This window comes from Gemmobacter aquatilis, assembly GCF_900110025.1.
In the GTDB taxonomy this organism is placed as follows: domain Bacteria; phylum Pseudomonadota; class Alphaproteobacteria; order Rhodobacterales; family Rhodobacteraceae; genus Gemmobacter; species Gemmobacter aquatilis.
In genome coordinates, this window is sequence record NZ_FOCE01000004.1 from 112248 (window position 1) to 224520 (window position 112273).

Annotated in this window: 103 protein-coding genes, 1 other RNA gene, 3 pseudogenes and 2 riboswitches (2 of these 109 only partly in view); of the genes and pseudogenes, 64 read left to right on the forward strand and 43 right to left on the reverse strand. The window is 66.4% G+C overall.

The annotated features are described in order from the left end of the window. From BMX43_RS09000 to BMX43_RS09010, 3 genes are all read left to right on the forward strand, one after another. Positions 1-1681: the 3' portion of a sensor histidine kinase gene (locus BMX43_RS09000; protein ID WP_091300531.1), read on the forward strand. 83 nt of this gene lie to the left of the window's left edge; only the last 1681 of its 1764 coding nucleotides appear in the window; the start codon falls outside the window, past its left edge; it ends in the stop codon at positions 1679-1681. A 7-nt stretch (positions 1682-1688) separates the two neighbouring features. Continuing rightward, a complete protein-coding gene (locus BMX43_RS09005; protein WP_091300535.1) occupies positions 1689-3017 on the forward strand; it encodes a sigma-54-dependent transcriptional regulator in 1329 nt (442 codons plus the stop codon). Between the two features lie 582 nt (positions 3018-3599). After that, positions 3600-6512 (forward strand): Rne/Rng family ribonuclease, encoded by a 2913-nt coding sequence (locus BMX43_RS09010; protein WP_175482073.1) that lies wholly within the window; start codon positions 3600-3602, stop codon positions 6510-6512. A gap of 33 nt (positions 6513-6545) precedes the next feature. On the opposite strand, the gene BMX43_RS09015 is transcribed toward BMX43_RS09010, so the two are convergent. Then, positions 6546-6776, reverse strand: coding sequence for a sulfurtransferase TusA family protein (locus tag BMX43_RS09015; RefSeq protein ID WP_091300538.1), 231 nt, complete (start codon positions 6774-6776; stop codon positions 6546-6548). A gap of 158 nt (positions 6777-6934) precedes the next feature. Between BMX43_RS09015 and BMX43_RS09020 the strand changes: the two genes are divergently transcribed. The 7 genes from BMX43_RS09020 to BMX43_RS09050 all read left to right on the forward strand — a co-directional run bounded on the left by BMX43_RS09020 (position 6935) and on the right by BMX43_RS09050 (position 13635). Further along, entirely contained in the window at positions 6935-7690 is a 756-nt protein-coding gene (locus BMX43_RS09020; RefSeq protein ID WP_091300540.1) for a cytochrome c biogenesis CcdA family protein, read from the forward strand. Positions 7691-7768: 78 nt separating this feature from the next. Then, complete coding sequence (locus BMX43_RS09025) at positions 7769-9016, forward strand: hypothetical protein (RefSeq protein WP_091300542.1); 1248 nt, start codon at positions 7769-7771, stop codon at positions 9014-9016. Further along, on the forward strand, positions 9013-10386 hold the full coding sequence (locus BMX43_RS09030; protein WP_091300544.1) for a cytochrome P450: 1374 nt from the start codon (positions 9013-9015) through the stop codon (positions 10384-10386). Before BMX43_RS09025 ends, BMX43_RS09030 begins: the two co-directional genes overlap by 4 nt. Positions 10387-10583: 197 nt before the next feature. Further along, entirely contained in the window at positions 10584-10931 is a 348-nt protein-coding gene (locus BMX43_RS09035; protein ID WP_091300545.1) for a hypothetical protein, read from the forward strand. After that, positions 10928-11185 (forward strand): hypothetical protein, encoded by a 258-nt coding sequence (locus BMX43_RS09040; RefSeq protein ID WP_091300546.1) that lies wholly within the window; start codon positions 10928-10930, stop codon positions 11183-11185. The genes BMX43_RS09035 and BMX43_RS09040 overlap by 4 nt, the downstream gene beginning before the upstream one ends. Before the next feature lie 383 nt (positions 11186-11568). Continuing rightward, entirely contained in the window at positions 11569-11958 is a 390-nt protein-coding gene (locus BMX43_RS09045; RefSeq protein ID WP_091300547.1) for an HNH endonuclease, read from the forward strand. An 18-nt stretch (positions 11959-11976) separates the two neighbouring features. After that, a complete protein-coding gene (locus BMX43_RS09050) occupies positions 11977-13635 on the forward strand; it encodes a terminase large subunit (protein WP_091300548.1) in 1659 nt (552 codons plus the stop codon). A 445-nt stretch (positions 13636-14080) separates the two neighbouring features. Here the strand turns inward: BMX43_RS09050 and BMX43_RS09055 are convergent, their stop codons facing one another. After that, on the reverse strand, positions 14081-14281 hold the full coding sequence (locus BMX43_RS09055; protein WP_091300549.1) for a helix-turn-helix domain-containing protein: 201 nt from the start codon (positions 14279-14281) through the stop codon (positions 14081-14083). 110 nt (positions 14282-14391) lie between these two features. Between BMX43_RS09055 and BMX43_RS09060 the strand changes: the two genes are divergently transcribed. The 9 genes from BMX43_RS09060 to BMX43_RS09100 all read left to right on the forward strand — a co-directional run bounded on the left by BMX43_RS09060 (position 14392) and on the right by BMX43_RS09100 (position 20321). Then, positions 14392-14583, forward strand: coding sequence for a hypothetical protein (locus BMX43_RS09060; RefSeq protein ID WP_091300552.1), 192 nt, complete (start codon positions 14392-14394; stop codon positions 14581-14583). Next, positions 14580-14990 carry a hypothetical protein gene (locus BMX43_RS09065; RefSeq protein ID WP_091300554.1) on the forward strand — a complete coding sequence of 137 codons (411 nt, stop codon included), beginning with the start codon at positions 14580-14582 and terminating at the stop codon, positions 14988-14990. The genes BMX43_RS09060 and BMX43_RS09065 overlap by 4 nt, the downstream gene beginning before the upstream one ends. 238 nt (positions 14991-15228) lie before the next feature. Further along, positions 15229-15675, forward strand: a complete 447-nt coding sequence (locus BMX43_RS09070) for a hypothetical protein (protein WP_217643946.1) — start codon at positions 15229-15231, stop codon at positions 15673-15675. Between the two features lie 80 nt (positions 15676-15755). Then, on the forward strand, positions 15756-17003 hold the full coding sequence (locus tag BMX43_RS09075) for a phage major capsid protein (RefSeq protein ID WP_091300557.1): 1248 nt from the start codon (positions 15756-15758) through the stop codon (positions 17001-17003). After that, the gene (locus BMX43_RS09080; protein ID WP_091300560.1) at positions 17003-17299 is read left to right on the forward strand and encodes a head-tail connector protein; all 297 of its coding nucleotides are present in this window, start codon (positions 17003-17005) and stop codon (positions 17297-17299) included. Before BMX43_RS09075 ends, BMX43_RS09080 begins: the two co-directional genes overlap by 1 nt. After that, positions 17296-17838 (forward strand): HK97 family phage prohead protease, encoded by a 543-nt coding sequence (locus BMX43_RS09085; RefSeq protein ID WP_245749428.1) that lies wholly within the window; start codon positions 17296-17298, stop codon positions 17836-17838. The genes BMX43_RS09080 and BMX43_RS09085 overlap by 4 nt, the downstream gene beginning before the upstream one ends. After that, positions 17826-19031: a phage portal protein gene (locus tag BMX43_RS09090; protein ID WP_175482065.1), complete on the forward strand. Its 1206-nt coding sequence runs from the start codon at positions 17826-17828 to the stop codon at positions 19029-19031. The genes BMX43_RS09085 and BMX43_RS09090 overlap by 13 nt, the downstream gene beginning before the upstream one ends. Further along, on the forward strand, positions 19028-19273 hold the full coding sequence (locus tag BMX43_RS09095; RefSeq protein WP_091300563.1) for a helix-turn-helix transcriptional regulator: 246 nt from the start codon (positions 19028-19030) through the stop codon (positions 19271-19273). The genes BMX43_RS09090 and BMX43_RS09095 overlap by 4 nt, the downstream gene beginning before the upstream one ends. Beyond that, positions 19263-20321, forward strand: coding sequence for a tyrosine-type recombinase/integrase (locus BMX43_RS09100; RefSeq protein WP_091300565.1), 1059 nt, complete (start codon positions 19263-19265; stop codon positions 20319-20321). The genes BMX43_RS09095 and BMX43_RS09100 overlap by 11 nt, the downstream gene beginning before the upstream one ends. 54 nt (positions 20322-20375) lie before the next feature. On the opposite strand, the gene ssrA is transcribed toward BMX43_RS09100, so the two are convergent. Then, positions 20376-20732, reverse strand: a transfer-messenger RNA (tmRNA) gene (ssrA, locus tag BMX43_RS09105). A 144-nt stretch (positions 20733-20876) separates the two neighbouring features. Then, entirely contained in the window at positions 20877-21923 is a 1047-nt protein-coding gene (locus BMX43_RS09110) for an extracellular solute-binding protein (protein ID WP_091300567.1), read from the reverse strand. Between the two features lie 221 nt (positions 21924-22144). On the opposite strand from BMX43_RS09110, the gene BMX43_RS09115 reads away from it, so the two are divergent. From BMX43_RS09115 to BMX43_RS09155, 9 genes are all read left to right on the forward strand, one after another. Then, positions 22145-23380, forward strand: coding sequence for an aminotransferase class V-fold PLP-dependent enzyme (locus BMX43_RS09115; RefSeq protein ID WP_091300569.1), 1236 nt, complete (start codon positions 22145-22147; stop codon positions 23378-23380). Between the two features lie 82 nt (positions 23381-23462). After that, positions 23463-23918, forward strand: a complete 456-nt coding sequence (locus BMX43_RS09120; RefSeq protein WP_091300571.1) for an SspB family protein — start codon at positions 23463-23465, stop codon at positions 23916-23918. A gap of 81 nt (positions 23919-23999) precedes the next feature. After that, complete coding sequence (gene fumC / locus BMX43_RS09125; protein ID WP_091300573.1) at positions 24000-25394, forward strand: class II fumarate hydratase; 1395 nt, start codon at positions 24000-24002, stop codon at positions 25392-25394. 4 nt (positions 25395-25398) lie between these two features. Then, positions 25399-25590, forward strand: a complete 192-nt coding sequence (locus BMX43_RS09130; protein ID WP_091300575.1) for a DUF4169 family protein — start codon at positions 25399-25401, stop codon at positions 25588-25590. A gap of 5 nt (positions 25591-25595) precedes the next feature. Beyond that, a complete protein-coding gene (locus tag BMX43_RS09135; protein WP_091300875.1) occupies positions 25596-25811 on the forward strand; it encodes a ribbon-helix-helix domain-containing protein in 216 nt (71 codons plus the stop codon). A gap of 119 nt (positions 25812-25930) precedes the next feature. Further along, the gene (locus tag BMX43_RS09140; protein ID WP_091300578.1) at positions 25931-27331 is read left to right on the forward strand and encodes a cryptochrome/photolyase family protein; all 1401 of its coding nucleotides are present in this window, start codon (positions 25931-25933) and stop codon (positions 27329-27331) included. Between the two features lie 52 nt (positions 27332-27383). Beyond that, entirely contained in the window at positions 27384-28595 is a 1212-nt protein-coding gene (locus tag BMX43_RS09145; protein ID WP_091300580.1) for an SAM-dependent methyltransferase, read from the forward strand. A gap of 24 nt (positions 28596-28619) precedes the next feature. After that, positions 28620-29060 carry a TrgA family protein gene (locus BMX43_RS09150; RefSeq protein WP_091300582.1) on the forward strand — a complete coding sequence of 147 codons (441 nt, stop codon included), beginning with the start codon at positions 28620-28622 and terminating at the stop codon, positions 29058-29060. After that, a complete protein-coding gene (locus tag BMX43_RS09155) occupies positions 29060-30169 on the forward strand; it encodes an NUDIX domain-containing protein (protein ID WP_091300585.1) in 1110 nt (369 codons plus the stop codon). The genes BMX43_RS09150 and BMX43_RS09155 overlap by 1 nt, the downstream gene beginning before the upstream one ends. Before the next feature lie 7 nt (positions 30170-30176). Here BMX43_RS09155 and BMX43_RS09160 read toward each other — a convergent pair whose 3' ends face one another. Then, positions 30177-31136 carry a LysR family transcriptional regulator gene (locus BMX43_RS09160; RefSeq protein ID WP_091300587.1) on the reverse strand — a complete coding sequence of 320 codons (960 nt, stop codon included), beginning with the start codon at positions 31134-31136 and terminating at the stop codon, positions 30177-30179. A gap of 129 nt (positions 31137-31265) precedes the next feature. Between BMX43_RS09160 and BMX43_RS09165 the strand changes: the two genes are divergently transcribed. The 5 genes from BMX43_RS09165 (at position 31266) to BMX43_RS09185 (ending at position 36603) form a co-directional block, all read left to right on the forward strand. Next, positions 31266-32597, forward strand: coding sequence for an aminotransferase family protein (locus BMX43_RS09165; protein ID WP_091300589.1), 1332 nt, complete (start codon positions 31266-31268; stop codon positions 32595-32597). After that, positions 32594-33508, forward strand: coding sequence for a 3,5-dioxohexanoate:acetyl-CoA acetone transferase (gene kce, locus BMX43_RS09170; protein WP_091300591.1), 915 nt, complete (start codon positions 32594-32596; stop codon positions 33506-33508). Before BMX43_RS09165 ends, kce begins: the two co-directional genes overlap by 4 nt. 5 nt (positions 33509-33513) lie before the next feature. After that, positions 33514-33948 carry a GNAT family N-acetyltransferase gene (locus tag BMX43_RS20390; protein WP_175482066.1) on the forward strand — a complete coding sequence of 145 codons (435 nt, stop codon included), beginning with the start codon at positions 33514-33516 and terminating at the stop codon, positions 33946-33948. Continuing rightward, positions 33945-34961 (forward strand): histone deacetylase family protein, encoded by a 1017-nt coding sequence (locus BMX43_RS09180; protein WP_091300595.1) that lies wholly within the window; start codon positions 33945-33947, stop codon positions 34959-34961. Before BMX43_RS20390 ends, BMX43_RS09180 begins: the two co-directional genes overlap by 4 nt. A gap of 298 nt (positions 34962-35259) precedes the next feature. Further along, positions 35260-36603, forward strand: a complete 1344-nt coding sequence (locus BMX43_RS09185) for an NAD(P)-binding domain-containing protein (RefSeq protein WP_091300597.1) — start codon at positions 35260-35262, stop codon at positions 36601-36603. Between the two features lie 196 nt (positions 36604-36799). Here the strand turns inward: BMX43_RS09185 and glnT are convergent, their stop codons facing one another. Genes glnT through BMX43_RS09205 form a run of 4 tightly spaced genes read right to left on the reverse strand, consistent with a single transcriptional unit; the run spans position 36800 to position 41070 of the window. Further along, positions 36800-38107 (reverse strand): type III glutamate--ammonia ligase, encoded by a 1308-nt coding sequence (gene glnT / locus BMX43_RS09190; RefSeq protein ID WP_091300599.1) that lies wholly within the window; start codon positions 38105-38107, stop codon positions 36800-36802. Between the two features lie 35 nt (positions 38108-38142). Then, positions 38143-39471: an FMN-binding glutamate synthase family protein gene (locus BMX43_RS09195; protein ID WP_091300601.1), complete on the reverse strand. Its 1329-nt coding sequence runs from the start codon at positions 39469-39471 to the stop codon at positions 38143-38145. A gap of 10 nt (positions 39472-39481) precedes the next feature. Beyond that, on the reverse strand, positions 39482-40171 hold the full coding sequence (locus BMX43_RS09200) for a GltB/FmdC/FwdC-like GXGXG domain-containing protein (RefSeq protein WP_091300603.1): 690 nt from the start codon (positions 40169-40171) through the stop codon (positions 39482-39484). Between the two features lie 2 nt (positions 40172-40173). Beyond that, a complete protein-coding gene (locus BMX43_RS09205; RefSeq protein WP_091300605.1) occupies positions 40174-41070 on the reverse strand; it encodes a class II glutamine amidotransferase in 897 nt (298 codons plus the stop codon). Between the two features lie 593 nt (positions 41071-41663). On the opposite strand from BMX43_RS09205, the gene BMX43_RS09210 reads away from it, so the two are divergent. From BMX43_RS09210 to BMX43_RS09230, 5 genes are all read left to right on the forward strand, one after another. Continuing rightward, positions 41664-43475: a trimethylamine N-oxide permease gene (locus BMX43_RS09210; protein WP_091300607.1), complete on the forward strand. Its 1812-nt coding sequence runs from the start codon at positions 41664-41666 to the stop codon at positions 43473-43475. Between the two features lie 230 nt (positions 43476-43705). After that, positions 43706-44842: an aminomethyl transferase family protein gene (locus BMX43_RS09215; RefSeq protein WP_091300609.1), complete on the forward strand. Its 1137-nt coding sequence runs from the start codon at positions 43706-43708 to the stop codon at positions 44840-44842. Between the two features lie 110 nt (positions 44843-44952). Next, positions 44953-45561: a dimethylamine monooxygenase subunit DmmA family protein gene (locus BMX43_RS09220; RefSeq protein ID WP_091300611.1), complete on the forward strand. Its 609-nt coding sequence runs from the start codon at positions 44953-44955 to the stop codon at positions 45559-45561. After that, the gene (locus BMX43_RS09225) at positions 45558-46523 is read left to right on the forward strand and encodes a PDR/VanB family oxidoreductase (protein WP_091300613.1); all 966 of its coding nucleotides are present in this window, start codon (positions 45558-45560) and stop codon (positions 46521-46523) included. The genes BMX43_RS09220 and BMX43_RS09225 overlap by 4 nt, the downstream gene beginning before the upstream one ends. A gap of 9 nt (positions 46524-46532) precedes the next feature. Then, complete coding sequence (locus BMX43_RS09230; RefSeq protein WP_091300616.1) at positions 46533-47582, forward strand: heme-dependent oxidative N-demethylase family protein; 1050 nt, start codon at positions 46533-46535, stop codon at positions 47580-47582. Positions 47583-47586: 4 nt separating this feature from the next. On the opposite strand, the gene BMX43_RS09235 is transcribed toward BMX43_RS09230, so the two are convergent. Continuing rightward, a complete protein-coding gene (locus BMX43_RS09235; RefSeq protein ID WP_091300618.1) occupies positions 47587-48240 on the reverse strand; it encodes a helix-turn-helix domain-containing protein in 654 nt (217 codons plus the stop codon). A gap of 92 nt (positions 48241-48332) precedes the next feature. Here BMX43_RS09235 and BMX43_RS09240 point away from each other — a divergent pair, with 92 nt between their 5' ends. Continuing rightward, the gene (locus tag BMX43_RS09240) at positions 48333-49337 is read left to right on the forward strand and encodes a GlxA family transcriptional regulator (protein ID WP_091300620.1); all 1005 of its coding nucleotides are present in this window, start codon (positions 48333-48335) and stop codon (positions 49335-49337) included. 105 nt (positions 49338-49442) lie between these two features. Here the strand turns inward: BMX43_RS09240 and BMX43_RS09245 are convergent, their stop codons facing one another. The 5 genes from BMX43_RS09245 to BMX43_RS09265 all read right to left on the reverse strand — a co-directional run bounded on the left by BMX43_RS09245 (position 49443) and on the right by BMX43_RS09265 (position 55553). Next, positions 49443-50009: a sarcosine oxidase subunit gamma gene (locus BMX43_RS09245; RefSeq protein WP_245749429.1), complete on the reverse strand. Its 567-nt coding sequence runs from the start codon at positions 50007-50009 to the stop codon at positions 49443-49445. Further along, complete coding sequence (locus BMX43_RS09250; protein WP_091300623.1) at positions 50002-52908, reverse strand: sarcosine oxidase subunit alpha family protein; 2907 nt, start codon at positions 52906-52908, stop codon at positions 50002-50004. The genes BMX43_RS09245 and BMX43_RS09250 overlap by 8 nt, the downstream gene beginning before the upstream one ends. Then, a complete protein-coding gene (locus tag BMX43_RS09255) occupies positions 52905-53192 on the reverse strand; it encodes a sarcosine oxidase subunit delta (RefSeq protein ID WP_091300626.1) in 288 nt (95 codons plus the stop codon). Before BMX43_RS09255 ends, BMX43_RS09250 begins: the two co-directional genes overlap by 4 nt. Positions 53193-53355: 163 nt before the next feature. Further along, a complete protein-coding gene (locus BMX43_RS09260) occupies positions 53356-54618 on the reverse strand; it encodes a sarcosine oxidase subunit beta family protein (protein ID WP_091300629.1) in 1263 nt (420 codons plus the stop codon). 95 nt (positions 54619-54713) lie between these two features. Further along, positions 54714-55553: an EamA family transporter gene (locus BMX43_RS09265; protein WP_091300631.1), complete on the reverse strand. Its 840-nt coding sequence runs from the start codon at positions 55551-55553 to the stop codon at positions 54714-54716. A 116-nt stretch (positions 55554-55669) separates the two neighbouring features. Here BMX43_RS09265 and BMX43_RS09270 point away from each other — a divergent pair, with 116 nt between their 5' ends. Both BMX43_RS09270 and BMX43_RS09275 read left to right on the forward strand, forming a co-directional pair. Then, on the forward strand, positions 55670-58036 hold the full coding sequence (locus BMX43_RS09270) for a trimethylamine N-oxide demethylase (protein WP_091300632.1): 2367 nt from the start codon (positions 55670-55672) through the stop codon (positions 58034-58036). Beyond that, a complete protein-coding gene (locus BMX43_RS09275; protein WP_091300634.1) occupies positions 58036-58416 on the forward strand; it encodes a group II truncated hemoglobin in 381 nt (126 codons plus the stop codon). Before BMX43_RS09270 ends, BMX43_RS09275 begins: the two co-directional genes overlap by 1 nt. A gap of 124 nt (positions 58417-58540) precedes the next feature. Here BMX43_RS09275 and cobF read toward each other — a convergent pair whose 3' ends face one another. The 7 genes from cobF to cbiE form a co-directional block, all read right to left on the reverse strand. Next, positions 58541-59287: a precorrin-6A synthase (deacetylating) gene (cobF, locus tag BMX43_RS09280; RefSeq protein ID WP_091300636.1), complete on the reverse strand. Its 747-nt coding sequence runs from the start codon at positions 59285-59287 to the stop codon at positions 58541-58543. 170 nt (positions 59288-59457) lie between these two features. Then, entirely contained in the window at positions 59458-60135 is a 678-nt protein-coding gene (locus BMX43_RS09285; protein ID WP_091300637.1) for an energy-coupling factor ABC transporter permease, read from the reverse strand. Between the two features lie 38 nt (positions 60136-60173). Then, a riboswitch (cobalamin riboswitch) is annotated at positions 60174-60389 on the reverse strand. A gap of 36 nt (positions 60390-60425) precedes the next feature. Further along, positions 60426-61142 (reverse strand): uroporphyrinogen-III C-methyltransferase, encoded by a 717-nt coding sequence (gene cobA / locus BMX43_RS09290; RefSeq protein WP_091300876.1) that lies wholly within the window; start codon positions 61140-61142, stop codon positions 60426-60428. Then, positions 61139-62449, reverse strand: a complete 1311-nt coding sequence (locus BMX43_RS09295) for a cobyrinic acid a,c-diamide synthase CobB (RefSeq protein ID WP_091300639.1) — start codon at positions 62447-62449, stop codon at positions 61139-61141. Before BMX43_RS09295 ends, cobA begins: the two co-directional genes overlap by 4 nt. Next, positions 62446-63228, reverse strand: coding sequence for a precorrin-4 C(11)-methyltransferase (cobM, locus tag BMX43_RS09300; protein WP_091300641.1), 783 nt, complete (start codon positions 63226-63228; stop codon positions 62446-62448). The genes BMX43_RS09295 and cobM overlap by 4 nt, the downstream gene beginning before the upstream one ends. Next, positions 63225-63587 (reverse strand): cobalamin biosynthesis protein, encoded by a 363-nt coding sequence (locus BMX43_RS09305; protein ID WP_091300878.1) that lies wholly within the window; start codon positions 63585-63587, stop codon positions 63225-63227. The genes cobM and BMX43_RS09305 overlap by 4 nt, the downstream gene beginning before the upstream one ends. Further along, complete coding sequence (cbiE, locus tag BMX43_RS09310; RefSeq protein WP_091300643.1) at positions 63584-64756, reverse strand: precorrin-6y C5,15-methyltransferase (decarboxylating) subunit CbiE; 1173 nt, start codon at positions 64754-64756, stop codon at positions 63584-63586. The genes BMX43_RS09305 and cbiE overlap by 4 nt, the downstream gene beginning before the upstream one ends. Here cbiE and BMX43_RS09315 point away from each other — a divergent pair. Beyond that, positions 64755-65483 carry a cobalt-precorrin-6A reductase gene (locus BMX43_RS09315; protein ID WP_091300645.1) on the forward strand — a complete coding sequence of 243 codons (729 nt, stop codon included), beginning with the start codon at positions 64755-64757 and terminating at the stop codon, positions 65481-65483. The two genes, cbiE and BMX43_RS09315, sit on opposite strands and share 2 nt — an antisense overlap. Before the next feature lie 92 nt (positions 65484-65575). Here the strand turns inward: BMX43_RS09315 and cobJ are convergent, their stop codons facing one another. Genes cobJ through BMX43_RS09350 form a run of 7 tightly spaced genes read right to left on the reverse strand, consistent with a single transcriptional unit; the run spans position 65576 to position 73568 of the window. Then, positions 65576-66307 (reverse strand): precorrin-3B C(17)-methyltransferase, encoded by a 732-nt coding sequence (cobJ, locus tag BMX43_RS09320; protein WP_091300647.1) that lies wholly within the window; start codon positions 66305-66307, stop codon positions 65576-65578. Then, entirely contained in the window at positions 66304-67029 is a 726-nt protein-coding gene (cobI, locus tag BMX43_RS09325) for a precorrin-2 C(20)-methyltransferase (RefSeq protein ID WP_091300649.1), read from the reverse strand. Before cobI ends, cobJ begins: the two co-directional genes overlap by 4 nt. 2 nt (positions 67030-67031) lie before the next feature. Next, positions 67032-67661, reverse strand: a complete 630-nt coding sequence (locus tag BMX43_RS09330) for a precorrin-8X methylmutase (RefSeq protein ID WP_091300651.1) — start codon at positions 67659-67661, stop codon at positions 67032-67034. Positions 67662-67664: 3 nt separating this feature from the next. After that, a complete protein-coding gene (cobG, locus tag BMX43_RS09335) occupies positions 67665-68909 on the reverse strand; it encodes a precorrin-3B synthase (RefSeq protein ID WP_091300653.1) in 1245 nt (414 codons plus the stop codon). After that, positions 68906-72142: a cobaltochelatase subunit CobN gene (gene cobN, locus BMX43_RS09340; RefSeq protein WP_091300656.1), complete on the reverse strand. Its 3237-nt coding sequence runs from the start codon at positions 72140-72142 to the stop codon at positions 68906-68908. The genes cobG and cobN overlap by 4 nt, the downstream gene beginning before the upstream one ends. 3 nt (positions 72143-72145) lie before the next feature. After that, entirely contained in the window at positions 72146-73180 is a 1035-nt protein-coding gene (gene cobW / locus BMX43_RS09345; protein WP_091300658.1) for a cobalamin biosynthesis protein CobW, read from the reverse strand. Next, the gene (locus BMX43_RS09350; RefSeq protein ID WP_091300660.1) at positions 73173-73568 is read right to left on the reverse strand and encodes a DUF1636 family protein; all 396 of its coding nucleotides are present in this window, start codon (positions 73566-73568) and stop codon (positions 73173-73175) included. The genes cobW and BMX43_RS09350 overlap by 8 nt, the downstream gene beginning before the upstream one ends. Positions 73569-73661: 93 nt before the next feature. After that, positions 73662-73862: riboswitch (cobalamin riboswitch) on the reverse strand. 153 nt (positions 73863-74015) lie between these two features. On the opposite strand from BMX43_RS09350, the gene cobO reads away from it, so the two are divergent. From cobO to BMX43_RS09405, 11 genes are all read left to right on the forward strand, one after another. After that, positions 74016-74660 (forward strand): cob(I)yrinic acid a,c-diamide adenosyltransferase, encoded by a 645-nt coding sequence (gene cobO / locus BMX43_RS09355; RefSeq protein WP_091300662.1) that lies wholly within the window; start codon positions 74016-74018, stop codon positions 74658-74660. Positions 74661-74943: 283 nt separating this feature from the next. Next, complete coding sequence (locus BMX43_RS09360; protein WP_091300664.1) at positions 74944-76389, forward strand: cobyric acid synthase; 1446 nt, start codon at positions 74944-74946, stop codon at positions 76387-76389. Positions 76390-76447: 58 nt separating this feature from the next. Then, entirely contained in the window at positions 76448-77464 is a 1017-nt protein-coding gene (locus BMX43_RS09365) for a CobW family GTP-binding protein (protein ID WP_175482068.1), read from the forward strand. A 241-nt stretch (positions 77465-77705) separates the two neighbouring features. Then, entirely contained in the window at positions 77706-79397 is a 1692-nt protein-coding gene (locus BMX43_RS09370) for a glycerol-3-phosphate dehydrogenase/oxidase (RefSeq protein WP_091300668.1), read from the forward strand. Then, a complete protein-coding gene (locus BMX43_RS09375; protein ID WP_091300670.1) occupies positions 79394-80884 on the forward strand; it encodes an FGGY-family carbohydrate kinase in 1491 nt (496 codons plus the stop codon). The genes BMX43_RS09370 and BMX43_RS09375 overlap by 4 nt, the downstream gene beginning before the upstream one ends. A gap of 61 nt (positions 80885-80945) precedes the next feature. Next, the gene (locus BMX43_RS09380) at positions 80946-82226 is read left to right on the forward strand and encodes an ABC transporter substrate-binding protein (RefSeq protein WP_091300672.1); all 1281 of its coding nucleotides are present in this window, start codon (positions 80946-80948) and stop codon (positions 82224-82226) included. Between the two features lie 61 nt (positions 82227-82287). Beyond that, positions 82288-83160 carry a carbohydrate ABC transporter permease gene (locus tag BMX43_RS09385; RefSeq protein WP_091300674.1) on the forward strand — a complete coding sequence of 291 codons (873 nt, stop codon included), beginning with the start codon at positions 82288-82290 and terminating at the stop codon, positions 83158-83160. Then, positions 83148-83972 carry a carbohydrate ABC transporter permease gene (locus BMX43_RS09390; protein WP_091300675.1) on the forward strand — a complete coding sequence of 275 codons (825 nt, stop codon included), beginning with the start codon at positions 83148-83150 and terminating at the stop codon, positions 83970-83972. Before BMX43_RS09385 ends, BMX43_RS09390 begins: the two co-directional genes overlap by 13 nt. Positions 83973-83977: 5 nt before the next feature. Further along, entirely contained in the window at positions 83978-85057 is a 1080-nt protein-coding gene (locus tag BMX43_RS09395; protein WP_091300677.1) for an ABC transporter ATP-binding protein, read from the forward strand. A gap of 1 nt (position 85058) precedes the next feature. After that, positions 85059-86078, forward strand: coding sequence for a hypothetical protein (locus BMX43_RS09400; RefSeq protein WP_091300679.1), 1020 nt, complete (start codon positions 85059-85061; stop codon positions 86076-86078). A 22-nt stretch (positions 86079-86100) separates the two neighbouring features. Then, a complete protein-coding gene (locus BMX43_RS09405) occupies positions 86101-87048 on the forward strand; it encodes a sugar-binding transcriptional regulator (protein WP_091300681.1) in 948 nt (315 codons plus the stop codon). Here BMX43_RS09405 and BMX43_RS09410 read toward each other — a convergent pair. The 5 genes from BMX43_RS09410 to BMX43_RS09430 form a co-directional block, all read right to left on the reverse strand. Beyond that, positions 86997-87995, reverse strand: a complete 999-nt coding sequence (locus BMX43_RS09410) for an FAD:protein FMN transferase (protein WP_091300683.1) — start codon at positions 87993-87995, stop codon at positions 86997-86999. The two genes, BMX43_RS09405 and BMX43_RS09410, sit on opposite strands and share 52 nt — an antisense overlap. Then, positions 87976-90186: a PepSY domain-containing protein gene (locus BMX43_RS09415; protein WP_091300685.1), complete on the reverse strand. Its 2211-nt coding sequence runs from the start codon at positions 90184-90186 to the stop codon at positions 87976-87978. Before BMX43_RS09415 ends, BMX43_RS09410 begins: the two co-directional genes overlap by 20 nt. A gap of 15 nt (positions 90187-90201) precedes the next feature. Further along, positions 90202-90672 carry a DUF2271 domain-containing protein gene (locus tag BMX43_RS09420; RefSeq protein ID WP_091300688.1) on the reverse strand — a complete coding sequence of 157 codons (471 nt, stop codon included), beginning with the start codon at positions 90670-90672 and terminating at the stop codon, positions 90202-90204. A gap of 116 nt (positions 90673-90788) precedes the next feature. Further along, positions 90789-91148: a hypothetical protein gene (locus BMX43_RS20180; RefSeq protein WP_139201557.1), complete on the reverse strand. Its 360-nt coding sequence runs from the start codon at positions 91146-91148 to the stop codon at positions 90789-90791. 174 nt (positions 91149-91322) lie between these two features. Further along, positions 91323-91628, reverse strand: coding sequence for a PepSY domain-containing protein (locus tag BMX43_RS09430; protein ID WP_091300691.1), 306 nt, complete (start codon positions 91626-91628; stop codon positions 91323-91325). A 158-nt stretch (positions 91629-91786) separates the two neighbouring features. On the opposite strand from BMX43_RS09430, the gene BMX43_RS09435 reads away from it, so the two are divergent. Together BMX43_RS09435 and BMX43_RS09440 are read left to right on the forward strand one after the other, a co-directional pair. Then, positions 91787-92446, forward strand: a complete 660-nt coding sequence (locus BMX43_RS09435) for a response regulator transcription factor (RefSeq protein ID WP_091300693.1) — start codon at positions 91787-91789, stop codon at positions 92444-92446. Beyond that, positions 92443-93774, forward strand: a complete 1332-nt coding sequence (locus BMX43_RS09440) for an ATP-binding protein (protein WP_091300695.1) — start codon at positions 92443-92445, stop codon at positions 93772-93774. Before BMX43_RS09435 ends, BMX43_RS09440 begins: the two co-directional genes overlap by 4 nt. Before the next feature lie 21 nt (positions 93775-93795). Here BMX43_RS09440 and BMX43_RS09445 read toward each other — a convergent pair whose 3' ends face one another. The 4 genes from BMX43_RS09445 to BMX43_RS09460 all read right to left on the reverse strand — a co-directional run bounded on the left by BMX43_RS09445 (position 93796) and on the right by BMX43_RS09460 (position 97689). Continuing rightward, entirely contained in the window at positions 93796-95358 is a 1563-nt protein-coding gene (locus BMX43_RS09445) for a CRTAC1 family protein (RefSeq protein ID WP_091300698.1), read from the reverse strand. Continuing rightward, the gene (locus BMX43_RS09450; protein WP_091300700.1) at positions 95355-96668 is read right to left on the reverse strand and encodes a vanadium-dependent haloperoxidase; all 1314 of its coding nucleotides are present in this window, start codon (positions 96666-96668) and stop codon (positions 95355-95357) included. Before BMX43_RS09450 ends, BMX43_RS09445 begins: the two co-directional genes overlap by 4 nt. A gap of 73 nt (positions 96669-96741) precedes the next feature. Next, positions 96742-97119 carry an ArsR/SmtB family transcription factor gene (locus tag BMX43_RS09455; RefSeq protein WP_091300879.1) on the reverse strand — a complete coding sequence of 126 codons (378 nt, stop codon included), beginning with the start codon at positions 97117-97119 and terminating at the stop codon, positions 96742-96744. A 69-nt stretch (positions 97120-97188) separates the two neighbouring features. Next, positions 97189-97689 (reverse strand): flavin reductase family protein, encoded by a 501-nt coding sequence (locus BMX43_RS09460; RefSeq protein ID WP_091300881.1) that lies wholly within the window; start codon positions 97687-97689, stop codon positions 97189-97191. 213 nt (positions 97690-97902) lie between these two features. On the opposite strand from BMX43_RS09460, the gene BMX43_RS09465 reads away from it, so the two are divergent. Continuing rightward, complete coding sequence (locus BMX43_RS09465) at positions 97903-98829, forward strand: PHP domain-containing protein (RefSeq protein WP_091300701.1); 927 nt, start codon at positions 97903-97905, stop codon at positions 98827-98829. 6 nt (positions 98830-98835) lie between these two features. Here BMX43_RS09465 and BMX43_RS09470 read toward each other — a convergent pair whose 3' ends face one another. Then, positions 98836-99531, reverse strand: a complete 696-nt coding sequence (locus BMX43_RS09470) for a PAS domain-containing protein (RefSeq protein ID WP_175482069.1) — start codon at positions 99529-99531, stop codon at positions 98836-98838. A gap of 211 nt (positions 99532-99742) precedes the next feature. Between BMX43_RS09470 and BMX43_RS09475 the strand changes: the two genes are divergently transcribed. Genes BMX43_RS09475 through BMX43_RS09485 form a run of 3 tightly spaced genes read left to right on the forward strand, consistent with a single transcriptional unit; the run spans position 99743 to position 101792 of the window. Beyond that, a complete protein-coding gene (locus BMX43_RS09475) occupies positions 99743-100639 on the forward strand; it encodes a YicC/YloC family endoribonuclease (RefSeq protein WP_091300705.1) in 897 nt (298 codons plus the stop codon). A gap of 2 nt (positions 100640-100641) precedes the next feature. Beyond that, positions 100642-101277, forward strand: a complete 636-nt coding sequence (gene gmk / locus BMX43_RS09480) for a guanylate kinase (protein ID WP_091300883.1) — start codon at positions 100642-100644, stop codon at positions 101275-101277. Then, positions 101274-101792: a gamma carbonic anhydrase family protein gene (locus tag BMX43_RS09485; protein ID WP_091300707.1), complete on the forward strand. Its 519-nt coding sequence runs from the start codon at positions 101274-101276 to the stop codon at positions 101790-101792. The genes gmk and BMX43_RS09485 overlap by 4 nt, the downstream gene beginning before the upstream one ends. Before the next feature lie 78 nt (positions 101793-101870). Here the strand turns inward: BMX43_RS09485 and hutU are convergent. The 3 pseudogenes from hutU to BMX43_RS09500 form a co-directional block, all read right to left on the reverse strand. Continuing rightward, positions 101871-103172 (reverse strand): annotated as a pseudogene (hutU, locus tag BMX43_RS09490) (urocanate hydratase); the annotation flags it as partial. After that, a pseudogene (locus tag BMX43_RS09495) lies at positions 103166-104355 on the reverse strand (histidine ammonia-lyase); the annotation flags it as partial. The pseudogenes hutU and BMX43_RS09495, both read right to left, overlap by 7 nt. Positions 104356-104359: 4 nt before the next feature. After that, positions 104360-104914 (reverse strand): annotated as a pseudogene (locus BMX43_RS09500) (amidohydrolase family protein); the annotation flags it as partial. Positions 104915-104946: 32 nt separating this feature from the next. Between BMX43_RS09500 and BMX43_RS20450 the strand changes: the two are divergent. The 3 genes from BMX43_RS20450 to BMX43_RS20185 all read left to right on the forward strand — a co-directional run bounded on the left by BMX43_RS20450 (position 104947) and on the right by BMX43_RS20185 (position 106489). Further along, a complete protein-coding gene (locus tag BMX43_RS20450) occupies positions 104947-105651 on the forward strand; it encodes an amidohydrolase family protein (protein WP_342711385.1) in 705 nt (234 codons plus the stop codon). Next, a complete protein-coding gene (locus BMX43_RS20455) occupies positions 105548-106186 on the forward strand; it encodes an amidohydrolase family protein (RefSeq protein WP_342711401.1) in 639 nt (212 codons plus the stop codon). Before BMX43_RS20450 ends, BMX43_RS20455 begins: the two co-directional genes overlap by 104 nt. Before the next feature lie 96 nt (positions 106187-106282). Then, positions 106283-106489 carry a hypothetical protein gene (locus BMX43_RS20185; protein WP_245749430.1) on the forward strand — a complete coding sequence of 69 codons (207 nt, stop codon included), beginning with the start codon at positions 106283-106285 and terminating at the stop codon, positions 106487-106489. Between the two features lie 131 nt (positions 106490-106620). On the opposite strand, the gene BMX43_RS09515 is transcribed toward BMX43_RS20185, so the two are convergent. After that, entirely contained in the window at positions 106621-107472 is an 852-nt protein-coding gene (locus tag BMX43_RS09515) for a LysR family transcriptional regulator (RefSeq protein ID WP_091300708.1), read from the reverse strand. Between the two features lie 98 nt (positions 107473-107570). On the opposite strand from BMX43_RS09515, the gene BMX43_RS09520 reads away from it, so the two are divergent. Further along, positions 107571-110012: a GcvT family protein gene (locus tag BMX43_RS09520; RefSeq protein WP_091300710.1), complete on the forward strand. Its 2442-nt coding sequence runs from the start codon at positions 107571-107573 to the stop codon at positions 110010-110012. Between the two features lie 300 nt (positions 110013-110312). Continuing rightward, positions 110313-112273 carry the 5' portion of a GcvT family protein gene (locus BMX43_RS09525; RefSeq protein ID WP_091300712.1) on the forward strand. The gene runs 496 nt beyond the window's last position, so 1961 of the gene's 2457 nt are visible here — the first part of the coding sequence; its start codon is at positions 110313-110315; the stop codon falls past the right edge of the window.

The following is a 112273-nucleotide window of genomic DNA, read 5'->3' on the forward strand; positions in this document are numbered from 1 at the left end:
GGTCTTGCTGGCGGTGGGGGTGGTGATCGTCACCAACCGCTGGCTGTCGGAGCGCTTCACCGAGGTGACGCGCAACCGATCAGAGCTGCGGCTGGCGCTGTATTCCGGCAACATGATTTCCGAACTGCAGCGCACCTCGGTCGTGCCGCTGCTGCTGGCGCGCGACCCCGAGATGATCGGGGCGCTGGCGAAAAGCGAATATACTTCCACCTCGCAGCGGTTGATCTCGTTCCAGACGGAAATCGGCGCGGCCTCGATCGTGTTGCTGGATGTGGAGGGGCGCATTGTCGGCGCGACCAACCGGACGCAACTGGGCGGCAGTCTGCGCGCCTCGCCGCAGTTCATCGAGGCGCAGCGGGCGAAGGACACGATTTTCACCGTCGCCCCGCGCGAGGCGATGGGGTTCGATTTCACCTATTCGCGGGCGGTACGCAATGACAACCAGTTGCTGGGGGTCATCGTCGTGGCGGTGGATCTGATGAAATACGAACGCGCCTGGGCCGGGTTGCAGGATGCGGTGATGGTGACCGACAGCGAGGGCACCGTGCTGCTGGCGACCGAGCCGCGCTGGCGCGGGCTGCCGCTGGCCGAGGCGCTGGAGGCGCGCGATGCCCCTTCGGCGATCCGCCGGGCCTTGCAGGGGGCGGCCGACTGGGCGCAGGAGCCGCCGGATGCCTATCTGAGCGGCGAGGCGGTGATGAAGACCGAAAGCCGCGTGGCGTTTCGCGGTTGGCGGATGATCACCTACACCGCCTATGATTCGGTGCGCGAGCGGGTGAACGGCGTGCTGGCGCTGGAGATCATGGGTTTTGCCATCCTGCTGGCGGTGACCTTCTACATGCTGTCGCGGCGGGCCTGGTCGCAATCTGTCAGCTTTCAGCGCGAAAGTGCGGAATTGCGGCTGCTGAACGCCCGGTTGCAGCGCGAGATCGCGGAACGCGAGAAGGTGCAGAAGAACCTTGAAGTGGCGGAGCTGACGCTGGCGCAATCGTCGAAACTCGCCGCTTTGGGCGAGATGTCGGCGGCGGTGAGCCATGAGTTGAACCAGCCGCTGGCCGCGATGAAGACCTATCTGGCCGGGGCGCGGCTGCTGTTGCAGCGCCGTCGCCCCGACGAGGCGCTGTCGTCGTTCCAGCGCATCGACGATCTGATCGAGCGGATGGGCGCGATCACCCGGCAGTTGAAATCCTATGCCCGCAAGGGCGGCGAGGCGTTCGAGCCGGTGGACATGCGCAATTCGGTGTCCTCGGCGCTGTCGATGATGGAACCGCAACTGAAGGCGCGCGTTGTGCGTATCACTCGCACCCTGCCGCGCGCCCCGGTGATGGTGATGGCCGACCGGATCCGGCTGGAGCAGGTCATCATCAACCTGCTGCGCAATGCGCTGGATGCCACGAAAGAAACCACCCGCCCGCAGATCGACCTGATCCTGTCGGCGGGCGAGACGGCAACCTTGACCGTGCGCGACAATGGGCACGGGATTGCCGATCTCGATAACCTGTTTGAACCTTTCTACACCACCAAGAAACCCGGCGAGGGCATCGGTCTCGGCCTTGCGATCTCGACCGGCATCGTGACCGACCTTGGCGGCAGGCTCACCGCGCATAATGGCGAGGGGGGCGGGGCTGTTTTCGAAATCCAGCTTCCCATATTGGGCGCAGGCGCCAAGGCAGCAGAATGAGGACCACATGGCCCGAGCAATGAAAGTCGCCATTGTCGATGACGAGGCGGATATGCGGCAGTCGATCAGCCAGTGGCTGGCGCTGTCGGGGTTTGACACCGTGACTTATGGCAGCGCGGAAGAGGCGCTGGCGGCCATTGCCGCCGATTTCCCCGGCGTTGTCGTCAGTGACATCAAGATGCCGGGGATGGATGGCATGGCCTTCCTGAAGCGGCTGATGAGCATGGACAGCGGCTTGCCCGTCATCATGATCACCGGCCATGGCGATGTGCCGATGGCGGTGGAGGCGATGCGGATCGGCGCCTTCGACTTTCTGGAAAAGCCGTTCAACCCTGACCGGATGACCGAACTGGCCAAGCGCGCCACGCAGGCCCGCCGCCTGACGCTGGACAGCCGGGCGCTGCGCAAGGAACTGTCGGACGGTTCGGTGCTGATGAAAAAGCTGATCGGCACCTCGCCGGTGATGGAACGGCTGCGCGAGGATATCCTCGATCTGGGGCAGGCGGACAGCCATGTGCTGATCGACGGCGAGACCGGCACCGGCAAGACGCTGGTCGCCCATGCGCTGCATGCGGTGGGGCCGCGGGCGTCGAAGAAATTCGTGACGATTTCCTGCGCGGCCTGGAGCGAGGATCAACTGGCGGCGCGGCTGTTCGGCCCGACCGAGGACGGCACCATCCCGCTGATCGAAGAGGCGCGGGGCGGCACGCTATGTCTGGAAGACATCGAGAGCCTGAGCCATGCGCTGCAATCGCGGCTGCTGACCACGATCAACGAACAGGGCACCCCGCCCGAGACGCGGATCATCGCGATCTGCAACGAACATGCGCCGGACAATACGCTGGAAGACATCCTGCGCCCGGATCTGTTCTATCGGCTGGGCGCGATGACCATCCTGCTGCCGCCGCTGCGCGCACGGGGCGAGGATATCCTGACGCTGTTCACCCGCATGTCGGAACAGTTCGCCGAGGAATATGGTTGCGATGCGCCGGGCATCACCGCGCAAGAGGCGGCGCAACTGCTGCAGGCGCCCTGGCCGGGCAATGTGCGCCAGCTGGTCAATATCGCCGAACGCGCGGTGCTGCAGAACCGGCGCGGCTCAGGCTCCATCGCCTCGCTGCTGATGGCGGATAACGAGGCGGCGGGGCCGGTGCTGACCACCGAGGGCAAGCCGCTGAAAGATTACGTCGATTCCTTCGAGCGGATGCTGATCGACAACACGATGCGCCGGCACAAGGGCTCGATCGTCGCGGTGATGGAAGAGTTGTGCCTGCCGCGCCGGACGCTGAACGAGAAGATGGCGAAATACGGGCTCAGCCGGTCCGATTACGTCTGAGCGGGCAGGGGGCGCTCGCGCCCCCTCTTGGGCCGCAGGCGGCCCAATTCACCCCCTGAGGATATTTGCGCCAAGATGAAAGCCGCAAACAGGGCCTTGTTTCATCTTGGTGAAAATATCCTCAGGGGGAGGCCCCCGCAGGGGGCCGTGGGGGGCAGACAGCCCCCCGGGCCCGGCCCGGTCGGAAAATAGCCATTGTGTTTGGGGCGGGGCTGCCCTTATTGTCGCAGGATCGGGGTTTCCGTTCTGGGAGCGGCCCCGTCACAGAGTTTCGCTGCCGGGCGCGCGGAACGGGCCACAGGTCCCAAGGCGCCGCTCAGGCAGATTTCACAGGCCGCAAGGCCACAGCTTTGCCAAACAGTCTTTCGGGGCTGCAGGCTTTCAGATGGGTGCCGAGGGTGCCCGGGATACAGACCGCGATGTGCCGCGACCAGGATGCGAGGACGATTGACAGGGGGCCCAAGGGCCGCCCTGCGCCTGTCGCATCGCGCAGCACCGCCCGAACAAGCCGCCATCTGCATGACCGCCTCTTTTCCGGGCATCCCCGGCGAGGGGAGGCGTGCCATGGCGCAATGGAACACCATGGCCAAGAAAATGCTCATCGACGCCACCCACCCGGAAGAGACCCGGGTTGTGGTGGTGGACGGAAACAAGGTTGAAGAATTCGACTTTGAAACGGTAAACAAGCGTCAGCTGCAGGGGAACATCTACCTTGCCAAAGTGACCCGGGTGGAGCCTTCGCTTCAGGCGGCCTTTGTCGATTACGGTGGAAACCGCCACGGCTTTCTCGCCTTTGCCGAGATTCACCCGGATTACTACCAGATCCCGGTCGCCGACCGCAAAGCCCTGCTGGATGAAGAGCGGGCGCTGGCGCGGGCGGAAGAGGACGAGGAGAACAACCGTTCCCGGTCGCGCGGGCCGCGCAATGGCAATGGCGGCAACGGCAACGGGGGCAATGGTTCGGGCCACAAGCCCCGGGCCGAGGCCGTAGTGGCGTCCGATGCGGTGGTGACCGCCGAGGCCTCGGTTTCGGACGCGATTGCCGGCATGGATGTCGTTGATCTGGGCGAGGAAACCGGCGCCGACGCGCTGTTCGTCGCGCGCAACGAGGACCGGGCGCAGGTCGCCTCGGAACGGACGGGCGAGGCGCATTACGAGGCGCTGGACCATGCGGCCGAGGTGGATGACGAGATCGAATCCATCGCCGAAGAAGACGTGGCCGAGGAAATCCGCGCGCCGCGCAAGCCGCGTGCCCGGCGCTACAAGATCCAGGAAGTGATCAAGGTGCGCCAGATCATGCTGGTGCAGGTGGTGAAGGAAGAACGCGGCAACAAGGGCGCCGCGCTGACCACCTATCTGTCGCTGGCGGGCCGCTATTGCGTGCTGATGCCCAACACGGCGCGTGGCGGCGGCATCAGCCGCAAGATCACCAATGCGCCGGACCGCAAGAAGCTGAAGGAAATCGCGGGCGAGATGGAGGTGCCGGAAGGTGCCGGCCTGATCATCCGCACCGCGGGTGCCAAGCGCACCAAGGCGGAAATCCGTCGCGATTACGAATATCTGATGCGGCTGTGGGAAGAAATCCGCGAACTGACGCTGAAATCCATTGCGCCCGCGCCGATCTATGAAGAGGGCGATCTGATCAAGCGCACGATCCGCGACCTGTACAACCGCGAGATCGACGAGATTCTGGTGGAAGGCGAGGCGGGCTATCGCACCGCCAAGGATTTCATGCGGATGATCATGCCCAACCACGCCCGCGTGGTGCAACGCTATGCCGCCGACATTCCGCTGTTCGCCCGCTATCAGGTGGAAAGCTATCTGTCGGGCATGTTCAACCCGGTGGTGCAGCTGAAATCCGGCGGCTATATCGTGATCGGCATCACCGAGGCGCTGGTCGCCATCGACGTGAACTCGGGCCGGGCCACCAAGGAAGGCTCGATCGAGGAGACCGCGCTGAAGACCAACCTGGAGGCCGCCGAAGAAGTGGCGCGCCAGCTGCGTCTGCGGGATCTTGCCGGGCTGATCGTCATCGACTTCATCGACATGGAAGAGCGGCGGAATAACGCGGCGGTCGAGAAGCGGCTGAAAGACAAGCTGAAAACCGACCGCGCGCGGATTCAGGTGGGGCGCATTTCTGGCTTTGGCCTGATGGAGATGAGCCGCCAGCGCCTGCGCCCGGGGATGCTGGAAAGCACCACCCAGCCCTGCGCGCATTGCCATGGCACCGGGTTGATCCGGTCGGATGACAGCCTTGCGCTGACCATCCTGCGCGCGCTGGAGGAAGAGGGCACGCGGAAACGCTCGAAAGAAGTGTTGCTGAAGGCGCCGGTGGCGGTGATCAACTATCTGGTCAACCACAAGCGCGAACATATCGCCCTGATCGAGGCGCGCTATGGCATGGCGGTGCGGCTTGAGGCCGATCCGCATCTGGTGTCGCCGGATTACGCGATCGAGAAGTTCAAGACCGCGACGCGGGTTGTGCCGGAAATCTCGGCCGTGATCTCGGGCCATGCGAGCCTGATGGGTGCGCCGGTGGACGAGGACGAGAACGACCCGGAACTGCCGCTGGACGAGGAGGACGAGGACGAGGCCGAAGTGGTGGCCGCGACCCCTGCCGGGGCGCCGGGCCAAGGCGGGGCGAAGAAGAAGCGCCGCCGCAGCCGCAGCCGCCGTGGCGGATCCAAGAACAAGGATGGCAGCCCGGTCGATGGGGCTGACGAGGACGAGGAAGACGACGGCGACGACCTCGACGAGGCCGAAGAGGCGGGCGGTGAAGAGACCGACGTGGCAGAGGCTCCGATGGTGACAGAGTCGCCGGTGGGGGATGCAGCGACGGTTGCGCCTGAAGCGGTGCCGCTGGTTGGCGAACTGGCCGAGGCGGTGATCGCGGCGGAAGCCCCGGTTGAAGCGCCTGCTGCCAAGGCGCCGTCGAAATCCACGCTGTCGCGGTCCGCATCGCCGAAGGCTGAGGGCGAGAAGGCCGTGGGCGAAAAGGCTGGGAGCAGCAAGACGGCGGCCACCAAGGCGGGCACCGCCAAGACGGCAGCCACCAAGACGGGCACGGCCAAGACGGGGGCGACGAAATCCTCCACCGCCAAACCGAAGACGGCGACGCAGAAGTCAGAGACGGTGACGGCCGAAGGTGACAAGCCCAAGACCAGCCGGTCGAGCAGTTCGCGCAGCAAATCGGCCAAGGCGAAGGCCGAAGCCGAGGCAGAGGTCGCGCCGCTGACGGTAGAGGCGATGCTGGCCGAGCCGGTGGCAGTCTCCGTCGAACCGCCTGTCGAAGCCGTTGTCGAAACGCCGGTCGCGGATTTCGTCGAAACGGTTGCCGAAGCGCCGGTGGCGGCGGAGCCGGTCTTGCAGGCCGATCCGGGCGAATGGCCGGTGGCCGAGACGGTGCAACCCGATCCGGCCGAGGCGGAAGCGCCGGCCTCGGATGCCGGGGAGCCGCAGACGAAACGCAAGGGCTGGTGGTCGGTAAACCGCTGATCCTCTGAACGCCGGGCCCTGCGCCCGGCGTTTTCACTTGCCGCGCCGCAGGAAATAGGCGGTGGCGGCGCCCAGCGGTTCGGCCCCCAGAAACGCGTGGCCGGCCTGGGTGCAGAAATGCGGCAGATCCACCGCCGCCATGCCATCGGTGGCGCGAACCCGCAGCACCACGCCCGGTGCCAGCCCCATCAGCACCTTGCGCGCTTTCAGCACCGGCAAGGGGCAGATCATGCCTTCGCAATCCAGATCCTGATCGAACTCCATCGCGCTCCCTTTCATCTTGGCCCAAATATCCCCGCCGGAGGCTCCGCCGCCAGCCCCAAAACGGGCGGCTGGGCAGGGGGGCACGGGGATGTGACACCGCCGCGCGTGACGGCGTGGCGATCCTGCACTAAGACGGGCTGAGCAGCAAAGAGGGCGGAATGTTCGGGATTGATCTATTCGATGCAGGCCTGTTGCCCGCCATGCTGGTGGCACTGGTCGCGGGCGTGCTGTCGTTCCTGAGTCCCTGCGTGCTGCCCATCGTGCCGCCCTACCTCGCCTATATGGGTGGCATCTCGATGCCGGAACTGCGGCAGGGGCAGGCGGCGGCGCGGCGACGCATCATCCTGCCTGCGCTGTTCTTCGTGCTGGGGCTTTCGACGGTGTTCCTGTTTCTGGGCTTCGCCGCCTCGGCCTTTGGCAGCCTGTTTCTGCAATATCAGCAAGTGCTTGCGAAAGTATCGGGCGCGATGGTGATCGTGCTGGGGCTGCATTTCATCGGGCTGTTCCGCATCCCGCTGCTGGACCGCGAGGCGCGGCTGGATGCGGGCGATCAGGGCGGCACGGCGCTGGGGGCCTATGTGCTGGGGCTGGCCTTCGCCTTTGGCTGGACGCCCTGCATTGGCCCGCAACTGGGCGCGATCCTGTCGCTGGCGGCGAATGAGGCCAGCCTGACGCGGGGCACGGTACTGCTGGCGGTCTATGCGCTGGGGTTGGGGTTGCCGTTCCTGCTGGCGGCGCTGTTCATCGAACGGGCGATGGGGGTGATGGCGCGGCTGAAGCGGCATATGAAGCTGATCGAGCGGGCGATGGGCGTGCTGCTGATCCTTGTGGGGATCGCGCTGGTGACCGGCGCCTTGTCCGAGGCGTCGTGGTTTCTGCTGGAACAGTTTCCCTTTCTTGCCACTTTGGGTTGAGCCTTCGGTCTTCCGCATTTTTGCCGGATTGCGCTGACAGGCTGATCTGCGACACTGGGGCAGCAAAGCGGGGGGCGCATGGCGGATGGGGCAGAGCATCGGGGCACGGGCGGCGGCAGCTTTCGCCGCCGGGTGTTCTATATCCCCGGTTATGACCCGATCCACCCGCGCCGCTACCGCGAGCTGTATCGGCGCGAGGGCGCGGCGCAGGCGGCGCTGTCGGGCTATGACATCGCGCTGAAACCGAAAAAGGTGCGCGGCCCCTATGGCTGGCATGTGACCGCCCGGATCGAGGGGCGCGCGGTCCACAGCGATGTCGAGGTACTGGTCTGGTCTGACATCGTGCGCGACAGCATGGATCAGCGGATCCTTGGCACCTATCTGCAACTGATCCGCACGGCCTGGGCCTATATCGGTTCGGGCGCGCTGTTCCGGCTGATGCGGCTGCGGCAGGGGCCGATCATCGCGGCGCTGTATCCGATCGTGGTGCTGCTGGCGGAACTGCTGGTGGCTGTTCTGGCAAATGGGCTGATCTATTGGGCCTGCCGCGCGGCGCTGCCGGCACCCTGGGGTGCGCTGGGGGGCGGGGCGCTGGGGCTGGCAGCCTTTGTGCAGATCCTGCGCTGGTTCAAGCGCAAGGATGGCAGGATCTATGCCTATTACCTGATGCATGATTACGCCTTTGGCGCGCAGGCGCGGGGGGCCAATCCGCCAGAGCTGGAGGCGCGGATGGCCGCCTTCCGCATCGCCATCGCCGAGGCGCTGCGCGAGCCTTATGACGAGGTGCTGGTGGTGGGCCATTCGTCTGGCGCGCATCTGGCGGTGTCGATCCTGGCCGATCTGCTGCGCGAAGGGCTGCCGGAGGACGGGCCGGTGCTGTCGTTCCTGTCGCTGGGGCAGGTGGTGCCGATGATCAGCTTTCTGCCCGAGGCGCGGCGCCTGCGCGCCGATCTGGCGCTGATGGCAGAGCAAGAGCGGATCGCCTGGGTCGATGTCACGGCACCCGGCGATGGCTGCGCCTTTGCGCTGTGCGATCCGGTGGCGGTCAGCGGGGTGGCGCCCAAGGTGCAGCGCTGGCCGTTGATCTATTCGGCGGCCTTCAGCCAGACCCTGCGGCCCGAGACATGGGCAAGCCTGCGGCGGCGCTATTTCCGCCTGCATTTCCAGTATCTGTGTGCGTTCGACAACCTGCCGGGCGAGCCGTGGGATTACGACTATTTCCGCGTCACCGCCGGGCCGCAGACGCTGGCCGCGCGTTTTGCCGACCGGCCGCAGTCGAAAAGCCGCATTGACCGCGCGGTGAACCGCTTTACCACGGTGGCATGAGCGCCGATCACCCCCATCCGCCCAAACCGCTGGCCCGGCCTGACAAGGTGTCGCTGTGGCGCTATCTGCGGCTGTTCCGGCGTGACATCCTGTCGGCGCAACCGGCGCGGCTGTATCGCGCCTGGATGGCCGAGTTTCGCACGCCGTTCTTTCGCAGCTATCTGTGCAACGACCCGGCGCTGGTTGATCTGGTGCTGAAGGAACGCCCGAAGGATTTCCCGAAATCCGACCGGGTGGGCGAGGGGTTGCGGCCCCTGCTGGGCAATTCGGTCTTTGTGACCAATGGCGAGATCTGGGAACGCCAGCGCCGCATCATCGACCCGGCGTTCGAGGGCGGGCGGCTGCGCGAAACCTGGCCGGCGATGCGGGCGGCGGGGCAGGCGATGCTGGCGCGGCTGGCGCCCAAGGCCGATGGCGCGCCGCTGGAGATCGAGTTCGAAACCAGCCATGCGGCGGCGGATGTGATTTTTCGCACGCTGTTTTCCCTGCCGATCGAGGATGAAACCGCAGGCGCGGTGTTCCATGAATTCCGCCGTCACCAGAAGGCGCAACCGATCCTGAATCTGGCCGCGCTGCTGCCGCTGCCGGCCTGGGCACCCCGGCTGCACCGGCCCGAGACGAAGCGCACGGCGGCGCGCATCCGGGCGCTGATCACCCGGCTGACGGCGGAGCGCGCGGCGGCGCTGGCGCAGGGCACGGCGCCCGATGATCTGGCGACCAAGATCATGGCCACGCCCGACCCGCTGACCGGCGCGCGGTTCGGGACCGAGGAAATGGTCGATCAGGTGGCAATCTTCTTTCTGGCCGGGCACGAAACCTCGGCCTCGGCGCTGGCCTGGGCGCTGTATCTGCTGGCGACCCATCCCGATTGGCAGGATCGGGTGGCGGCAGAGGCGCAGGCGGAGCTGGGGGCAGAGGCCGATTTCGCGGCGCTGGGGCGGTTGAAGGCGGCGAAGGCGGTGTTCCGCGAGGCGCTGCGGCTGTATCCGCCGGTGCCGATGATGGTGCGCGAGGCGCGCTGCCCGGTGAAACTGCGCGACCGCATGGCCCCGGCAGGCGCGCAGATCGTGCTGTCGCCCTGGCACCTGCACCGGCATGAACGGCTGTGGGACAACCCGGACGGCTTTGACCCCGCGCGGTTCGAGACGGAAAACGGCAAGGCCTGCCTGCGCAGCGCCTATATCCCGTTTTCCGCCGGGCCGCGTGTCTGCCCCGGCGCGGGCTTTGCCATGGTGGAAGGCCCGCTGCTGCTGGCGCTGCTGCTGCGCGACTTCCGCCTGCTGCCGGTGGAAGGCCGGGTGCCGGTGCCCGAAGCGCATCTGACCGTGCGCGCCCGCGACGGCATCTGGTTGCGCTTGCACCGCAGGTGATGCGCACCCTTCGCGAAGGAGGCGGGGAATGAAATGGAAGGTGCAGGTCTCTGTCCGAAACGGGGATTTCCGTTTCGTATCAATCGCTTGCATTTTCCAATGAAGGCGGCTCAAACCAAAAACAGATCAAGAACGAAGCGGGTTCTTGTAAAGCTGCTTCGGCGGCTGTTCCGGGTGCCCTGAACAAGGGATCGGAAATGGAAAACCCCGGCGCGCTGGCGGGCGCGACCGGGGCTAATTGCGATGTCGAGAAACATCAACCGAAAGAATACAGTCATCGCCTCGCTTGGGCAATGGCCTTGCGGCAGGCGATTCGGGAATGCGACCCGCTGGACGCCGCGCTAATCCTGTCCGACGAACTGGAACGCCTGCGGCAAGGCGCACCTATCCCGCCGTTGATGAATGCCATGGAGGAAGCACGGCACTGGGCGGCATGGGCCACCCCGTTCGAGGTGAAGGCCTACTGCCTCGCCTGCTTTCAGGCCATGTCGCCCAAGGATCAAGCCGGGTTCCTCGCCTATGTGACAGGGAGGGCAGCGGCATGAAGGAGCGCTGCGCCGAAGAATGCCTGTTCCATTGGTCTGCCGTGGTTAAGGCTGCCAGTTCCGGTTGGGAACAACAGTTCGCTGCCGAAATCGCCAAGAAGGCTGAAAAGCCATGGTGGCGCCCCACGGCCAAGCAGTTGGTCATCATGCGCCGCATGACGGATGCCCTGTTCTATGGGGATGCTGCCAGCCTGATCGAAGTGGAGCGACCCGTGCCCGTCCGCACCAGCAAGGGAGGGCACCGCGCAGCCTGACCGCGTGAACCTGTGCTGATTGGACGGTTCAGACGGTGGCGTTCAGCACAGTAACGGCCTGCCACGGGGCGATCCCATAGGCCAACCGCAGCCCGAAAGCTCGAAGCGGGGGATCAGGCGCCAGACCCGGCGCCTTTAAGTAGCGAGCAAGCCCGAGGCGGGGTCATACGACCTCGGGCGCCCAGAAGCGATGGACCGGCTCCGTTGAGCAGATCTTCACGCAGAGGGCTAGGGACCAACCTGTGCCGAAAGGCACGGGCTGGTCTCCCTATGCCCTTCGCTCCGAACCTCACCATTGAGCAGTGAAACCTTACGAGACTGACTATGAACGAAAGAGACGCGAACTTGAAAACTTGGTGCGCAGATGCACAAAAGGCGGCGTGATGGCACATTGGCCTTACAACACTTCAAAATGGGCGCGGCTGCGCGAGGCCAAACTGTCGGCAACTCCGCTCTGCGAAATCTGCACCCGGCGCGGCCTGATCGTGGAAGCAGTGGCCGTCGATCACTTCAAGCCCATCAATCAAGGCGGTTCGCCTTTCCCTGAAATGTCTGGCCTGCTGTCGCTCTGCCTGCCGTGCCACAACGAGAAGACCGCCAGCTTCGACAAGCCAGGCGGCCAGACATTTAGGCGCCGGTTCAAAGGGTTCGACGCGAACGGCAACCCGATTGACCCCTTCGATGCCTGGCATGGGGGGGCTTCAGGGACGGTGAACCCGCAGCAGAAGACCGGCGGAGTAAACAAGCGCAGACTTAATAACAAATGTAGCTAAAACAGAAGGTTATCTGGAATGGGGCAGCGTGGGATCGGGGCGAAACCCAAACATCTGCATGTGGTGGAACAGCGCGCGCCGGACCTGTTCCACCCCGAGGGCTTCCGCCCGCAACCTGCCGCGATGCCGTGGGATGCCCCCGGCCAGAGCCGCGTTGACCGCGTGGTGGCTTTTCTAGAATACCTGCCGATCACCCAGGGCAAGCTGGCCGGGCAGAAGCTGCGCGTTCGCCCCTTCCAGCGCCGGTTTCTGGAAGCCGTCTATGCGGAAGACGACGAAGGCGGGCGCCCGGTGCGCACTGCCGTCCTGTCGATGCCCCGCAAGAACGGCAAGACCCAGCTCGTCGCAGGCCTTGCCCTGTGCCACCTGCTTGGCCCCGAGGCCGAACAGCGCGGCGAAATCTATGCCGCCGCGAACGACCGCTTCCAGTCGGGCAAGACCTTCAACGAAATCGTCGCCATCCTGGACGAACTGCCCGATCTGGACTCCCGCGTGAACGTGACCAAGTTCCGCAAGGAAATCGAGGTGCTGGCAGGCCCCGGCAAGGGGTCGATCTTCGCTGCCTTGTCTGCCGATGCGGCGGGCAAGCATGGGCTTTCGCCGTCCTTCATCGTCTATGACGAACTCGGGCAGGCCCCCAAGCGCGACCTTTACGAAGCCCTTGATACCGCCATGGGCGCCCGTGACAATCCGCTGATGGTGGTGATTTCCACCCAGGCCGCCGACGATCACGCCATCATGTCGGAACTGGTCGATTACGGCCAGCGCCTGAACGCGGGCGAGATGGAAGACCCGGCCTTTCACCTGACCTTCTACGGCGCCACCGATCAGGATGACCCATGGCACCCCGACACCTGGGCGAAGGCCAATCCCGCCCTGGGCGATTTCCGCAGCCTGTCGGATGTGCAACGCCAGGCGGCGCAGGCGCAGCGGATGCCAAGTGCCGAACACAGCTTCCGCAACCTGATCCTGAACCAGCGCGTCAGCGCCCATGTGCGCTTCATCGCCAAGGCGGAATGGGACATGAACAGCGCCGCCCCCCGCGCCGATCTGCGCGGGTGCCCCTGCTTTGCCGGGCTGGACCTGTCGGCCAGCCGCGACCTGACGGCCTTTGTTCTGGTGTTCCCCGATGACGCAGGCGGGTTCGATGTGCTGCCGCGCTTCTACCTGCCCGAAGCGGGCCTGCGCGAAAAGGCCGAGGCGGATCGGGTGCCCTATGATGTCTGGGCGCGGCAAGGGCATCTGACGGCCATTCCCGGCGCGGTGGTCGATCCGTCTTTCGTGGCACAGGATATTGCCGAGGCGGCGGCGGAATACGATCTGCAAGGGCTGGCCTATGACCGCTGGCGCATCGAGGATCTGAAACGCGAGCTGGCGAACATCGGCGCCGAACTGCCGCTGCGCGAATTCGGCCAGGGCTTCCGCGACATGGCCCCGGCCATCGACACGCTGGAACGGCTGGTGGCCGAAGGCAAGCTGCGCCATGGCGGTAACCCGATCCTGACCATGTGCGCCAGCAACGCAGTTATCGAACGGGACGCGGCGGGCAATAGGAAGCTGGCCAAGCATAAGAGCACGGGCCGAATAGACGGGATGGTGGCTCTTGCCATGGCCCTGGCCGCATCTGGGCGGGTTGAGGAGGCGGCAATTCCTGCGTGTCTGGCGGAGTTTCTTTAGGCTGCTTGAACTCGACTGCGGGAATAGGTTGGTCGGGCGCTACCGAGCTTGGCCAAATAGAGTAGACTGCAAGCAGTAAACCAATGATCCCCACGAAAAGTGAGATCGCAGAAAGACGCGCCGGTATCCACACATATGGATCACGGTGGCATAAGTACCACCTGTTTGCCTCAAACCAATTTGCAGGTTCAACCTTTAGGGATACTCTTTCTCCAACCAGCAACTCTCCGAGTTCTTGCCTGACATCGTAGTCGATTTGGACTATATCTTGGCCCAACTCGTGCCCAAGCCCGATGACATAGGTTTTTTTCCCCCCCATCGTTGTAAGCTTCAAGAGTTTGTGACGCTTTTGGCCTTGTCTAGCGGATTCTGCCAATCGCGCGCGCCAGCGGCCAACTTCAGCAATAGGAAGGCGCTTAACAGTATATTCTGAAAAATTTGACATTTAGCGCTTCAGCCTCACCCCAACCCCTCCGCCATTCTCCGGGATGAAATCTACACCTGCCGCTTCAAGGGCGGCTTGAATAGCTTCAACTGTGGCCGCCCGAAGCTCCTCACCACGTTCCAGTCTCGCAATCGTATCCGGCGATACCGATGCGAGCCTAGCAAGATCCCTGACGCCCAAGCCGGTTGCCGCGCGGGCCATTTTGCATTGCGTTCCGTTCAAATCGTAACACCGTTCTGATTTGTGTTGACCTGCGCGACGGCATTAGCGTATCGTAACAGTGTTCTGATAAACCCGCAACGGAGCCTGTCATGCCGAACCCTGTTCCGGCAGCCGCAATCGGCTTGCCTTCTGCCCGCCTGCACGAAATCCACGATTGCCTCGCCCTGGCGCTGGACGCGACCGAAAGTCCGGACGGCTACCCCCAGCCCCTGCGCGAAGCCCGCAGCTACATGCGCGCCGCCCTGCGCCAGACCGAACGCCTGATGGGGGATCGCGCATGAACCGCCGCCTGATCCTCGCCGCGCCCGGCCTGCTGGCCGCCCCGCTGATCGCCCGCGCCAGCCATGCCGATGCCGAGCTGCTGCACCATTACCGCGCATGGGGGCAGGCGAAACGTGACTGGTATCGGCTGGCCGATATGCCTGGGCATGTAAACTGGGACACCCCGGAAATGCTGGACGCCACGCGGCGCGAGGATGAAGCCTTTGATGCAATGACGGCGACACCGGCCCGGACCATGGCAGGCATCGCCGTGCTGGCCACGCTGATGTGGGATGCCACCGGCCCAGGAGCTGGCCCCGGCCACCCTGAATATGCAGTGGAAGCTGCTTACCATGGCAACCGCCCCACTCTCGCCTTGTGGCGCTCGGCCACGGGGCGCGACGATCACCCGCCGTTGATCCGGTAATGCTTCATGTGAGAAAAACACACATGGCTTGACGCCAGCATCATGCGAGTGATACTCATATAGAATGAAACCCGGACCCTTCGTCACCCTTCTTGCCCTACTTGCCCGAGTGGATGAAAAAACCCTCTCGGTTCTGGCACGCGCGCTGCGTGATGCTGATCTGCTGGACAAGGGCGGGCGCGGGCGCAGCGGGATCGAGGTTGATGCAGCCTATCTGGCAACGGTCCTGATCGCGCGCATGGGCACGGACAAGCCTGCGCGTGCCGTTGAGGCCTTTCAGCGCTTCGCTGGAATGCAGCTTCTGAATACCGGAATGCACGGTGAGGTTGCTTCGCTGCTGCCCGATCCCGATCACAGTCTTCTGGATTTCATGGTGCGAATCTGTGACCCCGCACTTGATCTGAATGTCACGCCCGAATTTGAGGTTTCCTTCGTCGGAGCGGCGGCTGTGGACGTGATCCGCGCCGGGAAAACCGTGCTGATGTATGGGGACCGCGCGGGGCTGGAACATGATGCGGCTGCACTTGCAGAGGCGCAGGGCGATGCCGAGCGGGAGGAGAAAATCCTTTTCCGCGCATACATGGGCAAAAATGCACTGCATGGGATTGTCGAAAGCCGCAGCTTCACTTCGACGTGGCTGCAAGGTCTGAAATCCATGGTCTTCGCCGCGCGCGGTGGGGGCTAACCTGAGAATCCGGCCAGCGGGGCACGTCGCCAAACAATCCCCCGCTGGCCTTCCACCTTAACCCCTTTGGAGAATCAAGGATGACTTCCCTTAACACGTTGCGCGAGACCCGCGCAGCCCGCATTGCTGAAATGCGCGGCCTGACCAATACAGCCCAGACCGCAAATCGTGACATGGACGAAGGCGAGCGCAAGCGCTTCGACGCCCTCGAAACCGAAGTGCGCAGCCTGTCCAGCCGGATCAGCGATGCCGAGAAGCTGGCAGAATTCGAGCGGTTCGAGGCCCAGGGTGAACCGCTGGGCGGCGCCGAAATGCGGCGCGAGCTGCGCGGCTATTCCTTCGCCAAGGCGGTTGCCGAAAGCATGGCAGGGCGCCTGACCGGACTGGAAGCCGAAGTTCATGCTGAGCTGTCGCGGGGGCGGGAGGCGCGCGGGGTGATGATCCCCGCCGAAGTGCTGTTCGAGGCCCGCGCCCTGACCACCACGGCGCCGGTGGGCGTTCCGGGGGGCAATCTGGTGGGCACCGATCTGGCACCGATCACCGACCGCCGTCGCCCCGGCCTGAAAATCGAGGCCATGGGCGCCACGGTGCTGCGCGGCCTGACCGGCAATCTGGATCTGCCGCGCTTGGCGCAATCGGGTTCTGCCCACTGGATTGCGGAACACACCAACACCACCCGCTCCGATGCCGGTTTCTCGAAAGTCAGCATGGGGCCGAAGACGGTTTCGGCGGAATACGAAATCAGCCGGCGGATGCTGCTGCAATCCCAGACCGCGCTGGAACCGCTGCTGCGCGCCGATCTGGCCTTCCTGCTGTCGCAGAAGATGGACGCGGCGGCGATCAAGGGCGGCGGCACCAACGAGCCGGTGGGCATCCTCGAAACTGCGGATGTGGTGCAATTGGCGAATGCCGCCCTGTCGTCGGACCTGACCGCCGATCTGATTTCGGCGTTGGAAGTGGACGATGTGACCGGCACCACGGCTTTTCTGACCAACCCGCGGGTGATGAACGTCGCGCGGAAGCTGAAAGACACGGACGGGCATATCTTCACCCAGGCCGAACTGTTCCATAACCAGCGCGTGGAAGCCACCAATCAGGTGCCCTTCACCACGGCTGCCGTGGTTGATCCGGCTGCCGCTGCCAAATACCCGCTGATCTATGGCGAATGGGCCAGCCTGTATCTGGGCTACTGGTCCGGTATCGACCTGCTGGTGAACCCCTATCACACGGATGTGGCTTCGAAAGGCGGCGTCCTTCTTCATGCCTTCCTCGACTGCGATGTCGTGGTGCGGCACCCGGAAGGCTTCGTCTGGGCAGAGATCGACTGATGCCGGTTCCAGATCCGCTGATCCTCCTCGATGAGGCCAAGCGCCACCTGCGCATTGATTCCGACGATGATCTTCTTGCAGTCGAGGGCATGGTTGAAGCGGCTCTGGAATATCTCGCCTCGATTGGAGTCAGCCTCGATTACGACCTTTTCGAAAACCCCATGCCCGCCCCGCTCAAACAGGCCGCCCTGATGCTGGTGGCCCGCTTCTACGGCAGGCGCGGCGAAGATGAGCCGATCGGGCTTGATCCCGTGATTGATCGCCTGATTGCGCCCTACCGGGAGATTGCCCTGTGAAACACGAACACCGCGCAATGGCCGCTGAGCTGCGCACCAAGGGCCGCAAGCTGGAAGGCTATGCGGCCACCTTCAATACCGAAGCCCGGATTGCCGGTGCCTTCACAGAAGTCATCGCGCCCGGCGCCTTCGCGGGTTCCTTGCGGGCCGGGAGCGATATTCTGGCGCTGGCCGATCATGATCCGACCCGCGTTCTGGGCCGCACCATGTCCAAGACCCTGCGCCTGGCCGAAGACAGCCGGGGGCTGACCTTCGAAATCGACCTGCCCGATACCCAGGCAGGCCGCGACGTGCTGGCGCTGGCCGAACGCGGCGATCTGGGCGGCATGTCCTTCGGCTTCACCGCGACCGACGAACGCCGCGACGGTGACCGCCGCATCTTGCGCGCGGTTGATCTGTTCGAGGTGTCGGTGGTGTCGGCATGGCCCGCCTATCCCGAGACCACGGTTCAAGCACGCTGGAAGCCTGTCGGCCATATCGCTCTGGCACATGCTCAACGCGTGATCCGCATCATGGAGGCGCAGCAATGGGCCTCCTGAACCGCCTGATGGGCCGCGAGGCCCGCAGCATTGTGCCGACCTCCGATCCCTACCTGGCCGAGGTCTTCGGCCAGAACGGCGGCGCGCTGGTCCATGTGGACCCGGCCCGCGCATCTGGCCTGGCCGTGGCGCATCGCTGCGTTACCCTGGTAGCGGAGCTGATGGCCAGCGTTCCGCTGTTTGTCTACCGCCACGGCGCGCGCGGCAGCCGAGATAGGGCCTCTGATCATCCGGCCTATTCCGTTCTGCACGATTCCCCGAATGGCCAGATGACCGCCTTCGAATTCCGCGAGGCGATGATTGCCAATGTGCTGGTGCATGGCAACGCCTATGCCGAAGTCGAACGTGACGGGCGCGGCCAGGTCATCGGCCTGCATCTGATCGACCCGCGCGGCGTGACGGTGGAACGGCTGCGCACCTCCGGGCGGCTGCGCTACACCGTGGCCGGGGTGCCGGGTCGGGTGCTGCTGCAAGGCGAGGTTCTGCATGTGCGCTACCGGCTGGCGCCCAATGGCGTCATGGGCCTGTCGCCCATTCAGATTGCCCGCGAGACCTTCGGCCTTGCCCTGTCGCAACAGGATGCCGCCGCCAAGCAGGCCGCCAAGGGCTTTCGTCCCGAGGGCGCGGTGGTCTTCGCGCAGTCGATCAACCCGAGCCAGAAAGTCGATGTGCTGGACAAGCTGCGCCAGAAGATCGAACGGAATGACAGCACCTCGGGCATTCTGGTTCTGGATGGCGGCGCCGACTGGAAGCCCTTCGCCTTCAGCTCCAAGGATTCGGAATTTCTGGAAAGCCGCAAGCTGACCGCGCTGGACGTGTGTCGAGTCTTCGGTGTGCCGCCTTCGGCTGCGGGCATCACCGACAATGCGACCTATTCCAATATCGGGGAGGAAAGCCGCGCGCTGGTGCAACGCTGCCTCGCCCCCATGGCCAAGCGCATCGAGCAGGCCATGAACATGGCCCTGCTGACCCCCGAAGCCCGCCGCACGTTCTTTATCGAACACGATCTGGCGGGCCTGCTGCGCGGCGATCTGGGCGCCCGCTACGCCGCTTACCGGATCGGCAGGGATGGCGGATGGCTGAGCCCGAACGAAATCCGCAAGCTGGAAAACATGCCCGAAATCGAAGGCGGCGATGAATATCTTTCGCCCCTCAACATGACCGCCCTTGGTAAGGAGGGGACCGAAGCATGAGGAAACAACGCGAAATCTACGGCGACCGCCCGCCGTCCTTCCTCGCAAAATCCACCTTGGCGGCTGAGCTGGATGTGAGTGAATCGACGGTAGATAGCTGGGTAGAACGGGGCATCCTGCCACAGCCGATCCGTTGCGGCGCAACCCCGCGTTGGTCCTGGGCGGAAGTGCAGGCGTCCATGTCGCAACGGGCACAGGCAGAGACTGACCCCTTCATGGCCGGTGTGAACAATGTCCGCTAAGATTTCCTTGCCGCCCGGCGTTCATCGCGTCGTCTCGGGCGGCAGGGAGTATTTCTATTATCAGAAGGGACGCGGCACCGCACATGCCGGGGAACGGATCAAGCTGCCGAACAATCCCCAGACCCCCGAATTCTGGGTGGCCGTGCGCCAGGCACAGGGCATCGTCGGCCCGATCCCGACCGATACCATAGGCGCACTGATTGACGCCTATATTGTTGCTTGGCCTGTCCTGCCTCGCAAGCTGGCCCCCTCCACGCAGGACCACTACCGGCGCCACCTGGAGGTGGTGCGCGCGGCATGGGGCAACCTGTCGACCGATCACCTGCGCCCGTCGCACGTCCAGGCGCTGATCGAGAAAATCGGGGCGGCGAAACCCGGACGGGCCAATAATGTGCTGGATGCCATGAAGGCCATGTTCAGCTGGGCCAGCGGTCCGCGTGAACTGGTGGGTCGTGATCCGACCCATGGGGTTCGCCGGTTCGAAGCCGGGGCAGGGCACAAGCCTTGGACGCCCGCGCAGCTGAAATTCGCAGACGAGACCCTGACCGGGGTGCTTCGCCGCGCCTATGTGCTGGCCCGCTACACCGGTCAGCGTGTGAGCGATCTTGTGCGCCTCGGGCCGACCGATATTGACGAAGGCGGGTTCAGCCTGCCCCAGAAGAAAACCGGCTTCCAGCCATGGTGCCCGATCTTCCCCGAACTGGAAGCCGAAATGGCCACATGGGAAAAGCGCCCCGGACCTTATCTGATCCAGGAAACCGGCAAGGGCGCGGGCAAGCCGTTCAGCACCAATCAACTCTGGAAGGAACTGGACAAGGCGCGCGAGAGGCACCCCGAGCTTGAGGGAGCAGTCTGGCATGGCCTGCGGGCGAATGCCGTGATCCGGCTGCGGCAGGCGAACTACACCGGGCAGCAGATTTCCGACATGGTGGGCATGTCCATCGAAATGATCGAACGCTACTGCCGCCATGCCGACCGCAAGGCCGGGGGCCAAGCCGTGCTGCGCGAGATGAAAGAACGCAACAAGACCAAAGCTGTAAAACTTTGAAAAATTGTAAAGCGGAAGGTGAGGAAAATCAGGTGCTTATGGGTGGGAAAGTAAAGTGCAGGTTTCTGTTGCCAGGTACCTGCGAACCCCGCCTTACGCGGCTAAGCGCAAGGACTTAGTTTCGGCGACTCGAACTGCTTACGCAGCCAGAGCCATTGCCGGAGCACGGTTGTCATTGGCAACTGTACATTTGGACCGATAACGGTGGTACCTCACCGAGCAAAAGCTGGCCTCTTTAGACGTTCGTCGATCCTGTTTCGGCCCCCGCCACGCCCAATGAGCGGTGTGATGGTGGAGCCGCCGGGTACCGCCCCCGGGTCCGATCCGTTTATTACAGGTGCGTTTATCGCCATAGTCCGGGCGAACCCGAACAAAACTGATATAGGCGCCTGTCGGGCGGATCGCAAGCGGTCTGCGGTCTTCTTCTTTGGTCAAATACCCTCAGGGGGCAGGGGCCGCAGGCCCCGTGGGGGCGGGACGCCCCCGCGCCTTACCCAAAACAGCAAGGCCCGCGCCATGGCGCGGGCCTTTCCGGTTGATTGGCCTGACTGGCGATCAGAAGCCGGCTTTGATCGCTTCGAATTCCTCGATCATCTTGGTGCGGAATTCCTGACTGACCGGGGTTTGCGGCAGCAGGGTGGTCGTCACCGGATCGACGAAATGCTCTTTCAGCTTGTCTTCCGGTACGGTGGCCATTGCCTTGTCGTTCGACAGCGCATAGCCCAGCGCATTCAGCAGGCCTTCGGCCGAAGACGGCGCCAGCAGGCTGTTGATGAAGTCATAGGCCTTCTCTTCCTTGCCTGGGCCATCCTTGAAGTTCACATAGCCGCAGAACCAGGTCGCCACACCCTCGGCGGGCGAACGTTCAAAGCCAACGGGGAACTCTTCGGCCTGCAGGGCGGCCACACCGTCATTCCACGACCAGGCCACCAGCACCTCGCCCGTGGCCATCAGCTGTGCCATCTCTGCCGGGTCGGCCCAATAGGCGCGCACATTCGGGTGGACCGAGCGCAGCCAGTCGGCGGCAACCTTGAACTGTTCATCCGTCACATTGTCCCAGCTGGTGACGCCGGTGGCGAGGAAAGCCAGCGACCAGACATCATCGGTCGAATCGGGCATCGAGATGCGGCCGGCATATTTCGGATCGGTGAAGACTTTCAGCGACTTCACATCCTCGGCGGGCACTTCCTTGGTGTTGTAGGCGATGGCGGTATAGGCGTAATCGGTCGGCACGAACCAGACGCCCTTGTCATCCTTGAAGATCGACGAGTTCAGCATCCGCGGGGCGATATTGGCGAATTCGGGGATCTTGCTGGTATCCCACGGCTCGATCAGGTCGGCGTCGCGGTAGCGGCCGACCGAGGCGGCGCAGGGGTGGCCGATATCGGCGCGGAAGCCCGACGAGGCTTTCTGGAACGCCTCGTCATCATCGGCGAAGAAGGAATAGGTCGGGATGTCGCCGTTCTTTTCCTTGTAGCCGGTCAGAACTTCGGGGATGTCCCAGCCCGACCAGTCCAGCACCGTCAGATCGGGGTCGGCGGCGAAGGCGGGCAAGGCGACGGCCAGGGCGAGGCTGGACAGAAGGGCAGTGCGAATGTTCATGGTGTTCCTCGGCGCTATGGGGGGGAGGCCGGTGGTCAGGCCTGCCCGCAGATGGCCCGAGGCTAAGCGAGGGATATTGATGGCTCAAGCGAAAATCCCGCGATTTGATCATTTGATGTCGAAGCGTTGGGCAATTGCTTGAAACTTCGGCAGAGATTGGCGGCTGATCTTGCGGAGCGGGGCAGGCTGCGGCAGGATCGCCCCGATTTTCGGAGGTTCCCATGCCCGCTCTCGATCTTGCATTCGTACGCAGCCAGTTCCCCGCTTTTGCCAGCCCGGCGCTGCAGGGGCAGGCGTTCTTTGAGAATGCGGGCGGGTCTTACACGGCCAAGCCGGTGATCGACCGGCTGTTCCGCTTCTATCACGACCGCAAGGTGCAGCCCTATGCGCCCTATGAGGCGAGCCAGTTGGGCGGCGCCGAGATGGACGAGGCGCGGGCACGGCTGTCGGCGATGATGGGGGTGGCGCGGGATGAGCTGTCGTTCGGGCCTTCGACCAGCGCCAATACCTTCGTTCTGGCCAATGCGGTGCGGCAATGGCTGCGCGGCAAGAAGGCGGCCATCGTGGTGACCAATCAGGACCACGAGGCCAACAGCGGCGTCTGGCGGCGGCTGGCCGATGAGGGGATCGAGGTGCGCGAATGGCGCATCGACCCCGAAACCGGCCATCTGGACCCCGGCGCGCTGGTGCCGCTGCTGGAAGACGGGCGGGTGAAGCTGGTCTGTTTCCCGCATTGTTCCAACGTGGTGGCCGAGGTGAACCCGGTGGCCGAGATCTGCGCCATGGCGCAGGCGGCGGGGGCGTTTACCTGTGTCGATGGGGTCAGCTATGCGCCGCATGGCCTGCCCGACATTCCGGCGCTTGGGGCGGATGTCTATCTGTTTTCCGCCTACAAGACCTATGGGCCGCATCAGGGGATCATGGTGATCCGCCGCAAGATTGGTGCTGCGCTGCCCAATCAGGCGCATTTCTTCAATGGCGACACGCTTTACAAGCGCTTTACCCCCGCCGGGCCGGATCATGCGCAGGTGGCGGCCTGTGCGGGCATGGCCGATTACATCGACGCGCTCTACACCCATCACCACGGCCCGACGCCTGCCTCGCCGCTGGCGCGCAACAATGCGGTGCATGATCTGATGCGCGGGCATGAGGTGGCGCTGTTGCAGCCGTTGCTGGATTATCTGGCCGCGCGCAATGACCTGCGGCTGATCGGCCCGCGCCGGGCCGAAGGGCGGGCGCCCACCGTCGCCGTGGCGCTGGACCGCGCGGCCGAGCCGGTGGCGGCGGCGCTGGCGGCGCATGGGATCATGGCAGGGGGCGGCGATTTCTACGCGGTGCGCCCGCTGGAGGCGCTGGGGGTGGACCGGGCGCGGGGCGTGCTGCGGCTGAGCTTCGTGCATTACACCACCGAGGCCGAGGTGGCGCACCTGATCGGGGCGCTGGACCGGGTGTTGTGACCGGCTGAGGGGGCGGGGGCGCTACCCTCTTCCCATCGCCGGAATGGCGTCTTATGGTGACCCGAGGCAGATGAGGTTCGGCATGGCACGCTCGATCGACTACGGCAATCTGATGCATCGTGCGATGCGGGGGCTGATCCAGTCCGTCCTGCAGGACGTGGCAGACCACGGGTTGCCGGGCAATCACCACTTCTTCATCACCTTCGACACGCGCCATCCGGGCGTTGCCATCGCCGATTGGCTGCATGCGCGCTATCCGGAGGAGATGACGGTGGTCATCCAGCATTGGTTCGAGAATCTGGAAGTCACCGATGACGGGTTCTCGGTCACGCTGAACTTCGGCAACTCGCCGGAACCCTTGGTGATTCCCTTCGATTCGGTGCGCACCTTCGTGGACCCTTCGGTCGAATTCGGCCTGCGCTTCGAGACGCATGACGAGGAGGACGACGAAGAGGACGACGAGGACGAGGCCGACGAGGCCGCGCCCGAAAAACCGCATGAGGCCGAGGTCGTCAGTCTGGACAAATTCCGCAAGTAGACAACGGTATACCGCCGTATGCCAATTGATTTTTTCGCCCCGTGTTTCTAGAAGGGCGAGAGTTTTCATGGAGGCTTGCACATGACCGCCACCCGTACCGAGACTGACAGCTTTGGCCCGCTGGACGTCCCTGCCGACAAATACTGGGGGGCGCAGACGCAGCGCTCCATCATCAACTTCCCCATCGGGTGGGAGCGCCAGCCGGTTGCGATCATCCGCGCGCTGGGTGTCATCAAGAAAGCCTGTGCGCTGGTGAATATCGCGCAGGGCGACATCGCGCCGGAACTGGGCAATGCGATTGCCGCCGCCGCGACCGAGGTGATCGACGGCAAGTTCGACGACAATTTTCCGCTGGTGGTCTGGCAGACCGGCTCGGGCACCCAGTCGAACATGAACGCCAACGAGGTAATCTCGAACCGCGCGATTGAAATGCTGGGCGGGGTGATGGGGTCGAAAAAGCCGGTTCACCCGAACGACCATGTGAACATGGGCCAGTCGTCCAACGACACTTTCCCCACCGCGATGCATGTCGCCATCGGCATGATGGCGCGTGATGTGCTGATCCCGGGGCTGGAAAAGCTGCACGCCGCGCTGGCGGCGAAGGCCGAAGAATTCAAGGATATCATCAAGATCGGCCGCACCCATACGCAGGATGCAACGCCGCTGACGCTGGGCCAGGAATTCTCGGGCTATGCCAAGCAGGTGGAAAAGGGCATCGCCCGCGTGAAATCCTGCCTGCCGGACATTTACGAACTGGCGCAGGGCGGCACCGCCGTCGGCACCGGGCTGAACACCCGCGTGGGTTGGGATGTGCGGGTGGCGGCGCAGATCGCCGAGATCACCGGCCTGCCCTTCGTCACCGCGCCGAACAAGTTCGAGGCGCTGGCGGCGCATGACGCGATGGTCATGTTCTCGGGCGCGCTGAAAACCGTGGCGGCCAGCCTGTTCAAGATCGCCAATGACATGCGTCTGCTGGGCTCTGGCCCGCGTTCGGGCTTGGGCGAGCTGATCCTGCCGGAGAACGAGCCGGGAAGCTCGATCATGCCGGGCAAGGTGAACCCGACGCAGGCCGAGGCGCTGACCATGGTCTGCGCCCATGTGATGGGCAATGATGCCGCGATCGGCTTTGCCGGGTCGCAGGGGCATTTCGAGCTCAACGTCTACAACCCGATGATGTCGTACAACGTGCTGCAATCCATGCAGCTTCTGGGCGATGCGGCGGGCAGCTTCACCGACAACATGGTGGTGGGCACGCAGGCCAATGTGGCCCGCATCGACAAGCTGATGAAGGAATCGCTGATGCTGGTGACGGCGCTGGCGCCGACCATCGGCTATGACGCGGCGACCAAAGTGGCGAAGACCGCGCACAAGAACGGCACGACGCTGAAGGAAGAGGCGATTGCGCTGGGGTATGTGGACGAGGAAACCTTCGACCGCGTGGTGCGGCCCGAAGACATGATCAGCCCGAAAGGCTGAACCCATGGGCGAGGTCGTCAACCTCAACAAGGCCCGCAAGGCGCGCGAACGCGCCGCCAAACGGGCCGAGGCCGACGCCAATGCCGCGAAGTTCGGCCGATCCAAGGCCGAGAAAGATCTGAATACGGCGCGGGGCGAGAAATCGGCCCGCGATCTTGACGCGCATCGCCGCGATGACGAGGATGACGGCGCGTGAGCGGCCTGTCGGGGCGCCCGGTCAAACATTCGCTGACCCTGCGCGGGCACCGCACCTCGGTTTCCCTTGAAGAAGAGTTCTGGCAGGGTTTTCGCGCATTGGCGGCGGCGCGGGGCTTGGGGATCAACCAGCTGGCGGTGGAAATCGACGAGACGCGCGCGGGCGACATCGGTCTGGCCAGCGCGATCCGTCTGGCGGTGCTGCGGTTCTACCGGGGCTGAGCGGGTCTGGCGCAAGGGCGCAGGATCGGCAGCTTTTTTGCAAAGATGGCGAAATAAGGTGATCCGGGGCGAAGGTTTCTGCGTAATGATCTGAAATTGCGGAAATTTCCGAAGGTTTCATGTCAGACGCACCTCTTGTTCTGTGGTTTCGCCGCGATCTGCGGCTGGGCGATCATCCGATGCTGGCGCGGGCCGTGGCCTCTGGGCGCCCGCTGGTGCCGCTGTTCATCCTTGATCCTGAAACCGAAGCGCTGGGGGCGGCGGCGAAATGGCGGCTGGGCCTGTCGCTGGCCGATTTCGCGCGGCGGCTGGAAGGGCTGGGCAGCCGGCTGATCCTGCGGCGCGGCCCTGCGCTGGCGGTGCTGGAGCAGGTGCTGGCCGAAACCGGGGCGATGGGCGTGCATTGGTCGCGTCTGTATGACGCGGGTTCGATTGCGCGGGATGGGGCGGTGAAGGCGGCGTTGCGCGCGCGCGGGCTGGAAGCGGTCAGCCATGAGGGCTTTCTGCTGCACGAGCCTTGGCAGGTGGCGACCGGGCAGGGCGGGTTTTACCGGGTCTATACGCCCTACTGGAATGCGGTGAAGGGGCGCGATGTGGCAGCCCCCGAACCGGCGCCGAAGCGGCTGTCGGGGCCTGCGGTCTGGCCGCAAAGCGACGTGTTGGCGGATTGGCAGATGGGTGCCGCAATGCGGCGTGGTGCCGGGGTTTGCCTGCCGTTTCAGGTGGTTGGCGAAGACGCCGCACAGGCGCGGCTGGCGGCTTTTCTGGAAACCAGGGTGCAGGATTACAAGGCCGCCCGCGACTTTCCGGCGCGCGACGCGACCTCGCGCCTGTCGGAAAACCTGACCTATGGCGAGATCGGGCCGCGCAGCATCTGGCATGGCGGCTGGCGTGCGATGCAGGACGGGGCGGCGGGGGCCGAGCATTTCCTGAAGGAACTGGTCTGGCGCGAATTCGCCTGGCACCTCATGTATCACACGCCGCATATGGCCGAGGCCAACTGGCGCGAGGATTGGCAGGGGTTCCCGTGGCGCGAAGACAATGCGGATGCCGAGGCCTGGCGGCGCGGGATGACGGGCGAGCCGTTTGTCGATGCCGCGATGCGCGAGATGTATGTGACCGGCACCATGCACAACCGGGCGCGGATGATCGTGGCCAGCTATCTGACCAAGCATCTGATGACTGACTGGCGGGTGGGGCTGCGCTGGTTCGCCGATTGCCTGACCGATTGGGATGCGGCGGCCAATGCCATGGGCTGGCAATGGGTGGCGGGCTGTGGCCCGGATGCGGCGCCTTATTTCCGGGTGTTCAACCCGGCGGGGCAGGCCGAAAAATTCGACGCGGACGGGGCCTATCGCAAGCGATTCCTCGATCCGCGCAGCCCGGAGGCACGGCGGTATTTCGAGGCGGTGCCGCTTTCCTGGCAGCTTGCGCCCGATCAGCCCGCCCCGCGCCCGCTGATCGCGCTGGATCGCGGGCGCGAGCGCGCCCTTGCGGCCTATGCCGCACGAAAGTCTTGAGCCTTGGGCAGGCTTGCGGAATCATGAGGGGAATCCCCGGGGGAGGTGCCAGATGACGGTCATCACGACGACGGCGGGGGCTGCCGATCTGCCACGCTATTTTACGCAGGTCTTGCGGGTGCTGGACCGGCTGCAGATGGGGCGGCTGGAGTTCGTGCTGCCCGACGGGCGGCGCTTTCGCGCCGAAGGGGCGCAGCCGGGGCCGGTGGCCGAGATTAGGGTGCGCAATGCCGATGTGTTTTCGCGGCTGGTGCGCGAGGGCGATCTGGGATTTTGCGATGCCTATCTGGATGGCGACTGGGATACGCCCGATCTGCAGGCCTTCATGGATCTGGTGCAGGCGCCGCCGAACAACGCGGTGAATGACGGCTTTCCCGGCATGGGGCTGGTGCGGGCCTACGAGCGGATGCGGCACTGGCTGCGGTCAAACTCCAAACGGCAGGCGAAGAAGAACATCTCGTATCACTATGATCTGGGGAATGAATTCTACGGCCTGTGGCTGGACGAGACGATGACCTATTCCAGCGCGATTTTCCGCAGCGGGCAGGAAAGTCTGGAAGCGGCGCAGATCGCCAAATATGCTAGCATGGTGGATCAGATGGGCGCCAAGCCCGGCGATCATGTGCTGGAAATCGGCTGTGGTTGGGGGGGCTTTGCCGAATATGCGGCGGGTCAGCGGGGGCTGAAGGTGACTGGCCTGACCATCTCGCGCGAACAGCATGACTTTGCGGTGGCGCGACTGGCGCGGGCAGGGCTGAGCGACCGGGTGGAAATCAAGCTGCAGGATTACCGCGACGAACGTGGGCGCTATGACGCCATCGCCTCGATCGAGATGTTCGAGGCGGTGGGTGAAAAATACTGGCCCACCTATTTCGGAACCTTGCGGGATTGCCTGAAGCCCGGCGCCAATGCCACGCTGCAAATCATCACCGTGCCGGAACATCGGTTCCATACCTATCGAAAAACCGTTGATTTCATTCAGAAATATATATTTCCCGGTGGAATGCTGCCCTCGCCCGATGCGCTGTCGCGCGAGATTGCGGCGGCCGGGTTGGTGCGCAAAGGGTCCATCGAGTTCGGCGAAAGCTACAGTCTGACCCTGCGGCGCTGGTATGACACGTTCAACGCCCGCTGGCCCGAGGTTGAGCGGCAGGGATTTGATGATCGCTTCCGGCGGATGTGGAATTTCTACCTCACCTCTTGCGCAGGCGCCTTCCACGGCGGAAACTGCGACGTGACACAGATCACGGTGACGCGGCCCTGAAGCCGCGCGAGGATAGGACAGGCCATGCCGACAGCGGGCAAGCTGGTAGGGGCGCTGCTTTTTGCAGTGCTGGGATATGTAACGGCAGAGGTGTTCAAACCGGGGATGCCACCGGGCACGGCGTTCGGCTATTTCAGCTTCATCTGTGCCGGGTTGGGCGCCCTGTGTGGCTGGCTGGTGATGGGCAAGCGCGCCGGGATGAACTTTGCCGGGGTATTCAGTGCCGGGTTACAGACGGCGCTGGTGCTGGCTTTCGCGGCGCTGTTCGGGTTTTCGACCTATCTGATGATCGGAAAGTCGCTGCGCAAACTGTATGACGGGCCGTTCGAGGCGGTGATCGGGATTTTCGAGCTGATGATTGAACATGGGGTGCTGATGCTGACGCCGCCTGTGCTGATGGCGTTGCTGATCGGCGGGCCGGTCTGTGGTGTGATCACGGGCTGGTTCGGGCGGCGGTGGTCGTGATGGCTGCGTTCTTTTACGGCACACTATGCGATGATGCCCTGCTGGAAACAGTTCTGGGGCGCAAAGTGGAGGTGGTCGGTGCACGCCTGCCGGACCACAAGGTCTTGTGGTCTGATCAGGGGGCGTGGCCGGTTCTGGTAGGGGCGCCGGGCGCGCAGGCGCCGGGGCTGGTGCTGGAGGACGTGACCGACGCGGATCTGGAACGGCTGGATTTCTACGAGGCGGTGTTCGGCTATGGGCGGCGCGAGGCGCTGGTCGAGGTGGCGGGGACGGCGCAGGTGGCGCGGCTCTGGCTGCCGGATCAGGTGGGCGCGGGGGCGGGTGACTGGAGCCTTGCGGACTGGCAGCGTGACTGGGGGGCAGTGGCGGTGGCCACGGCAGGCGATGTCATGGCGCTGCGGTGGCAGCATGATCCGGCGGCGATCGGGCGGCGCTATCGGCAGATGCTGGTGCGAGGGGCAAGCCGGGTGCGCGCAGCCGCATCGGCGCCAACAACGCTGCGGCGGCGTGCCGAGCCGGGCGATGTGGTGGTGGAGCAGCTGCGCCAGCCCTATGGGCATTTTTTTGCGGTAGAAGAATACGATATGCGATTCCGCCGCTTCGATGGCGGGATGAGTGAGCAGATCAACCGGGCGGTGTTCCTGTCGGGGGATGCGGTGACGGTGCTGCCCTATGATCCGATGCGCGACCGGGTGTTGCTGGTGGAGCAGTTCCGGGCGGCGGTCTTTGGCCGGGGAGATGCCCAGCCTTGGCAGTTGGAGGCGATTGCCGGACGGATTGACCCCGACGAGGGCCCCGAACAGGCGGCACGGCGCGAGGCGGTGGAAGAAGCGGGGCTGGAATTGGGGGCGCTGGAATTTGTCGCCCGGTTCTATCCGTCGCCGGGGGCGAAGAGCGAATATCTTTATAGCTACGTGGCGCTGTGCGATCTGCCGGACGGGGTGGAGGGTGTGTTTGGCGTGGAGTCGGAGGCCGAGGATATTCGCGGTCATCTGGTTGGTTTTGCAGAGTTTATCGCGATGGTCTCCTCGGGCGAGATCGAGAACGGGCCGCTGTTGGTGACGGCCTTGTGGTTGCAGCGCGAGCGGGGGCGGTTGCGCGGGATGTGAAGGGGCATCAGGGGCCGTAGGTGCGCTGATCCATCGGGGTTTCGGCGATAAGCGTTTGAATAAGCTCGATAAAGGCAGATTCGGCGCGGTTGCGGCGGGCCTTGGGGTTGATCGCCAGATGCACGTCGATGGCGGGCGGCGCGGCATAGGGGGGCAGCCGCCAGAGCTTGTGGGTGGCAATGTCATCCTCCACCACATGCAGGGGCAGGGGGCCGATGCCGAGGCCTGCGGCGATCATGCGGCGGACCTCTTCCAGATGGGTGGACTGGCCGATTACCTGAGCCTCCAGCCCGGCTTTGCGGCGCAGTTCGGTGACGGCAGAGAGGGCATCGCCCATGCGGTCGGTCTGGAAACTGACGGCGGCATGGCCGCGCAGGTCTGACAAGGACAGCTTTTTGCGACCGAACAGAGGATGGGGTGGGCCGCAGAACAGGCCGAAAAATTCCTTATAGAAAACAGTTGTTTGAAGGTGAATTTGCGGGGCGGACAGCAGGCAGATGGCGAGGCTGGCCTGACCTTCGGCGACACGGGTCAGCGCCTCGCGCGAGGGCAGGATGTCGATGGACAGCGTGGCCTTGGGGTAGCGGCTGTGGAAGCGGCGCAGCGCTTCGTCCAGCAGGGGGGAGACGACGTGCGAGGCCAGCGCAAGGGTGACCTCGCCCGAGATTTCGCCTGCCACCTCGGCCATGGACATGGCGGCGCGCAGGATGGCCGCGCGGACCTCGCGCGCCTCGGACAGCAGGGCAAGACCTTGGGATGTCAGGGAAAATTCACCCGGCGCGCGGTCGATCAGCCGGTGGCCGACGCGATCTTCCAGCCGTTTCAGCGCCTGTGAGACCGAGGGTTGTTTCAGCCCCAATCGGGTTGCGGCGCCGGTGACAGAACCGGCTTCGGCCAGCGCGAGAAAGACCCGCAGCAGGTTCCAATCCAGATCGCGGGCGAGTTTTTCGGCGGGACTGAGGCGCATGACCCATTGATAGGATCAATGGGAAAGATTTCAACTATCTATTTTGTGCATGGGCACCTGTGGTGCACAGTGCGTACACCCCCTGTGCACCCCCTGTCGTGCGCGGATTTTGCAGCCCCGGAGCCTGACATGAGCCATCTGTTCTACCTTTCGACCGCCAAGCGCCCGGTGCTGGATCGCGCCGAAGGCATCTATATGTGGGACCGCGACGGGCGGCGGTTCATCGACGGATCGTCGGGGGCGATGGTCAGCAATATCGGGCACTCCAACCCGGCAGTGCTGGCGGCGATGCGGGCGCAGATGGAGAAATCGACCTTCGGCTATCGGCTGCATTTCGAGACGGAACCGGGCGAGGCGCTGGCGGCCAAGGTGGCGGCGCTGTGCCCGGCGGGGCTGGACAAGGTGTTCTTCGTCTCTGGCGGGTCGGAGGCGGTGGAAAGTGCGATGAAGCTGGCGCGGCAATATGCGGTGGTGCGGGGTCAGGCGAGCCGGTGGAAGGTGATCTCGCGCTTTCCGTCTTACCATGGGTCCACGCTGGGGGCGCTGTCGGTGACCGGCTATGACCCGCTGACCGACCCGTTCAAGCCGATGATGGTGGCGATGCCGAAGATCCCGGCGCCGCGCGCTTATCTGGACGGGCTGGATATGGACGACCCGGCGACCGGCGCGCATTACGCCGCGATGCTGGAGGCGCAGATTCTGGCGGAGGGGCCGGAAACCGTTCTGGCCTTCATCCACGAGCCGGTGGGCGGGGCTTCGACCGGGGCGCTGGTGCCGCCGGTGGGCTATATGCAGGCGGTGCGCGAAATTTGCGACAAATACGGTGTGCTGCTGATCCATGACGAGGTGATGAGCGGCGGCGGCCGGGTGGGCACCTTTCTGGGCGGTGATCTGTGGGGGGTGGTGCCCGACATCGTGGCAATCTCCAAAGGGTTTGGCGCGGGCTATGTGCCGCTGGGGGCGATGGTGGCGCCGTCCTGGATGGTGGATGCGGTGCAGGCGGCGGGCGGCTTCTTGCACGGGCATACCTATGCGGGCAATCCGCTGGCCTGTGCGGCGGGGCTGGCGGTGCTGGAGGAGATCGGGCGCTGCGATCTGATGGGCAATGCGGCGCGGGTGGGGGCGGTGCTGAAGGCGCGGCTGAAAGCCCTGATGCAGCGCTATGGATTCATCGGCGATGTGCGGGGCGAGGGGTTGTTGCTGGCCTTTGAGCTGGTGGCGGACCGCGAGACGATGGCGCCGCTGCCTGCCGCGATGAAGGCCTTTGATACGCTGGTGGAGCTGGCCTATGCGGAACAGTTGATCATCTATGCGCGGCGCACGCGGGGTGGATATGCGGGGGACCATTTCCTCGTCTGCCCGCCGATGATCACCACCGAGGCGCAGGTGGACGAGATCATGGAGAAGCTGACGCGGGCTCTGGATCGGTTCGCGGCGGATCATGCGGCGGTGCTGGCATGAAGATCGTCATTTCCTGCGCGATCACCGGGTCGATCCATACGCCCTCGATGTCACCCTGGCTGCCCTTCGCGCCGCAGGACATTGCGGCGCAGGCGATCGGGGCGGCGCAGGCCGGGGCGGCGGTGCTGCATCTTCATGCGCGCGATCCGCTGGACGGGCGACCCTCGGGCGCGGTGGATCACTGGCGGGGGTTCTTGCCCACGATTGCGGCGGGCTGTGATGCGGTGGTGAACATGACCACCGGCGGATCGGCGGTGATGACGCTGGAAGAGCGGCTGGCGGCGCCGATGGCCTTTGCACCCGAGATGTGCAGCCTGAACATGGGGTCGATGAACTTTGCGCTGTATCCGATGGCAGCGAAGGCGCGGGACTGGCGGTTCGGCTGGGAAGAGCCGTTTCTGCGCGGCACCGATGATCTGGTGTTCAAGAACACCCCGCGCGACATTGAAGGCGTTTTGCGGATCATGGGGGCAGAACGGGGCGCGCGGTTCGAGTTTGAATGCTACGAGGTGGGGCATCTGTACATGCTGCGGCATTTCGTGGATCGCGGGCTGATTGCCGGGCCGATCTTCCTGCAATTCGTGATGGGGGTTCTGGGGGGCATTGCGGCAGAGCCGGAGCATCTGGTGCATATGAAGGCGACGGCAGAGCGGCTGTTTGACCGGTTCGAGTGGTCGGTGCTGGCGGCGGGGCGGCGGCAGATGGAGTTTGCGGCGATGGCGGCGGCGATGGGCGGGCATGTGCGGGTGGGGTTGGAGGACAACCTCTATCTCGGCAAGGGCGTGCTGGCGAAAAGCAATGCCGAACAGGTGGCGAAGGTGCGCGGGATTGTGGAGGCGCTGGGGCGCGCGGTGGCAACGCCAGACGAGGCGCGGGCACTGCTGGGGCTGAAGGGCCGGGTGGCGTTTTGATCCGGGTGGCGGGGGTTGCGGATGCGGCGGCGGTGACGGCAGCGCTGCGGCAGTTGGCCGGGGCGATGGGCGACCCGTTCCGCAGCGATCTGGCGCAGGTGGAGCGGGCGCTGGCCTGTGGCGCGGTGCGGGCGGTGCTGGCGGGGGATCAGGGGGTGGCGCTGTGGTCGCCTTTCCTGTCCACCACGCGGGGGGCGATGGGCGCCTATGTCAGCGATCTGTGGGTGGCCGAAACTGCGCGCGGGCAGGGCCTGGGTGGGGCGCTGCTGGCGGCGGTGCGCGATGCGGCGGCGGCAGAGTTCGGCCGCGTGTTCCTGCGGCTGTCGGTCTATGACGACAATGGCGGGGCGCGGGCGTTCTATGAGCGGCTGGGCTTTGCCGGCAAGGCGGGCGAGATCTGGTTGACGCTGGAAGGTGTGGCATTGGAGGCATTGGCATGAGGGCGTTTCTGGACGCGCGGCAGGCGGGGCATGACCCGCAGATGTTCATGGCGAACGGGGTGATGCTGCCCAACCCCGAAAAGCCCGAACGCATCGCGGTGCTGCGTGCGGGGGCCGAGGCGGCGGGCGCGGTGTTCGAGCCGCCGCGCGATTTTGGCATGGGGCCGATTGCGGCGGTGCATACGGCGGAATACCTGACCTTTCTGGAAACCATCCATCCGCGCTGGAAGCGGATCGAGGGCGCGGCGGAAGAGGTGATCCCCAATATCCACCCCGACCGGCGGCAGGCGAATTATCCGAAATCGGCGGTGGGGCAGGCGGGCTATCATCAGGCGGACACGGCCTGCCCGATCGCCTCGGGCACCTGGGCTGCGGCCTATTGGTCGGCCCAGAGCGCGCTTTCTGCCGCCGAGGCGGTGGCGGGCGGGGCGGGCGCCGCCTATGCGCTGTGCCGCCCGCCGGGGCATCATGCCTTTGCCGATCTGGCGGGGGGGTTCTGTTTTCTCAACAATTCCGGCATCGCGGCGGAGTGGTTGCGCGCGCGCGGGTTGCGACCGGCGATTCTGGATGTGGATGTGCATCACGGCAATGGCACGCAGGGCCTGTTCTATACGCGCGGCGATGTGTTGACCGTCAGCCTTCATGCCGACCCGGAGCGGTTCTACCCGTTCTTCTGGGGTGCCGCGCAAGAGCGGGGCGAGGGCGCGGGGCTGGGCTTCAACCTGAACCTGCCACTGGCGCGGGGCACGGATGACGCGGGCTATCTGGCGGCGCTGGGCACGGCGTTGCAGCGGATACGGTCGTTCGGGGCGGATGTGGTGGTGGTGGCGCTGGGCTTGGATGCGCATGAGGACGACCCGTTTCAGGGGCTGCGGGTGACGACCGAAGGGTTCACGCGGATTGCGGCGGCGATTGCCGGGCTGGGCCTGCCGGTGCTGGTGGTGCAGGAGGGCGGCTATCTGCAACCGGCGCTGGGGGGGAATTTGACGGCGTTTTTGCGCGGGTTGGGCTGAGGCTTTTGGCGGGGCGCCCCCTCACCCTGCCCTCTCCCCCAAGGGGAGAGGGTGGCGTGGTGCTGGGGCGGGGGTGGTTTGTGCTGCGCGCGGGGTGTTTCACGCAGTCTGACTGCCATGCGGGCGCTTTCGGGCAAGTCTGCTTAGGAAACGGGCAGGCGACTGGATTCATCCTGAGAAATTCAAGAGAAAAAGTTTCCCCACAGGAAGAATATTTGACACGCAATGCGGAATCTTCTTAGCTGGCTGCCAGAACAGGGCCGCGCGAACGTCCCGAATTACCAACAAGGAGAGCCACATGACCAAACGAGTCGCCGTCATCGGAGCCGGACCTTCGGGCCTGGCCCAGCTGCGCGCCTTCCAGTCTGCCGCAGCCAAGGGCGCGGAAATCCCGGAAATCGTCTGTTTTGAAAAGCAGGACAACTGGGGCGGGCTGTGGAATTACACCTGGCGCACGGGTCTGGATGAATATGGCGAGCCGGTGCATTGCTCGATGTATCGTTACCTGTGGTCGAACGGCCCGAAAGAGGGTCTGGAATTCGCCGATTATTCCTTTGAGGAACATTTCGGCAAGCAGATCGCCAGCTATCCGCCGCGCGCCGTGCTGTTCGATTATATCGAAGGCCGGGTGAAAAAGGCCGATGTGCGCGACTGGATCCGCTTCCGCCACCCGGTGCGCTTCGTGAAATACAACGAGGACAAGGGCAATTTCACCGTCACCGCCCATGACCTGATCAACGATTCGATCTACGAGGAAGAGTTCGACAACGTGGTCTGCGCCTCGGGCCACTTCTCGACCCCGAATGTGCCGGAATATCCGGGCTTTGACGTGTTCGGCGGCCGGGTGCTGCACGCCCATGACTTCCGCGACGCGATGGAGTTCCACGGCAAGGACATCCTGCTGCTCGGGTCCAGCTATTCCGCCGAGGACATCGGGTCGCAATGCTGGAAATATGGCGCCAAGTCGATCACCGTGGCCTATCGCAACGCGCCGATGGGCTTCAACTGGCCCGACAACTGGAAGGAAGTGCCGGCGCTGGTGCGGGTGGATGAAACCACCGCCTATTTTGCCGATGGCACCAGCAAGAAGGTCGATGCGATCATCCTGTGCACCGGCTACAAGCACCACTTCCCCTTCCTGCCCGATGATCTGCGGCTGAAGACGGCGAACCGGCTGGCGACCGCCGACCTGTATAAGGGCGTGGTCTGGGTGCATAATCCCAAGCTGTTCTATGTCGGGATGCAGGACCAGTGGTTCACCTTCAACATGTTCGACGCGCAGGCCTGGTGGGTGCGCGATGCGATCATGGGGCGGATCGCGATTCCCGAGGACAAGGCGGTGCTGCTGAAGGATGTGGAAGACCGCATTGCGGGCGAGGATGCCGGGGCGGATGCGCATGACGCGATCCACTATCAGGGCGATTATGTGAAAGAGCTGATCGCGGAAACCGACTATCCGTCGTTTGACGTGGATGGCGCCTGCGAGGCGTTCTTCGAGTGGAAGGACCACAAGAAGAAAGACATCATGGGCTTCCGCAACCACGCCTACCGTTCGGTCATCACCGGCACCATGGCGCCGATCCACCACACGCCGTGGAAGGATGCGCTGGAAGACAGCATGGAAAGCTATCTGCGGAACTGAGCCCCCTTTCAGATCTGACAGCACCTGGGCCCCGGAGCAATCCGGGGTCTTTTCGTTGCGCGGGTCAGGGGGCTTTGCCCCCGTCGCCTGCGGCGACTCCCCCGGGTATTTTTACAAAGAAGAAGGGGGCGGCGGGCATGGCAAAAGGCCCCGGAGGAGGTCCGGGGCCTTTGCCTGTGGTGTGTGTTGGGGGCGATCAGATGTCGAGCGTGTTGTCGTGTTCCCAGCGCGAGAAGTGGGAGACGAAGCTGTCCCATTCCTTGTGCTTGAGCTTCATGTAGGCCGCCGAGAATTCCTCGCCCATCATTGCCTTCAGCGTGCTGTCCTTGTCGTACTCGCGCAGCGCGTCGAGCAGGTTCAGCGGCAGTTTCGGCGCGTCGGTGATCGTGTGGCCCTGGGTATACATGTCGATGTCGTGGCGCTTGCCGGGATCGGCCTTGGAGCGGATACCGTCCAGACCGGCGGCGATGATGATCGCCTGCAGCAGATAGGGGTTCGCAGCCCCGTCGGGCAGGCGCAGCTCGAACCGGCCGGGGCCGGGGACGCGCACCATATGGGTGCGGTTGTTGCCGGTCCAGGTGACGGTGTTCGGCGCCCAGGTCGCGCCCGAGGAGGTGCGCGGCGCGTTGATGCGCTTGTAGCTGTTCACCGTCGGGTTGCAGATCGCCGCCAGCGCCGAGGCGTGTTTCATGATGCCGCCGAGGAAGGTGCGGCCCCGATCCGAAAGCCCCAGTTCCTTGCTGCTGTCGGCGAAGGCGTTTTCGCTGCCATCGAGCGACCAGACCGAGATATGCGCGTGGCAGCCCGAGCCGGTCAGACCCTTGAACGGCTTCGGCATGAAGGTGCAGCGCAGGCCGTGCTTTTCGGCCACCGACTTCATCATGAATTTGAAGAAGCTGTGCTTGTCGGCGGTCTGCAGCGCGTCGTCATACTTCCAGTTCATTTCGTACTGGCCGGTCGCGTCTTCATGGTCGTTCTGGTAAGCTTCCCAGCCCAGTTCCAGCATGTAATCGCAGACCTCGGCGATCACGTCATACTGGCGCATCATCGCTTGCTGGTCGTAGCAGGGCTTTTCTGCGTTGTCATAGGGATCGGCGATCTTGTCGCCCTCGGGGGTCAGCAGGAAGAATTCCGGCTCCACCCCGGTCTTGACGCGCAGGCCTTCCTTGGCGGCTTCGTCCACCAGTTTGCGCAGCACGTTGCGCGGGGCCTGTGCCACCGGGGCACCCTCCATCACGCAGTTGGAGGCGAGCCAGGCGACTTCTTTCTTCCACGGCAACTGGATGACGGAGGACGCATCCGGCACGGCCATCATGTCGGGATGGGCGGGGGTGAGATCCAGCCAGGTGGCGAAACCGGCGAAGCCCGCGCCATCGACGGCCATGTCGTTGATCGCCTGGGCAGGGACCAGCTTTGCGCGCTGGCCCCCGAAGAGGTCGGTATAGGATACCATGAAATACTTGATGCCGCGTTCGGCCGCGTATTTCTGCAAGTCCTTGACCATTATGGGTAACTCCCTGTCGTTCTTTTGTTTTTGGGTCAGAAGGTGCCGTTGCGGCCGGGGATCCAGCTGGTGCCGGCCAGCGGCACGCCTGCCATGGCCGCAGCTTCGATGTTCAGCGCGCAGAGGTCTTCCGGTTCCAGATTGTGCAGGTGATTCTTGCCGCAGGCGCGGGCGATCGTCTGCGCTTCCAGCGTCATCACTTTCAGATAGTTCTTCAGGCGACGGCCCCCGAGGATCGGGTCGAAGCGCGAGAACAGCGCCGGGTCTTGCGTGGTGATCCCGGCCGGGTCGCGGCCTTCGTGCCAGTCGTCATAGGCGCCGGCGGTGGTGCCGAGCTTCTGATATTCGGCCTCCAGCGCCGGGTCGTTGTCGCCCAGAGCGATCAGCGCGCCGGTGCCGATGGCCACCGCATCGGCGCCCAGAGCCATGGCCTTGGCCACATCGGCGCCGGTGCGGATGCCGCCCGAGACGATCAGCTGCACTTCGCGGTGCATCCCCAGATCCTGCAGCGCCTTCACGGCCTGCGGGATGCAGGCAAGGATCGGCATGCCGACGTTTTCGATGAACACGTCCTGCGTGGCAGCGGTGCCGCCCTGCATCCCGTCCAGCACCACAACATCAGCCCCGGCCTTCACCGCCAGCGCAGTGTCGTAATAGGGGCGGGCGCCGCCGATCTTGATGTAGATCGGTTTTTCCCAATTGGTGATTTCGCGGATTTCGAGGATCTTGATTTCCAGATCGTCGGGGCCGGTCCAGTCGGGGTGGCGGCAGGCAGAGCGCTGGTCGATACCCTTGGGCAGGTTGCGCATCATCGCCACGCGGTCGGAGATCTTCTGGCCGAGCAACATGCCGCCGCCGCCGGGCTTGGCGCCCTGACCGACCACGACCTCGATCGCATCGGCGCGGCGCAGGTCATCGGGGTTCATGCCATAGCGCGAGGGCAGGTATTGGTAGACGAGGGTGCGGGAATGGCCGCGCTCTTCTTCCGTCATGCCGCCGTCGCCGGTGGTGGTGGAGGTGCCCGCCGCGCTGGCGCCGCGGCCCAGGGCCTCTTTCGCCGGGCCGGACAGGGCGCCGAAGCTCATCCCCGCGATGGTGACCGGGATGTCGAGGTGGATCGGCTTCTTGGCATAGCGGGTGCCCAGCCAGACATCGGTGGCGCATTTCTCGCGATAGCCTTCCAGCGGATAGCGCGAGATCGAGGCGCCGAGGAACAGCAGGTCATCGAAATGCGGCAGGCGCCGCTTCGAGCCGCCGCCGCGGATGTCATAGATGCCGGTGGCTGCGGCGCGGCGGATTTCGGCGTTCACGTCGTTGGAGAACGTCCAGCTTTGCTTCGGGGGCGTGTGGGGGAAATCGGTCATTCTGATTGCCTCAGTAGGAGGACGCATTGTCGACGTTGAAATTGTAGAGCTTGCGGGCCGAGCCGTAGCGCTTGAACTCTTCGGGTTTGGCCAGATGGTCGGCCTCGCCGCGCGCCAGCAGATCGGCGAGCAGGGCCAGGTGTTCCGGGCGCATCTCTTTTTCGATGCAGTCGGCGCCCAGCGATTTGACGGAACCGCGCACGAAGAGGCGGGCCTCATACAGCGAGTCACCCAGTGCGTCGCCCGCATCGCCCAGCACGACCATATTGCCCGATTGCGCCATGAAGCAGGACATGTGGCCGATATTGCCATGCACGACGATGTCGATGCCTTTCATCGAGATGCCGCAGCGCGAGGCCGCATTGCCCTTGATGACCAAAAGCCCGCCGCGCCCGGTGGCGCCAGCATATTGCGAGGCGTCGCCGTCGATGATGACGGTGCCCGACATCATGTTTTCGGCCACGCCGGGGCCAGCCGAGCCCTTGATGCGCACGGTGGCCTGTTTGTTCATGCCCGCGCAGTAATAGCCGGTGGAGCCGCGCACGGTGACATCAATCGGCGCGTCAAGGCCCACGGCGATGGCATGGGCGCCTTTGGGGTTGATGACCTCCCACGAGGTCTGGTTGGTCTGCCCGTTCAGCGCGTGCAGGGTGGAGTTGAGGGCGCGCAGGCCCTGCGCGGCAAGATCGAAGCTCTGCATTCTCAGCGTTCCCAGAAGTAGACGGTGGCGGGTTCGGGTTCCCAGACGCGGGCATGTTCGATGCCCGGCAGCATGACCATGGCGCGGTATTCCGAGCCGAAGGCGACGTATTGATCGGTTTCGGCCATGACGGCGGGCTTGCAGGCGATCGGATCGCGCACCACGCCGAAGCCGTTTTTCGTGCCGACGACGAAGGTAAAGAAGCCGTCGAGATCGGTCAGCGTGGCTTCCATCGCCTCGCCCAGTTTGGCGCCCTCTTGCAGCTTGTGGCTGATGAAGGCGGCAGCGACTTCGGTGTCGTTTTCGGTCTCGAAGGTCATCCCGGCGCGTTTCAGGACGCGGCGCACCGAATTGTGGTTGGACAGCGAGCCGTTATGCACGAGGCACTGGTCGGCGCCGGTGGAGAACGGGTGCGCCCCCATGGTGGTCACGGCGGATTCGGTGGCCATGCGGGTATGGCCGATGCCATGGGTGCCGGTCATCTTCGACACGTCGAACCGGGCGGCCACATCTTTGGGCAGGCCGACTTCCTTGTAGATTTCAATGCCTTCCCCGGCGCTCATCACCTTGATGGCGGGGGCGATGTCGCGCAGCGCGTGGCGGGCGGCCTCCAGCCGGTCCAGCGGCAGGTCAAACACGGCGTGGGTGTCCTTGACCGCCATCTTCACCTTGGCGGCAATGGCGGCGCCGAGCTTTTCAGCCAGGCCGTCAAAGTCGGTGTCCGGGTTGGCCGACTGGACGGTCAGCTTGGCGTGGCCGTCATGGCCGCGCGAATAGATGGCGATCCCGGCGCTGTCCGGGCCGCGATCCGTCATGGTGATGAGCATTTCCGTCAGCATCTCGCCGAGCTTTGGCTCGAGCGAAGCGTCCTTCAGGAAAAGTCCGACGATACCGCACATGGGTCGACTCCTTCGTGAACTTGATGAGGTGACGCTAGCATTGAACATTTCACGCATCAACTGTGAAGAAACATTTTTTCATCTTGGGGAATAACGGGTATGAAAATCGACACCAAATGACCAGATCCGACATTTGCTGTCAGAGGGGGCGCGGCGTGGGCGAAATGCCCGGAATTTGGGCGAAGGGCGAAGGGTGCGGGCGGTTCCGGCGGTTTCACAGAGGGGGGAACCCGCTGCAATCGGGGTGCGAATCTGGTCGGGATGTTTCCACAGGGTGAAGCGGAATTCCTGAGACTGATTCGGGGTCCGGTGGTGTTGCGTAATGCTGCGACGCAGCAAAATGCCCCTTTTCTGAGCGATGGCCGGAAAAAACAGGAAAAAAAGTTTCTCCACAGGGAAAAAGTGTTTTGCATGGGCGCTGCGCTACGCCAATGCTGGGCCTACCGGGCCTTGCCGTCGCCGCGATGCGGGGCAAGGCCGGCCGAACCGTCGCGGCGGATCATCCCGCCGTGGATCAGGAACCAAGCAGGGCCGCAGGGAGAACGCGCTGACAGGGTGCGCAGGGGTCTCGCTCAACAGGGAACAGGGTAACTATGGCGAATATAGCAGGGTCCGGCACCAGCGCCGGAACGGCGGGCGGGGCGGGGGTGCAGACCTCGGGCGCGCTGCACCGCACATTGGACTGGAAGGGTGCTTTCTGGGTGGCGGCGGGCGTGCCGCCGCTGGTGCTGTTTTCCATCGGCGGCATCGCCGGTGTGGCGGGGAAGGCGGCTTTCCTCGTCTGGATGATTTCGATGGTGATGGGCTTTCTGCAAAGCTTCACCTATGCGGAAATGGCGGGGATGTTCGGCAACAAGTCGGGCGGCGCCTCGGTCTATGGCGCCACGGCGTGGCTGCGCTATTCCAAGCTGATCGCGCCCTTGTCGGTGTGGTGCAACTGGTTTGCCTGGTCGCCGGTGCTGAGCCTCGGCTGCGCCATTGCAGCGGGCTATATCCTGAACGCGCTGTTCCCGATCCCGCTGGCCGACAGCCAGCCGGTGCTGGACTGGGTGGCGGCGAATATCGCCAACTACACCGCCAGCACGCAGGCCGTGGTGGATTACATGGCCGCAAATGCGGGGGTGAGCGCGCAGGATGCGATCAGCGCCGTCGCCTCGGCCGATGGGGTTGCCGCGCTGACCCCGGCCTTCCGGGTGTGGGAAGCCTTTGGCATCACGGTGCCGGGCCTTGGCACGCTGCATTTCAACTCGACCTTCGTGATCGGTGTCGTGCTGATGCTGATCATCTTTGCGATCCAGCACCGGGGCATCGCCTCGACCGCGAAATCGCAGAAATGGATGGCGGTCATCGTGCTGGTGCCGCTGCTGCTGGTGGGGCTGGTGCCGATCCTGACCGGCGCGATCGACACGATGAACGTCACCAGCATCGTGCCGCCGACCGGCGCCTATTCGGGCGTCGATGGCGCCTGGGATGTGGGCGGCTGGACGCTGTTCCTCGGCGGTCTTTATATCGCCGCCTGGTCCACCTACGGGTTTGAAACCGCCGTCTGCTATACGGCCGAATTCAAGAACCCGAAAACCGACACGTTCCGCGCGATCTTCTATTCGGGTCTGCTTTGCGTGGTCTTCTACTTCCTGATCCCCTTCGCCTTTCAGGGCGTGCTGGGCCAATCGGGGATGCTGGCCACCGGCATCGTGGATGGCACCGGCGTCGGCGAGGCGCTGGGCGGCATGGTTGGCGGCGGCCCGGTCGTGACGCAGATCTTCGTGATCCTGATGATCATGGCGCTGTTCCTGGCGATCATGACGGCGATGGCCGGATCGTCGCGCACGCTGTATCAAGGCTCGCGCGATGGCTGGCTGCCGAAATACCTGAGCACGGTGAACGACCACGGCGCCCCCACCGGCGCGATGTGGACCGATCTGGGGTTCAACGTGATCCTGCTGGCGCTGGCCTCTGACGTGTCGGGCTATTTCTACGTTCTGGCGATTTCCAACGTCGGCTACATCATGTTCAACTTCCTGAACCTGAACGCGGGCTGGATTCACCGGATCGATTCGGGCCATCTGCCGCGCCCGTGGAAGGCGCCGACCGTGCTGATCGGCATCAACACCGCGCTGGCCTTCGTGAATGCGCTGTTCCTTGGCGCCGGTGCCAAGGTCTGGGGCTATTCCAACGCGCTGTGGTCGGGGGTGATCTTCGCCGCGCTGATCCTGCCGGTGTTCTGGTTCCGCCATTATGTGCAGGACAAGGGCCATTTCCCGAAAGAGGCGATGGAGGATCTGGGTCTGACCGATCACGGCGATCTGGGGCCGCGCAAGGCGGGCATCTGGCCCTATGTCGCGCTGATTGCCGGGGTGGTTGTGGTGCTGTGGTCGAACTGGTTCTTCCAGCTTCCGGCCTGATCCACGCCACTTGGGAAGGATGACGAAGCGGCGGGGCGCAAGCCTCGCCGCTTTGCTTTTGGGCTGCATCCGGCCTGTGCTTTTGCTTGGCCATTTCCGACGAAACTTTAGGCAGCCGACAGATTAATTACCTGACAGGAAAGTTTTTTGCACAAGATTGTTGATTTTCGCCGCGAGTCGGCTTCACACTCAGTGAAAAGAATACCACGGCATTCAATAGGGAGACTGCGATGACGAATTCCTGGCGCTTCTCGACGCTGGCAGACCGCCACCGTGCGCTTGGCTCTGCTCTGGAAGACTGGAGCGGGATGGGCACGGCATGGTCGTATGACGGCGACCCGATGGCGGAATATATGGCGATCCGCACCAAGGCGGGGCTGATGGATGTTTCCGGCCTGAAGAAGGTGCATATCACCGGCCATGGCGCCAGCCATGTGATCGAGCGGGCCACCACCCGCAACATGGAAAAGCTGATGCCGGGCCGGTCGGTCTATGCGACCATGCTGAATGACGCCGGCAAGTTCGTCGATGACTGCGTGATCTATCGCACCGGGCCGAACGCCTTCATGGTGGTGCATGGGTCGGGGCAGGGGTTCGAGCAGTTGACCATGGCGGCCAGCGGGCGCGATGTGTCGGTGCGCTTCGACGACAACCTGCATGACCTGTCCCTGCAGGGGCCGCTGGCGGTGGACTATCTGGCGAAACATGTGCCGGGCATCCGCGATCTGGCCTATTTCAGCCAGATGCAGACCTCGCTGTTCGGCAAGCCCGCGATGATCTCGCGCACCGGCTATACCGGCGAACGCGGCTATGAGCTGTTCGTGCGCGGGCAGGATGCGCCGATGATCTGGGACCGGATTCTGGAGGAAGGCGCCGAGATGGGCATCATCCCCTGCCGCTTCACCACGCTGGATCTGCTGCGTACCGAAAGCTATCTGCTGTTCTTCCCCTATGACAACAGCGAGATGTATCCGTTCGAGAATGAAGGCCCCGGCGATACGCTGTGGGAACTGGGCCTCGATTTCACCGTCTCGCCCGGCAAGGTGGGCTTCCGCGGGGCGGAAGAGCATTACCGGCTGAAGGGCCGCGAACGCTTCAAGATCTGGGGGCTGAAGCTGGAAGGCGTCAATGTGCCCGGCAATGGCGCGCCGGTGTTCAAGGATGGCAAGCAGGTGGGCGTGGTGACGCAGGCGATGCATTCGCCGCTGAACAACCACACTGTCGCCATTGCCCGCATCCCGGTGGATTGCGCCAATGACAGCACGAAACTGGTGGTGAACTGTGCCACCCATGGCGAGATTGCCGCCGTCACCAGCCCGATGCCGTTCTACGACATCGAGAAGAAGCGCCGCACGGCCAAAGGCTGAAGCCGGTCCTATCCCCTCTCTCCCTCCCGGCGGTTGCGCGAACGGCGCCGGGGGGACGCCTTCGGCGGGAGAGTATTTGGGCCAGGATGAAATGAGCAGGACAGAGAGAGATGACGAAGACGGAATTTGAACCTTCGATCCGGTCGCGCCCGGTTTATGGCGTGCTGAGCCCGCGCGCCGGTTCCGCGCATCTGATCGTGGCGGATGGTGAAGGGGGGGCTGCGGTGGTGGACCTGCTGGCGCAGGCGCCCGAGATGTTGGCGCGGGCGCATGTCATCTATATGCCGGGGCCGAACGGCACCGACATGGGGGCAGAACTGGAGGCGCTGGGGGCGGATCAGTTTCGCCGGGTGCCGTCCTATGCGGCGGGGCGATCGCGCATCGTCAAGGCGCTGACCGACGCCCATATGGGGGTGCAGGTCTATGTGGCGGGCACCGAGGGGCTGATGGGCCAGGTGGAGCGCGACGCGATGGAGGCCGGGCTGCCGCGTGATGCGGTGCAGATGGAGCATCGCGGATCGCTGGTGCGTCGGGTGCAATGCGTGCATTGCAAGGGGATCACCGAGAACGTGACGCATGACCCCTTCGTGTGCAGCCATTGCGGGCTGAACCTGTTCGTGCGCGACCATTACTCGCGCCGTCTGGCGGCGTTTCAGGGGGTCTGCATCGACGCGGAAGACCCGGGCGAAGTTCCTGCAGCGGTGGAGCGGTTCAAATGAGTGTCGGGGCGGCAAAGATTCCGGTGATTGTCACCGAGGTGGTCGAGGTCAACAGCCTGATCAAACGCTTCCGCTTCGTGCGCGAGGATGGCGGCGAGATGCCGGGCTTTTCCGGCGGGGCGCATACCGTGGTGGAGATGGACGACCATGGCGTGCGGCGGCTGAACGCCTATTCGTTGATGGGCGATCCGGGCGACCGGACGGGATACGAGATTTCGGTGCGCCGGGATGAGGCGGGGCGGGGCGGCTCGCTTTACATGCACAGCCATGTGAAGCCGGGGATGCGGATGCTGATCTCGCCGCCGGTGAACCTGTTTCCGCTGGATCTGCGGGCGAAGAAGCATCTGATGATCGCGGGCGGCATCGGCATCACCCCGTTCATGGCGCAGATGGCGCAACTGGATGCGCTGGGCGCGCGGTTCGAGCTGCATTATGCCGCGCGCGACCGCGAGCTGGGCGCCTATATGGCCGAGCTGGTGGAGCGGCATGGCGAGCGGGTGCATCGCTATTTCGACGTGGAAGGGCAGGCGATCAATCTGCAAACCCTGCTGGCCGGGCAACCGCTGGGCACGCATCTGTATGTCTGCGGGCCTAAGGGGATGATCAACTGGGTTCTGTCCACCGCCACCGCAATGGGCTGGCCGAAAGGCGCGCTGCATTCCGAGGAATTCCTTGCGCCGCCGGTGGGGCAGGCTTTCACCGTGGAACTGGCCGCCAGCGGCAAGACCATCACCGTCGGCCCGGCGCAATCGCTGCTGGAGGCGCTGGAGGCGGCCGAGGTTGATGCACCCTATCTGTGCCGGGGCGGCGCCTGTGGCCAGTGCGAGACCAAGGTCATCCGCTGCGATGGCCATATCGACCATAACGACCACTGGCTGAGCGCAGATCAGAAAGCGCAGAACAGCCATATCATGCCCTGCGTCAGCCGGTTCACCGGCGCGGCGCTGGTGATCGACCGATAGGAGACGGCCATGAGCCTTGACGACTTCTTCAACGACGAGAGCTTCTTCGGCGATTATACCTTCAAGAACTCGCCCCGCGCGGTGAAGCGCTTTCCCTTCCCGTTCCCCGAAGACGATTACATGTATTCGGTGAACATGGAGCCGCATGTGCCCGGTCGCCCCGGGTCGGTGTTCGAGCATACGTTCGACGTGGACGAGCATTATGTAGCCGAGATGCGCGACCGCGCGCGGGTGCTGAAGCAGGATCCGCTGCGCTGCCAGTCCTTGCCGCATATGACGCTGGCGGGCTGGGATCTGCTGGAACTGATCATGGAGAGCTTTGCGCGCGATTATCCGCAATGGTTCAGCCTGACCAAATCCGGTAATGACTGGCACTGGATCAACCGGCCTTTGAACATCGACCAGAAGTTCACCTTCCTGGACGAGACCACGCTGCCCTGCGGCCCGATGGAATATATCACCCGTCAGGCGCAGGGCGATTTCACCCTGCAGGACCAGCGCGAGGATACGCTCTGGGTCGAAGCCGGGATGGTGACGACGCAGGCGGATTGGAGCCTTGATTTCGACATCGGCATGAACTTCCACCAATGGCACGCGCCGGTGCCGGTGGCGCATGAGCTTGGCGTGTTCGACCGGGCGCTGAAATTCCTGCTGGCGCTGCAGCACGGGGCGCCGGTGCGGCGGTTCAACTGGACGATGACGGTGGACCCGCTGCTGGATACCTCGCCGGAGAATTACCCGAAATGGGGGCCGGGCAAGACCACGCTGACCAAGGAGAATATCGGCAAGCGTCAGCATCTGCGGGTGGAATTGCAGACGCTGTTCCGGCTGCCGCGCTCCAACGCCATTGCTTTCCCGATCCGCTGCTATCTGTGCAGTTTCGAGGATCTGGTGACGCAGCCGAAATGGGCCCGCCGCCTGCATCGGGTGGTGCGCGATCTGCCGGACGAATTGGCGACCTACAAGGGGTTCATCCGCAACCGGCCCCTGATGGTGGAGTATCTGTCGCAATTTGACGACGGCGCGCCGACCTCGCCGGGGTGGTGGCCCGAGGAGTAAGACCTCAGGCCTGCGGGTAGGAAATCACCGAAAGATAGCGGGCCGGCAGTTTCACCAGAACTTCCGGCCCGTGCGGAGAGTCGGCATCGAAGAACAGGCTGTCGCCCGGCTGCATATGGAACAACTGATCGCCATGACGATAGACCACCTCGCCCTCCAGCATATAAAGCAGCTCGATCCCGTCATGCTGGAAGGTGGGGAAAGTATCGGATTCCTCGGTGAGGGTGATCATGTAGGGCTCGACCACCACGCCCGAGGAATTGGAGCCGATATGGCCGAGGATGTTGTACTGGTGCCCGGCACGGGTGCCCCGCCGCTCGATCTCGATATGGTCGCCGGCCTTCACATGCTGCACCTCGCGCCGTTCCTCGAACCGGCGGAAGAAGCTGGTGATCGGGGTGGAGAAGGCGTGGCTGAGCACTTGCAGCGTGGTCAGCGAGGGCGAGGTGATGCCATTCTCGATCTTCGACAACATCCCGATGGACAGGCCGGTGACATTGGCCAGATCGGCCACCGTCATGCCCTGCGCCCGGCGGAAGGCGCGCACCTCGCGGCCGATCGCCGCCTCCAGATTGCGCTCGGCCACGTCGCGCACGCGGTGGGGGTCTTGCTCGAAGGCGGGTTTCAGGCGGGAAACGGCGGCGGCTTCTTCGGTCATCGGGGGGGGCCTGTCGGAAAATGGCTTGAGAATTTTCCCTATAGTGAAAAATTCCGCGATTCAATGCAAGGCATCAGAATGGGGATCGCAGCATGACAGCCCCGGCACATCTGGGTTTCCTGCTGATGGACGGGTTTCCCATGGCCTGCCTGACCTCGGCCATCGAACCGCTGCGCGCGGCGAACGAGATCACCGGGCGGCAGGAATTCACCTGGCGGCTGCTGAGCGAGACCGGCGCGCCGGTGCGGTCTTCGGCCGAGGTGCGGTTCGACCCGGATCTGGCGCTGGAGGCGGCGCAAGGGGCGGGGCTGGATTATGTGATGCTGCTGTCCAGCCCGACCTCGCGCTTTGCCAATCCGCGCCACGCCTTCGGGCAGTTGCGCTGGCTGGATCGGTCTGGCGTGGTGCTGGGGGCGTTTTCGGGCGGCATCTTCCCGCTGGCGCGGGCGGGGCTGCTGGCGGGGCACCGCGCCTCGGTGCATTGGTGCTATGAGGCGGCGTTCAAGGCAGAGTTTCCCGACATCGAGGCCAGCCCCAGCGCGATCCTGCGCGACCGGCGGCGCTATACGGTATCAGGGGCGGGGGCGGTGTTCGATCTGATGCTGCGGCTGATCGAGGAACGGCTGGGGCGCGACACGATGACGGAAGTGGCCTGCTGGTTTCAGCACCCGTTCGTGCGGGACGAGGATGCCAGCCAGAAAGTGCCGGTGGCGCGGCAGGGCGGCACCGATGACATGCTGCCCGACCCGATCCGCGCCGCAATCCGCATTTTCGAGGATCACATCGAAGACCCGGTGCAGATCGCCGATGTCGCAGCGGCGGTGGATCTGTCGGAACGTCATCTGGAGCGCTGTTTCAAACAGGCGACGGGGCAAAGCCCGCTGAAATACTACCGCCTGTTGCGGCTGAAAAAGGCCCGCCAGCGGGTGCTGTATTCCACCGATACGATCACGGAAATCGCGCAGTCTGTGGGTTATGCCAGCTCCACCCCCATGGCACGGCATTATGCCGAGGCGTTCGGGGTGAACCCGAATGACGAGCGCCGCCGCCTGAACGGGCTGCGCGGCCTGGCCGGTGCCCTGCCGCCGCGTGACTGATCCGCCGCAAGGGCGGGATTGTTTGCTTCATCCTGGCAAAAATACTCCACGGGGGTCCGGGGGTGTGAAACCCCCGGTCCGCGCGGGAGGCCGCGCGCCGCCGGATCAGAATGCGGCGCGGGCTGCGGTTTCCAGCGCGTGCCACAGGCTCGGCGCCGAAGAGCGGGGGCCAAACAGGCTGATGCGGGTCGGGCCGCGTTTCACCAGATAGCAGCCGATATGGTCGATCACCGTGCGGGTGGCAGCGTGATCGGGGGCGCGGGCCAGATCGACATTGCTCAGCCGTTCGAACAGGCGCGGCAGATCGGCGCCGGTCACGTCAAAGCGCACCCAGGCATCGGTCTGTTCGGTGATCGAGGCGGCATCGCCGAAGATCGCCACCAGATGGGCGCGGATGTCTTCATGGCTGGCAAAGGGGGCCTCGACCATCCAGCTTTCGGGGGCGAGCCAGAAGGCGCCGTAAGGGGCGGCTTCGGCGCTTTGTCCGGGCGCGGGCAGCGGGAGGCCTGCCGCCGCCGCGCGTTCTGCCAGTTCGGCCAGGCGGCCCGCGCGGGCGGTGAGGGAGCCGAGCGCAGAGTCGATCACCTCGGTCAGGGTCACCGGGCCGATGTTGCGCTGTTCGGGCAGGGCATGGCCCAAGGGGGTGAGGGGGGCAAGCATGAGGTCAGCCACGGAGACGCTCTCCTTCCGGGTCGAAGAAATGGGGGCTTACGATCTCGACCTCGACCTCGGTCTTGGCGAGCAGGTTGGCCGCGCGCAGGCGCTGGCCCTTGCGGCTGTCGCCGCCCTTCAGGTAGCCCAGTGCGATGGCATGGCCCAGATGCGGCGAATGGACGGTGGAGGTGATCCAGCCCAGATCATTGGCCGCCACCTCTGCCGCGCCTTTTTCAAGGAAATGGCTGCCGGCGGTCAGCTTTTCAGCCGGGTTCACCGGCTTGATGCCGACAAGGCGATAGCCGTTGGCGGTGGTCATCCCCTCGCGCTGCGACAGCACCATGCCGATGCTGTCTTTCTTCTGCGACACCATCTTGCCCAGCCCCATGTTCAGCGCCGAGGACTGGCCGTTGAGTTCATTCCCCGCCACATGGCCCTTTTCGACCCGCATGACGCCCAGCGCCTCGGTGCCGTAAACCACGGCGTCGAATTCTTCGCCCGCCGCCACCAGCGCACGGATCAGCGCATCGCCGTAACGGGTGGGCACCGCGATCTCATAGGCCAGCTCGCCCGAGAAGGAGATGCGGAAGATCCGGGCGCGCAGGCCCCCGAGGGTGATCTCGGCGCAGCCCATATAGGGCAGGGCGGCATCCGAAATGTCCTGATCCACCAGCTTTTGCAGCAGCTTGCGGGCATTGGGGCCCGCGACGGAATACTGCGCCCAGGCCTCGGTGGTGGAGATCAGTTGCACATCCATGTCGGGGCACAGGCATTGGCGCACGAATTCCAGATGCCGGAACACGCCCACCGCATTGGCGGTGGTGGTGGTCATCACATATTCATGGTCGCCCAGCCGCGCGGTGGTGCCATCGTCGAACACCATGCCATCCTCGCGCAGCATGAGGCCATAGCGGCATTTGCCCACGGCGAGGGTGCTGAACGTATTGGCATAGACCTTGTTCAGGAAAGCCCCGGCATCGGTGCCCTGAATGTCGATCTTGCCCAGCGTGGTCACATCGCAGATGCCGACCGATTTGCGCGTTGCCAGAACCTCGCGGTCCACGCTTTCTCGCCAATGGGTTTCACCCGTGCGGGGCAGCCATTGGGCGCGCAGCCATTGCCCGACCTCGACAAACACCGCGCCCTGTTCGGTCGCCCATTTGTGCGAGGGGGTGAGGCGGGTCGGCTTGAATTCCTGCCCGCGCGACCGGCCTGCCAGCGCGCCCATGGCAACCGGCGTATAGGGCGGGCGATAGATGGTGGTGCCGGTCTGCGGGATGCTGCGCCCGGTCAGTTCGGCCATGACGGCCAGACCCAGCACATTGCCGGTCTTGCCCTGATCGGTGGCCATGCCCAGCGTGGTATAGCGTTTCAGGTGTTCGACCGAGACATAGTTTTCCTGATGCGCCAGCTTCACATCCTTCACGGTCACGTCGTTCTGCTGGTCGATCCAGGCCCGGCCCTTGCCCGCGCTGACATACCATTTCGGCGTGATGGCGATGGGGGCATCTTCGGCCACCGGCAGGTCGCGGGCGGGGGCGGCAAGGCCCAGATCGGCCAGCGCCGCCTCGGCCTCTGCGGCACCGCTTTCCAGCGCGCCGTGGGTGGACAGGCGGCCCGCAGCGGCCCCGGCAGAACTCAGGCCGGGCGGGCCGTCGGCGCCGGGCACGAAGGCGCAGATCGCCTCGTCCCAGACAGGGCGCGAGCGGTGATGCGAGGTGATGTTGACATTCGGGTTCCAGCCGCCCGAGACGCCGAGCGCATCGCAGCGGAAGGTCTCGGTGCCGTTCGGGGTGCGGATGGTGACGGATTTCAGGCCGAGGCGGCCCGACGTGTCGATCACCTCTTCACCCTTGCGGGCGTCGATCACGCGGGTTTCGATGCCTTTGGCGGCAAGGTCGGCGGCGGTGCGCAGCCCGTCATCATTGTTGGTGAACACCGCGGCACGCTTGCCGACGGCGGCGCCCCAGCGGTTGGCATAGGCGCGCAGGCTGCCTGCCAGCAGGATGCCCGGGCGGTCGTTGTTCTCGAACGCAATCGGGCGCTCGGTCGCGCCCCCGGCGAGGATGGCGCGGCGGGAATAGATCCGCCACAGGATCTGGCGGGGCTTGCCGGGCAGCGGGGCGGGCAGGTGGTCGCTGACCCGCTCCAGCGCGGTGTAGATGCCGTGATCCATCGCGCCAAGGATGGTAGTGCGCGGCATCAGGCGGACCGAGGGCAGGCTGCGCAGCTCGGCTAGGGCTTTCAGTGCCCAGTCGGCGCCCGAACGGCCATCGACCTCGTAGGTTTCGGCGTTCAGGCGGCCTCCCATGCGGAAATCCTCGTCCGCAAGGATCACGCGGGCGCCGGCGCGGCCTGCGGTCAGCGCGGCCATCAGACCTGCAGGCCCGGCGCCGATGATCAGCAGATCACAGTGGAGGAAGCCCTTGTCGTAATCATCCGGGTCGTCGAGCTTCGACAGGCTGCCAAGGCCCGCCGCGCGGCGGATGATCGGCTCATACAGCTTTTCCCAGAAAGCGCGCGGCCACATGAAGGTCTTGTAATAGAACCCGGCGGCGAAGAAGGGCGAGAGCCGGTCGTTGATCGCCATGGCATCGAAGGCCAACGTGGGCCAGCGGTTCTGGCTTTCGGCGCTCAGCCCGTCGAACAGTTCGACCACAGTGGCGCGGGTGTTCGGCTCGCGCCGCGCGCCTGCGCGCAGTTCGACCAGCGCATTGGGTTCTTCCGACCCGGCGGAGATCACGCCGCGCGGGCGGTGATACTTGAAGCTGCGCCCCATCAGGCGCACGCCATTGGCCAGCAGGGCCGAGGCGAGCGTATCGCCGGGGTGGCCTTCATATTGGTGGCCGTCGAAGCTGAAGCGCAGGGTGCGCGCACGGTCGATCTGGCCGCCGGAAATGCGGTTCTCTTGCGTCATTTGCTGCGCCCCAGGCTGCGGGCCACGTCGCGGGCCAGTTCGACTTGCGTGATTTCATGGGTGAGGGTGTTGCGGGTGACGACGAGCCACGAACGATCACCCTGTTCGTGATACCACAACTCGCGGTGCAGACCTGCCGGGTTGTCGCGCAGATAGAGGTAGTCGTGGAACGCCTCTTGCGCGCCCGGGGCGAGGCCGTCGGGGCGGGCGATCAGGGCGGCATCACCGAGATAGACGAATTCCTGCGCGTCGCGCGGGCCGAGGATGGGGTGGTTGATGATCATCGTGTCAGGCCTTTCGCGGCATCTGCCAGCGGCAGGCTGCGGTTGGTGGTCTCACCCTGGGTCAAATACTCAGGCGCGGTTTCGGGCCCCGCACGGCGATTGAGTATTTTTGCCAGGGTGAAAGAGGCAAGTGGCAGGCGGGGCGGAAAACGGCGTGCCATGGTCAGTGCAGGTTCGGCTGGGCGCCCTGGCCCTTTTCGTCAATCATCAGCCCCTTGCGGAAGCGATCGAAGCGGTAGGCGGTGGCGGTTTCGTGCGGTTTGTCGGTGGCCAGCAGATGCGCAAAGCACCAGCCCGAGGCCGGGGTAGCCTTGAAGCCGCCATAGCACCAGCCGCCGTTGAAATAGAGCCCGTCGATGTCGGTCCGGTCGATGATGGGCGAGCCGTCCATCGACATGTCCATGATGCCCCCCCAGGAGCGCAGCAGGCGGGCGCGGCCGATCATCGGCATCAGGCTCATGCCGCCTTCGGCCACGTCTTCGACCACCGGCATGTTGCCGCGCTGGGCGTAGGAGTTGTAACCGTCGATGTCGCCACCGAACACCAGCCCGCCCTTGTCGGACTGGCTGACATAGAAATGGCCCGCGCCATAGGTGATGACACCGTCGATCAGGGGTTTGAGTCCTTCGGAGACGAAGGCTTGCAGCACATGGCTTTCGATGGGCAGGCGCATGCCCACATGCGCCATCACGCGCGACGAATTGCCCGCCACCGCGACGCCGACCTTTTTCGCGCCGATGAAGCCGCGCGAGGTATCGACGCCGGTGACGCGGCCGTTTTCGGTGCGGATGCCGGTGACTTCGCAATTCTGGATCAGGTCCACCCCGCGCTGATCGGCGCCACGGGCATAGCCCCAGGCGACCGCATCATGGCGCACGGTGCCGCCGCGCCGCTGGGCCAGACCGCCCTTGATAGGGAAGCGGGCATTGTCGAAGTTCAGGAAGGGATACATCGCCCGCACCTGATCGCGGTCCAGCAGGTCTGCATCGGCGCCGTGCAGGATCATCGCATTGCCGCGCCGGGTGTAGGCGTCGCGCTGGGCATCGGTGTGATAGAGGTTGAGGATGCCGCGCTGGCTGACCATGGCGTTGAAGTTGAAATCCTGCTCCAGCCCCTCCCACAGTTTCAGGCTGAACTCATAGAAGGGTTCGTTGCCGTCGAGCAGGTAGTTGGAGCGGATGATCGTGGTGTTGCGCCCGACATTGCCGCCGCCGAGATAGCCCTTTTCCAGCACCGCGATGCGCGACTGGTTGAACTGTTTCGCCAGATAATAGGCGGTGGCCAGCCCATGGCCGCCGCCGCCGATGATGATGAAATCATAGGATTTCTGCGGCTCGGGGTCGCGCCATGCCGGGCGCCAGCCCTTGTGACCCGTCAGGGCCTCCTTGATCACCCTGAAGCCCGAATAGTGCCCGCTGCCGAACATCTGTCTCTCCGTATTCCGTTGTGGCGACTATCGCCCCGCAGGGCGGTTTTGCGCCATTCATTTCCGACATTGACCCTGCCGGTTCAGACATGGGTCTATGATCCCGCCGCAAGGGTGGTGATGCCCGCGAAGGCCAGCGCCGCACCTGCCGCCTGCAAGGGGCGCAGGCGTTCGGCCAGAAAGCGCCAGGCGAGCAGGATGGTCACCACGCCGAAGCTGGAGGCGGCGATGGCGGCATATTCGGGGTGCATCTGGCGGCCTGCGGCGGTGACGCAGCCGATGGCGATCACATCCAGCGCGCCGATCAGCCCCATCCAGCGCCATTGCCGCAGCGCCGGGCGCAGGCTGTCGCGGCGCAGGGCGAGGGCGGCCAGCACCAGCACAAGGGCGGTGAGCCGGGCGAGCAGGGTGGCAGGAAAGGTGCCCGCGATACGGGCGGCGCCCTGGCTGAGGTGGAAGGTCAGCGCGAAACAGGCGGCGGCGAGGGCGGCCCAGAGGATGGCGCTGCCCCGCGCCGGTTGCGCCGTGCCGGGTTGGCGCGCAACCAGCGCGATGCCGCCCAGAATCAGCGCCACCGCCAGCCATTCGCGCGCCCCGGGCACCCGCCCCTCGGCCCAGGCCAGCGCCAGCGCGCCCAGCGGGAAGGCGCCGCAGATCGGCGCCACCAGCCCGACCGGCCCGATCATGAAGGCGCGATACAGCCCGACCGAGGCCAGCGCCAGCGCCGCGCCCGCCGCCGTGGCCAGTGCGACAGCCTGCGGCGTGACGGCGCCCCAGCCTTCCCATATCGTCAAGGGCAGCAAGAGAATCGCCCCGCTGCCCAAGGCCAGTGCCAGCAATGGCCCGGTTTCCGCCTTTTGCGAGACGAAGCGCACGAGGAAGTCATGCAGGCCCCAGCCCAAAGCAGCGGCAAGGCCGAGGAAAAGTGAGATCATGGACGCTCCATCAGGGTATTTTCCGGCGAAAGGGCTTGCAGGAATTATTCTTGAGGATAAACATTTTTTAACAGCCAGCAACTGCTGCCGCCCGATATTCCGCTACGGAGGCCCCCGTGCTTGACAGCTATCCCCAGATCCGCCCCGGCCCGCCGCGCCCCTCGCGCATCCTGACGCCTGCCAACGTGCGGGCGCAAGCGGGAAGCGAGCGTTATGACGTGCCGGGCTGTGGCGCCTATCTGATTCCGGTGGCACCGGGCGACCGGCTGACCATCCGCAATGCCGAGGGCGGGCAGGTCTGCGAGATCTTGGCGGCGGATGGCCGGGGCGTGATCGACGCGGGCGTGATCGGCGCGCAGGCCAATGGCGATGCGCGCGGGCTGAAAGCGCTGCTGCTGGGCGGCGGGTCGGGCATGGGTGGGCTGCGGCTGGGGCTGGAACGGCGTGGCATTGATCTGGGCCGGGCAGGGGCGGTAGTGCTGTTCGGCAGCGAGACCCCGGCAGGCACCGAAGAAACTTTCACCGCCACGCGCGACGGGGTGGTGGTGATCGCCGCCCCGGGTGCTGCGATGCAGCCGGGCGCGCAGGATACGGCCACGCCGCTGGTGGTGACGGTGCAGCGCGCCGCGCTGAAGCTGGTGAAGGGCTTCGATCTGCCCGACCCGCTGGCCGATCCGGTGCTGGATCTGCGGGTGAAATCGGCCACCGCGCAGGCCTATTTCGTGAAGGCGGGCGACTATATCCAGATCCTCGACGTGGACGGGCGGCAATGCACGGATTTCCAGTGCTTTTCGGCCCGCAAGCTGGATCAGGGCATCGAACATGCGCTGGATGTGACGACCTCGCGCACCCTGATGGGCCACGCCTATTCGATGCCCGGGTTGCACGCGAAATACTATGATCAGGACTGGTTGCCGCTGATCGAGGTGGTGCAGGATACCGTGGGCCGCCACGACGCCTTCGCCATGGCCTGCGCCAGCAAATATTATGACGAGATCGGCTATCCCGGCCATGTGAACTGTTCCGACAATTTCAACGGCGCGCTGGCGGCGCATGGGGTGGCGCCCCGGCCCGGCTGGATGGCGGTGAACCTGTTCTTCAACACCGCTATCGACGCGCATGGGGTGCTGATCTCGGATGAGCCGTGGTCGCGCCCCGGCGATTATGTGCTGTTCCGGGCGCTGACCGATCTGATCTGCGTGTCCAGCGCCTGCCCGGATGACACCTCGCCCGCGAATGGCTGGTATCTGAGCGACATCCATGTGCGCACCTATAGCGGGGCGGAGAAATTCAGCCGCTCCATCGCCTATCGACCGACCCCTGATGCGGAGCCGAAAATGACCAAGGAAACCGCCTTCCATGCCCGCACGGAAGCGAAAACCCGCAATATGGTGGAATACAAGGGATACTGGCTGCCGCAGGTCTACAGCTCCAACGGCACGCTGGAAGAATACTGGGCCTGCCGCGAAAAGGCCGTGGTTCTGGACCTCTCTCCCTTGCGCAAGTTCGAGGTGACGGGCCCGGATGCCGAGGCGCTGCTGCAATGGACCCTGACGCGCGATGTGAAGAAGCTGAGCGTCGGGCAGGTGGTCTATTCCGCCATGTGCTACGAACATGGCGGCATGATCGACGACGGCACGCTGTTCCGGCTGGGCCGCGACCAGTTCCGCTGGATCGGCGGCGATGATTACAGCGGCGTCTGGCTGCGCGAACAGGCCGAAAAGCTGGGGCTGCAGGTGATGGTGCGGTCCTCGACCGACCAGCTTCATAACCTCGCCGTACAGGGCCCCAATTCGCGCGAGATCATCCGCCGCACGATCTGGACCCCGCCGCACCAGCCGATGATCGAGGAGCTGGGCTGGTTCCGCTTCACCATCGGCCGGATCGGCAGCCCGGACGGCGCGCCGGTGGTGGTGTCGCGCACCGGCTATACCGGCGAGTTGGGATACGAGATCTTCTGCCACCCGAAAGACGGCGTCGCGGTCTGGGATGCGGTCTGGGCCAATGGCGCCGATCAGGGCCTGCGCCCGATGGGCCTTGCCGCGCTGGACATGGTGCGCATCGAGGCCGGACTGATCTTTGCTGGCTATGATTTCAGCGACCAGACTGACCCGTTCGAGGCAGGCATCGGCTTTACCGTGCCGCTGAAGGGCAAGACCGATGATTTCATCGGGCGCGACGCGCTGATCCGCCGCAAGGAGCATCCGATGCACAAGCTGGTCGGGCTGGACATCGACGCGGCAGTGGATGTTGGCCATGGCGATGGCGTGCATGTCGGGCGGGCACAGGTGGGGGTCGTCACCTCCTCCACCCGCTCGCCGCTGCTGGGCAAGAATATCGCGCTGGCGCGGCTGGATGTGGCCCATGCGGCCGTGGGCGTGCAGGTCGAGGTGGGCAAGCTGGATGGCCAGCAGAAACGCCTGCCGGCGGTCATCGTGCCGCTCAGCCATTACGACCCGAAGAAAACCCGGCCGCAAAGCTGATGGCCACCGCGCTCGATCATCTTGGCGGGGAAGAGGCGCTGAAAAGCCTCGTCAACCGCTTCTACGATCTGGTGGAAACCGATGCGCAGGGCGCGCAGATCATGGCACTGCATTTCAAGGGCCATGGTCTGGCGCATGTGCGCGAGGAACAGGTAAATTTCCTGTCCGGCTTCCTCGGCGGGCGGCGGCATTACGCGGAAAAGCACGGGCACATGGATGTGCGGCTGCTGCACGACCATGTGCCGATCCGCGCGCAGGATGCCGAAGACTGGCTGGCGCTGATGGATCGCGCGCTGGCCGATTGCGGCCATACCGGCCCGGAAACCGACCGCATCCGCGCCGCCTTGCGTCGCGTCGCCCTGATGCTGGTCAACCGCTGATCCGCTTTCATCCTGGCCCAAATACTCAAAAAACACCGGAGCCAAGCGGCCAAAGGCCGCGCAGGCGACAGAAAACAGCGCCGCCGCAGGCGGCTCTGCCGGATCACCGCAAGAACACTGGCGATTACTGTCGGCGCAGCAGATAGATGTCCATGATCCAGCCCTGCACGGCGCGGGCCGCGGCGCGGCGGGCGAGGATGCGCGGGGTGGCTTCGGCCAGCGGGCCGCTTTCGGTGATCTGTTCGGGCATTCCGGCGAAGCCGGCCCACCAGATCGACAGGCCTTCGGGCGGCAGATGCTGGAACGAACATTCGCCGTCCAGCATCACCACGCAGGTATCGGTGCCGGGGGGAAAGCCTTCGTCGCGTAACCGGCGCCCGGTGGTGATGACCACGGGGCCGTTGATCTCGTTCAGCGGGATGGCATGGGCGGCGGTCAGCGCCTGGATCGAGGTGATGCCGGGGATGACTTCGATCTGCGGTGCGGGGCTCAGGCGGGCGGCGATACGCAGGGTGCTGTCATAGAGCGAGGGGTCACCCCAGACCAGCAGCGCCACCTTTCCCGCAGGCCCCAGATGGCGGTCGATGGTTTCGGTCCAGACTGTGGCGATGGCCTCGTGCCAGTCATCGACGCGGCGGCGGTAATCGGCGGTGGCGGCATCGCGGGTCGGCAGGTCGAATTCGGCGATCCGTGTGGTGGGGTTGGACACCACCTCCGCCACGATGGCGCGGCGCAGCTCGGCCAGATCGGCCTTGCCCGCGCCCTTGCGCGGGATCAGGATCAGGTCGGCACCATTCAGTGCGCGCATCGCCTGACGGGTCAGGTGATCGGGGTTGCCGGTGCCGATGCCGATGAGACTGAGGGTGATCATCCGGGGCTCCGGTGCTGCGTCTGGCGGGCTTGTGAAGCGGAGCGGCCTGCGACCGCACGGCTTTGGGGCACCGGCGCGGGCTGTGCCCGCTTGGTTTCAGGAAGAAGGGTATTTAGGCAAAGAAGAAGGGAGGCCGCTGCGACGCGGGCAGGGCGCCGCAGCGGGCCGGGTCAGGCGGCGGAATGCAGGCGCGGGGTGACGAGGCCGGAGCCTGCCAGACCGCGCGCCGATTTCGCCACGGCGAGCACACCCAGATCGACCAGCGGCTCGATCAGGACCACCAGCATGTAGGCCGCGCCGAAAGTGCCGACCGAGGCGAAGGTGCTGGCCGAGAAGCCGAGCCCGTAAAACGCCCAGAACGCCACCCAGGCCACGATCCCCGCCTGATAGGCGGTCGAGAGCGCCAGCGCCTGCCCATAGCGCAGATTAACATAGGCGGTGCCGGGGGCGATCAGGCGTTTGGCCAACGCGGCAATGCCGAACAGTGGCACCAGCAAGGTAGTGACGTTCATGCCATATTGCGGCAGGTCGAAGGGCGCGAAGACCAGGCCCTGCAGCAGCAGGCCAAGCGCCAGCCCGATGGCGGTGGGGGCCGCGCCGAACAGCAGGAACAGGGTGGAGCCGAGGATCAGGTGCACCTCGGACACGCCGACCGGCGCATGGGGCAGCAGTTCGAAAAAGCTGAACACGGCGGCGGTGGCAAGGGCGCTGCGCGCGGCAAGCGAGGCCAGCCCCTGGTCGCGGATCGCGCCCAGTGCGGTTTTCAGGGTGAACAGCCCTGCGGTGGTGGCGGTAGCGGCACCCAGCAGCAGTTTGGCCCCGATGACGAGGCCCGGTTCGATATGCATGGTCGGTCTCCTGTTGCCGTCACACCCGACGGCTGGAAGTTGCGGTCACATGCAAGGCCGGTCTCCTGGCTTGCGGGTCTGGGCGCTGCCCCGCCTTCCCGGCCTTTGGGGCCAGTGGCATCTGGGGGCGCTCTCCGCATACAGTCGCGGGGGCGGCTGGGGTTTCGGGTGCCGCCTGACGGTCCACCCTTCCCCATTCCCGATTATGTCCCGGTGCTTTGCACCTGTGGGACACCTTGCCATCCGGTTGTGCGGGGAAAGGGGCGGGGCGTCAAGTGGGTGTTGTGGGATCAGGGCGCGAGGGGGCCGTAGAGGATCACGGCGGGGGTGGTGGAGGTGGCGTCAGCCAGATGGGCGGCGAGGCTGGCGATGGTGAAGCGTTCGACGGTTTGTGCGGGGGTGGAGACGCCATGGGCCAGCAGGGCGGGTGTTTCGGGTGCAAGGCCCCGGGCGATGAGTTCGGCGGCCAGTGCGGGGAAGGTGCGCTTGCCCATGTAGATCACCGTGGTGGCGCCGGGATCGGCCAGCGCGGCCCAGTTCAGGTCTTGCGGCAGGCTGCCGGTGACATCGGCGCCGGTCAGGAACTGCACGCGCCGCGCGGTCAGGCGGCGGGTCAGCGGGATATGCGCGGCGGCGGCGGTGGCCGAGGCGGCGGTGACGCCGGGGATGATCTCGTAAGGGATGGCACCGGTGTCCAGCGTGGTGGTTTCTTCCTCCAGCCGACCAAAGATACCGGCATCGCCGGATTTCAGCCGCACCACGCGGGCACCGCTGCGGGCATAGTCGAGCAGCAGCTGGTTGACGTGATCCTGTTTCGCCGAGGGGCGACCCGCGCGTTTGCCGACCGAGATCAGATCGGCGCCGGGGCGGGCCAGATCAAGGATCGGGCCGGAGCTGAGGTCATCATACAGCACCACATCGGCCTGGGCGAGCCGGTTCACCGCCTTGACGGTCAGCAGTTCCGGGTCGCCGGGGCCGGAAGAGACGAAAGAGACGAAACCTGTCATGTTGCGCATCCGATCAGGTGAAAATAGGTGCCGCTGGCATGGCCCCGGCGCGATCCCGTCTCGGCGACGGGGGTGCCGGTTGCGTCCATGACCTGGGCGAGCGGCATATCGGGTTGGGTGACGATGGTCGAGTAGTGAAATTCGTGGCCGCGCAGGCGGCTGCCTTCCGGCAGGCCGGGCAGCGGGGCTTTGAGGGTGGCGAGGCGGTAGCCAAGGTGCATCTGGCGTTTCTCGTAAGAGGTGACGAGGCCGAGCAGCCCTGCCATGGGGTGGCGCTGGCCTTTGGCGTCGATCAGCGCCGCGCCAAGGGCCATATAGCCGCCGCATTCGCCATGGACGGGGCGGGTTTCGGCAAAACGGGCGATTTTCCTGCGAAAAATCGCGGCAGCGCCCAGCTTTCCGGCGTGAAGCTCGGGGTAGCCGCCGGGCAGCCAGCAGGTATCGGCGCTGTCATCGGGGCCATGGTCGGCGAGCGGCGAGAAGGGCAGGATTTCGGCGCCTTGCGCATGCCAGTCGGCAAGGAGGTGGGGGTAGATGAACGAGAAGGCCGCGTCCTGTGCCAGGGCGATGCGCTGGCCGGGGGGCGGCGTGCGCGGGGCGGTGCCGGGGCGGATGGGGCCGGGCCGGGCGGCAGCGCGGATCGCGGCGAGGTCACAATGGCTGGCGATGAAGCTGCCTGCATCTTGCAGGATGCGGGCGAGATCGGGGTTTTCCTGCGCTTGCACAAGGCCGAGATGGCGTTCGGGCAATTCGATCGAGGCTTTGCGGGGCAGGGCGCCGAAGACCGGGATGCCCGTCTGCGCCATGCCGTCGCGCACCAGCGCCTCGTGTCGCGGCGAGGCCACGCGGTTGAGGAGGACGCCCGCGATGGTCAGGCCGGGGCGCATCGCCTGAAAGCCAAGCGCGGTGGCGGCGGCGGATTGCGCCTGACCGGACACGTCGATCACCAGCAGCACCGGCCAGCCGGTGAGCTCGGCCAGATCGGCCGAGGCGCCGATGCCAGTCTCTCCTTTGGCGGCCACGCCGTCGCACAGGCCCATCGAGCCTTCGGCGAGGATGAGATCGGCCTGATCGGCATTTTCGATCAGGCGGGCGATGCGGGCGGCAGGCATGGCCCAGGTGTCGAGGTTGAGCGAGACCCGGCCCGAGGCCGCCGTGTGGAAGGCCGGGTCGATATAGTCGGGGCCGCTTTTGAACGGTTGCACGGCAAGGCCCGCCGCCCGGAAGGCGGCAAGCAGGCCCAGCGTCACCGTGGTCTTGCCGGTGCCCGAGGCGGGGGCCGAGATGATTAGGCCGGGGATGCTCATGCCGTTTCGGGGAAGCGCGGGGCGGTGCCGACGGGGCGATAGCGGCGGTCGTAATCGCCCGCGTAAAGGCGCGAGTCGTCGAAGTCTTCGGCGCCAAGGGAATGGCCGACGAGGATCAGCGCCGTGCGCTCCATCTCGGCCCCGACAGCGGTCTCGAGTGTGGCGAGCGTGGCGCGGACGATGCGCTGATCGGGCCAGCTGGCGCGCCAGACCACGGCGACCGGGCAGTCGGGGCCGTAATGCGGCGTGAGGGTTGTGATCACGTTTTCAAGGACATGCACGGACAGGTGAATGGCCAGCACCGCGCCGGTGCGGGCGAAATTCTCCAGCGCCTCGCCTTCGGGCATCGAGGAGGCGCGGCCCGAAGTGCGGGTGAGCACAACCGATTGCGCGATGCCGGGCAGGGTGAGTTCCGCGCCAAGGGCAGCGGCGGCGGCGGCGAAGGAGGGCACGCCGGGGGTGACATCATAGGGAATGTTCAGCGCGCGCAGGCGGCGCAGTTGTTCGCCCATCGCCGACCAGACCGACAGGTCGCCGGAATGCAGCCGCGCCACATCATGCCCGGCGGCATGGGCCTGCGCGATCTCGTCGATGATCGCGTCGAGGCTGAGCGGGGCGGTGTTGACGATCTTCGCGCCGGGCGGGCAATGGGCCAGCAGCGCCCTTGGCACAAGGCTTCCGGCGTAAAGGCAGACCGGGCAGGCGGCGATCAGGTCACGACCGCGCAGGGTGATGAGGTCGGCGGCGCCGGGGCCTGCCCCGATGAAATGGACGGTCATTGGGTGTCTCCTGATGCGGCGAGGGCAAGGGTCACGCGGCCACCGGGGGCGGTGATGCGCGGTTGGATGAGGATGGCGCCGGGGCCTGCTGCGGCCAGTGCTGCGGCCTCGGCCACCGAATTGGGGCCGTAGCGGGTGGGTTGGCGGGGGCTGGCGGTGCGGGCGGGCTGGGCGCGCAGATGCGCCAGCGGGACCGGGTGCAGCGGCAAGGCGGAGGCGGCGAAGGCGGGCAGATGCGCCTTGTCTTCGGGCGTGGCAATGGCCTCTGGCGGCTGCTTGGCCAGGGCGAGGGCGGCGCGCAGATCGGCCGGGGTGGCGGAGGCGCGCAGGCCGATGCCGGCGATGATGCGGCGAGTCATCGGGTGACGCTCCACTGCACCACCGGGCGGGCGGCCTGCCAGTCGCGGAAATTGCCGAGGGTGCCGGATTGCGCAAGGTCGATGCGCAGCAGGCTGCCGCCGTGGTTGGCATGGGCGGCGTACAGCAGCGCCTCGTTTTCCAGCGTCACGGCATTGGCGGTCAGGCGGGTGCCTGCGGGAAGGATGGCCCAGAGGGCGGCCAGCAGCGCCTCGGTCGCGCCGCCGCCAAGGAAGACGGCATCGGGGCGCGGCAGGGTGGCGATCAGATCGCGGCTTGCGCCGTGATGGGCGGCCAGCCGGTGCGACAGGCCGAAACCTTCGGCATTGGCGCGGATATTGGGCAGGCGGTCGGCGCGGGTTTCCACCGCGCTGGCCGTGCCACCGGCAAGGCACCATTCGACCGAGATCGAGCCGGAGCCTGCGCCAAGATCCCACAGATGTTCGCCGGGGCGGGGGGCGAGGGCCGAGAGGGTCAGGGCACGGATCGGGCGTTTGGTGATCTGGCCGTCATGGGCGAACAGGTCATCTGGCAGGCCCGGTGTGCGCGGCAGGCCGGGGTTCTGGGCCGCGATGGCGGCCATGACGGGAGCTTGCAGGTCGGGGAATATTGGATCGAGGGCGGGGCGGATGCGCTCTGCCGGGCCACCGAGGCGTTCCAGCAGGGTCAGGCGGGCATCGGGGTGGCCGTTTTCGCGCAGCCATGTGACGAGGTCAGTTGCGGCGGGGCCATCGCGCAGGGTGACCAGCACACGGATTCCGCGATGCAGCAGCGGGCGCAGCCGGGCGAAGGGGGCCGCGTGCAGGCCGAGGCACAGGGTTTCCTCGATCCGCCAGCCCATGCGGTTTGCGGCAAGCTGAAAGCAGGAGGGGGCGGGGTGGCTGATCCACTCGCCCGGCGTCAGGTCCGGGATCAGCGAACCGCCCGCGCCATGCCAGAACGGATCCCCCGAGGCGAGGACCACGGTCGGGCGACCGCGCGCGGCCAGCACGGGGGCGGTGGAGAAGGGCACGGGCCAAGGCACGCCGCGTGCGCCTGCGCCAACAAGGGCCAGATGGCGCGGGCCGCCGATGATGATTTCGGCGCGGGCCAGCGCGGCACGGCTTGCCTCGGTCAGGCCCGCCGGTCCATCTTCGCCCAGACCGATGATCTGAAGCCAGGGTTCAGCCATGACACGCGTTCTTCTTCTGGGCGGCACGACCGAGGCGAGCCTGATGGCGCGGGCCCTGGCGGCGGCGGGGGTAGAGGCGGTGTTTTCCTATGCCGGGCGCACCGATCAGCCGGTGGCGCAGCCCCTGCCGATGCGGGTGGGCGGTTTTGGCGGGGTAGAGGGCCTGGCAGGCTGGCTGCGGGACGAGGGGATCACCCATGTCGTGGACGCCACGCACCCCTTTGCCGCGCAGATGAGCCGCCATGCGGTGCTGGCCTGCGATCAGGCCGATGTGGCACTGTCCGCGCTGGAGCGGGCGCCGTGGCAGGCCGGGCCGGGCGATGACTGGCGGCATGTGGCCGATGTGGCGGGCGCGGTCGATGCACTGCCCGAGGCCCCCGCGCGGGTGTTTCTGGCGATCGGCAAGCTGCATCTGGCCGCGTTCGCAGCGCGCCCGCAGCATCACTACCTGCTGCGGCTGGTTGATCCGCCGGGCGATCTGCCGCTGCCCGACACGGCGGTGGTGGTGGCGCGCGGCCCCTTCGATCTGGCGGGGGATCTGGCGCTGATGCGGGATCATGCGATCACACATGTGGTGGCGAAGAACGCGGGCGGCAGCGGCGCGCGGGCCAAGCTGGAGGCGGCACGGGAACTGGGCTTGCCGGTGATCCTGATCGCACGGCCCGACGTGGCCGCCCGGCAGGTCTTTGCGCAGGTGGCGGACGTTTTGCACTGGATCACCGGCTAGGCGCCGATTTTTCTGCGAAAAATCGGTTTGGCGCGGGGCGGAACCGTCGTGCCAAGGGTTGCGATTATTCGCAGAATAATCGGGCACGGGCATCAGGCCGACCTCGGGGTATAGACATAGGGCCCGATGCGGCGGGTGGCGGAATTGCCGACCAGCACGACGGTGCGCATGTCGGCCATATCCTCGGTTGCCTCGGCCAGCGTCACGGTGCGCAGCGCCTGTTCGGGGGTGGAAACCGCGCGGGCGAAGGTGATGAGGCGGGTGGATTCACATTCCTCGCGCAAGATCTCCAGCACCCGGGCAAACTGATGCGGGCGGGATTTCGAGCGCGGGTTGTAGAAGGCCATGGCGAAATCGGCCTGCGCGGCCAGGCGCAGCCGCCGCGCCACCAGATCGAAGGGTTTGAGGTTGTCGGACAGGTTGATGGCGCAGAAATCATGACCCAGCGGCGCACCTGCTGCGGAGGCGGCGGCCAGCATGGCGGTGATGCCGGGCAGCACGGTGACCGGCACATGGGCCAGATGCGACGCGGCCTCCAGCGCCTCGAACACCGCACTGGCCATGGCGAACACCCCGGGATCGCCGGAAGACACCACCACCACCCGCGCGCCCTGGGCGGCGAGGTCCAGCGCATGGCGGGCGCGGTCCAGCTCTACCCGGTTGTCGGTGGGGTGCAGCGTCAGCCCGGGACGCGGCGCCACGCGGGCGACATAAGGGATATAGCCCACCACATCGGTGGCCTGATCCAGCGCGGCTGTCACCTCTGGCGTGACCTTGGCTTCGGCGCCGGGGCCAAGGCCCGCAATGATGACAGAGCCGGTCATTCCACCACCTCCGGCCGACGGCCATGGCCATGGACCAGCACGATGGCGAAATAGGGGCAATCGGCGGCATCCACCTCGGCCAACCTAGCGACACGTTCGCCCGGCATGGTGCCGCGCTCGATCAGCCAGGCGTCGCCCAGCCGCCCGGCGCTTTCCAGCGCGCGGCGCACCTTGGGCAGGTTGCGCCCGGTTTTCATCACGGCCAGCGCATCGGCCTTGCGCATATGCGCCACCAGATCCGCTTCCGGCAGGGTGCCCATCAGCACCGACAGCACGTCGTCGCCCCAGGTGATCGGCGTGCCGGTGGCGTGCCAGCAGCCCGCCATGCCGGTGATGCCGGGGATGACCTGCAGGTCCACCCGGTCACGCAGCCGGGTGTAGAGGTGCATGAAACTGCCATAGAAAAAGGGATCGCCCTCGCACAGCACCACCACTTCACCCTCCATCGCCGCCAGCCGGTCGGCCCAGCCGTCATAAAAGGCGGCCAAGGCGCCGTTATAGGCGGGGCTGTCAAACGGCAGTTCGGTGGTGACCGGGTATTCCATCGCCAATTCCACCGCCTCGGGGCGCAGCATCCCTTCGACAATCGCACGGGCCTGACCGCGCCGCCCGGCCTTGCGGAAATAGGCGACCTGCGTCGCGGCGCGGATCACCCGGTCCGAGCGGACCGAGATCAGGTCAGGATCGCCGGGGCCAAGACCGGCACAGATGATGCGGGCCATGCTTATTCCTTCCGGCTGGCAAGGGCGTTGACGGCAGCCACGGTGATGGCAGAGCCGCCCAGACGGCCCTCCACCACCACTGCGGGGCAGGGCGCATCGGCCATGAGTGCCGCCTTGCTTTCCGCCGCGCCGATGAAGCCCACCGGGCAGCCGATGATCGCCGCCGGGCGCGGGCAGGCCGGATCTTCCAGCAGGTTGAGCAGATGGAACAGCGCAGTCGGCGCATTGCCGATTGCCACCACCGCCCCCGCCAGATGCGGCCGCCACAGTTCCACCGCCGCCGCTGACCGGGTATTGCCCATGGCGCGCGCAAGCTCGGGCACCTGAGCGTCGTGCAGCGTGCAGATCACCGCATTTTCCGCCGGCAGCCGCGCGCGGGTGATGCCTTCGCTGACCATGCGCGCATCACACAGGATCGGTGCCCCGGCTTCCAGCGCGGCACGGGCGGCAATCGCCATGCCGGGGGTGAAGCGCACGAAAGCCTCCAGCCCCACCATGCCTGCCGCATGGATCATGCGCACCACGACCACCTCTTCCTCGGGGGTGAAGCGGGCAAGATCAGCCTCGGCCCGGATCGTGGCGAACGAATTCACATAGATGGTGGCGCCGTCGGTTTCATAGCTGTGGGGCATGGCTTACTCGGTCAGAAGGTCGGGCCGCGCGATCAGATCGGCGGCGGAATGAGAGCGAAGCGGGGTGTCAGAGGCCAATCCATCGCGGATCAGCGCGAAACCGGCCGGGGTGGCGGTCAGCGTCAGCGGCGTGGGCCTTGGATGGGCGCAGCCTTTGGCGCAGCCCGACACATGCAGCGCCGCGCCCAGATGCGGCGCCAGTGCCCGGGCCAGGGCGCGCGTGGGTTGCAGCGCCTGCCCACAACCCGGCGCGCCGGTGCAGGCGGTGACGCGCAGCATCGGGTCGGTGGGATCGGTGATCAGGCCGGGCAAAGCGGGGGCCTCGGTCCGCCCCTCGATCAACAGCATCCGCCAGGGGGTGACGCGCAGCGCGCCAAGCGCCGCCAGATCGGCCAGCGTTTCCGCCCGCATCTGCCCAAACTCGAACCCGACCAGCACGCCCTGCGCGCAAGGCCCGGGCTGCGCCGCAAAGGGGGCGGGCCGAACCGCGACGCAGAACCCTTCGGGCGGAACAACCGCCCCGCGCCGCCCCGACAGCAGCGCCGCCATCCGCCCGCGCCCCTGCACGACGCCGCCTTGTTCCACGAACCACCGTGCCAGCGTGATCGCCTCTGCCGCAGCCGTGGCCTGCGTCACCGCTTTCGCCAAAGCGCTGCCATCCGGGCGCAGCAGCACCTGCCCGTCCTGCGCTTCGATGCGGATGTCGCAGGCGGTGCCCTCCAGCACCCGGACCGCGCCGCAATCCACCGCAAAGCCAAACTTCCCCGGCAGATCCGGCGCATCCGGGGCCGCCAGCCGCGCCGCCAGATCGGCGACGATGGCCTGCACCGCGTCGCCCGGCTGCCAGAACGGTTGCACCACGACATTGCGCCGCGCCTCGGCCTCGGCGCTGGCGTCAATCAGCCCCAGCCCGCGCAGACCTGCGATCAGATCGGCATGGCTTTCGGCCCTCACCCCGCGCAACTGCACATTGGCCCGCGCCGACAGGTCGATCAGCCCATTGCCATGCGCCAGTGACAGCGCCGCGATCCCCGCTGCCTGCGCGGGGACAAGCCGCCCGCCCGGCACCCGCACCCGCACCACCAGCCCGTCGCCCGACATCATCGGCCGCAACGCACCGGGGCACCAGCCTTGCACGATGGGGCCTGGCACCACCTGCCTGCCTTCATCCTGGCCCAAATACTCTCGGGGGGCGGCCCCGCAGGGGCCGTGGGGGGCAGACAGCCCCCCGTCGCGGCTGCCGCTCATGTGCCCGCCTCCATCATCGCGGCAATCGAATTGCGCCGCGTTACCCACAACCCCGCATCCTGCAACGCCCGGAACCGCGCTCGCAGCGCGGCCAGCGCCTGCGGGTTCTGCGCCGCCAGAAACGCCACCAGATCGTCCCGCCCCAAAGTCGCTTCGTGATAGAGGTCGATCAGATGCGCGGGCACGGCGCGGGTCAGATGGGCGAAGGCCGCCAGATGATCCAGCGTCGCCGCGATTTCGGCCCCGCCGCGAAAACCGTGGCGCATCATGGCACTGGCCCAATCGGGATTCGCAGCGCGGGCGCGCACCACCCGGGCGATTTCCTCGCCCAGCAGCCGCGCGCGCGGCGTATCGGGCCGTGTCGCATCCAGATGATACAGCGCCGGGGCAGCCCCGCCCAGATGCGCCACCGCCGCCGCAAATCCCCCCTCATGCGCCGCATAATCCGAGGCCAGCAGCAGATCGGTTTCCGCCAGATCCTGCACATGGGCAAAGCCATCCGCCGCCTTCACCCGCGCCTCCAGCGCGGCGCGGGCGTGATGCGCGCGCCCCTGCGCGTCGATCGCCCATTCCGAGCCTTTCAGCCAGGCCTCGCCCGCCGCGGCCCGGCCCTCGGGCGAATAATCCTCCAGCGCCTCGCCCATGCCCATGCCATAGAGCCCCGGTTTCGGGCCGAACACGCGGGGGCTTGCCGCCCGATAAGGGTTGTCGGCGGGATCCTCGTCGCGCAAGGCCAGCGCCTGCGCGCCCGCCTCGAACAGTTGCGCCAGCCCCGGAAACACATCGCGGAACAGGCCCGATACCCGCAGCGTCACGTCGATGCGCGGGCGGCGCAGCAGGGCCAGCGGCGTGATCTCGAAGCCGCTCACCCGGTCCGACCCATCATCCCAGCGCGGGGCAAGGCCCGCCAGATGCAGCGCCATGGCGAATTCTTCGCCCGCCGTGCGCATGGTGGCCGAGCCCCACAGGTCGATCACCAGCGATTTCGGGTAATCGCCCTGATCCTGCAGATGCCGCCGCACCAATTCTTCCGCCAGCTTCACCCCCTGCGCATAAGCCGCGCGCGAGGGCACGGCGCGGGGATCGACGCTGAACAGGTTGCGCCCGGTGGGCAGCACATCGCTGCGCCCCCGGTAGGGCGAGCCGGAGGGGCCGGGGGCGACATGGCGCCCTTCCAGTGCCATTAGCAGGCCGGGCATTTCCCCGATCCCCTGTCCGAAGACATGCAGCCCTTCGCCATACTGGCTTTCCTTGATGTCGCAGACGAAACGGTCAATCCGCGTGATCGCCTCGGCGGGCGAGGCGTCGGGCGGGATGCCCAGATCGGCCTCGACCCCTGCCGCCTGCGCCTCCAGCCGCACGGCAGCGATCAGCCGGTCGCGGCGCGCCGGATCCAGCCCGTCGGCGGTGGAATATTCGTCCAACAGCCGTTCCAGCCTGCCCAGCGCGGGCGGTGTGGCGCTGGCGGCCATCGGCGGCGGCAGGTGGCCCAGCGTCACGGCGCCGATGCGGCGCTTCGCCTGCGCCGCCTCGCCAGGGTCGTTGACGATGAACGGGTAGATCACCGGCAAGGCGCCGGTCAGAGCCTCGGGCCAGCAGGTGTCCGACAGCGCCACCGCCTTGCCGGGCAGCCATTCCAGCGTGCCATGCGCGCCGACATGGATCAGCGCGTGCAGACCCTGCGCGCGCAGCCACAGGTAAAAGGCGACATAGGCATGGCGCGGCGTGCGCGACAGGTCGTGATACTCGCCATCCCGGGCGGCCACCTCGCCGCGTTCGGGTTGCAGTGCCACAAGCGCGCGGCCCCGGCGCAGCGCGCGGAAGCGGAAGGCGCCGTCGGTGCAGGCGGGATCGGCCTCGGGCGCCCCCCATGCGGTTGCAAGATCGGCTTGCATCGCTTCGGGCAGGGTTTCCAGCGCGGCGCGATAGGCGGTCAGCGGCCAGTCCAGCGTCGCGGCTTCCAGCGCCCGGCCCAATGCTTCGCCGGGTTCGGTGCCATAGCCTGCGCCCTGCAGCGCTGCCAGAATCGCCTCGGATGAGGCCAGCGCATCAAGACCCACGGCATGGGCAAGGTTGTAGTCCTTGCCGGGATAGGTGGACAGAACCAGCGCCAGATCGCGCGCGCGGGCAGGCGTCTGCCCCAGACGCAGCCGGGCCGCCACCCGGTCGATCACCGCCGCCACGCGGGTCGGATCGGCGCGATGGGCAAAGCGCGAGAATTGCAGATCGGGGTCGCGCCGCGTGGGGGATTTGAAGCTGACGACCCCGGCGAACAGGCGGCCATCCACCTCGGGCAGTACGACATGCATCGCCAGATCGGCGGGGGAAAGCCCGCGATCCGCCGCCGCCCACTCCCGCCGCCGCGCGGTGGACAGCGCCACCTGCCAGACCGGGCAGCCGGGCATATCGAGCGGCGAGGTGCCCTCGGCCCCTTTGGCCGAAAAGGCGGTGGCGTTGACGATTGCAACGGGCGCCGCATCCCGCAGTGCCCCGGCCACCCAAGCTGCCGCGGGGCCTTTCAGCGAGGGGGCGAACAGGCCATAGGCGCGCAGCCCGCGCGCGCGCGCCTCGGCAATCAGCGCGTCGATGGGCGACAGGTCGGCGGCGGTCAGGTAGCTGCGATAGAAGGTCACCACCAGCAGCGGGCCTTCGCCCGCAGGCGCCGCCGTCACGCCCTGCGCCAGGTCATACCAGCCACAATCGGGCACGGTTTTTTCGCCCATCACCGGCGGCATATACAGCCCCGCCGCCAGCGCCAGTTGCGCCAGCGCGGCCTGTGCCGCGACCGCGCCCCCGGCATCGCACAGCGTGGCAAGGCGGCGCAAGGTGCCCAGCGGCAGGGTCGAAAGGTCGTCCAGCCGCGCATCGGGGCGCCCGTCGGCGGGCAGAACCGCCAGCGCGATCCCCTTGCGACGGCACAGATCCTGCACCTGCGCCAGACCGTAAGGCCAATAGCTTTCGCCACCGATCAGCCGGATCAGGATGCCCTTCGCCCCGGCCAGCGTCTGATCGACATAGGTATCGACCGACAGCGGATGCCGCAGCGCCACCAGATTTGCCAGCCGCAGCGACGGCGCGTCACCCGCCGCCCGCGCCCGGTGCCAGCCTGCCGCGAAAGCGCCAAGGTCGCTGTCGGAAAACGACAGCACCACCAGATCGGCCGGGGATTGCCCCGGGTCGAACGGGGTTTCCGTTTCCTCCAGCCCATGGCTTTCGCGGTAGACGACGTGCAAGGGTCAGCCCTCCAGCACGGCGCGGATGGCGGCCTCGTCCACATGGTCATGCTCGCCGATCACCACCAGCCGGGTGCAGCGCGGGGTGTCGCCCCAGGGCCGGTCATATTGCGCGCGCACCCGCTCTCCCACCGCCTGCACCAGCATCCGCATCGGCTTGCCCGTCACGGCGACATAGCCCTTCACCCGCAGAATATCCTGTTCGCGCGCCAGCCGCCTGATCGCCTCTTGCAATGCCTCGGGGTCGGTGATTTCGGCCAGATCGATCACCACGGTATCGAAATCGTCATGCTCGTGGTCATCATGCCCGTCGTGATGGCTGGGGCGGGCGGCGATGTCATCCTCGGCAGCGGCGTTCAGGCCCAGCACAAGGCGCGGGTCGATGATGCCTTCGGCAATCGACAGGATCGGCAGCTTGCGCGGGCTTTCCGCCGCGATCACCGCGCGGGCGGCGGCCAGACCGGCCTCGCCCGCCAGATCGGATTTCGTCAGCAGAACAAGGTCGGCGCAGGCGATCTGATCCTCGAACACCTCGGACAGCGGGGTTTCGTGGTCGATGCTGTCATCCGCCGCGCGCTGCGCCGCAACGGCGGCCAGATCAGGGGCGAACCGGCCCGCTGCCACCGCCTCGGCATCGGCCAGCGCGATCACGCCATCGACGGTGATCCGTGAACGGATCGCCGGCCAGTCGAACGCCTTGAGCAGCGGCTTGGGCAGCGCCAGCCCCGAGGTTTCGATCAGGATATGGTCGGGGCGTTGGGGCAGGGCCATCAGCGCCTCGATCGTGGGGATGAAATCATCGGCCACGGTGCAGCAGATGCAGCCATTCGCGAGTTCGACGATATTCTCCACCGGGCAATTTTCATCGGCGCAGGATTTCAGGATGTCGCCATCCACCCCGACACTGCCGAATTCGTTGACCAGAACGGCAAGGCGCTTGCCCTGCGGATGGGCCATCAGGTGCCGGATCAGCGTCGTCTTGCCCGCGCCGAGAAAGCCGGTGATCACGGTGACGGGGATTTTGGCAAGGTCAGACATCGGCAGACTCCACAGGAATTTCCAGAGGGGGGATGCGGGCAAGGCATTGCTTGCGGAAAACCTCGGGCCGCTCACGCCAGGGCACGAGACCATCCGGCGTGGCGGCATAGCGGGCCGCGCCCTCCAGCACGGCGGCCAGATCGGCGGCAGGGTCCAGCCGACCATAGACATAGGTCCATTTGCCCGGCGCACTGAGCGCCACGGAACAGCCGTTGGAACAGGCGGACAGACATTCCACCGCCTTGATTTCAACACCCTCCGGCACATCTGAACGCGACAAAAGGCCATGAAGCCAGGCGCCCGGGCGCTGGTCTGGCGGGCATTGGTCCTGTGCCGCGGCTTCGGCCCGGCGACAGGTGGTGCAGACATGCAGCGTGGCACGCGCCATGCGGTTCCTCCCCTTGGGGCGAGAGGGGGTGCGCAAGCGCAGGCGGGAGGGGCGCAGACGCGCCTCTGCCGGTCGCGGAACACCCCGTCCGCCCGTGTCATAGATGCGCTGGCAGGTCTCCCGGCTTGCGGAGTGGGTTTCCCCCCGGACGCGCCTTCCCGGGGGATGAACCCAGTGGCATGCGGCCTCTCCGGTCACGGTCGCGGGGGCGGCTGTGCTTGATGCCGGACCCCGGCACTGTCACATTCCCTCTTCGCCTGCGTCGCCGCAGGAACCAGCTTTGCCAGCCTTGTGCCAGATCCGGGGGGCGTGTCAAGGACGCTGCGCGCCGCTCCGTCCTTGACATGCGACATCGCGGGACGGGCTGACGCAAGCGGGCATCGGCGGGTCGTGTTGCGGCTTTCCGCGCGGCGGGCACTGGTCTAAGCAGGGGGAAAGGAGACCGCGATGACCGATGCCGCCCCGCCTGTCAGCCCGCCCGCCGATGCTGGGGATCTGGCCCGCCATGCCGTGAAAATGGCCAAGAAAAAGGCCGCGCGTGACAGGATCATGGCGACGAAAGCGGGCGAAAAAGGGCTGGTGATCGTGCATACCGGGCCGGGCAAGGGCAAAAGCTCCTCCGGCTTTGGGATGATTCTGCGCTGCATCGCCCACGGGATGCCCTGCGCCGTGGTGCAGTTCATCAAGGGTGCCTGGGACACCGGCGAACGGCGGTTGATCGAAGGGCATTTCAGCGACCTGTGCCAGTTTCACGCGATGGGCGAGGGCTTCACCTGGGAAACGCAAGACCGCGCCCGCGACATCGACATGGCGCGCAAGGGCTGGGAGAAGGCGAAAGAACTGATCCGCGACCCCGACATCCGCTTCGTGCTGCTGGATGAGATCAACATCGCGCTGCGCTATGACTATCTGGATGTGGCCGAGGTGGTGGCCTTCCTGCGCGACGAGAAACCCCCGATGACCCATGTCTGCCTGACCGGGCGGAACGCCAAGGATACACTGATCGAACTGGCCGATCTGGTGACCGAGATGACGCTGGTGAAGCACCCGTTCCGGTCGGGCATCAAGGGACAGAAGGGTGTCGAGTTCTGAGCGGGGCGGCTGACCCCGGGGGCTTTGCCCCCGGACCCCCAGGATATTTGGACCAAGATGAAAGTAACCGAATGTTAATCGAATCGGGCCAATGTTATCTGGCGGTACAGGGAGGGATCCCGATGACCGCCCAAGGTGAAAGCGCCGCGTCTTCCCTGCGAAAGCGGCCGGAGATGCGGCGCCCATGCCGTGGTCTGGCTTTCATCTTGGCGAAAAATATCCTGGGGGTGAGGCCCGCAGGGCCGAGGGGGCAAAGCCCCCTTCCTTTCGCGGGAAGGCGCCCATGACGGCGCTGATGATCCAGGGTGCCGGGTCCAATGTCGGCAAGTCGCTGCTGGTGGCCGGGCTTTGCCGCGCGGCGCGGCGGCGCGGGCTGTCAGTGGCGCCGTTCAAGCCGCAGAACATGTCGAACAACGCCGCCGTCACGGCAGACGGGGGCGAGATCGGGCGGGCGCAGGCCTTGCAGGCGCTGGCCTGCGGGCTGGAGCCGGTGACCGACATGAACCCGGTGCTGCTGAAACCCGAGACCGACATGGGCGCGCAGGTTATCGTGCAGGGGCGGCGCATCGCCACGGTGCGGGCACGGGATTATACGGATCTGAAGCCGCGGCTGATGGCCCCGGTGCTGGAAAGCTTCGGGCGGTTGAAAGCGGCACATGATCTGGTGATCGTCGAAGGCGCAGGCTCGCCCGCCGAGGTCAATCTGCGGGCGCGCGACATTGCCAATATGGGCTTTGCGCGGGCGGCGGATGTGCCGGTGATCCTAGCAGGCGACATCGACCGGGGCGGGGTGATCGCGCAGATGGTGGGCACGCAGGCGGTGCTGGACCCGGATGATGCGGCGATGATCGAAGGCTTCCTGATCAACAAGTTCCGCGGTGATGTGCGGCTGTTCGACGATGGCTATCGGCTGATCGCCGCGCGCACCGGCTGGCGCGGTTTCGGCGTGCTGCCGTTCTTTGCCGATGCCGCGAGATTGCCGGCCGAGGATGCGCTGGATCTGCCGAAGGGTGGCGGGGCCGGGGGCTTCAAGGTGGCTTGTCTGGCCTTTTCGCGCATCGCCAATTTCGATGATCTCGATCCGCTGTCGCAGGAACCCGGCGTCGCGCTGCGGATGATCCAGCCGGGGCAGGCGATCCCGGGCGATACCGATCTGGTGATCCTGCCCGGATCGAAATCCACCCGCGGCGATCTGGCTTTTCTGCGGGCGCAGGGCTGGGACATCGACCTTCAGGCCCATGTGCGGCGCGGCGGGCATGTGCTGGGCATCTGCGGCGGCTATCAGATGCTGGGCCATGTGGTGCGCGACCCTGACGGGATCGAGGGGGCCGCGGGCGAGACGCCGGGCCTTTGCCTGCTGGATGTGGACACGGTGATGACACCCGACAAGCGCCTGACCCGGGTTGCGGCCACCCATGCGGCCTCGGGCCTGCGCGTTGACGGATACGAGATCCATATCGGCGCGACCTCCGGCCCCGCCCGCGCCCGGCCCTTCGCCTTTGTCGAGGGGCAGCCGGAAGGCGCGGTGTCCACCGATGGGCGGATCACCGGCAGCTATCTGCACGGGCTGTTTGGCGCCGATGCCTTCCGCGCGGCCTTTCTGCGCGGCATGGGCTCCACCAGCGGGGCCACCCGCTATGGCGCCACGGTCGAGGCGACGCTGGATGCGCTGGCCGATCACATGGAGGCGCATCTCGATGTGCCGGGCCTTCTGGCCCTTGCGCGCTGAGCTTGCCCTTTCGTCCTTGTCCCCATACCCCTGTGGCGCCAGCCAAGCGGAGATCCCGATGACCGAACGCATTCCCGTCACCATCCTCACCGGCTTTCTCGGTGCGGGCAAGACCACCCTGCTGAACCGGCTGATGGCCACCCCGGGCTTTGGCGACACGGCGGTGATCGTCAACGAATTCGGCAGCGTCGATGTGGATGGCGGGCTGATGGAAAGCGTGGGGGATCGTGCCTTTGCCGCCTCGACCGGCTGTCTGTGCTGCACGGTGTCGGGCGATGTGCGCCTGACGCTGCTGCGGCTGAAGGAGGAGGCGGAAACCGGCAAGGGCCCGCGCTTTTCCCGCGTGGTGATCGAGACGACCGGCCTCGCCGATCCGGCGCCGGTGATGCAAACCTTCATGGCCAATGACCTGATGCTGGAACACTTCGTGCTGAACGGCGTGGTGACCGTGGTTGATGCCGCCAATGCGCAGGAAACGCTGGACCGCTATGACGAGGCGCGGCGGCAGGTGGGCGTGGCCGATCTGCTGGTGGTTAGCAAGGCCGATCTGGCCGATCCCGCGCCGGTGCTGGCCGATCTGGCAGGCCTTGCCCCCAATGCCGAAGTGCTGCTGGCCGCCGATCTGACGCCAGAGCGGCTGTTCTCGATTGCCGCCTATGATGTGGCGGGCAAGCCGCCGGTGGTGGCCGAATGGCTGCGCTTTGCCGCGATGGGCCATGGGCACCACCATCACAGCGCCAACCATCATGGCAATGTCACCGCCTATTGCTTCATGGCCGATGCGCCCTTGGAGGCGCGGGTGATGGAAATGGCGATTGGCGTGCTGCAACAGACCTATGGGCCGGATCTTCTGCGCCTGAAAGGCTTGGTGGAGCTGGAGGAATGGCCGGGCCGCCCCACCGTGTTCCACGCGGTGCAGTTCATCCAAAGCCCGCCGCGCACCCTGCCAAGCTGGCCCGAGGGGATGGAAGGCTCGCGGCTGGTGGTGATCGTCGCGGGGCCGGGGCGCAATCAGGTGCCGCCGATGATGGCCTCTTTCCTGCCGGAAATGCGGCAGGTCGGGCAGGGCTGGTAAGCCACGCCGCGCGGTCTGCGCGGCATTTGTCATTTTCCGGGGTGAGGATTGGCAGGCGGGCTTTCGGGCCCGCTTTTTGCTGTGGGAAGGGGATTCCTGCGGGCCGGATCTGCGCGCCGGAATGCGACCCTTGGCGCGGCATTAATCTTCGACCAAAGTATGATCTTTTGAAAATAGTAATTGCCATATGTAAAGCAATCTGCTTCACCTTGGATCAACGCCCCCGAGAGTTCAGATCAAGATGCCCCTGCCCAGCGATCAGACCCCCAGCCAGACAGCCCGCGACGCGGCATGGGCGCGGCTTGCGCTTTTGCCCGAACCCGAGGTGGTGATCCTTGGCGGCGGGGTGAACGGTGCGGGCACGCTGCGCGATCTGGCGTTGAATGGCGTCTCGGCCGTGCTGCTGGATACCGGCGATTTCTGCGGCGGGGCCAGCGGCGCCTCCAGCCGGATGGCACATGGGGGCCTGCGCTATCTGGAAGGGCGCGAGTTCCGGCTGGTGGCCGAGGCGGCGCGCGAACGCAATCTGCTGCTGCATCAGGCGCCGCATCTGGTGCGCCCGCTGGAAATCGTCGTGCCGCTGACCGCGCTGCTGGCGGGCTTTCCGCAGGCGGTGCTGCGCTTTCTTGGCCTGTCGCGGCGCCCCGGACCGTTGAGCCTTGCGGCGCTGACCGGGGCGCTGGTGCTGTATGAACGCTTCGGCGCGGTGCGCCGCGCGCTGCCCCGCCACACGACCCGCCTGCGCCGCGTTGGTTTTCCGCGTGGCCTTGGCGCCGCGACGCGGGCCGTGGTCAGCTATTACGACGGCCAGATCCTTAGCCCCGAGGCGCTGGTGCTGGAAATGCTGGACGAGGCGGCGGCGCAGCCGGGCGTCGTGGCGCTGAACCATGTTGGCTGGGAAACCGACGGCACGGGTGCCTTCACTGTGCGCAACAGCCTGACGGGGCAAACTGCCGTGCTGCGGCCCCGGCTGGTGGTCAATGCGGCGGGGGCAGCGGTGGATGCGGTGAATGCGCGGCTGGGCCTGACCACGGCGCTGATCCGCGGGGTGAAAGGTGCGCATCTGGTATTGCGCCACCCGCAGCTGCTGGCGCGCATGGCCGGGCGGGCCTTCTATTTTGACGATGGCACCGGGCGGATGGTGATCTGCCTGCCGGTCGAAGACACGATCCTGATGGGCACCACCGAGGTGGAGACACGCGACCCCGACGACAAGGCGGTTGCGGCGGTTGAGGTCGATTATCTGCTGGCCGCGCTGGGCCGTCTGTTCGGCGACATAGCGGTGGGGCGCGCGCATCTGGTGGCGGTGACCACCGGCATCCGCCCCCTGCAGGCGGGCGGCGGCGGGTCGGCCACCAGCGCCGCGCGCGATCACGCGCTGGAGGAACATCGGGCGGGCCCCCTGCCGGTGCTGTCGCTGGTGGGGGGCAAGTGGACGACGTTCCGCTCGTTCTCGGAACAGGCGGCGGATCGGGTTCTGGCACTGCTGGGCCGGGCGCGGCGGGTGTCTACGCTGGAGCGCGCCTATCCCGGCGCGGCGCCGGTCGATGCGGCGGCGCTGGCGGCGCAGACCGGGCTGACCCCCGCGCGGATTGCTGCGCTGATCGCCCGCTATGGCGCGCTGGCGGTGCCGGTGGCGGCGCATTGCGCGGTGGGGCCGGACCGGATGCTGGCCGGGCAAACAGCCTGGTCGTGGCGCGAGGCGGATTGGCTGATCCGGGCGCGGATGGCCTGCGCGCTGGAAGATCTGGTGCTGCGGCGCACCCGGCTGGTGGCCAGCGGCACGCTGAGCCGCGCCACGCTGGAGGATCTGGCCACCTGTCTGGCGGCGGCGCTGGGCCGGGATGCCGATTGGGCGGCGGCAGAAGTGGCACGCGCGGCGGCGGATCCGCGCATTCTGGGCTGTGTGACCGTCAGCGGAGACAAGCCATGACCCGCACCGACGCCCCTCTCGTTCTGGCGCTGGATGCCGGTGGCACGGCGGTGAAAGTGGCGCTGATCGACGCCGAGGGCCGCATCCATGCGGACCGCGCGGTCGAGGTTGCCACGCTGCACCACCCCGATGGCCGGGTGGAGCGTGACCCCGAGGCGTTCTGGCAGGCCTGTGCCCGGGCGATCCGGGCGCTGGTGGCCGATCTGGCGCCGGGGCGGTTGCGGGCGATCGGGCTGACCGGCTTTGGCAATGGCGTGTTTCTGGTGGATGCGGCGGGGCGGGGCACCCGGCCCGGCATCGTCTCGGTCGATCACCGGGCGCAGCCGCTGGTGGATCGGCTGGCGGCCGAGGGGCGGCTGGCCGCCCTGTCGGCGCTGAACGGGCATCGCATCTGGGGTGGCCAGACGGTGATGCAGATCGTGGCTCTGGCGGAACAGGAGCCCGAGGTCTGGGCGCGCAGCCGCTGGGCTTTGGCCTGCAAGGATTTCATCCGCCTGCGCTTGACCGGCGTCGCGCTGACCGACCCGACCGATGCCAGCGGCGGCGGGCTGATGGATCTGGCAGCGGGGGGCTATGCGCAGGCGCTGTTCGATGCGCTGGGCCAGCCCAACCTCACCGACAAGCTGCCGCCCATCGTTGAAAATTCGGCGATTGCCGGGCGGATCTCGCCGCAGGCGGCGGCGGAGACCGGCCTGCCCGAAGGGCTGCCGGTGGCGGGCGGCATGATGGATGTTGCCGCCTGTGCGCTGGGGGCGGGGGTCACCGATGGCACCAGCCTCGTGATGATCGCCGGAACCTGGGCGATCAACGGGATGGAGGTTTCGGGCACCGAACCCGGCCAGCCGCCGATCCTGAACATGCTGCACCGCGACCGCGCGGCGCGGCTGGTGGCCGAAGGCAGCCCCTCGTCGGCGGCCAATCTGGGCTGGTATCTGGAGCGGGTGCTGAGCCGCCGCCTGACCCCCGCCGAGGCGACCGCACGCCTGGCCGACAGCCCGGTGCAGGCACGGCGCTGCCAGTTCCTGCCCTATGTCCACGGGCCGAAACCCCGGCAGGGGGCATTCATTGGCCTGACCGCCACGGATGACGAGGCGAGCCTGATCCGCGCGATCTGCGAAGGCGTGGCCTTCCAGCACCGCCGCCATGCCGAGGAAATCCTGCCCCATGCGGGTGGCCACTGGCCCGACACGATTCGCCTTGCCGGGGGGGCGGCCCGTTCTGCCCCCTGGGCGCAGATCTTCGCCGATATCTGCCAGCGCCCGGTCGAGGTGGTGGAGGCCGAAGAGGTGGGCGCCCTGGGCGTGGCGATCTGCGCCGCTGTCGCAGGCGGTCTGCATCCCGATCTGACCACGGCGGCCCGCGCGATGAGCCGCATCCGCCGCCGTCTGGCGCCGAACCCCGAACACGCGGGCTTCTACGACGCCCGCTATCACGAATTCCTCCGGCTGGACCGGGGAATGATGGCCCTGCTTGCCGGGCAGCCCTGAGGGGCTGCCGGGGGGATACAGGCGGCAGGCCCGCAACGGAACGACCAAAGGGAGAGAGACAATGACACTGAAGAAAGTTCTGCTGGGCACCGCCTGCCTGACGCTTCTGCCATTTGCCGCCGCGGCGGGAGATCTGGCCAGTTGCAAGGGCAAGCTGCCGCAGCTCAACGTGATCGGGCAGGGGATGCCCGCCGTCACCGCGCTGGATGCCCATCTGGCCGAATTCAACGCCAAATGGGGCACCGAGGTGAAGGTGTCGCTGCTGGGCGAGAACGAGCGGCGCGCGAAAGCGCGGCTTGATGCCTCGACCGGGGCGGGGGCCTATCAGGTGATGTATATCGACGAGGCGAACCTCGCCGAATATGTGACGGCGGGCTGGGTCTATCCACTGGCCGATGTGGTGCCTGCCGATTATGACATCGCCGATTTCCGGGTGGATCTGTCGAATGTCGCCTCGTCCGGCGGGGTGCAATATTTCGCGCCCTTCGTCGGTGGCGGCGATGTGATGATGTATCGCAAGGATATTCTGGAGGCCAAGGGCCTGCCGGTGCCCAAGACGCTGGACGAGCTGGTGGCCAGCATCAAGGCGGTGAACGATCCGGCGAACAAGCTTTACGGCTGGTCGGCGCGCGGGCAGCGCGGCTCGGGGATGAACGTCTGGCGCTGGACGCCGTTCTTCCGCGCCATGGGCGGCGAATGGCTGGACGGCGATGTGCCCGTGTTCAACTCCGAAGCCGCCGTCAAGGCGACCGAGCTTTATATCGACCTGATGAAGAACGCCCCGCCCGGTGTCGGCACCTTCAACTGGTCGGATTCGGTGGAGGCGTTCCGCGGCGGTCAGGTGGCCTTCCTGATCGAAAGCGACGTGTTCGGCCCGTGGATGGAAGACCCGGAAAAATCGCAGGTTGCGGGCAAGGTGGGCTATGCCCCGCCGCCGGAGCCGCTGCCTTCCGCCGGTTGGGCGCATGGCTGGGCGGTATCCACCGTCGGCGCCAAGGAGGATTGCGCCAAGACCATCGCGGGCGATTTCGTCGGCTGGGCCACCTCGAAAGAGATGGAGCAGCAGCGGCTGGCGGCGGGCATCGCCTCGGATATCGGGCGGGTCAGCACGCTGCAAAGCGAGGCCTACCGCAAGGCCGTGCCGCAGGAATATATCGACGCGCTGCTCGCCACCGGCCCCAAGACCAACCTGTTGATCATGGCCAACCCGGCCTGGCCGGAAATCGGCGATACGCTGGGTCTGGCGCTGGAAGAGCTGTTCACCGGCACGCGCGACGATGTGCAAGGCGCGCTGGATGAAGCGGTGTTTGCCGCCGAAGACAGCCTGTCGCGCGTGAAGTGACGGCCCCGCCCGGTCCTGTGGCCTCCCCCACGGGGCCGGGCTTTTCCCGAAAGGTTTTCGCATGACCCGACAGCGGTTCATCTTCCTGACATTGGCCCCGGCGACGCTGGTGCTTGTCACCCTTGCGCTGGTGTCCACCGGCGGCGCGCTCTGGTTCTCGGTGATGAACCGGGCGCTGCGCTCGCCCGACTCCGAATTCGTCGGCGCCTACAACTATCTGCGCCTGCTGCGCGACAAGCGCTTCTTCAACGCGCTGGAAATCTCGGCGATCTGGGAAGTGGTGACAGTGGCGGGCACGCTGATCGTGGCGGTGCTGCTGGCGGTGCTGGTGCACGAGACGGTGAAGCGCGCGCTGTGGCGCAATCTGATCTGCTTTGCCTTCCTTGCGCCCGTGCTGCTGCCGCGTGTGGCGGCGGCTTTCATCTGGCGCTTTCTCTATTCTCCCTCGCTGGGTCTGGCCAACTGGTTCGCCGGACTGTTCGGCATCGGCCCGATCGAGTTTCTGGCCGATCCGAAGATCGCGCTGCTGTCGGTGGCGGTGGTGGATATCTGGCAATGGGGCCTGTTCTTCACCGTGATCCTGGTCAAGCTGCTGGAAACCCTGCCGCAAGACCCGATCGAGGCGGCGATGCTGGACAATGCCCGCACCTGGGAAATCCACGCCTTCGTCACGCTGCCCATGCTGCGCGGGCCGATCATCAGCCTGGCGCTGGTCAAGGCGGTGGAATCGCTGCGCTCTTTCGATCTGATCTTCGTGATGACCGGGGGCGGGCCGGGCACGGCGACCGAAACGCTGGATCTTTACGCCTATCAAAGCGGCATCAATCTGGGCGGGCGCATCTCTTACGCCTCGGCCATGTCGATCCTGCTGCTGGTGGTCACCACGGTTGCCTTCACCTTCATCTGGCGCGCGGGGAAAAAATGGTCTCGCTGATCCTTCGCAATCTGGCCCGCGTGACGCTGGCCTTTCTGGTGCTGATCGCGCTGACGCCGATCCTGTGGACCACGCTGGGCGCCTTCAAGCGGCTGCGCGACATCGTGACGCCGGTGCCCAAACTGTTCTTCAGCCCGACGCTGGAGAATTTCGCCACCATCCTCGGCAGCCCGACCATCCGCGACGGGCTGGTCAATTCGGTGATCGTGGTGGCGGTTGCGGTGGGGCTTGGCGCGGTGCTGGGCATTCCGGCCGCGCATACGCTGGCCCGCCATGCCCGGCGCTGGGGCGATGATGCGCAGTTCTTCGTGCTGTCGCTGCGCTTCATGCCGCCGGTGGCCATCGCCATCCCGTTCATCGTGATCTATCTCGACCTCGGCATCTATGACAGCCTCGGCGGGCTGATCCTCGTCTATCTCGTCACCACCATTTCCACCGTGATCTGGCTGGCCGTGCCCGCCTTCGAACGTGTCCCGCGCGAGATCGAAGAGGCGGCGGCGATGGAAGGCTGCCGCGAGGCCGAGGTGTTCTGGCGCTTTTCGCTGCCCATCGCCGCGCCCTCGCTGTTCGGCGCGCTGGTCTTCACCTTCGTCCTTGTGTGGAACGAGTTGCTGCTGGCGCTGACGCTGGCCGCGCAGAACGCCACGCTGCCGGTGGTGGCCGCCTCGATCACCTCGCTGGGCAAAGAGGTGCCCTGGGGCGTCATCAATGCCGCGACCGTGGTTCTGGTGCTGCCGCCGCTTGTCTTCATCGGCCTCTTGATGGGCCTCATCAATTCCATGGTCCGCGCTGGCGGGCCGAAAAAGGGCTGACCGACATGGCCAATATCTCTTGCACCGGCATCACCAAAAGCTATGGCGCCCATCCGGTGATCGACGGGCTGGATCTGACCGTTGCCGACCATGAATTCGTCGTCTTCCTCGGCCCCTCGGGCTGCGGAAAATCCACCATGCTGCGCATGATCGCGGGGCTGGAGGAGGTGACGGCGGGCCGCATCACCATCGGCGGCACCGATGTCACCGATCTGCACCCCGGCGCGCGCGGTGTGGCCATGGTGTTTCAAAGCTATGCGCTGTACCCGCACATGACCGTGGCCGACAACATCACCTTCGGCCTGCGCCGCCTAGGCGTGCCGAAGGACGAGGTGGCGCGGCGGCTGCGCGATGTGGCGGCGATGCTGGGCCTTGATGCGCTCTTGGACCGCAAACCCAAGAACATGTCGGGCGGCCAGCAACAGCGCGTCGCCATGGCGCGGGCGATGATCAAGACGCCCAAGGTGTTCCTGTTTGACGAACCCTTGTCGAACCTTGACGCCAAGCTGCGCGAAAAGCTGCGCACCGAAATCCGCAAGATGCACAATGCGCTGAAAACCACCACGATCTTCGTGACCCATGACCAGCTGGAGGCGATGACCATCGCCGACCGCATCGTGCTGATGCGCGCCGGGGCGATCGAACAGCAGGGCACCCCGGACGAGATCTTTGACCGCCCCGCCACCCGCTTCGTCGCCGATTTCATCGGCTCGCCCACGATGAACTTCCGCATGGGCATCATCCGCAACGGCGTGGCCGAGGCGGGCAGCATCCGCATCCCCCTGCCACCGGGCCGCTTCGCGGTGGCCGAGGGACAAGAGGTGGAACTGGGCCTGCGCCCCGCGCGCATGGGGCTGGTGGCGGGCGACGCGCCCGGTGCGATCCATGGCCGAGTGGTGCTGATCGAGAACATGGGCGCCGAGGGCCAGGTGATCGCCGAGGTGAACGGGGCCGAAATGTCCTTCGTCACCAAGGAGTTCCGCCGCCTTGCGCCGGGCGATGCCGTCAGCTTTGCCCTGTCGCCCGATCATCTGCATATCTTCGACCGGGCCTCGGGCCGGTCGCTGCTGAACAAGGACGCCTGAGATGCCCGACCTGCTGCCCCATGCGCAGACCCGTTTCGCCGCCAAGATCGCCCGTATCCGCGCGGGCGGCTATCGCCCCGGCGATTTCATGATCGCCGATGCCAAGGATGCCGATCTCTCGGGCGGCATCCTGACCACCGGGCGCCGCCGTGATGCGCAGGGCCGGGTGAGCGGCAACCGCACGCGGGCCGAGTTTCTGGACCAGATGCGCGGGCTGATCGCGCAGGATGTGATCGACATCCTGCTCGCCTCGGCCGGGAATATCGAAGCACTGGCCGACAGCGGCGCCTTTGCAGGCAGCGCCGTGATGCCCGCCTTTCGCGCCAACGAGGCGACGGATGTCTGGGGCAACCTGCGCGGCGGCACCTATCGCACCACCCCGTCGCGCCCGCATCGCGGTGCCGATCTGGGGTTTGCCCGCGCGCCGCTGTGCCTTTACTCGGTGACCTTCCTCAACGATGCCACCCGCGATGCGGCAGCACTGGAAACCTATGCGGCCTTCCGGGCCGAGGCGCGGGTGGCGGGGGTGATGCACTTTCTGGAGGTGTTCAACCCCAATCTCGACATCGGTGTGCCGCCCGAGGCGATGGGCGCCTTTGTCAACGACTGCATCGTGCGCGGGCTGGCCAGCCTGACCCGGGCGGAACGGCCGGAATTCCTCAAGGTCGCCTATAACGGCCCGGCAGCGCTGGAGGAACTGGCGGCGCATGACGCCGCGATGGTGGTCGGCGTGCTGGGCGGTGGCGGCGGCACCCATCGCGACACGTTCGAGCTGGTGGCGCAGGCGGAACGCTTTGGCGCGCGGCTGGCGCTGTTCGGGCGCAAGATCAACATGGCCGAGGATCAGCCGACCCTGATCCGCTGGATGCGCCGCGTGGCCGACTGCGATGTGACCCCGGCACAGGCGGTGCGCGGCTATCACGCCGATCTGGCGGCGGCGGGCCTGTGCGCTGATCGTGATCTGGACACGGACCTGCGCATTTCCGAAGATGTGCTGAAACAGGCCGCGACGGCAGCATGAGCCGCCCGCGCACGGAGACAGAATGACCCGCATCAATCACCCGTCGAACCGCAGCGTGGCCGAGGTGGCATGGCTTTACTATGTGAAGAACATGACCCAGGGCGAGATTGCCAAGGCGATGGGCCTCTCGCGCCCGACGATCATCAGCTATCTGAAACAGGCGAAAGAGCGGCAGATCGTCTGCGTCAAGATCTCGGGAGAGCATTTCCGGCTGAACGCTCTGGCCGATGCGCTGAAATCGCGCTTCGGTCTGACCGAGGTGCAGGTGATCCCCGACGAGGGGCTGGCAGGCGAGGCGCTGACCCGCGCGGTCTGCGAGGCGGCGGCGCAATCGCTGCCCGATTTCGTCAGCCCGGGGGATGAGCTGGGGGTCAGTTGGGGCCAGACCGTGTGGTTCGTGTCGGAAAGCGTGCCATGGTGGCCAGTGGCCGATCTGACGGTGCGCCAGTTGATCGGCTCCATGGCCAACCCGCTGCTGCCCACCTCGGAAAGCTGCTCGACCGAGATTGCGCGGCGGTTGTCGGCGGCCTGCATCAACCTCAATGCGCCAGCGGTGTGCAGTTCGGCATCGCTCGCGACGATGCTGAAGGCCGAGCCGATCATTGCCGAACAGTTGGGCAACCTGTCGCGCTGCCAGAAGGCGCTCTACTCGCTCAGCCCCTGCACGCCCGATACCCATGTCGTGCTGTTCAAGATCGCCACCGAACAGGACATTGCCGATTACGTCGCGCGCGGTGCGGTGGGGATCATCGCGGGGCGCTTCATCGACCGCAAGGGCGCGCCGGTGCTGGGCCCACTGGATGACCGGCTGATCGGCGCGGATCACGAGACGCTGCGCCGGATGACCGGCTTTCTGGTGGTCAGCGGGTTGCACAAGCTGGAACCGACGCTGGCGGCGCTGCGCGGCGGCTATGTCGATCACATGGTGCTGGATGTGGCGCTGGCCGAGGCGGTGCTGGCCGCTGCCTGAGCGCCGAACAGTTGCCCGACCGGAACGGTGCGCAGCGCGTCCCCGTCGCGGATCAGGAACAGCGCGTCCAGTCCCTGCGCTGCGGCCAGTGTCGCACCGGCTTCGCAGCCCAGCACCATCAGCGCGGTGGCCCAAGCATCGGCCAGCATACAGCTTGGCGCCACCACCGTGACCGAGGCAGGGGGCGCCAGCAGTGGCCCGCCGCGCCGCGGGTCCATCGTATGCGACAGGCGGCGCCCGCCGACCTGAACCCAGTGCCGGTAATCGCCCGAGGTGGCCACGGCGGCGTCTTGCAAGGCCAGCAACGACAGGGCTGCGCGGGCGTCATAGTCTGGCCGCTCTACCGCGATGGGCCACGGGCTCCCGTCGGGCTGGCTGCCCAGCGCGCGCAACTCGCCGTCAATCGCCAGCAGGGCGGCGGAAAGGCCGAAGCTGCGGGTCACCTCGGCCAGCCGGTCCACCCCATAGCCCTTGGCAATCCCGTTCAGGTCGATCTGCAACGGCCCGTGTTTGCGGGCGCGCAGGTTCACCCGGTCCAGTTCCAGCCGATCTTGCGCCGGGCGGCGCTGCGCGGTCACGGCGGCGCGGATGCGGGCGGGGTCTGCCGCAGCGGGGCCAAAGCCCCAGGCCGCCACCGCATCGCCCATGCCGATGTCGAAGGCCCCGCCCGAGGCGCGGCCGATCTCCAGCCCGCAGGCCAGCACCTCGATCAGCCGGGCGGGCAGGGGCACCCATGCCCCCGGCGGGGCGGCGTTCAGGCGCATCAGGGCACTGTCCGGTCGCCAAGTGGACATCTGGCTGTCCACCTCGTCAACGGCGGCCTGCAGAGCGGCTTGCAGGGGCGCAGGGTCGAACGTGGCAGGCGCATAGGTCAGCGCCGACCAGCGGGTGCCCATCGTCGGCCCGTTCAGCGCAAGGCGGCGCAGGTCAGTACACGTCTTCGACATAGCGCCCCCCGGCTTTCAGATCTGCCGGGGTCAACCCGGCTGGGGCGAGAATTTCGGCCAGAGTCGCGCTGACCCCCGCCGCCATCTCGCGCCCGCCACAGACGAGGATCTGCGCGCCCGAGGCGACCAGCGCCATCAGCCGCAGCGCATCGGCGCGCAGCGCGTCCTGCACATGGCGGGGCCGGGCGCCGCGCGAAAAGGCGGTGGTCAGGCTGGCCAGCCGCCCCTCGGCCTGCCATTGTGCGAACTCCTCGGCATACAGAAAATCGCTGTCGGGGTGGCGGGTGCCGAAATAGAGATGCATCGCCCGCCCGGCCCGGTTGGCGCGCACGAAGCCCGCCAGCGGCCCGACGCCGGTGCCCGCCCCGATCAGGATCACCGGCGCATGGCCCGGGCCCGGGCGGAATTCCGGGTTGCGGCGCAGGAAGGCGGCGATGGTCTGGCCCGGTTGCAGATCCAGCAACTGGCCGGAACACAGCCCGCCCGCCTGTTTGCGCACGCAGATTTCCACAAACCCGTCACGGCAGCCCGAGGCCAGCGAATAAAAGCGCGGCAACGCAGAGCCTTCCGGCAACACGCCCAACAGATCGCCCGCCGCAAAGTGCGGCAGGCCCGCGCCGCGCAGCCTTTGCCACAGGCTTCGGGCGGGCAGGGCAAAGCGCAGGATCGCGGTCGGGGCCTGCATTTCGGCCCCGTAATCGCGGCGCGAGATCAGCGTAAGGGCCACAGCGCGCGGGGCGGTGGGCTGGTGGTTCAGCTCCAGCGGCACGCCCATCGTGGCGCCAAGGGCGCGGCCCCAGCGGGCGAAATCCTGCGGCGACTGGCGATCCACCGTGTCCATCGGCATCAGGGCGCTCCAGCCCTTTTCTGCGGCCAGCCGTGCGATGGCGGTGGCAAAGCCGCAAAAGGCCGGGAAGCTGCGGTCGCCAAAGCCCAGCACCGCCAGCGGCACTTGCGGTGCGCGGTCCAGCGCGGCCAGCCTGCCCAGAAACCCCTTGGCCGAGGCGGGGGCCGCGCCGTCGCCATAGGTGGCGGCAAGGATCAGGATGCGCTTGGCCTTGGCATAGCGCGCGGGGGCAAAGCTGGCCAGCGGCGCGCTGTGCACCACCCCGCCCGCCGCCGTCAGTGCCGCGTGCAGCGTTGCGGCAAACCCCCAGGTGGAGCCGCCCTCGCTGGCCACCAGCAGCACGGTGTCCGCCTGTGCGGCCCCCGCATTGTGCCGCAGCCGGGGGCGCCCGCGCCGGGCGGCCAGCCAGACCACCAGCCCGGTGCCCGCCATCACCGGCACCCCCAGTGCCGACAGGCCCAGCAGCAGCCCCAGCACCACAAGCCCTTGCCCCGTATGCAGCGCATAGATCGTTTCCGTCAGCCGGTCGGTCAGGCTCAGGTCGCTCCAGGCCAGCAGGGTGCCGTTGCCCTGATCCAGATAACCCTCGCCCAGCCGGGTTTTCAGGGTGAAGGCATCGCTGGCATCGCCCGGCAGCGGAAAGGTCAGCGAGACGAGATCGGCGACTGGCGTGTCGCGCAGCGTGGCGATCGCGGCCGGGGCAAGCCCGGTCTGGCCGCTGACCACATCGGGAAAGCGTGGCGCGCCCGGCCCTTCGGGCAGCAGCGCAAAGGTCGAGGCTGCCATCCACAGGGCGGTGACCGAGGAAAACAGCAGCCCCGCTACGGCCAGCCGTGCGATCTCGACATGCAGCCGCCCGGCCAGCCTGCCGCGCAGCGGTGCGAAGAACCGCCGCCAGCCGCCGACCCGCCGCGCCACCAGCACCAGCCCTGACAGCGACAGGATCAGCATCGCGCCCGCCCCGCCCGCCACCGCGATCCGTCCGCCATCGCCCAGCAACAGCGCGCGGTGCAGTCTGGTCAGCCAGCGCTGGACCGCCGGGGTGTCGGCGGCCCGCACACCGGCCCCCGTTGCCGGGTCGATGGTGGCGGCGGCGGGCGTGTCGCCCTCGTAATAATAGGCGGTGATCCGGCCCGAGGGTGCGCGGCGGATCTGTTCGGTGGACGGGTAGCGCCCGAGGATCCGCGTCGCCAGCTCTGCCGTGCTCAGCCCTGCCTCTGCCGCAGGTGGCGCCTGCACCGCGTCCAGCGCGGGATAGGCGGACAGCAAGGCGCCGCTCAGCGCGATCACGGTCAGCAGAAGCGCGGCGATCAGGCCGGGCCAGCGGTGCAGGGTGCGGATCATCGGAGCAGGCCTGTCTTACATCGAATAGCTGAAATCCGCGATGTAGCGGCGGCCCGGCACGGCTTGCCCGGCGCCCGCCGTCGTCAGCGGCACGGTGATTTCCGACGGGCTGTCGCGCATGTCCTCGACCGCAGCGTCGATATGCAGCACATATCCGGCATCCATCAGCGTATCGGCCAGATCCAGCGTGATGGTCAGCTGCCGCCCAGACCCGACGCTGGCGCCGGTGATGCCCGCAATCTGCGCCATGTCGCCGCCGGTGGCGCGATACCAGTCGCTGAGATGTTCGTAATATTTCGATTTGCCGCCCGCCATCCACAGGCTGCCCGCATAGGCGCCCTGCGCATCGGTGACATAGACCGCAAGATAGGCGCCCTCGCCGCCGTAATCCTTCAGATTGGCGGTCAGCGTCACCGGGCGGGCAAGCGCAAGGCCCGGAAGGGTGAGTGCGGTGGTCAGGGCAAGGGCGGCGGGAATCGGGTTCATCTGTGTCTCCTGCAAGTGTCTGGTTGTGGCGGGCCGGCAAGGGGGCTGACCCCGTGCCGACGGGCCGTCAGGTTTCGCTTCGGTCTGTTCTCCGGCGCGCGTCCGGCAGCGGGTGGTCAGTTCACCTGCGCCTTGGGCGGGGCGCCAGTACCGAACAGGCCATTGGCGGGCGGGGCCACCGGCACGGCAGGGATGACACCGCCGCTGCGGCAGGCCGAGCCTTCATCGTCATCATCGTCGTCGTCATCGCCCCCGCGGCAGGGGGTACGATACCCGTCATCATCATCGTCTTCTTCGTCATCGTCGTCATCGCTGCTGATACGGTGCAGCAACCCGGCTTCCGTTGACATATCCGCGATTCGCAGCGCCCCGAGGCGATCTGCCGCAGCAAAAGCCCCGGCCTGTGCGGATGTGGCGGCCAGTTGGCCCCAAAGTGCTAGGGCGACGGCAAGTGTGGCAAGCTGTGCTTTGTTCATGGTCGGACCTCCGTTTCGTCTCTGGTTGCCGGTATCGCGGGGCAGGCTGATCGCTTCCTGACAGCGCGGCTTTTTCTGCTTCAGCTTCGCGTCAGAAAAGAAGGGCCCCGCAGGCCTTGCGGCGCCGCGGGGCCAAGGCAGGGGCTTGGGACACAAGACCCTTGGGGATCGCAATCAGTCATGGCCACGGATGCGCCCGTGGTCATCGTCATGGTCTTCCTGCTCCACCTCCAGAATGGCCAGGGTGGCGGGATCGACCTTCGCCTCGATCTGGTTGCCCTGCGCGTCGGTGGCGTAGATCTCGTAGCAACCATCGTCGATCTTGATGCGGCGCACGGTCCAGCCCTGCGCCTCGGCCATGGCACGCACCGCGTCGCGCGGTTGCCAGTCGGCCATGGGCACGGCACAATCGTCGCGGCCGCGCGCCATGGCGGCGGTTGCGGTGGCAAGGACGACAAGCAGAGCCAACGGGATATTCATCGGGCACATTCCTTCCTGCACAGTCAGGCTCGCAGATGGGTTGCCCCTTCCTGCACGCCGAACCTGACGCCTGCCTGAAGCGACGGGGGGCAGCCCTTCAGTTTCACGTCAGTCTGGTCTAGCACTGCAAGGGCGGAACCCGCGAGAGGGCAAGCGACATGCGCATCCTGCTGATTGAAGATGATACCGTTCTGGGCGCCGCCGTGCGCGACCAGATCGCGGCGGATGGTCATTCCGTCGATTGGGTCACGCGGCTGGATGCGGCGGCGGATGCGCTGGCGGTGGCGGTGTTCGATCTGCTGCTGCTGGACCTGATGCTGCCCGACGGTCGCGGCATCCCCTTTCTGCGCGGCTTGCGCGGGCGGGGCGATGTGACGCCGGTGATCATCCTGACCGCGCTGGATCAGGTGTCGGACCGGATCGAGGGGCTGAATGCCGGGGCCGATGACTATATGGTCAAACCCTTTGATCTGGCCGAGCTTTCGGCGCGCATCGGATCGGTGGCGCGGCGCTATGCGGGCAACCCCAACCCGATCCTGACGCTGGGCGCGCTGGAGGTGGATCTGGCGGCGCGCAGCCTGCGCAAGGCGGGCAAGCCCGTGGCGCTGACCGCGCGGGAATGGGTGCTGTTCGAGGCGTTCCTGCAGCGTCCGGGGCAGTTGCTGTCCAAGGCGCAACTGGAAGAGCGGCTGTATTCCTTCGATACTGCGATCGAAAGCAACACGATCGAGGTGCATGTCAGCCGGTTGCGCAAGAAGCTGGGGCATGAGGTGATCGAGACGGAACGCGGCCTTGGCTATCGTCTGGGCCAGCCATGAGGGCGCCGCGGTCGTTGCAGCTTCGGCTGGCGTTGGGGCTGGGGCTGGGGTTGACGGTGCTGTGGCTGGTGGCGGCCAGCGTCACCGCCACCCTGTTGCGCCACGAGATGGACGAGGTGTTCGACGCGACGCTGGCCGAGACCGGGCAGCGCCTGTTGCCGCTGGCGGTGATGGATGTGCTGGGCCGCGAAGAGGACGGCATCACCCAGCAGATCGCCACGCTGCGCCAGCATGACGAGGTGTTCACCTATGTCGTGCGCGATGCGCAGGGGCGGGTGTTGTTGCGCTCTCATGGGGCCGAGGATGCGCTGTTTCCGCCATTTGACGGCGTGGGGTTCCGCCAGAATGCCACGCATCGCTTCTACGATGATGCGGCCTTGCAGAACTCGATCACCATCACCGTGGCCGAGCCCTTGGCGCATCGCGCCAGCGTTGCGCGCGAGATGCAGATCGGGCTGGGCCTGCCCTTGCTGGTGGTGGTGCCGTTGAGCCTTGCCATCCTGATCGGCGCGGTGCAGCTGAGCTTTCGCCCGCTGCGGCGGTTCCGGTCGGCGCTGGCGCAGCGCGGGGCGCAGAACCTGACGGCGCTGCCCGATGCCGGGTTGCCGAGCGAGCTGGAACCCATGGCGGTGGCGGTGAACCAGTTGCTGGCGCGGCTGCGCGCGGCCTTCGAGGCGGAGCGCAGCTTTGCCGCCAATGCCGCGCATGAGCTGCGCACGCCGGTGGCCGGGGCGATTGCGCAGGTGCAGCGGTTGCGGGCGGAAACGCAGGATCCGCAGGCCGAACGCCGCGCGGGCGAGGTGGAGGCGAGCCTGAAGCGGCTGACCCGGCTGTCGGAAAAGCTGATGCAACTGGCGCGGGCCGAGGGCGGGCGGTTGCGCAGCGGCACGGCCAGCGATCTGCGCCCGGTGCTGCGGCTGATGGTGGCGGATGCCGAACGCGCGGGCGGGGCGGGGCGGCTGAAGCTGACGCTGCCCGAGGTGCCGGTGCTGTCGGACATCGACCCGGATGCCTTTGGCATCCTGTGCCGCAACCTGATTGAAAATGCACTGAAACATGGCGATCCGGGCGGCTCGGTCGAGGTGGGGTTGAGCGCGGCGGCGCGGTTGACAGTTGTCAACATGGCCCCCGTGGTGCCGCCCGAGGCGCTGGCGCGGCTGACCGGGCGGTTTGAACGGGCGGCGGGCGCGGCAGAGGGCAGCGGGCTGGGGCTGGCCATTGTGCGCACCATTGCCGAGCGTGCCGATGGCAAGCTGGTGCTGCTGTCCCCCGCCGAAGGGCGGGAGACGGGGTTCGAGGTGCGGGTGGATCTGCCGCAGGCGGCTTAGATATAAGTAGTTGTTATTTAACTATTTTTCTACAGTCCAGACCGCATCCGCCGCAAGGTTTTGCCAGTCGCTGGCGCTGCCATCGGGCCAGATCACCCGCGCTTCGGCTTGCGTGGCTGTGCCCAACCCGAAATGCTGCGGCGCCAGTTGCCCCGAGGCATGGCCGCCGCCCACGGTGATTTCGCGCCGCTGGGTCACCCCGTTGGCGCGCACTTCCACCCAGCCATTCACCGCGTGCAGGTTCGGCGCGGGCTGGCGGGCGTTTATGGCGATCCAGTGGCCGGGGGCCTCGGTGCCCTGATTGCGCCAGATCTCGGACGGGGCGTTGCGGTTGACCACCACCAGATCCAGCCAGCCATCGGCGTTCAGATCGACCACCGCCCCACCGCGCGCGGTGTGCATCGAGGCGACACCGGCCTTGTCGCCGACCTCGACAAACGTGCCGTCGGCGCGTTGCAGCAGCAGGTTGTTGGGGTCGGCCATGGCGAAATCGGGCATGGCCGAGACATTGCCCTTGGCGATGAACAGATCGGCACGACCGTCGTTGTTCACATCCTCGAACTGGGTATGCCATGCGGTGGAAGGCTTCACCTCGCCCCCGGTATAGGGCCGCTGTGCCACGGCGCCGCGCGCGAAAGCCACATCGGCATAGCGCGGCAACAGCGGACGGGCGGCGGGATCTTTCAATACTTGCAACTTGTTATCGGCCATCGAGGTGAGGAAATACTCCGGGTAGCCGTCAAAGTTCAGGTCATGGCTGGCGATGCCCATGCCCCAGATGCGCAGCCGCTGCCAGCCCTCGGCCTCGGTATACAGACGGGGCGGGGCGGCGGGGGACAGATGCCACATCTGTTCCTGCCCGCCCTTGTAATATTCGCGGTCATTGGCGATGCGCAGCGCCGGGCGGCCTTCGCGGTTCCAGTCGGTGAACAGCATCGACAGGGCGCAGAAGCTGGGGGTCAGCGGCAGGGGGGCGGTGTAGCGGGGGCCGTCGGGGCGGTGCAGCCAGTTGTCGGTGCAGGAACCCCAGGGGAAGGCGTCTTGCGCGCGGTCGATGTAATTGCCGATGGCGAGCGTGGGCAGGGTGGCGCCTGCCTCCCAAGTGGCGGCGAAGGCGGAGGACCAGGCATCGCCGCCGTCAAAGCCCCAAGCCTCGTTGGCGCGCTCAAAACGGCAATCGCCAAGGCCGCGCAGCAGCAGGTTTTCGCCCACGCGCAGCATCGCCAGATCGGTGATCCCGTCACTGTCCACATCCAGCGGCCAAAGGCCGGCAACGCCGGTATAGGCCAGACCGGACGGCCCCCCCCCGGACTCCTCCCCGGTGAATTTCAGTACACCCCCTGTCGGACTTTCGTTCCGCCAAAGCGACGCCGGTGCCGTGCCGCCTGCCAGCACCAGTTCCGGTTTCGCATCGCCCGAACAGTCGAAGGCGGCCACACCGCCGCCCACCATATATTCCCATTCGCCGGTGAAGCTGTGGGTCAGACCGGCGCTGGCAGTCTCGTCCGCGAAGCGCGGGATGGCGGGGTCTTCGGCCAGCGCGGGGGAGGCGAGCAGGGGAAGCAGCAGCAGGGCGCGGGTCATTGCAGCGTCTCCAGCCGGGCGGCGTGCTGGCCGATGCAGAGGCCCTGTTCCAGCCCGCGGTCGATGGCGGCGCGGAAATGGATGCCGCCATAGAGGCGCGAGATCGCGGCCTCGGCGGCGGCGGCGCGGAAGCTGGGGAAATGGCGGATGGGCAGGCCGTCATCTTCATGGGTGGCATCGTCGAAGGCGAAATCTTCGCCGAAGATCGTGCTCAGCACCTCGGCCGCCGCACCGGATTGGGTGGAATGGCCCGAGGGGTATTCGGGGAAGGGCGGGGTGATCAGCATCGGCGCCCAGGCCTTGTCGATCACCCGGTTGATATAGGTGACGGGGCGGACCAGATCATGTTCGAACTTGGCCTGCCAGCAGCCGATGAAGGCATCGGCCAGCGCGACGCCCAGCCGGGCCAGCGCATCGGTGCGGCGTTCCACGGGCAGGGCGTCGCGGTCGGCAATCTCGATCAGGATGGAAATCCAGTGGCCGGGCGGGGTGGGCGAGAGCATCGGGTCATCGGACCAGAAGCGGGCGATGAGCTTTTGCTCGTCGGTCAGGGATTTGGCGGTGGTGTAGACCTCCTCCGCCTCGGCGCGGAAAGCGGAGCCGGGGGCTTCGCTATAGGCGGGGGGCGGGGGCAGCGGGCAGGCATTGGCGGCGGGCATGGCGAAGGGGCGGTTCCTGGCCCAGTCGGGCAGCAGCGGCATCTGTTGCTGCACGATGGCCGAGGTGGGCACCCAATGCGCCGGGCCGGGGGTGAGGGTGTAGCTGAGCGGGAAGCCCATGTTTTCCACCACTTCGCCGCCGTCGGTGGCGGCCCAGGCGATGACATGGGCGGCCACTGCGGCGCCATAGGCGCGGCTGCGGGCGATGGTCTCCGGGTCCAGCCCGGCGGCGGTTGTGGTATCGAGCTTGCCCGCCATGGCGGCCATGGCGCGTTGGCCGGTGGGGCCGGTATTGCCGAAGAAATGCCGGGTGGCGGCGGTGAGGGCGGCGTTCAGCACCACGGCCTCGTCATGCGGGCCGGGTTGGCGCGGCGGGGGGGCGGGGAAATCGGTCAACTGCCCGGCAAGGCTGCGGCGATGGGCGGGGTCGGCGCTGGCCGTCACCTCCCACGCGGTGACGCCCAGATAGGCGAAGGCGCGGCTTGCCACCGGGGGCGAATAGGTGGGGGTATGGCGCACCAGTTCCAGCACCAGCCGATACCAGGTGGTCACCACATGCGCCGGGTCGGCGGCCTGGGGTGTGGCTTGAGCGGGCAGGGCGGCCAGAAGCGACAGGCCGAGGGCGAGGCTGGCGAGAAGGCGGCGAAACATGGGAGGCCCGTTGTGATTGCGCTAACGGGCATGATTGCCGCGAAATCGGGCAGGGGTCAAATGATGATCGGGCCTAGCCCTGCGCTTTCGGGGCCTTGCAGAACATCTCGTACACCATGCCGATGGCGGTGGCGACCTTGGGGTCCTGGATGGAATAGAACATGGTCTTGCCCTCGCGCCGGCAACTGACCAGCCCTTCCAGCCGCAGACGCGCCAGTTGCTGGCTGACCGCCGCTTGCCGCGAGGACAGCAGGTGTTCCAGTTCCGTCACCGATTTCTCGCCCGATTGCAGGTGGCACAGGATCATCAGCCGCCCTTCATGGGCCAGCGCCTTGAGGAAACCGGCGGCGGCGGTGGCCTGCACCAGCATCTCGTCCGCCGACAGCGTGGTGCAGGCTTCGGGATCTTGCAGGTCGATGAGGGGCAGGTCGGCGAGGGGCAGGTCGGGCATGGGGACATCCGGGCGATGCGGAAACATATCTGAATATATACGATTGAGGTGGGGATTCAATCGCGACGCTTAGCCGCCATGCTGAAATCCGCCATAGGCGCCTTGGCTGAACAGCAGCGGCGCCCCTTCGCGCAGGGTGAAGCGCAGCACGCGACCGAGGATGATCAGGTGATCGCCGCCGTCATGGGTGGCGTGCTGGGCGCAATCGAAGCGGGCCAGCGCGTCGGGCAGGATCGGCGACCCTTCGGGTGAGACCTCTGGCGCCATGTCGGCAAAGCCCGCGCCGCCCCGGCCAAAGCGGGCGATCAGATCGAACTGGTCGAGGCCGAGGATGTGGATTGTGTAATGCGGCGCCGTGGCGAAGGTGGTGAAGCGCGACGAGGACCGCGCGGGCGACCACAGCACCAGCGGCGGATCGAGCGAGACCGAGGCGAAGCTGTTGGCGGTGAACCCCGCCGGGCCGTCGGGCCCGGTGAGGGTGATGATGGTGACGCCGGTGGCGAACCGCCCCAGCGCATCGCGGAAATCGCGGGCGGTGGTGGCGTCTGGCGTCTTGACGATATCTTTCATGCGCAGCGTTTTCCTGCCTGTTTTGCCCTGCGGCATCCTGTTCCTTGTGGGATATAGCGGGGTTTTCGGCAAGATCGAGCCTTTATGCCCCGCGCGGCGCTTTCCTGTTGCAGGGGCAGGGCTTTTGCGCGGGGCCGGAGCGACGCCGCGTGTCGCGGGCTGACATTCCGCCGTCATGGGGCTGGCCTAGAAACAGGGGAAAAGGAGCGCGCCATGTCACACCGTCTGTCTGCCTTCACTGCCCCCGGCCGGTTCTGGCGCGGCAATCTGCACACCCATTCCACCCGGTCCGACGGGGTGCTGGAGCCTGCGGAAGTGTGCCGCCGCTATCGGGCGGAGGGCTATGATTTCATGGCGCTGACTGACCATTTCATCGGGACGTATGGCTATCCCATCGTGGACACCCGGCCCTTCCGGGCCGAGGGGTTCACCACCTTGCTGGGGGCGGAGCTGCATTCCGGCCCCATGGCGAATGGCGAGCTGTGGCATATTCTGGCGGTGGGTCTGCCGGAAGATTTCACCCCGCCCCATGCGCCGGATTTCCACGTCTATCCCGGCATGGAATCGGGGCCGGAGATCGCGGCGCGGGCGGTGGCGGCGGGGGCGTTCGTGGCCATTGCCCACCCGCAATGGTCGGGGCTGACGCTGGCCGATGCACGGTCGATCACCGCGGCCCATGCGGTGGAGATCTATAACCACGGCTGCGCCATGGGCTGCGACCGGCCCGACGGGTTTTCCATCGCCGATCTGCTGCTGACCGAGGGGCGACCGCTGAGCCTGATCGCCACCGATGATGCGCATTTTTCGGAACCCGATCATTTTGGCGGCTGGGTGATGGTGAAGGCCACGGAAAACACGCCCGAGGCGCTGCTGGTGGCGCTGAAATCGGGGAATTTCTATTCGAGCCAAGGGCCGGAACTGCGCAATGTGGTGGTGGAAGCGGATCGGGTGATCGTGGAAAGCTCTGCCGTGGCCTCGGTCATCGTGCAGGGGGCGGGCACCGGATCCAAGGGGGTGCATGGCCACAGCATGACCCGGGCCGAGGTGCCTTTGGCGCGGCTGGGCAATTCGCCCTGGCTGCGGGTGAGCGTGATTGATGCGGCGGGGCGGCGGGCCTGGTCGAACCCGGTGCTGCGGTAGATGGGCCTATGGACCGCCCAGATCGACGAGGCGCAGCCAAGGCTTGGTCTTGGCGTTTTCCTTCACCGCGAAGGCGGCTTTCGGTTCGGCGAAGGCGGTCAGCCGGGCTTCGGCGCTGCGCAGATCGGGGGATCCGGGCGACAGAGGCTCGGTGCGGGCGGTGAGGATCTGCAAGCGGCGCGGGCAGCGCCCGACATCGCCCGACAAGGCAAGGCAGCCCAGCGCGGTTTCGGCCCGCGCCCCCGTGCCGTCGAGCGGCAGCAGGATCATCCGCGCCTTCAGCGGCGGGCGCCCGAGGCCGCTTTCGGGGGCAAGCTGCATGTCGAGGATGGCGGGGCGCTGGAACACCTGTTCCAGCAAGGTGCCCAGCCGCGCCCGGCCCATCGGATCGAACAGCGCGGTCAGTGGCATGCCATGGGCATCCATGCCCATCAGATCGGTGAAATTCATCCCCGCGATGCGCAACCGCCCGATGCCGGGCGCGATGCGTTCCACCAGAAAGGCGCCTTGCAGCGCGCCGCGGATGCCGCGCGGATCAATCGCCTCGCGGGGGGGCAGGTGCGGGCCACGGCGCAGCCCCTCCCAATAACCGCGCACTTCGGCGATCATGGCGTGCAGGGCGAAATCGGGCGGCATTGCGCCCGGGCCGTCGCCGCCACCGCCCTTGCTGCCACCACCCTTGCCAAACAGATTGATCGCCATGCGCGCCGACCTTCGCCCGAAGCCCGCCGGGCGCGGTTGCCTTGCCTGTGCCAATCCGCCATGCTGAAGCAGGGGCAGAGGCGCGGCAGTGGCTCGCGTTGACCTGGCAGGAATGATTACCTGAATATTAAGATACACGGATTTCGGCAGGCCGGGTGGGGAATCTGACGGATTGGTGAATCCCCTGCGGCGAGATTTGGAGAGATTGCACATGACGGTTTCCATGACGGGCTTTGCTGCGCGCAAGGGGCAGGGCGCCGGGATCGGCTGGGCCTGGGATCTGCGGTCGGTCAATGGCAAGGGGCTGGATCTGCGGCTGCGGGTGCCGGACTGGATCGACGGGCTGGAAGTGGCGCTGCGGGCAGAACTGGGGCGGGCGATGGCGCGCGGCAATGTCAGCCTGACGCTGCGGGTGACGCGCGAGGCCAGCGAGGCGCCCGAGGCGCTGCGCATCAACCACAGCGCCTTGCGGGCGGTGCTGGGGGCGCTGGCCACGGTGGAGGCGGCGGCGATGGAGACTGGCGTGACATTGCGGCAGGCCAGCCAGACCGATGTTCTGGGCTTTCGCGGTGTGGTGGAGCAGGGCGCTGCGGACGAGGATACCGGGCCGCTGCGCGCGGCGATTCTGGCCGATCTGCCGGCGTTGCTGGCCGAATTCACCGCGATGCGCGCCGCCGAGGGCGCGGCCCTGCAGGCGGTGATCGCGGCGCAACTGGACCGGATCGCGGCGCTGTGTGACGCGGCGGGGCAGGCGGTGGCGGCGCGCGGCGCCACGCAGGCCGATCTGCTGCGCGGGCAATTGGCGCGGTTGCTGGACAGCGCCGAGGCGATGGAGCCTGCGCGGCTGGCGCAGGAACTGGCGCTGCTGGCGGTGAAAACCGATGTGACGGAAGAGCTGGACCGGCTGGCCGCCCATGTGCAGGCGGCCCGCGCGCTGCTGGACGAGGCGGGGCCAGTGGGCCGCAAGTTCGATTTCCTGATGCAGGAATTCATGCGCGAGGCGAATACGCTGTGCTCCAAGGCGCAGGATCTGGCGCTGACCCGCATCGGCCTTGACCTCAAGACCGTCATGGATCAGATGCGCGAACAGGTTCAGAACGTGGAATGACGATGACGCGCAAGGGGTTGCTGCTTATCCTGTCTTCGCCCTCGGGGGCGGGGAAATCGACGCTGGCGAAAAAACTTATGCAATGGGATCCGACGCTTCGCTTTTCGGTTTCCGCCACTACGCGCAAGCCCCGCCTTGGCGAAGTTGAGGGCAAGGACTATTACTTTCTCGAACGATCCGACTTTGAGAACTATGCCGAAAAAGGCGAGATGTTGGAATATGCCGAGGTTTTTGGAAACTTATACGGTTCACCTCGGGAACCTGTAGAGCGCGCGATTTCTCTGGGCAATGATGTTCTTTTCGACATCGACTGGCAGGGCGGGCAGCAGATCCGCAATTCGGCGCTGGGGCGGGATGTGGTGTCGATCTTCGTTCTGCCGCCCTCGATTGCCGAACTGGACCGGCGGCTGCGCGGCCGGGCGCAGGACAGCGACGAAGTGATTGCCGGGCGGATGGCGAAAAGCCGTGACGAGATCAGCCATTGGGCGGAATATGACTATGTTCTGGTGAACAACGATCTGGATCGCGCCTTTGAGGAATTGGTGACGATCCTGCGCGCGGAGCGGATGCGGCGGGACCGCCAGCCTGGGTTGAGCGAGTTCGTGCGGGGGCTGAACAGGGAGTTCGAGACGCGATGATCTATGCGCTGGACGGGCACGCGCCCGAGATTGCCGAAGAGGCCTGGGTGGCGCCGGATGCCAATGTGATCGGCAAGATCGTGCTGGAGCCGGGGGCAAGCGTCTGGTTCGGCGCCACATTGCGCGGCGACAACGAGGAAATCCGCGTTGGGGCGGGCAGCAATGTGCAGGAAAACTGCGTGCTGCATACCGATATGGGCTATCCGCTGACGATCGGGCCGGATTGCACGATTGGCCACAAGGCGCTGCTGCATGGTTGCACCATCGGGGCTGGGTCGCTGATCGGGATGGGGGCCATGGTGATGAATGGTGCCAAGGTCGGGCGGGGCTGTCTGATCGGGGCGGGGGCGTTGATCACCGAAGGCAAGGAAATCCCGGATTTCAGCCTTGTGATGGGGGCGCCCGGCAAGGTGGTGCGGGAACTGGACGAGGCGGCGGTGGCGCGGCTGCTGAAATCGGCGGCAGGATACCGCGCCAATGCGCTGCGCTTTCGGGCGGGGATGCGGGCGGTCTGAGGCAGGTTGCCAGCGGCGCACGGGGGGCTGTCTGCCCCCCGGACCCCCTGAGAGTATTTTTGTCAGGATGAAAGGGGATCAGTTGCCCAGAATCCCCGGCAGGCGCAACTGGCAGTCTTTCGCGTGGTGCAGCGCGATGGGATACCCGGCATCGGCATGGCGCATCACGCCGGTGGCCGGATCGTTCCACAGCACGTTCGACAGGCGGCGGGCGGCGTCTGCGGTGCCGTCGGCCACCACGACCATGCCGCTGTGCTGGCTGAACCCCGTGCCGACCCCGCCGCCGTGATGCAGGCTGACCCAGGTGGCGCCGCTGGCGGTGTTGAGGAGCGCGTTGAGCAGCGGCCAGTCGGAGACGGCATCCGAGCCGTCCATCATCGCCTCGGTTTCGCGGTTGGGCGAGGCGACGGAGCCGGAATCGAGGTGGTCGCGGCCGATGACGATGGGGGCTTTCAGCTCGCCCGAGGCGACCATCTCGTTGAACATCAGGCCCGCGCGGTGGCGGTCGCCCAGCCCGATCCAGTAGATGCGGGCGGGCAGGCCCTGAAAGGCGATGCGGTCGGCGGCCATGTCGAGCCAGCGGTGCAGGTGGGCATTGTCGGGGAACAGGCGTTTCATCGCGGCATCGGTGGCGTGGATGTCGGCGGGATCGCCCGACAGCGCGCACCAGCGGAACGGGCCGATGCCCTTGCAGAACAGCGGGCGGATATAGGTGGGCACGAAGCCGGGGAAGGCGAAGGCGTTTTCCAGCCCTTCGTCCTGCGCGACCTGCCGGATGTTGTTGCCGTAATCGAGGGTGGGGACCCCGGCGTTCCAGAAATCGACCATGGCGGCGACATGGGTCTTCATGCTGGTGCGGGCGGCGTGTTCCACCTCTTTCGGGGCGGTTTCCTGCCTGGCGCGCCAGTCGCCGACGGTCCACCCTGCCGGGCAGTAGCCGTGCAGCGGATCATGGGCGGAGGTCTGGTCGGTGACGATGTCGGGGCGGGGGCCGCCCTGTTTCATCCGGGCGACGCGTTCGGGGAAGATTTCGGCGGCATTGCCCAGCAGGCCCACCGATTTCGCCTCTCCCTTCGCCGTCCATTCGGCGATCAGGGCGAGGGCTTCGTCCAGCGTTTTGGCCTTGGCGTCGAGGTAGCGGGTGCGCAGGCGGAAGTCGATGCGGGTTTCATCCACCTCGACGGCGAGGCAGCAGGCGCCGGCCATCACGGCGGCGAGCGGTTGCGCGCCGCCCATGCCGCCAAGCCAGCCGGTCAGGATCCAGCGGCCGGTGAGGTTGCCGCCGTAATGGCTGCGGCCTGCTTCGGCGAAGGTCTCGTAGGTGCCCTGCACGATGCCCTGCGTGCCGATATAGATCCACGACCCGGCGGTCATCTGTTCTCGCTCATCAATGCCGCCGTGGTGACTTCGGCGATCATCAGGCCGGAATTCAGGCCGGGTTCGGGGGTGAGGAAGGGCGGCAGGTCGTGGCTGAGCGTCGGGTCCACCATCAGCGCCACGCGGCGCTGGGCGATGGCGCCGATTTCGGCCAGGGCCAGCGCGATCATGTCGGCGGCGAAGCCCACGGGTTCGGCATGGAAATTGCCGCCCGAGACGATGCGGCCATTCGACAGGACGAGCGGGTTGTCGGTGGCGGCATTCGCCTCGATTTCCAGCGTGCGGGCGGCCTGGCGCAGGATGTCCATTGCGGCGCCGGTGACCTGCGGCTGGCAGCGGATGCAATAGGGGTCTTGCACGCGGGTATCGCCCTCGCGGTGGCTTTCGCGGATTTCCGACCCGTCGAGCAGGGCGCGCAGGAAGGCTGCGGCCTCGATCTGCCCGGCATGGCCGCGCAGCGTGTGGATTTCGGGTTGCAAGGGCGCGGTGGAGCCCATGATGGCATCGGTGGACAGCGCCGAGGTGACGAGCGCGGTTTGCGCCGCACGCCAGGCGCCGAACAGACCGGCGAGCGCGTAGGCGGTGGAGAACTGCGTGCCGTTGATCAGCGCCAGCCCCTCTTTCGGGCCGAGAGTGATCTGGGAAAGACCTGCATCCGCAATGGCTTGCGCGCCTGTCTTGATCTGGCCGCCATGTTCGGCCTGCGCTTCGCCGATCATCACGGCGGCCATATGCGCCAGAGGGGCGAGGTCGCCCGAGGCGCCGACGGAGCCTTGGGCGGGGATCACGGGTGTGACACCCTGCGCCAGCATCCCTTCAAGCAGCGCCACGATGTCCCAGCGCACGCCAGAGGCGCCGCGGCCAAGCGAGAGCAGTTTCAGCGCCATCATCAGCCGGGCCACGTTGCGCGGCATCGGATCGCCCACGCCGCAGCAATAGCTGAGGATCAGGTTTTCTGAAGGGTTTCTGTGTCTTCTGGCGCGATCTTGATGTTGGCCAATTTGCCGAAGCCGGTGTTCACGCCGTAAACGGCGGCGCTGCCTGCGGCGGCGGCGGCAATGCGGGCGGCGGCGGCTTCGACGCGCGCGCGGGCCTCGGGTGCCAGTCTTGCGGGGGCTTCGGTCCGGTAGAGGTGTTCGAGTTGGGCGTGCGTGGTGGTGCCCGGAACCAGAATTTCGGGTGTCAGGATCTCAGGCGTCAAGGCGGCCTCCGCAGATGCGGGCGTGGAGGGGCGTGGCCCCGATGCGATAGGACAGCTCTGCCGGATGGCGGGCTTCCCAGATGGCGAGATCGGCGCGGTGGCCGAGGGTGAGCGTGCCGCAATCGGCCAGCCCAAGGGCGGCGGCGGCATGGGCGGTGGTGCCCAGCAGCGCCTCGGCCGGGGTCAGGTGGAACAGGGTGCAGGCCATGTTCATCGCAAGGCAGAGCGAGGTCATCGGCGCGGTGCCGGGGTTGCAATCGGTGGCCACCGCCATGCGCACGCCATGGGCGCGCAGCAGGGCGACCGGCGGGCGCTGCGCCTCGCGCAGGGTATAAAAGGCGCCGGGCAGGAGGACGGCGACGGTGGCAGCCTCGGCCAGCGCGCTGGCGCCCGCGTCGTCAAGATATTCCAGATGGTCGGCGGACAGGGCGCCGTGGCGGGCGGCCAGAGCTGCGCCGTGCAGGTTGGACAGTTGTTCGGCGTGCAGCTTCACCGGCAGGCGCAGGGCATGGGCCTCGGCAAACAGCCGTTCGATCTGGGCGGAGACGGCGCTGCTGCCGGGCGGTTGGGCGCGGGATGTGCGGGTGGAACTGGCGGGGGGGGGGGCGGATCACCGCCGTCACGCCGGGGGTTGCGGCAGAGGGCGAGCGGCTGGGCTGTCTGCTGCCCGCCGGGCACAATCTGCACTCGCACGCCTTTCAGCGCGCCATGGCGGGGATGACCGAGCGCAAGGGCCATCCCCGCGATACGTTCTGGACCTGGCGGCAGATGATGTTCCGCTTTCTGGATCAGTTGACGCCGGAAGATGGGCAGGCCATCGCCGCCTTCGTGCAGATGGAAATGCTGGAGGCGGGCTATGCCTCGGTCTGCGAGTTTCATTACCTGCATCACCAGCCGGGCGGGGTGACCTATGCGCGGCTGGCGGAAATGGCGGAGCGGATCGTGGCCGCGGCGGGGGAGACCGGCATCGGGCTGACGCTGCTGCCGGTGGCCTATGAGCAGGGCGGCTGCGACGGGCGGGCGCTGTCGCCTGGGCGGTGCGGTTTGGCAATGCACCGGAGCCGTTTCTGGCGCTGTGGGAGGCCAGCGGGGCGGCGCTGCGGTGTTGGCGGCGTTGACCGAATTGCCGGGGCCGTTTCATATCCATCTGGCGGAACAGGTCGCCGAGGTGGAGGAGGTGCAGGCCGCCTATGGCGCGCGGCCGGTGGATTGGTTGCTGGAGAATGCGGCGGTGGACGGGCGCTGGTGTCTGATCCATGCGACGCAGATGAAACCGCATGAGACCGAGGCCTTGGCGGCGACCGGGGCGGTGGCTGGGCTGTGCCCGATCACCGAGGCCAGTCTGGGCGATGGGATTTTCGACGCGCTGCGCTGGCAGGCGGCGGGCGGTCGGTTCGGCGTGGGGTCCGACAGCAATCTGCGCATCGCGCAGGCCGAGGAATTGCGCAGTCTGGAATATTCGCAGCGGCTGCGCGACCGGGGGCGGGCGATGCTGGCGACCGAGGTGGCCTCGACCGGGCGGGTGTTGTTTGAAACGGCAGCGCAGGGTGGGGCGCAGGCGGCGGGGCGGGACAGTGGCGCGTTGGCGCCGGGAATGTGGGCCGATCTGCTGGCGCTGGACATGGGGGCGGTCGATCTGGAGGGGCGGCAGGGCGACGGGATTCTGGATGCCTGGATCTTTGCCGGGGATGACCGGATGGTGCAGGCGGTCTGGTCTGCCGGGCGGCCTGTGGTAAGCGGCGGGCGGCATGTGGCGCGCGACGGCATCGTGGCGCGCTACCGGGCGGTGATGCGGCGGCTGGCGGGGGTTTTGTGACGATTTCAGGCTAGGAGGATGTGCGGGCCGAGGTGTTGCAGCGCATCCGCACGCGGCTTTGGGCGCCGGGGGCCTTGATGCAAGGCGGGCACCCGCGTGGCGCTGCATCCGGTGCGCAAGGCGACGCTGGACATTCCGGTGACCCGGCTGGAGATCGCGGTGCGGGGGCAGCGCTATGGCTATCGGCTGTTGGCCGAGGCGATGGCCGAGCCGCCTGCGGCGGTGGCGGCGCATCTGGGGGCGGCGCGGGGGCGGCGTTGTTCATTGTCGAGCGGACGACCTGGGAAGGGGCGGTGCCGGTGACCTTCGTGCGGCTGGCGCATGGGCCGGGCTACCGGATGCAGACGGCATTGTGAGGCGGTGAGGGCAGAGGGGGGCTTTGCCCCCCGCCTGCGGCCCCCCCAGAGTATTTTTGCCAGGATGAAGGGCGTGGGTCATTTTCCGGCGAGGCGGCGGCGCACGATGCGGGTGAGGCGGCGGTGCAGCGGCGAGACGCGGTGGCGCAGGTGCATCGCGGCATAGACCGGCTGGCGCAGCACAGGCGCATCGGTGACGGCGCGTAAGGTGCCTGTGGCGATCATGGTTTCTGCCGTTTTTTCCAGCACATAGCCCGCGCCGCCCATGGCGGTGAGCAGCGAGGCCACGGTGGCGCTTTGCCCGACCGAGATCGGGGCGCCGGCCAGATCGGGGGTGACGGCGCGGTGCATCGCCTCGAACGCCGGGGAAAAATGCGCGAAGATGAAGGTTTCGGGGCGCAGGTCGGCGAGGGTGTCGGTATCCGAGGCGATCATCAGATAGGGCACTTCGCCCACGGTTTCGAAATGCAGGTCGGGATGGGGTTTGGGCGAGAACATCACCGCGAAATCCTGCGTGCCGGTCAGCAGGTCGGCGCACATCTGGTTGGAGTAATCCGGCTCGATGTAAAAGGCGGTATCGGGCAGGGCGCGGCGGAAATCGGCGACCCATTCGCCGATATGCTGGGCGGCCAGATCGTTCTGGATGCCCAGCCGGATCAGATGCGCCGCGCGGTCTGGCACCTGGATGCGGCGCTTCGCCTCGTTCCATTCATGGCGCAGGGCGCGGGCATGGGTGGCGAAGCGGCTGCCCTCCATCGTAAGATCGGTGCCGGCGCGTGAGCGATCGAACAGCCGCGCGCCCAGCGCCTGTTCCAGTGCCGCGATGCGGGCCGAGACGGTGCTTTGGGTGATGCCCAGGCGTTCGGCGGTGCGGTTGAAGCTGCGGGTCTCTGTCAGGTCGAGGAACGTGTCGAGAAGTTCGGTCTGCATGGCGGCCTCTGATCGGGTTTTCCGATCAATAACGCGGTGCAAGCCGAATTGAAAGCGGCGCCCGGCTGGCGGATAGTCAGCCAAACAGGGGGCGGATCATGGCGGATTTTCCGGGCACGGCGCGGGTTGTCATCATCGGGGGCGGCGCGGTGGGCGTGTCGGCGCTGTATCATCTGGCGAAGGCCGGGTGGACGGATTGCGTGCTGCTGGAGAAGAACGAGCTGACGGCGGGCAGCACCTGGCACGCGGCGGGCAATGTGCCGACCTTCAGCTCCAGCTGGTCGATCATGAACATGCAGCGCTATTCGGCGGATCTGTATCGGCGGCTGGGGGCCGAGGTCGATTACCCGATGAATTACCATGTCACCGGATCTGTGCGGCTGGGCCATACCGCCGAGCGGTTGCTGGAGTTCAAGCGCGTGGTCGGGATGGGGCGCTCTCAGGGCATGGATCTGGGGATTCTGGGGCCGGAGGAGATCCGGGGGCGCTATCCGTTTGTGCAGACGGCGGGGCTGACCGGGGCGCTGTATGATCCTTACGACGGCGACATTGATCCGGCGCAGTTGACGCAGGCGCTGGCCAAGGGCGCGCGGAGGATGGGGGCGCGGATCGAGCGGTTCTGCCCGGCGACCGGCGTGCGGCGCGAGGGCGGGGAATGGGTGATCGCCACCCCGAAGGGCGAGATCCGCTGCGAATTCGTGGTGAATGCGGCGGGCTATTATGCCCGCGAGGTGGGCAAGTGGTTTGGCCGCGATCTGCCGATGATGGTGATGAGCCACCAATACATGCTGTTCGACACGATCCCGGAGCTGGAGGCCTGGTCGAAAGAGGTGGGGCACAAGCTGCCGCTGCTGCGCGATGTGGATAGCAGTTACTATCTGCGGCAGGAGAAGATGGGCTTCAACCTTGGCCCCTATGAGCGCAACTGCAAGGCGCATTGGGTGACCAAGGATGATCCGTTCCCCGAGGATTTCAGCTTTCAGCTTTTCCCCGACGATCTGGAGCGGCTGGACTGGCATATTGCCGATGCGATGGCGCGGGTGCCGCTGCTGGAACAGGCGGCGCTGACCAAGGTGATCAACGGGCCGATCCCCTATACGCCTGACGGCAACCCGTTGATCGGGCCGATGCCGGGGGTGCCCAATGCGTTCGAGGCCTGTGTGTTCACCTTTGGCATCTGTCAGGCCGGGGGTGCGGGCAAGGTTCTGGCGGAATGGGTGACCGAGGGCGCGACGGAGTGGGACATGTGGTCTTGCGATCCGCGCCGGTTTACCGGGTTCGAGGACCGCGAATACTGCGTGGCGAAGGGGATGGAGGTCTATGGGCACGAATATGCCATCCACTTCCCGCATCACGCCTGGCCTGCGGGGCGGGGCAAGAAGCTGTCGCCGGTGCATGGCGCCGTGGCGGCGCAGGGGGCGCAGTTTGGCGCCTATAATGGCTGGGAGCGGGCGCTGTGGTATGCGCGGCCCGGCGATGATGTGTCGGAGGCGGGCACGCAGACCTGGGCGCGCGCGGGCGCGTGGTTCGGCGCGGTGGCGGCGGAATGTGCGGCGGTGCGCGATGCGGCGGGGATATTGGACCTGCCGGGGTTTTCGCGCTTTCGCCTGACCGGGCCGGGGGCGGCCGATTGGCTGGCGCGGCAGATCACCGGCAAGGTGCCGGGGGTGGGGCGGCTGGGGCTGGCCTATTTCGCCGATGACAAGGGTCGGATCGTCACCGAGATGTCGGTGGCGCGGCTGGGCGAGGAGGATCTGTGGCTGATCACCGCCGCCACGGCGCAGGCGCATGACCGCGAATGGCTGCTGCGGCATCTGGACCCCGGTCTGGGGCTGGTGGACGAGACGGAAGAGTGGGCGACGCAGATCCTTACCGGGCCGGCCTCGCGCGCCATTCTGGCCGGGGTGGCGGAGGCCGATCTGGCGCGGCCCTGGCTGACCTGGCAGGCGGCGCGGATCGCCGGGGCCGAGGTGGTGCTGATGCGGGTCAGTTTCGCGGGGGAACTGGGCTGGGAAATCCATTCCCGCATTGCCGATACCGCGCGGGTTTACGACGCGGTGATGGCGGCGGGGCAGGCGCATGGGTTGAAACCCTTTGGCATGTTCGCGCTGAATTCCTTGCGGATCGAAAAGGGCTATCGGGCGTGGAAGGGCGATCTGTCCACCGATTACACGGTGTTGCAGGGCGGGTTGGAGCGGTTTGTCGATTGGGCCAAGCCGGAGTTTCGCGGCAAGGCAGCGCTGGAGGCCGAGCGGGCAGCGGGGGTGGGCAAGCGCTTCGTCACCGTGGTGATCGCGGCGGGGGATTATGATCCGCCTTACATGTCAACGCTTTGGCTGGGCGATACGGTCGTGGGGGAGCTGACCTCGGGCGCGTGGGGGCATCGGGTCGGCGCCTGTATCGGGCTGGGGATGCTACGCGCCGATCTGGCGGTGCCGGGGACCGAGGTCGAGGTGGAGATTTTCGGCGAACGGGTTGCGGCGGTGGTGCAGGCGGAGGGGCCGCTGTGGGACGCACAGAATGTGCGGCTGCGGGGGTAGCGCCCTTCACGCGGGGCGTGGCGCGCCCCCTCACCCCGGCCCTCTCCCCCGAGGGGAGAGGGAGGCGCGCCCGGTTGGGGGCGGTTGGGGCTGCTGATGCGGGGGGCACCCCCTCCCTCTCCCTCCCCCTGGCAGGGGAGGGAAGGGCCCGGCAGGTTGGCTGGGGGGAATGGATGGCCGCTGTCCCTGTTGCGGGCAGGGGTGCGCCCGGTGATGGCCGGGGCGGAATGGTCCTCTCGCTGCGCGCTTCCCTGACAGGGGGAGGGCTGGCGAGGGGGAGAACAGAAGGACGGACAGAACGTGATCGACATTCCCAAGACCGCACGCGCGGTGATCATTGGCGGCGGGATTTCCGGCTGCTCGATGGCCTATCATCTGGCCAAGGCGGGCTGGACGGATATCGTGCTGCTGGAGCGCAAGCGGCTGACCTCGGGCACGACATGGCACGCGGCGGGGCTGATCGGGCAGTTGCGCGGGTCGGCCAACATGACGCGGCTCGCCAAATATTCCGCCGATCTTTATGTGAAGCTGGCCGCTGAAACCGGGGTGGAAACCGGGATGCGGCAGGTGGGCAGCATCTCGGTCGCGCTGACGGCGGAGCGGCATGAGGAATTGCTGCGGCAGGCGACGGTGGCGCGGATCTTCGACGTGGATGTGCACGAGGTGTCGCCCGCCGAGGTGAAGGCGATGTATCCGCATCTGAACACCGAGGGCGTGGTGGGGGCGGTGCATCTGCCGCTGGATGGGCAATGCGACCCGGCCAATATCGCCATGGCGCTGGCCAAGGGCGCGCGGATGCGCGGGGCGCGGGTGATCGAAGGGGTGAAGGTGACCGGGGTCACCGAGGCGGCGGGCGCGGCCGGGCGGCGGGTGACCGGGGTCAGTTGGGAAAGCGGTGGCGCGGTTGGGCATATCGCGGCGGATGTGGTCATCAATTGCGGCGGCATGTGGGGGCGCGATCTGGCGGCGCAATCGGGTGTCACCGTGCCGCTGCATGCCTGCGAGCATTTCTATCTGATCACCGAGCCGATTGCGGGGCTGGGCCATCTGCCGGTGCTGCGGGTGCCGGACGAATGTGCCTATTACAAATCGGACGCGGGCAAGATGATGATCGGCGCGTTTGAACCCAAGGCCAAGCCCTGGGGCATGGGGGGCATCCGCGAGGATTTCGAGTTCGACACGCTGCCCGAGGATTGGGAGCATTTCTCGCCGATTCTGGAGGCGGCGATGAACCGGGTGCCGCTGTTCCAGACGGCAGGGATTCACACCTTCTTCAACGGGCCGGAGAGTTTCACCCCGGATGACCGCTATTACCTTGGCCCGGCGCCGGGGCTGGAGGGCTATTGGGTCGCGGCGGGGTTCAACTCGGTCGGGATCGTGTCGTCGGGCGGGGCGGGCATGGCGCTGGCGCATTGGATCACCGAGGGCGAGGCGCCCTTCGATCTGTGGGAGGTGGATATTCGCCGCGCCCAGCCGTTCCAGAAGAACCGCAAATATCTGAAAGAGCGGGTGAGCGAGACTTTGGGCCTGCTGTATGCCGATCACTTCCCTTACCGGCAGATGGCGACGGCGCGGGGGGTGCGACGCTCGCCGCTGCATGGGCATCTGGCGGCGCGCGGCGCGGTGTTCGGCGAGGTGGCCGGGTGGGAGCGGGCGAACTGGTTCGCAGGCCCGGGGCAAGCGGCGGAGTATCGCTATAGCTGGCAGCGGCAGAACTGGTTCGACAACCAGAAGGCCGAGCATATGGCGGTGCGGGAAGGCGTCGGCCTGTTCGACATGACCTCGTTCGGCAAGATCCGGGTGGAGGGGCGCGACGCCTGCCGCTTTCTGAACCGGGTCTGCGCCGGGCAGATGGATGTGGCGGCGGGGCGGGTGGTCTATACCCAGATGCTCAATGACCGGGGCGGGATCGAGAGCGATCTGACGGTGACGCGGCTGAGCGAGACGGCCTATCTGCTGGTGGTGCCGGGGGCGACGGTGCAGCGCGATCTGGCCTGGTTGCGGCGGCATCTGGGCGAGGATTTCGCGGTGATTACCGATGTGACGGCGGGCGAGGCGGTGCTGTGCGTCATGGGGCCGAAGGCGCGCGATCTGATGGCGCGGGTCAGCCCGAACGATTTCTCGAATACCGCGCATCCGTTCGGTACGGCGCGCGAGATCGAGGTCGGCATGGGATTGGCCCGGGCGCATCGGGTGACCTATGTCGGCGAGCTGGGCTGGGAGCTGTATGTCGGCACCGATCAGGCGGCGCATGTGTTCGA

Coding starts and splice junctions, on each gene's coding strand:
- BMX43_RS09315 (WP_091300645.1), top strand. CDS start 64,755: ATGACACGCGTTCTTCTTCTGGGCGGCACGACCGAGGCGAGCCTGATG.
- BMX43_RS09050 (WP_091300548.1), top strand. CDS start 11,977: ATGGGGCAGCGTGGGATCGGGGCGAAACCCAAACATCTGCATGTGGTG.
- BMX43_RS09255 (WP_091300626.1), bottom strand. CDS start 53,192: ATGATCATCAACCACCCCATCCTCGGCCCGCGCGACGCGCAGGAATTC.
- BMX43_RS09450 (WP_091300700.1), bottom strand. CDS start 96,668: ATGTTTCGCCGCCTTCTCGCCAGCCTCGCCCTCGGCCTGTCGCTTCTG.
- BMX43_RS09005 (WP_091300535.1), top strand. CDS start 1,689: ATGGCCCGAGCAATGAAAGTCGCCATTGTCGATGACGAGGCGGATATG.
- BMX43_RS09390 (WP_091300675.1), top strand. CDS start 83,148: ATGGTCTCGCTGATCCTTCGCAATCTGGCCCGCGTGACGCTGGCCTTT.
- cobO (WP_091300662.1), top strand. CDS start 74,016: ATGACCGATGCCGCCCCGCCTGTCAGCCCGCCCGCCGATGCTGGGGAT.
- BMX43_RS09445 (WP_091300698.1), bottom strand. CDS start 95,358: ATGACCCGCGCCCTGCTGCTGCTTCCCCTGCTCGCCTCCCCCGCGCTG.
- BMX43_RS09235 (WP_091300618.1), bottom strand. CDS start 48,240: ATGACCGAAGAAGCCGCCGCCGTTTCCCGCCTGAAACCCGCCTTCGAG.
- BMX43_RS09515 (WP_091300708.1), bottom strand. CDS start 107,472: ATGCAGACCGAACTTCTCGACACGTTCCTCGACCTGACAGAGACCCGC.
- BMX43_RS09370 (WP_091300668.1), top strand. CDS start 77,706: ATGCCCCTGCCCAGCGATCAGACCCCCAGCCAGACAGCCCGCGACGCG.
- BMX43_RS09260 (WP_091300629.1), bottom strand. CDS start 54,618: ATGTTCGGCAGCGGGCACTATTCGGGCTTCAGGGTGATCAAGGAGGCC.
- BMX43_RS09080 (WP_091300560.1), top strand. CDS start 17,003: ATGCCGGTTCCAGATCCGCTGATCCTCCTCGATGAGGCCAAGCGCCAC.
- BMX43_RS09485 (WP_091300707.1), top strand. CDS start 101,274: ATGATCTATGCGCTGGACGGGCACGCGCCCGAGATTGCCGAAGAGGCC.
- cobI (WP_091300649.1), bottom strand. CDS start 67,029: ATGGCCCGCATCATCTGTGCCGGTCTTGGCCCCGGCGATCCTGACCTG.
- BMX43_RS09195 (WP_091300601.1), bottom strand. CDS start 39,471: ATGACCGATTTCCCCCACACGCCCCCGAAGCAAAGCTGGACGTTCTCC.
- BMX43_RS09360 (WP_091300664.1), top strand. CDS start 74,944: ATGACGGCGCTGATGATCCAGGGTGCCGGGTCCAATGTCGGCAAGTCG.
- BMX43_RS09285 (WP_091300637.1), bottom strand. CDS start 60,135: ATGCATATCGAACCGGGCCTCGTCATCGGGGCCAAACTGCTGCTGGGT.
- BMX43_RS09225 (WP_091300613.1), top strand. CDS start 45,558: ATGAGTGTCGGGGCGGCAAAGATTCCGGTGATTGTCACCGAGGTGGTC.
- BMX43_RS09035 (WP_091300545.1), top strand. CDS start 10,584: ATGGAAAACCCCGGCGCGCTGGCGGGCGCGACCGGGGCTAATTGCGAT.
- glnT (WP_091300599.1), bottom strand. CDS start 38,107: ATGGTCAAGGACTTGCAGAAATACGCGGCCGAACGCGGCATCAAGTAT.
- BMX43_RS09435 (WP_091300693.1), top strand. CDS start 91,787: ATGCGCATCCTGCTGATTGAAGATGATACCGTTCTGGGCGCCGCCGTG.
- BMX43_RS09030 (WP_091300544.1), top strand. CDS start 9,013: ATGAGCGCCGATCACCCCCATCCGCCCAAACCGCTGGCCCGGCCTGAC.
- BMX43_RS09220 (WP_091300611.1), top strand. CDS start 44,953: ATGACGAAGACGGAATTTGAACCTTCGATCCGGTCGCGCCCGGTTTAT.
- gmk (WP_091300883.1), top strand. CDS start 100,642: ATGACGCGCAAGGGGTTGCTGCTTATCCTGTCTTCGCCCTCGGGGGCG.
- BMX43_RS09205 (WP_091300605.1), bottom strand. CDS start 41,070: ATGTGCGGTATCGTCGGACTTTTCCTGAAGGACGCTTCGCTCGAGCCA.
- BMX43_RS20180 (WP_139201557.1), bottom strand. CDS start 91,148: ATGAACAAAGCACAGCTTGCCACACTTGCCGTCGCCCTAGCACTTTGG.
- BMX43_RS09070 (WP_217643946.1), top strand. CDS start 15,229: ATGGGCACGGACAAGCCTGCGCGTGCCGTTGAGGCCTTTCAGCGCTTC.
- BMX43_RS09385 (WP_091300674.1), top strand. CDS start 82,288: ATGACCCGACAGCGGTTCATCTTCCTGACATTGGCCCCGGCGACGCTG.
- BMX43_RS09465 (WP_091300701.1), top strand. CDS start 97,903: ATGTCACACCGTCTGTCTGCCTTCACTGCCCCCGGCCGGTTCTGGCGC.
- BMX43_RS09120 (WP_091300571.1), top strand. CDS start 23,463: ATGGCACGCTCGATCGACTACGGCAATCTGATGCATCGTGCGATGCGG.
- BMX43_RS09150 (WP_091300582.1), top strand. CDS start 28,620: ATGCCGACAGCGGGCAAGCTGGTAGGGGCGCTGCTTTTTGCAGTGCTG.
- cobW (WP_091300658.1), bottom strand. CDS start 73,180: ATGTCTGACCTTGCCAAAATCCCCGTCACCGTGATCACCGGCTTTCTC.
- BMX43_RS09240 (WP_091300620.1), top strand. CDS start 48,333: ATGACAGCCCCGGCACATCTGGGTTTCCTGCTGATGGACGGGTTTCCC.
- BMX43_RS09475 (WP_091300705.1), top strand. CDS start 99,743: ATGACGGTTTCCATGACGGGCTTTGCTGCGCGCAAGGGGCAGGGCGCC.
- BMX43_RS09415 (WP_091300685.1), bottom strand. CDS start 90,186: ATGATCCGCACCCTGCACCGCTGGCCCGGCCTGATCGCCGCGCTTCTG.
- BMX43_RS09210 (WP_091300607.1), top strand. CDS start 41,664: ATGGCGAATATAGCAGGGTCCGGCACCAGCGCCGGAACGGCGGGCGGG.
- BMX43_RS09055 (WP_091300549.1), bottom strand. CDS start 14,281: ATGGCCCGCGCGGCAACCGGCTTGGGCGTCAGGGATCTTGCTAGGCTC.
- BMX43_RS09520 (WP_091300710.1), top strand. CDS start 107,571: ATGGCGGATTTTCCGGGCACGGCGCGGGTTGTCATCATCGGGGGCGGC.
- BMX43_RS09015 (WP_091300538.1), bottom strand. CDS start 6,776: ATGGAGTTCGATCAGGATCTGGATTGCGAAGGCATGATCTGCCCCTTG.
- cbiE (WP_091300643.1), bottom strand. CDS start 64,756: ATGGCTGAACCCTGGCTTCAGATCATCGGTCTGGGCGAAGATGGACCG.
- BMX43_RS09155 (WP_091300585.1), top strand. CDS start 29,060: ATGGCTGCGTTCTTTTACGGCACACTATGCGATGATGCCCTGCTGGAA.
- BMX43_RS09090 (WP_175482065.1), top strand. CDS start 17,826: ATGGGCCTCCTGAACCGCCTGATGGGCCGCGAGGCCCGCAGCATTGTG.
- BMX43_RS09420 (WP_091300688.1), bottom strand. CDS start 90,672: ATGAACCCGATTCCCGCCGCCCTTGCCCTGACCACCGCACTCACCCTT.
- BMX43_RS09250 (WP_091300623.1), bottom strand. CDS start 52,908: ATGACGCAAGAGAACCGCATTTCCGGCGGCCAGATCGACCGTGCGCGC.
- cobF (WP_091300636.1), bottom strand. CDS start 59,287: ATGATCACCCTCAGTCTCATCGGCATCGGCACCGGCAACCCCGATCAC.
- BMX43_RS09405 (WP_091300681.1), top strand. CDS start 86,101: ATGACCCGCATCAATCACCCGTCGAACCGCAGCGTGGCCGAGGTGGCA.
- BMX43_RS09110 (WP_091300567.1), bottom strand. CDS start 21,923: ATGAACATTCGCACTGCCCTTCTGTCCAGCCTCGCCCTGGCCGTCGCC.
- BMX43_RS09045 (WP_091300547.1), top strand. CDS start 11,569: ATGGCACATTGGCCTTACAACACTTCAAAATGGGCGCGGCTGCGCGAG.
- BMX43_RS09430 (WP_091300691.1), bottom strand. CDS start 91,628: ATGAATATCCCGTTGGCTCTGCTTGTCGTCCTTGCCACCGCAACCGCC.
- BMX43_RS09295 (WP_091300639.1), bottom strand. CDS start 62,449: ATGAGCATCCCCGGCCTAATCATCTCGGCCCCCGCCTCGGGCACCGGC.
- BMX43_RS09275 (WP_091300634.1), top strand. CDS start 58,036: ATGGCCACCGCGCTCGATCATCTTGGCGGGGAAGAGGCGCTGAAAAGC.
- fumC (WP_091300573.1), top strand. CDS start 24,000: ATGACCGCCACCCGTACCGAGACTGACAGCTTTGGCCCGCTGGACGTC.
- BMX43_RS09160 (WP_091300587.1), bottom strand. CDS start 31,136: ATGCGCCTCAGTCCCGCCGAAAAACTCGCCCGCGATCTGGATTGGAAC.
- BMX43_RS09185 (WP_091300597.1), top strand. CDS start 35,260: ATGACCAAACGAGTCGCCGTCATCGGAGCCGGACCTTCGGGCCTGGCC.
- BMX43_RS09200 (WP_091300603.1), bottom strand. CDS start 40,171: ATGCAGAGCTTCGATCTTGCCGCGCAGGGCCTGCGCGCCCTCAACTCC.
- BMX43_RS09140 (WP_091300578.1), top strand. CDS start 25,931: ATGTCAGACGCACCTCTTGTTCTGTGGTTTCGCCGCGATCTGCGGCTG.
- BMX43_RS09010 (WP_175482073.1), top strand. CDS start 3,600: ATGGCCAAGAAAATGCTCATCGACGCCACCCACCCGGAAGAGACCCGG.
- BMX43_RS09455 (WP_091300879.1), bottom strand. CDS start 97,119: ATGCCCGACCTGCCCCTCGCCGACCTGCCCCTCATCGACCTGCAAGAT.
- BMX43_RS09075 (WP_091300557.1), top strand. CDS start 15,756: ATGACTTCCCTTAACACGTTGCGCGAGACCCGCGCAGCCCGCATTGCT.
- BMX43_RS09230 (WP_091300616.1), top strand. CDS start 46,533: ATGAGCCTTGACGACTTCTTCAACGACGAGAGCTTCTTCGGCGATTAT.
- BMX43_RS09365 (WP_175482068.1), top strand. CDS start 76,448: ATGACCGAACGCATTCCCGTCACCATCCTCACCGGCTTTCTCGGTGCG.
- BMX43_RS09095 (WP_091300563.1), top strand. CDS start 19,028: ATGAGGAAACAACGCGAAATCTACGGCGACCGCCCGCCGTCCTTCCTC.
- BMX43_RS09395 (WP_091300677.1), top strand. CDS start 83,978: ATGGCCAATATCTCTTGCACCGGCATCACCAAAAGCTATGGCGCCCAT.
- BMX43_RS09145 (WP_091300580.1), top strand. CDS start 27,384: ATGACGGTCATCACGACGACGGCGGGGGCTGCCGATCTGCCACGCTAT.
- BMX43_RS09330 (WP_091300651.1), bottom strand. CDS start 67,661: ATGCCCCACAGCTATGAAACCGACGGCGCCACCATCTATGTGAATTCG.
- BMX43_RS09115 (WP_091300569.1), top strand. CDS start 22,145: ATGCCCGCTCTCGATCTTGCATTCGTACGCAGCCAGTTCCCCGCTTTT.
- BMX43_RS09380 (WP_091300672.1), top strand. CDS start 80,946: ATGACACTGAAGAAAGTTCTGCTGGGCACCGCCTGCCTGACGCTTCTG.
- BMX43_RS09400 (WP_091300679.1), top strand. CDS start 85,059: ATGCCCGACCTGCTGCCCCATGCGCAGACCCGTTTCGCCGCCAAGATC.
- BMX43_RS09020 (WP_091300540.1), top strand. CDS start 6,935: ATGTTCGGGATTGATCTATTCGATGCAGGCCTGTTGCCCGCCATGCTG.
- BMX43_RS09350 (WP_091300660.1), bottom strand. CDS start 73,568: ATGGCGCGTGCCACGCTGCATGTCTGCACCACCTGTCGCCGGGCCGAA.
- BMX43_RS09470 (WP_175482069.1), bottom strand. CDS start 99,531: ATGGCGATCAATCTGTTTGGCAAGGGTGGTGGCAGCAAGGGCGGTGGC.
- BMX43_RS20450 (WP_342711385.1), top strand. CDS start 104,947: ATGTGCGGGTGGAACTGGCGGGGGGGGGGGCGGATCACCGCCGTCACG.
- BMX43_RS09440 (WP_091300695.1), top strand. CDS start 92,443: ATGAGGGCGCCGCGGTCGTTGCAGCTTCGGCTGGCGTTGGGGCTGGGG.
- BMX43_RS09305 (WP_091300878.1), bottom strand. CDS start 63,587: ATGACTCGCCGCATCATCGCCGGCATCGGCCTGCGCGCCTCCGCCACC.
- BMX43_RS09215 (WP_091300609.1), top strand. CDS start 43,706: ATGACGAATTCCTGGCGCTTCTCGACGCTGGCAGACCGCCACCGTGCG.
- kce (WP_091300591.1), top strand. CDS start 32,594: ATGAAGATCGTCATTTCCTGCGCGATCACCGGGTCGATCCATACGCCC.
- BMX43_RS09130 (WP_091300575.1), top strand. CDS start 25,399: ATGGGCGAGGTCGTCAACCTCAACAAGGCCCGCAAGGCGCGCGAACGC.
- BMX43_RS09025 (WP_091300542.1), top strand. CDS start 7,769: ATGGCGGATGGGGCAGAGCATCGGGGCACGGGCGGCGGCAGCTTTCGC.
- BMX43_RS09265 (WP_091300631.1), bottom strand. CDS start 55,553: ATGATCTCACTTTTCCTCGGCCTTGCCGCTGCTTTGGGCTGGGGCCTG.
- cobG (WP_091300653.1), bottom strand. CDS start 68,909: ATGAGCGGCAGCCGCGACGGGGGGCTGTCTGCCCCCCACGGCCCCTGC.
- cobM (WP_091300641.1), bottom strand. CDS start 63,228: ATGACCGTCCATTTCATCGGGGCAGGCCCCGGCGCCGCCGACCTCATC.
- BMX43_RS09460 (WP_091300881.1), bottom strand. CDS start 97,689: ATGAAAGATATCGTCAAGACGCCAGACGCCACCACCGCCCGCGATTTC.
- BMX43_RS09060 (WP_091300552.1), top strand. CDS start 14,392: ATGCCGAACCCTGTTCCGGCAGCCGCAATCGGCTTGCCTTCTGCCCGC.
- cobA (WP_091300876.1), bottom strand. CDS start 61,142: ATGACAGGTTTCGTCTCTTTCGTCTCTTCCGGCCCCGGCGACCCGGAA.
- BMX43_RS09040 (WP_091300546.1), top strand. CDS start 10,928: ATGAAGGAGCGCTGCGCCGAAGAATGCCTGTTCCATTGGTCTGCCGTG.
- BMX43_RS09100 (WP_091300565.1), top strand. CDS start 19,263: ATGTCCGCTAAGATTTCCTTGCCGCCCGGCGTTCATCGCGTCGTCTCG.
- BMX43_RS09180 (WP_091300595.1), top strand. CDS start 33,945: ATGAGGGCGTTTCTGGACGCGCGGCAGGCGGGGCATGACCCGCAGATG.
- BMX43_RS09375 (WP_091300670.1), top strand. CDS start 79,394: ATGACCCGCACCGACGCCCCTCTCGTTCTGGCGCTGGATGCCGGTGGC.
- cobJ (WP_091300647.1), bottom strand. CDS start 66,307: ATGACCGGCTCTGTCATCATTGCGGGCCTTGGCCCCGGCGCCGAAGCC.
- BMX43_RS09165 (WP_091300589.1), top strand. CDS start 31,266: ATGAGCCATCTGTTCTACCTTTCGACCGCCAAGCGCCCGGTGCTGGAT.
- BMX43_RS09065 (WP_091300554.1), top strand. CDS start 14,580: ATGAACCGCCGCCTGATCCTCGCCGCGCCCGGCCTGCTGGCCGCCCCG.
- BMX43_RS09410 (WP_091300683.1), bottom strand. CDS start 87,995: ATGTCGAAGACGTGTACTGACCTGCGCCGCCTTGCGCTGAACGGGCCG.